Genomic DNA, 114,457 nt, shown 5'->3' with positions numbered 1-114,457 from the left:
GGTCTCGGGGATCGCGTCGTCGAGCCGCTGACGCACGGTGAACGCCGCCGCGAGGGTGGACTTCGCCGTGTCGAACGCCGCCGTGAACGCGGCGGTGGCCTGCTCGCCGAATTCGCCGCGGGCCAGTTCGAGTTCCTCCTGGCTCGTGCGCAGCGCGTCGTCCGTCTCGACGAGCACCTCCTTGGCGCGCTCGTCGAGGGTCGGCAACGGCAGCGCCGTCAGGGCGGCCGTGTCCTCGGGGCTGATGCTGCGCGCCGCCTCGACGCCGGCCCGGGACCGGTCGTGCTTCTTCTTCCGCGAATACAGCACGACCCCGCCCGCGCCCACGACGACGACGACGCCGCCGCCGATCAGCAGTGTGCGCACCGACATACCGCCGCCCGGACTCATCGCGTCGCCGAGCCCGCCCGCCGCGGCAATCGCGGCGCCGGCCCAGTCCTCCTCGCGCAGGGCGGGTTCCACCGCGTCCACCCGGATCGACTCGGCTTCGTCGCTGGTGATCTCGGACAGACCGTCCGGTGCGATGAGGGCGTACTCACGGTCGACCGTCGCGACCGCGAGCAGTGCGTCACGATCGCCGAGGGACGACGCCTGCGCCGTCTGATCCGCCCACGGTCCGGCGCCGAGACCGTTGAAGTCGGGAACGTAGACCACCCACAACCGCACCTTGTGATCGTCGTAGAGCTGATCGATCGCGGCCTGGACGTCGCTCTGCTGGTCCGCGTCGAGCACCCCGACGGTGTCCGTGATCTGGCCGGGCAGACGGAACGGTGCGTCCGCCGACGCGATCGCGGGGGAGAACAGGATCGCCACGAGCGTCAGGAGTGCGGAGACGGCGCCGAGGGCGGCGAACCGCCGGGTGCCGGGGAAGGGGAGTCTGGGGTGGGACGACGGCGTCTGCTCGAGGCGCGGTGCGAGTGGCATGGCAGCAAATCTATCGGGTGTGGCGAGTCGTCATCGGGACAGTTCGGCGACAGCTGGCAGAATCAGGGAGTGAATTCTGCACCGAGCCGTGAACGCCACGACCTCCCGCGCCGTCCTGCGCGTCTGGGGTTCGCAGGCACGCTGGCCCGGTGGACCCGCCGGATCATCGCCGGCGTCGTTCTCCTCGCGGCGGCCCTGGTGTTCGGCACCGCGGTCCGGGTGTGGCAGGTCGCGCGGATCGACGACACGTCGACGGCCGACGCGATCGTGGTGCTCGGCGCCGCCCAGTACTCGGGAACGCCGTCGTCCGTGTTCGAGGCCAGGCTCGAGCAGGCGTACAAGCTGTACGAGCGCGGGGTGGCCCCGGAGGTCATCACGGTGGGCGGCAAGCAGGAGGGCGACGAGTACACCGAGGCGGCGTCCGGGAAGAACTACCTGGTCTCGCGCGGTGTCCCCGCCGACAGCATCACCGCCGTCGAGGAGGGGTCCGACACCCTGCTCAGCATCGAGGCGGTGAGTGAGGCGATGGGTGCGCAGGGCATCGATTCGGCGGTCCTCGTCAGCGACCCGTGGCATTCGCTGCGGACCCGGACGATGGCCCGCGACGCCGGCCTCGAGGCGTGGACGGCGCCCACCCGGCAGGGGCCCGCGGTGTTCACCCGCGAATCGCAGTTGCACGGAATCGCCCGGGAGACAGGGGCGTTGATCTGGTATCAGCTCACCCACTTCTCGGCGGACTTCCCCTACACGGCGGGACAGTAGGCGTTTCGATGACTCCACACACGACACCCCTCGGCGAGGTGTACTCCGCGCACGACGTCGCCCGGCGGGTTCGCGAGGCACCGAAACGGGCCGGGATCCCGGGCAGCCAGATCGCGGCCGCCCAGCACCGGTCCGTCTTCTCCCGTGACCGCGCGCGCGTCCAGCATTCGGCGGCGCTGCGCAGGCTCGCCGACAAGACCCAGGTGGTGGGCCCCCGGGACGGGGACACCCCGCGAACGCGGTTGACGCACTCGATCGAGGTGGCACAGATCGGCCGCGGGATCGCCGACGGTCTCGGCTGCGATCCCGATCTGGTCGACCTCGCCGGCCTCGCACACGACATCGGTCACCCGCCGTACGGTCACAACGGCGAGAAGGCCCTCGACGAGGTCGCGGAAAGCTGCGGCGGGTTCGAGGGCAACGCCCAGAATCTGCGCATCCTGACAAACCTCGAACCGAAGGTGCTCTACCCCGACGGACGTAGCGCCGGGCTCAACCTGACCCGGGCGTCGCTGGACGCGGCGATCAAGTACCCGTGGATCCGGCCGCGCCCGGGCGCGAAGTTCGGGGCCTACGACGACGACGCCGAGGTGCTCGCGTGGATCCGCGAGGGTGCCCCGGACGGTCACCAGTGTCTCGAGGCGCAGGTCATGGACTGGGCCGACGACGTCGCCTACTCCGTGCACGACGTCGAGGACGGGGTGATCGACGGGCGCATCGACCTGCGTGCGCTGGCCGATCCGGTGGACCAGCGGGCGCTCGCCGAGTTCGGCGCCGCGGAGTTCGCGGGACTCGACGTCGAGGAACTCGTCGAGGCCGCGAAACGGCTGAGCCTTCTGCCGGTCGTCGTCGGGGTGGGCAGCTACGACGGCACGCTCACCAGTTCGGTCGCCTTGAAGAACCTCACCAGCGAACTGGTGGGCCGGTTCGCGACCGCCGCGATCATCGGGACCCGCGACGTCCACGGCGACAAGCCGGTCGCCCGGTACGACGCCGATCTGGTGGTCCCGCCGGTGGTCGCGTCCGAGGTGGCGCTGCTCAAGACGTTCGCACTGAACTTCGTGATGTCCGATGCCGGCCACCGGGCGCGGCAGGAACGGCAGCGGGACCGCGTGCACCGCGTCGCCGAATGGCTGCTCGCGACCGCACCCGACGGGCTCGACCCAATCCTGGTTCCGGCCTGGAACGCCGCGGCCGACGACCCGGCACGGGTCCGGGTCGTCGTCGACCAGATCGCCTCCTACACCGAGAGCAGGCTCGAACGCGTCGACAAGTCCAGTCTCGGGGCCCAGGCGAGCTGGGGCTGACGAGCGTCGAAGTCGGACCAATCCGCCCGCCGCGGTGCTCCGAATAGGACTACAGACAGCTTGCACCCAATGGTCAGGGAGACCGGATGAAGTCTGCAGTGCGCAAGATCATCGGTTCGACGTCCGCAGCGCTGGCGGTGGCGGTCGGCGCCGCCCTGCTGGCCCCACCCGCGGCACAGGCCGCACCCGTGTACCCGTTCGCGGACCCCGACCCGTTCTACGGTGCACCCGCCGACGTCGGGGCACGCGCCGACGGTGACGTGCTGGCGAGCCGCAAGGTCGCCGCCACCGGTTTCCCCACCGCCGACGCCTGGCAGGTCAAGTACAAGTCGACCAACTCCGCAGGCGCGCCCATCGCCGCCGTCACCACGGTGCTGGTGCCCCGCGGCACTCCCGCGAACCGGCCGCTGGTGTCGTATCAGCCGTTCGTCAACGCGCTCGGGCTCGAGTGTGCCCCGTCGCATCAGCTGTTCACCGGCGGACTCCAGGAGGCCCCGGCCCTCAACGCCCTGCTCGCGCGGGGCTGGGCGGTCGCCGTCCCCGACCATCTCGGACCGACCAGCGCATACGGGGCCGCGAAACTCGGCGGCCGGCTCGTCCTCGACGGCGTCCGCGCCGCGCAGCGGCTCCCGGAAGCGGGACTCGGTGGCAGTCCGGTCGGGCTGGCCGGCTACTCGGGTGGCGCCATGGCGACCAACTGGGCCGCTGCGCTCGCACCCACCTACGCGCCGGAACTGAACATCGTGGGCGCCGCCGAGGGCGGCACCCCTGTCAACATCGGCGAACTGGCCGACCGTCTGGGCAGCACGCGCTCGCAGGCGTTCGGCCTGGGTTTCGCGGCCGCCATCGGGCTCGAGCGTGAATACCCGACGCGGTCACCGCTCGGGGACGGCCTCAACGGCGACGGACTCGCCCTGCGGGCGCAGATGAGCAACATGTGCACCGATTCGATCCTCGGCGCCGGTGCGGGGAAGTCGCTGCCCGACCTGACCAACGGTCCCGGCATCCTCGCCGACCCGTCCGGTCGCGCGGTGATGGACGAGAACAGCGTCGAACTGTATCCGGGAGTCCCGAGGACGCCGATGTTCGTCTGGCACGGCAGCGCGGACCCCCTCGTCGCCATCGGGCCGGTGCAGAACACCGTCGCCCGGTACTGCTCACAGGGCGCGCGCGTGCAGTTCGACGTGATCCCGGGCGCCGACCACGGCACCGTCACCATGCTCGGTGCCGGCCCCGCGTTCGGCTACCTCGGCGACCGATTCGCCGGGATTCCCGCCCCGTCGAACTGCTGACCCCGAGGCGGAAGTTCGGGCCGCGGCGGAGCGCCTAGACTGTCGGGCGTGGCTGGCAGAATCCCTGATCGTGACGTTGCGGCCATTCGCGAGCGCACACGGATCGAGGACATCGTGGGGGAGTACGTCTCCCTCAAGCGCGCGGGCGGCGACTCCATGAAGGGGCTGTGCCCGTTCCACGACGAGAAGTCGCCGTCGTTCCACGTCCGCCCCAACCACGGGCACTATCACTGCTTCGGGTGCGGCGAGGGCGGCGACGTCTACTCCTTCCTCCAGAAGATCGACCACATCAGTTTCGTCGAGGCCGTCGAGCAACTCGCCGACCGGCTGAGCTACACCATCTCGTACGAGGGCGGCGGCACGTCGGTGCAGCGCGACCGCGGCACCCGCTCCCGGCTGGTCGCGGCCAACGCGGCCGCGCAGGAGTTCTACTCGGCGCGCCTGCAGGAACCCGACGCGCAGGCGGCCCGCGACTACCTGACGGAACGGAACTTCGACGCGCAGGCCGCGCAGCAGTTCGGGTGCGGGTATGCACCCGACGGCTGGGACATCCTCACGAAGCATCTGCTGGGCAAGGGTTTCGACGTCAAGGAACTCGAGGCCGCGGGCCTGTCGAAGGCCGGGCGGCGTGGTCACATCGACCGCTTCCACCGCCGCCTGCTCTGGCCCATCCGGAACCTGTCCGGCGACGTCATCGGGTTCGGCGCCCGCAAGTTGTTCGACGACGACACCATGCCCGGCAAATACGTCAACACTCCGGAAACCGTGCTGTACAAAAAGTCTCAGGTGCTGTTCGGGCTCGACCTCGCCAAGCGGGACATCGCCAAGGGGCATCAGGCGGTGGTGGTCGAGGGATACACCGACGTCATGGCGATGCACCTGGCCGGGGTCAAGACCGCCGTCGCCGCCTGCGGCACCGCGTTCGGTGAGGACCACCTCTCGATGCTGCGGCGACTGCTGATGGACGACAGCTACTTTCGCGGCGAGATCATCTACACGTTCGACGGGGACGCCGCAGGCCAGGCCGCGGCGATGAAGGCGTTCGAGGGTGACCAGAAGATGGCCGGGCAGACGTTCGTCGCCGTGGCGCCCGAGGGCATGGACCCGTGCGAACTGCGGCAGAAGTCCGGCGACGCCGCCGTCCGCGACCTGGTGGCGCGTCGCACCCCGATGTTCGAGTTCGTGGTCAAGTCGATCCTCACCGAGCACGACCTCGAGACCGCGGAGGGCCGGGTCGAGGCGCTGCGGCGCACGGTGCCGGTGGTCGCCCAGATCAAGGAAGCGACGCTGCGTGACAGCTACGCCGTCCAGTTGTCCGGCTGGGTGGGCTGGGACGACATCGCCGCGGTCCGGCAACGGGTGCGGGACGAGGCACGCAAGCGGGCGTCCACCCGCGGGTCGGTGTCCGCGCCCCCCAAGAAGAAGGCGACCCGGGACGAGAACCAGGACGCCCCTCAGTTGCCGGTCGGCCTGTCCCGGCCCCGCCCGAACGATCCGACGCTGTGGGCGCAGCGCGAGGCGCTGAAGGGTGCGTTGCAGTACCCGGCCATCGCGGGGACCGTGTTCGACTCGCTGCCGGTGGAGACGTTCACGCATGCGACGTACGTCGTGATCCGCGAGTCGATGATCGCGGCAGGCGGCGCCAGCGCGGGCCTCGGCGGCGGCGAGTGGGTCGACGCGGTCAGCCGGGGAGTCGAGGACGTCACCGCGGCGTCCCTGGTGTCGGAACTCGCCGTCGAACCGCTGCCCGCCGAGGAGGACACCGTCCCGCGATACATCTCCGGCGTCATTGCACGCCTGCAGGAGGTGTGGGTGGGGGAGCAGGTGGCGGAACTGAAGTCCAAGCTGCAGCGCATCTCACCGGCGACGGCGTCGGACGAGTTCCACTCGCTGCTCGGCGACCTCGTCGCCCTGGAGCAGTACCGCCGGAGCCTGCTCGATCAGGCGATCGGCGACACCAACCGGGACGGCATGGCCGGCTGAACCGGCCGTCGTCGGCTACTTCTTCTTGAGCTGGTCCTGCGGGACCAGGATGGTCGTGTCCTCGTCGAGCGGCTTCATGGGCTCGAGCTTCGGCTGGGTGTTCAGCGAGTCGGACAGCTTCTGGCGTGACATCTGCAACACCTTCTTCGTGGCCGGACTGGTGGCCACGGCCTTGGTGGCCCGGCTGATCTGTTCGTAGCGCGCACGTCCTGCTCGCGTACCCAGCACGTACCCAGCAGCGATACCGATCAACAACCGCATCATTCCCGCTTCCTCCCGACGCACAACGACCTTCCCCATCCTGCCTGATGCATCGACAGGCAGGCGATTTGGTACTGGGGTGGGGCTATGCGCTACAGTTTCTCTCGCATCGCCGGGAACGGCGAAGCACAGCAGAATAATCCCCTGTAGCTCAATTGGCAGAGCTTCCGACTGTTAATCGGACGGTTGCTGGTTCGAGTCCAGCCGGGGGAGCATCGAAACCCCGTCCGGTTCATCCGGGCGGGGTTTTCTGCTGCGCCCGGCCAATTCGGATCGGTGCGCGTCCCGGGCGAGTACATTCCCGCTGTATCGGCAGCAAGCGACCGCGGGGTGTGCGATGAGCGAGGGCGAGGACGGCGGCGAGACAGCACCGACGGGGCCGGGCGGGCGTTTCGGCACGAGCGATGCCCCACGGTGGTTGCTGCCCTCGATCCTGTACGTCCTGCTGGCCGTCGCCGCCTACCAGTTGTCGGGGTGGCTGTTCGTCAACCTGCGCGGATTCCTGGGGCTGTTGTTTCTCGCGTGGCTGTTCAGCATCACCCTCGAACCGGTCGTCGACTGGCTCGAGCGCCGGGGACTGCGGCGCGGCCTCGCCACCGGGCTGGTGCTGCTGGCACTGTTGGTCTTCGCCATCGCATTCCTGGCGGTCTTCGGGACACTGCTCGCCCAGCAGCTCGCCCAGCTTCTCAAAGCGCTGCCGGGCGCGCTGTCCTCCGTCACCGACTGGTCCAATCGTGTGTTCGATACCGACTTCGCGACCGGTGAGGACCTGATCCGTCTCACCCCCGAGACCGTCCGGGACCTCGCCGAGCGATTCACGCCCGGAGTGCTGGGCGTGTTGTCCTCGTTGCTCGGCGTCGTCTTCCAGATGCTGACGCTGCTGCTGTTCGTGTTCTACATGTCCGCCCAGGGACCGGCTCTTCGCCGGACCATCTCCAGCTGGTTTCCGGCGCGGCAACAGCGGGTCATCTCGGTGGTCTGGGAGATCTCGGTCGAGAAGGCCGGCGGCTACGTCGTGTCGCGGCTCATCCTCGCCGCCATCAGCTCGGTCGCCACCGGCATCTTCCTCGTGGTGATCGGCGTGCCCTACTGGCTGCCGCTGGCACTGTGGACCGGCATCGTCTCGCAGTTCGTCCCCACCCTGGGCACCTACCTCGCGATCGCCCTCCCCGCGATCATCGCCGCGGCGTCCCAGCCCATGGACGGCGTGTGGGTGATCGTCTTCGGCACCGTCTACCAGCAGATCGAGAACTACGTGCTGCACCCGCGCATCACGTCCGCGACGGTCTCGATCCACCCCGCGGTCGCGTTCGGATCGGTGATCGTGGGCGCCTCGCTGTTCGGCCCGGTCGGCGCGCTGGTGTCGGTCCCGGTGGTCGCGGCGATCCAGGCCCTCGTCGAAACGTACGGGCGACGATACGAACTCGTCGCCGACGACCCGGCGACGGTCACCTCGGTCGAACAACGCGAACCCGCGAGCGACGAAGAACGCCGCGATGCCCAGGACGAGTAGGCGTCGACCACGAAAAGCGCTGTCGGGACGGGCTCGTCCCGGCTACGCGCCCGCGGCGGGCGCACGGTAACATCGGCAGGCCGCGACAGCGAGTAGTGCGGTGATGGGGCGGTAGCTCAGTCGGTTAGAGCCGTGGACTCATAATCCATTGGTCGCGGGTTCGAGCCCCGCCCGCCCCACCCTCTTCCCCGGTCGGTCCGGCCTTCTCGAGTCGGCCCGGATGCGGGCAGTGTGAAGACCATGGAGTTGGCGCGCGAGGAACGGGAAGAATTTGCCGAACTGCTCGCCGGGCTGTCCCCGCAGCAGTGGGAGTCGCCGAGCCTGTGCGAGCGGTGGCGGGTCCGGGACGTGGTCGCGCACGTGATCAGCTACGACGAGCTCGACTTTCGCAGTCTGGCCGTACGGTTCGCGAAGGGCTGGTTCCTGCAGGACCGGGTCAACGAGTTCGGGGTCGACGACCTCGTGGACCGCACCCCCGGGCAGCTGCTCGAGTTGAAGCGCATTCACGCCGAACCCAGCGGTCTGCCAGCCGGTTTCGGTGGGAGGATCGCCCTCGTCGACGGCATGATCCATCAACAGGACATCCGGCGGCCCCTTGCGATTCCCCGGACCATCCCCCCGCGGCGGCTGCGAGTGGCGCTGGACTTCGCGCGGTTCGCTCCGCTGATCCGCGGCGCCTGGCGAGCCCGCGGGGTGAAGCTGGTGGCGACAGATCTCGACTGGTCCTACGGCCGGGGACCGCAGGTGAGTGGAAGCGGAGAAGCGCTGCTGATGGCGATGGCCGGGCGCCGTGACGTACTCGGCGACCTCACCGGCCCCGGCCGGTCGAAATTCGCCGCCCACATCGGCGCCTGACCGAGGGCGCAGCACGTGCCGCGTCGTTGTTCTCGGTGCCGGCGCGGAGCAGACTGAAAGTCACCCGAGGAGGCCATCGTGGACCTGCAGATCGTGGCAATCGACAAGCCCGACGACATGAACGTGATCGTCGGGCAGTCCCACTTCATCAAGACCGTCGAGGATGTGCACGAGGCGCTGGTGGGGGTGAGTCCGCACCTCCGGTTCGGTGTCGCGTTCTGCGAGGCGTCGGGGCCTCGCCTCGTGCGCTGCTCCGGCAACGACGACCGTCTCGTCGAGTTGGCCACGCGCAACGCCGTCGCCGTCGGCGCGGGCCACTCGTTCTTCGTGTTTCTGGAGGACGGCTATCCGGTGAACGTGCTGAACACGCTGAAGCAGGTGCCGGAGGTGTGCGGCATCTTCTGCGCCACCGCCAACCCCGTCGAAATCATCGTGGCCGAGACGGAACTCGGCCGGGGCATCGCCGGTGTGATCGACGGGCAGCCTCCTGCCGGTGTGGAGACCAGCGCCGACGTCGCCGACCGCAAGGCGTTGCTGCGGACGATCGGGTACAAACTCTGAGCGAGCGGCATTCGCCTGGCGCTCTACGATGACCGGCATGGCGATCACTCCCGACACGAAGAACTGGACCTGGGTCCTCGACCGGGCGTGCCCCGACTGCGGGTTCGACTCGGCGGCAACCCGGTACGAGGACATTCCCGCTCTGGTCCGGGCGAACGTGGACGCCTGGTCGCCGGTCCTCACCCGTACCGACGTGACGGTCCGGCCGGACGAGCAGACGTGGTCGGCCCTCGAATACGCGGCGCACGTTCGCGACGTGTTCCGGATCTTCGACGTCCGGCTCCGGCTCATCCTCGAGCAGACGGACCCCCTGTTCCCGAACTGGGACCAGGACGAGACCGCGATCGCCGAGCGATACAACGAGCAGGATCCGGCCGTCGTGGACGCCGAACTGCGTGCGGCAGGCGTCGCGGTGGCGGACGGCTTCGAGGCCGTCGACCCGCAACTCCGGTCGCGGACCGGGCGGCGGAGCGACGGCGCCTCCTTCACGGTGGAGACGCTCGCCAGGTATTTCGTCCACGACCCGATCCATCACCTCCACGACGTGTCGGGGTAACAGTTTCGGATTCCCGGACCCGATTCGGTAGAACGTGTTCCAATTCGGTCGGTTTGTGTCTATCGTCACATCAGCAGATGCGCAGACATGAACGAAGGGTTGGGAGTCACATGAAGACCAAGGGTGCGATCCTGTGGGGCCTGAACGAGCCGTGGTCGGTCGAGGAGATCGAGATCGGCGATCCGGTTGCGGGCGAGGTGCAGATTCGCATGGAAGCCGCCGGAATGTGCCACTCCGACCACCACATCGTCACCGGTTCGATGCCCATGGCGTCCTTCCCGGTGATGGGCGGCCACGAAGGGTCCGGCGTCATCACCAAGCTGGGGCCGGAGGTGAAGGATCTCGAAGTCGGCGACCACGTGGTGCTCTCCTTCGTTCCCGCCTGTGGACGCTGTCCGGCGTGCTCGGCGGGACATCAGAATCTCTGCGACCTCGGCATGGGGCTCCTGAGCGGGCTCGCGATCAGCGACGGCACGTTCCGCATCCACGCGCGCGGCGAGAACGTCATCCCCATGTGCCTGCTCGGGACGTTCTCGCCCTACATGGTCGTGCACGAGACGTCGGTCGTGAAGATCGACAAGGACATTCCCTTCGACGTCGCCGCTCTCGTCGGCTGCGGCGTGCCCACCGGGTGGGGTTCGGCGACGCGGATGGCGGAGGTGAAGCCGGGCGAATCCGTCGTCATCATGGGTGTCGGCGGCGTCGGCATGAGCGCGCTGCAGGGCGCGGTGGCGTCCGGGGCGCGTCAGATCTTCGCCATCGACCCGGTGCCGTGGAAGCGGGAACAGGCGCTGAAGTTCGGGGCCACCCACGCGTTCGAGAGCGCCGCCGCCGCGATCGAACCGATCATCGCACTCACCAACGGGCTGATGGCGCAGAAGACGATCATCACGGTCGGGGAGATGCACGGCGAATACGTCGAGGAAGCCCTGCTCCTCACCAGCAAATTCGGCACGTGCGTCGTCACCGCGATGGGCGCGATGACCGACATGGACGTCAAGTTGAACCTGTTCCTCTTCTCGATGCTGCAGAAGGACCTGAAGGGCACCATCTTCGGCGGCGGCAACGCCCGGGTCGAGATCCCGAACCTACTGGCCATGTACAAGTCGGGGCAGTTGAACCTCGACGACATGATCACCCGCACCTACAGCCTCGAAGGGGTCAACGACGGGTACCAGGACATGCTCGACGGCAAGAACATTCGCGGCGTCATCCGGTACACCGAAGCCGACTGGTGACGGCTCGCCGCTGCAGGCGGGTGCGGCTCGCTGCAGCCGACCGGTGGCGGCTCTCGTAGTCTGACCGGGTGCAGAGTCTCGATCAGATCGCCCGATGGCCCGTGGACAACGCTGCGGCGGTGGTCCTGTCGCGAGACGAAGGGGTGATCGGCGAGTACGGCGACCAGCAGCGCGTCTTCCCGCTGGCCTCGGTGACCAAACTGCTGTGCGCGTACGCAGTCCTGGTGGCCACCGAGGAGGGGGCCGTCGAACTCGACCAGTCCGCAGGCCCCGAGGGCTCGACGGTGCGTCATCTCCTGGCGCACGCGTCGGGTCTCGCCTTCGACGCGAACCGGGTGCAGACGACGCCGGGGCGCAAGCGGATCTACTCGAGTGCAGGCTACGAGGTGCTCGCCGACTTCCTCACCGCCGAGACGTCGATCGACTTCGCCGACTACGTGGCGGAATCCGTGTTCGCTCCGCTGTCGATGGACGCGTCCGCTCTGGTCGGGCCCGCCGGCCACGGAGCGCAGGCGTCGGCGGGAGATCTCGGCCGCTTCACCGCCGAACTGTTCCGCCCGGCGCTCATTTCGCCTCAGACGTTCGCAGATGCCACTTCGGTGCAATTCCCCGGACTGGACGGAATCCTGCCCGGATACGGCTCTCAGCGCCCCAACGACTGGGGTCTGGGATTCGAGATCCGGTCGGCCAAGAGCCCGCACTGGACCGGAACGGGCAACTCGCCGCGGACGTTCGGCCACTTCGGGCAGTCCGGCACGTTCCTCTGGGTCGACCCGGCCGCGGGGCTGGCGTGCGTCGCGTTGACGGACCGGGACTTCGGCGACTGGGCCAAGCCCGTGTGGACCGAGCTGAGCGACGGTATTCTCGCGGAACGCGAAAGGCGATGACACACCGATTGCTCGAATCACTGGCGCAACACAGGCATCACAGGGCACACTGGTCAACCGAGCGTGCTGCACACACCGACTGAGGCCGTTGGGGAAGACGTCCCTCGTCGAAGCAGGAGGCTCGAGTGCGCGCATTGAATCAGTTCGCGGACGTGACGGCTGGTGTTGTCTACATCCACTCGTCGCCCGCCGCGTTGTGCCCCCATATCGAATGGGCGCTGACCGCGACCCTCGACTGCCGAGCGAACCTGAAATGGACCTCGCAGCCGGCCTCCAACGGCGTCCTGCGCGCGACCACCAATTGGGTGGGGCCCGTCGGCACCGCCTCGCGGTTGGTCAATGCGCTCCGCGCCTGGCCGATGCTGCGCTTCGAGGTCACCGAGGACGCCAGCGAGGGCGTGGACGGCGAACGGTTCAGCCACGTGCCCGGCATGGGTCTGTGGCACGGATCCACCAGCGCGAACGGCGATGTCGTCGTGGGGGAGATGCGTCTGCGGGCACTGATGGAGGCCGGCGGTGACATCGCCACCGAACTGGACTACGCCCTCGGAACCGCCTGGGACGAGGCGCTCGAGCCGTTCCGCAGCGGCGGCGAAGGCGCCGAGGTCACCTGGCTGCGCCGCGACGTCGGCTGACACCCGCACACGGACGCGAAAAGGCCCCCACCGCCGGTGGGGGCCTTCTCTCGATCAATGCTCAGATCACAGCGGGATGTTCTTGTGGTCGCCGCGGGTGGAGGGGGCGGCGGCGAGGGCCGCGGTGACGACACTGCGCGTCTTGGCCGGGTCGATCTCCTCGTCCACCACACCGATCGCGACGGCACGGTCGACGCCGCCGGCGATGCTCTCGTGCTCGACGGCCAGTCGCTCGTGCAGGGCCTCCCGCTCTTCTTCCGGCGCCGCGGCCAGGGCCCGCTTGTGCAGGATGCCCACGGCCGCCTTCGCGCCCATGACTGCGACCTCGGCGTCGGGCCACGCGTAGACGGCGGTGGCGCCGAGAGCGCGGGAGTTCATGGCGATGTAGGCGCCGCCGTAGATCTTGCGGGTCACGACCGTCACCCGGGGCACGGTGGCTTCGGCGAACGCGTGGAGCAGCTTGGCTCCGCGGCGCACGACGCCTTCCCATTCCATGCTCACACCGGGGAGGTATCCCGGAACGTCCACGACCACGACCAGCGGGATGCCGAACGCGTTGCACAGCCGGACGAAGCGAGCCGACTTCTCGGCGCTCTCCGAGTTCAGGCACCCACCCAGGCGGAGCGGGTTGTTGGCGATGACACCGACGGTGCGGCCACCGAGGCGTCCGAGCCCGGTGACGATGCTGCGGGCGTAATTGCCCTGCAGTTCCTCGAAACTCGACTCACCCTCGACGTTGTCGAGAAGTTCGTGAACGATCGGGCGGACGTCGTAGGCGCGCTTCGCCGACTCCGGCATGAGCGCGCGGAGATCGGTGTCGCCGTGCGCGGCCGCGGCCTGATCGAACTCGCCCTGCTCGCAGAACATGGACACCAGGCGGCGTGCCCGGTGCAGAGCGTCACCCTCGTCGTGGGCGGCGATGTGCGCCACACCCGACTTCTTCGTGTGCGTGTCGGGGCCGCCGAGCGACACCATGTCGACCTGCTCGCCGGTGACGCTGCGGACCACGTCGGGTCCGGTGACGAACACGCGGGCCTCGGGCGCCATGATGACGACGTCGGTCAACGCGGGACCGTATGCCGCACCACCGGCCGCGAAGCCGAGGACGACGGAAATCTGTGGGACGCGGCCGGACGCGCGGACCATGGCCTCGAAGACCAGTCCGACGGCGTGCAGGGCCTCGACGCCCTCGGCGAGACGCGCGCCACCCGAGTGCCAGAGCCCGACGATGGGGGCATCTTCGGCGAGGGCGGTATCGATCGCCGTCACGATGTGCTTGCAGCCCTCGACACCCATGGCGCCGCCCATGACGGTGGCATCGGAGCAGTAGGCGATGGTGCGGACACCGTCGATGTTGCCGGACGCGGCCAGCACACCGGACTTGTCACGCGGATGGAGCGGGACGACCGTCCCGGCGTCGAACAGCTTCTCCAGGCGCGCAAGGGGATCGCGCGGATCGATCGACGCATCGGACTTCGTCGCGGGTGCCAGGATTGTCATCGCGTCCTCCTCTGTAGCGGGCCCCTCGTGGGCTGTCGATGGGTGGAGACCCCTTCAGCGAAGGGGTCTCCACCCGCGATCTAGCAGGACCGGCTGTCAGGCCCGGCCGAAGGCGAGCGCGACGTTGTGCCCACCGAAACCAAACGAGTTGTTGATCGCGAAATCGATCTCGCCGTAACGGGCTTCGCCCTTGACGACATCCAGGTCGATCTCTGGATCCTGATTCTCGAGATTCAGCGTGGGCGGAATGACTCCGTCACGCAGACTCAGGACCGTGAGCACCGCCTCGAGCGCACCGACGGCGCCGATCGAGTGCCCCAACGCGGACTTCGGTGCGTACACCGCAGCATGGTTGCCGACGGCAGCCTTGATGGCGTTCGCCTCGGCGGTGTCACCGATCGGCGTAGCCGTGGCGTGCGCGTTGATGTGCTGGATGTCCTTCTTCGTCAATCCAGCAGTCTCGATCGCCCTCGTCATGGCCCGCGCAGCGCCCGAACCCGAGGGATCGGGAGCGACGATGTGGAACCCGTCGGAGGTGATCCCCGCGCCCAACAGGCGGGCGTGGATGGTGGCACCGCGAGCCTTGGCGTGCTCCTCGGTCTCGAGGACCATCATCGCTCCGGCCTCACCGAACACGAAGCCGTCGCGATCCTTGTCGAACGGCCGTGAAGCCGCCTTCGGATCGTCGTTGCGGGTGCTCAGCGCACGCATCATCGCGAAGCTCGCGATCGGCACGGCGTCGAGGTAACCCTCCACACCACCGGCGACGATGATGTCGGCGTCGCCCATCACCAGCATGCGGTACGCATGGGCGATGGCCTCGGAACCCGAGGAGCAGGCCGACACGGGAGTGATCACTCCGGCGCGAGCCCCCAGTTCGAGTCCGACGGTGGCCGACGGACCGTTGGGCATCACCATCTGGACGGCGAACGGCGACACCTTGCGGTAGCCACCGGCCTTCATCTTCTCGACGGCGTCGATCAGAGCTTCGCCGCCGCCGAGTCCGGTGCCGATCACGACGCCGAGGCGATCCTTGTCGACCTCCGGGCTGCCGGCGTTCTCCCAGACCTGACGGCCCAGGACGAGCGCCAGCCGCTCGACGAAACTCATCCGGCGGATCTCGACCCGGGACAAGGACTCGTCGGGCGACACCTTCAGCTTGCCGCCGATCGTCACCGGAAGGTCGTTCTCCGTGACGAACGCTTCCTGGATGGTGTCGATGCCGCTCTCGCCGGCCAACAGGCCTTTCCACGTGGCATCCACGTCACCAGCGATCGACGTCGTAGCCGCGAGGCTGGTGACGACGATGTTGGGGAACTGTCTCCCGTTGGTCGAGGCGGAAGTCACGGCTGAGCTCACTCCTCGTCGTTCTTGGCAGCTTCGAGCTTGGCCTTCACGGCCTCCGCGTCGGCGCCACCTTCTGCTTCGAGCTTCTGGATGTACGACACGGCGTCACCGACGGTGCGCAGTCCGGCGAGATCCTCGTCGGGGATCTTCACGCCGTACTTGTCCTCGGTCTGGACGGCGATCTCAACCATGGAGAGGGAGTCGATGTCGAGGTCGTCGACGAAAGACTTTTCGATGGTCACCTCGGACGGCTCAATACCGGTGACCTCCTCGATGATCTCCGCGAGTCCGGCGATGATGTCTTCCTGGGTGGCGGCCACTGAGTGGCTCCCTTCTGATTCGGTGTAGATGTATCTGGAGTTGTGCAGGCACGTCCCCATCGGCCGCGCCTGCGGGCCCTGCACGCACCGAGGTGCGCGCAGCAAACTAGCCGAGTTCTGTCAGTTCGGCTAGCGCGGAGATATCCCCCGGGGTCTTGAGTGCCAGAGTCGGCGTGCCGCGCATTTCACGCTTGGCGATACCGACCAGGGTTCCGGCTGGTGGAAGTTCCGCGATCGCCGAGACCTGAGCGGTCCGCAGGCTTGCGGTACACAGGTCCCAACGCACAGGTCGGGTTACCTGCGCGGCCAGCTTAGTCAGTGCGTCGGCTCCGGATGCGACCGGTGCGCCGTCGGCGTTGGAGAGCAGAGTGCGGGTGGGTTCACCCGGTGTGATCTTGGACGCAGCCTCGGTGACGGCCTCCTGCGCGGGAGCCATGAACCGGGTGTGGAACGCGCCCGCGACGGGCAGTGCACGCACCCGAGCCTTCTCCGGCGGGTTGGCTGCGAGTTCCTCGAGCGCCGACAGCAGGCCTGCCGCGACGATCTGGCCCGCGGCGTTGCGGTTGGCCGGTTCGAGGCCCAGTTCGTCGAGTCGGGCGAGCACCTCGGCCTCGTCGCCCCCGAGGACCGCGGACATCCCGGTCGGTTCGAGTGCGCAGGCCTTGGCCATCTCCGCGCCGCGGACGGCGGCGAGGGCGACGGCGTCGTCGGCGGAGAGGACTCCGGCGACTGCCGCTGCGGCGAGTTCACCGACGGAGTGCCCGGCCGCGATGGTGTCTGCGGGAATCAGGCCACGCGCGTCGAGTTCCTCGAAGGCGAGGATCGCGGCGGCCACGACGAGAGGCTGAGTCACCGACGTGTCGGTGATCTCCTCCGCGGTCGCGGTGGTACCGAGGCGGACGAGGTCGAGGCCGGCAGCCTTCGACCACAGTGCGACACGGTCATGAGAACCCGGCAGCTCCAACCAAGGGATGAGCATGCCGGGAGTCTGAGAGCCCTGACCCGGGGCGAGCAACGAAATCACTCTTCAAGAGAACACCGTCAACGGCGTACCGCGAGATGTCGTTGCGGATGAACCTTTGTCGGCGGATTTGTTGGGTTCCCACAAAATTGCACGTGGGGTCCTCGCATCGAATCTGGACAGACGTTCGTTACAGCCCTGCTTCTCCGAATGGGAAGGGTGTGACTGGTGTTAAACGTGATATGGGTTCGTTATGGGAATGTGTCAATCGACCCACGGTAGCGGCCACTCTGAGCACATACGCATCCCGTGGATTCGTCGGATCGCGCCCGGTGACTTCGGCGATTCTCTTGAGTCGATACCGCACAGTATTTGGATGAACAAACAGCTGCCGGGCGCAAGTCTCAACCGCACCTCCACAGTCGAGATACGCGTCCAGAGTGTCGGTGAGAACACCTCCGGCGGCCGCCAGCGGAGCGACCAGATGGTCGTTGAGAGCGGTGACTGCGGCGTTGTCTCCGAGCAGTGCGCGCTCCGGTAGCAACTCGGCCGCGTGGACGGGCCGGGGGGCGCCCCGCCACCCGGCGACCGCCTGCATCGCGGCAAGCGCCTCGACGGCACTGAAGTGAGCCGCGCCGAGTGTCGGCGTGGTCGGTCCGATGATCACGGGCTCGTCCGAGAACTTGCCGAGCAGGTCGGTCATGAAACTCGAGTGCCCCGACCCCTCCTGCAGCTCGCCGCTGACGACCATCACCAGCCGCGAACCCTGCACGACCGCGAGCGCGGCGCGGCCGTGCCTCTGCGCGATGGTGTGGACCGTGCCGACGACGGAGACCCGTTCGTCCTCGGGGGGTGTGCCGACGATGACGGTGGCGGGAGCGGTGGCATCCCAGTTGAGGGTCGCCGCCCGCGACAACATGTCGGACCCGGTGTCGCCGCGGACCACGGCGTCGACCACGAGGGCCTCGAGCCGCGTGTCCCAGGCGCCGCGGGACTCCGCAGCACTCGCATACACGGAGGCAGCTGCGAAACCCAGTTCGCGGCCGTACCGCAGCACGGCCTCGGTGAGCGCGATCAGCTGCTGGTCGTTACGGGCGAGCGCCGGGAGCCACTGCTCGAAGAACTCCATCGCCACCCGCACCATGTCCACCGTCTGGCTGAGAGTGAGCCTGCGTGCCAGATCCTGCGGAATCACCTGGAACGCGTCCAGACTGAACCGGATGTCACTGTCCGGGTTCTTCAGCCATTCGAGGAAGTTGACCACCGCGGTCTGGACCAGCAACTGCACGTTGGAACGCTGAGCGGCGTCGAGGTCGTCGAAGAACGGCAGTTGATCCTGCATCGTCGTGACGGCCTCGGTCGAGAGGCGCCCGGAGAACTGTTTGACGCGACGCAACAGTGCGTCGGGCAACGGATCCCGGGTTTGTCGTCTGCGGGAGACCAACGGACTCTGCTCGACCATAGTCAAGAACCTACGCGCACCGCCGCCCGTGTTGTCCGACGGACACACGGGCGGCGGTGGGTGAGGATGGCGGCGTTACGCGCTTCCGGTATCCGTGTAGGAGACGGCGGCGGCGCGGACGTCGTCGATGCGGTACTTCGTGGCGGCTTCGACGGCCTTGGAGCGGTCGAGGGTGCCTTCGCCGGCGAGGGCGGACAGGACGGCGACGACGATGGATTCGGCGTCGACGTTGAAGTACCGGCGGGCGGCGGGGCGGGTGTCGGAGAACCCGAACCCGTCGGTGCCGAGGGTGGTGTACGAGCCGGGGACCCACTGGCGGATCTGGTCGGCGACGGCGCGCATCCAGTCCGAGGCCGCCACGAACGGGCCGGCCGCATCCGACAGCGCCTGGGTGACGTAGGGCAGCGGGGCGTCGGTGCCCGGGTCCCGCAGCGCCTGGCGTTCGGATTCGATGCCGTCGCGGCGCAGTTCACCCCAGGAGGTGACCGACCACACGTCGGCGGCCACACCCCACTCGTCGGCGAGCAGCTGCTGCGCCCGCAGGCCCTCGGGCATGGTGACACCGGAGACCAGGATCTGCGCCTTCGGGCCCGAGGCCTCGGACTTCTTGAACAGGTACAGGCCCTTGAGCAGGCCCTCGACGTTCAGGTCGGCGGGCTCGGCGGGCTGGGAGTAGGGCTCGTTGTAGAGGGTGATGTAGTAGAAGATGTCCTCCCCACCGAACCCGTCCACCCCGTCGGTGCCGCCGTACATCCGGCGCAGCCCGTCCTTGACGATGTGCGCGATCTCGTAGGAGAACGCCGGATCGTAGGCCACCGCCGCCGGGTTGGTCGAGGCCAGCAGCAGCGAGTGCCCGTCGGCGTGCTGCAACCCCTCCCCGGTCAGGGTGGTGCGGCCGGCGGTGGCACCGAGCACGAACCCGCGGGCCATCTGATCGGCGGCCGCCCACAGGCCGTCGCCGGTGCGCTGGAACCCGAACATCGAGTAGAAGATGTACAGCGGGATCATCGGCTCACCGTGCGTGGCGTAGGAGGTGCCGACCGCGGTGAACGAGGCCGTCGAGCCGGCCTCGTTGATGCCCTCGTGCAGGATCTGCCCGATCTCGGACTCCTTGTACGCCAGCATCAGCTCCGCATCCACCGCCGTGTACAGCTGCCCGTTACGGTTGTAGATCTTGAGCGAGGGGAACCAGGAGTCCATCCCGAAGGTGCGGGCCTCGTCCGGGATGATCGGCACGATCCGCTTCCCGATCTCCTTGTCCCGCAACAGCTCCTTCATGATCCGCACCAACGCCATGGTGGTCGCGACCTGCTGCTTACCGGAACCCTTGCGGACCACGTCGTAGGTCGAGTCCGCCGGCTGCGGCAACGGCGCCACGCCGGTGCGCCGCTGCGGCAGGAACCCGCCCAGCGCCTTGCGGCGGTCCAGCATGTACTGGATCTCCGGGGCATCGGGGCCGGGGTGGTAGTACGGCGGCATCTTCGGGTTCTTCTCCAACTCCGCGTCGGAGATCGGGATCCGCTGCAGGTCCCGGAAATTCTTCAGATCATCGAGGGTCAGCTTCTTCATCTGGTGGGTGGCGTTGCGGCCCTCGAAATGCTTACCCAGGGTGTACCCCTTGATGGTGTGCGCCAGGATCACCGTCGGCTGACCCTTGTGCGCCATCGCCGCCGCGTACGCGGCGTAGATCTTGCGGTAATCGTGGCCGCCGCGTTTGAGGTTCCAGATGTCCTGATCCGAGAGGTTCGCGACCAGCTCCTTCGTCCGCGGGTCCCGGCCGAAGAAGTGCTCCCGCACATACCCGCCGTCGTTCGCCTTGTACGTCTGGTAGTCGCCGTCCGGAGTGACGTTCATCAAATTGACCAGGGCGCCGTCCCGGTCCGCGTGCAGCAGGGCATCCCACTCGCGGCCCCAGACCACCTTGATCACGTTCCAGCCGGCGCCGCGGAAGAACGACTCCAACTCCTGGATGATCTTCCCGTTACCGCGGACCGGGCCGTCGAGGCGCTGCAGGTTGCAGTTCACCACAAACGTCAAATTGTCCAGGCCCTCGGTGGCCGCCACATGGGCGAGGCCGCGGGATTCGGGTTCGTCCATCTCCCCGTCACCCAGGAACGCCCACACGTGCTGGTCGGCGGTGTCCTTGATGCCGCGGTCGTGCAGGTAATGGTTGAACCTGGCCTGGTAGATGGCGTTCATCGGGCCCAACCCCATCGACACCGTCGGGAACTCCCAGAAATCGGGCAGCAACCGCGGGTGCGGGTACGACGGCAACCCGCCACCCTGGTCGGTGTGCGAGTGTTCCTGCCGGAACCCGTCCATCCGCTCCGCCGGGATCCGCCCCTCCAAAAACGCGCGCGCATAAATACCCGGGGAGGCGTGGCCCTGGATGAAGATCTGATCCCCACCGCCGGGATGGTCCTTGCCGCGGAAGAAGTGGTTGAACCCCACCTCGTACAGCGCGGCGGAGGAGGCGTAGGTGGAGATGTGGCCACCGACACCCACCCCGGGGCGCTGCGCGCGGGTCACCATCACCGCCGCGTTCCACCGGATGAACGCCCGGTACCGGCGCTCGACCTCCTCGTCGCCGGGGAACCACGGCTCGTTCTCCGTCGGGATGGTGTTCACATAATCGGTCGACGTCAACGCCGGCAGAGCGACGTGCTTCTCCCCGGCCCGCTCGAGCATCCGCAACATCAGATACCGGGCACGAGTCGGACCGGACCGGTCCAACAAACCATCGAACGATTCCAACCACTCCGTGGTCTCATCCGGATCGATATCCGGCAGATACGACGCAACACCCTCACGGATGACGCGCACGCGTCCGTCGGAGCCCGGGGTCGCACTGGGGTTGGAAGGTTGGGCCGCTCCGGCGCCGGGTGTGGCGGAATCCGGTTGAGACGCGGGTCCCTGGATCAGGTCTGACAACGTTGCTCCTCATTGTGGTGGGACGCGCGGTGTGGCGTCCTCTCCATGCGATCGCGGCCTTGTTAGGCCCGATCCATCTCCTTTATGAATATGGCGCACCCTCATCTTTCCCCATTGCGGCGCGGTCGGCACACCGTGCTCGGGTTACTCTTCGGTAGCGTTTGCGCAGATCCGGGGGCGAATGTTGAATTTATCGATGTCGTCGAAAACGTGGGGGAGACGAATGTGCACGTCGTCGCGCCGCTGGGGGCTGCTGAGTGCTGCCGCCGCGGCGATCGTCGGCGCCGGCGTCATCGCCGGATGTGGCGGCGCGATCGAGGGAACCGCGCAGCAGAACGATTCCCAGGCCGCCGAGTACGCCGCCGAAGCGACGTCCTCATCGGTGGCCGCGTCGTCCTCGCAGAAGGCTGCGGCCGAGCGGGAGGCGCTCGTGGAGCAGTGCACGATGTTCGTGACCCGGGCCGGCGACACGATCGATACCTACAACACGTTCATCGATGCCGCCAACGCCGAAGCCGCGGACACCGGCGCGAAAGCGAGTGCCGCGGCGGCGGCACTCCGGTCGGCCGCGGACGGTGCGAACGCCGCCACGCCCGCACTTCCCCCCGACTTGACCGGACTCCTCACCGATTACGCGAACAACTATCGCGAACTCGCTGCGGCCGTCGACAGCGGGCAACGCGGAGACATTCTGAACACTCTCGCGAGCCGCGGAGACGAGCTCAGCGACTCGATTCGGGCAGCCTGCCCCACATCGTGACTCCCGCACCGTAGGCTCGGTCGATGACCACGCATCACTACATTCTCAGAAAAATTCGCGTGGTCGGCTTGCGCGAAAGCGTTCGAGCATGTTCGCTTTCACCTAATTGATCTTCATCCGGCAGGTGTTCGGGTATCCGAGCACCGTCAACAAAAGGAGGACCCCACCGTGGTCGCCGCGGCGGACGCCCAAAACTACGCTCAGAAACTCGGGATCACTGCCGACATGGCGGTACAGGAACTGGGCTGGGACGAGGACACCGACGACGACCTGCGTGCCGCGGTCGAGGACACCATCGGTGGAGAACTGCTGGACGAGGATTCCGACGAGGTCATCGACGTCGTGCTGCTGTGGTGGCGCGACGAAGACGGAGACCTCGTCGACGCCCTCATGGATGCCATCGGGCCCCTGGCCGACGATGGATTCGTGTGGGTCCTCACCCCCAAGACCGGTCAGCCCGGTCACGTGGAGCCCAGCGAGATCGCCGAGTCCGCGCCCACAGCCGGTCTCACCCAGACGTCGGCGGCAAATCTCGGAGACTGGTCGGGAAGCCGTCTGGTTCAGCCGAAGTCGCGTCCCGCGAACAAGCGCTGAACAGTCTCACGTTTCCCGTTCACTCACCGAAGGAATCACGTCATGCCGCTCGAGGTGGGCACCACCGCCCCCGATTTCACCCTCAAGGACCAGAACAACCAGGAGGTGACGCTTTCCGATTACCGCGGAAAGAAGAACGTCCTGCTCGTGTTCTACCCGCTCGCGTTCACCGGAACGTGCCAGGGTGAGCTCTGCAAGGTTCGCGACGAACTGCCGAAGTTCGAGAACGACGAGACGGCGATCCTCGCCCTCTCCGTCGGTGCGTCGCCGACCCACAAGATCTGGTCCGCCGAACAGGGATACACCTTCCCGCTGCTCGCCGACTTCTGGCCGCACGGCGCGGTCGCGCAGCAGTACGGCGTCTTCAACGACAAGCTGGGCTTCGCGAACCGCGGCACCTTCGTCATCGACAAGGAAGGCATCATCCGGTTCGCCGAGATGAACGGGCCCGGAGAGGCCCGTGACCAGGGAGCTTGGGAGAAAGCGCTCGCCACGCTAGAGTCCTGATGCGCATCCGGCGAGGTTCTCGCCGGATGTTCGGGCGTGTAGCTCAGTGGTAGAGCTCTGGTTTTACACACCAGCGGTCGGGGGTTCGAAACCCTCCGCGCCCACCGTCAGGCAAGGCCCCGATCTGCGCTCGTGCGCGGTCGGGGCTTTCTCGTTTCGCCGGTGTCAGTCGTCGGTGAGTTCCGCGAGCTGCTCGGCGGCGGTGATGTTTCCGCTGTCGGCGAGTCGCCGGAGTTCGTCCAGGTCGCCCAGTTCGGTGGCGACTTCGATGAGCTGGTCGGCCGCGTCGGAGCTGCCGCCCTCGGCGAGGCGCCGGAGTTCGGCCATGTCACCCCGCTCGCCGGCGAGTTCGATCAGGATGTCGACCGCCGTCGCGTCGCCGTTCGCGGCTCGCTCGCGCAGAGCGGACAGGTCGGATTCAGTCATGATGCACGTCCCCTTCTCGATCGACTGTGCTGGTTCGCCGGGCTCGGAGCTCATCGCGGCGTGTGTGCCATTCGTCCCGCAACTCAGGCAGTCGCTCGCTGAGGAACTCGGCCAGCGCGATCATCTCCTCGAGCGGAGCGCGGCGTTCGGGTGGGGCGTCGGCCAGCAACGCCAGCCCCTCCCGGAACAGTGCCGCGTGCTCGCGGTGGAGGGCGGAATCGAAGTTCTGCGGTTGCTGACTCGCCGGGTCCAGGCTCACCCGGTCCACCCGTTCACCGGCCACGCGGGTGCGCCGCGCCATCCGATAGCCCTCGAGCAGTTTGACCGCGCCGGTGACGGCGCTCCGGCTCGCCAGGAGGGCTTCGCCCAGCTCGTCGATCGTCTGCTGCGGCGGGTCGCATACGAACAGGTACCCCAGCAGACGTCCTGCCATCGGAGGGAAGCCGTACTGGCGGGCGTAGAAGCGGCCGACGTGGTCGGCGAAGATCAGCTGTGTGTCGGACGGCACAGCACCGAAGGTAGCAGTCCTGACTGAAATAACACAGATTTGTGTCATTTCAGTTCGGCTGCGGTGCTCCGACTGGTTTCGTGGAGTTAACCTGTTCATCGCCCGGAGCTTCGCCTGCAGTGGCATATTCCTGATATGTCCAGGTACAAGGTGACGCTGCGCAACGGCACGTCGAGCGACAGAACCTTCGAATCAGACTTCCAGGCTGTCAACGAGACGCACCGGCCCACCGAGCCCGGGGCGGGCATCGTGAAGATCGACCGTTACGAGGACGGCGGGGGAGTGGCCGGCGTCTGGGCTGCGCCGGCCACGAGCCGCCCCTCCCGGTAGTCGGTCAGGTGCCGTGTCGCGAGGCCGTCGATCCGCGGCGATCGAGTTCGGCCTCGAGTTCGGCGATCCGGCTGGTGACGGTGCGCACCGTTCCGCAGCCGTAATCGTTCGCGATCGACTCGCCGAGCAGCGCTCGCTGCTCGGCGAGAAGCGCGAGCAGTTCGTCGTCGCCGAGCTTCGTCACGTCGCTGGACACCCTTCGATCGTCTCAGGCCCAGTCGCCGATTCCAATGGCTCACTGAAATTCCCCACCGGACGCGCAGAACCCCGCCGGGCCACGTGGGTGTTGAGTCAGCACCGAAGATGTGAGCGGGGCGGGGCCGTGCGCCGCCCCTGAATGGGGGGAACGAGGCGGCAAATACCATGGTAGGCGCACGAAAGGGCGCTTGGCGAGTTCCTCAGGAGAGTTTCAGGAATCAGACATTCCGACCGGAACGTGTCCGTCCGGCAGGGACGGCCTCTACCGGGTGCGCGTGCCCGGACCCACCGTGTCGTAGGCCTCCGCGAGGAGCTCGGCCAGGGTGTCGTCGAGCTGATCGTCGGAGGTGATCGTCAACCGGTGCGTGATCACCGTCTTCGTGGTGGGAAACGCCTCCCGCAACTGCGGGTGATGGACGCGGCGGCGCAGGTCGAGGGCGATCTCGAGCCGCGACGAATAGATGAACGCGGCAGCGAAGACGCGGGCCCGAGCCCACGCGACCTCGGTCCGGTGGACGCGCTCGTCCACCTCGCCGCAGGCCAGAACGAGGTCACGGAACTGCAGCAGGCGCTCGGTGGCGTCCGGATCCTTGCCTGCCAGGTACTCGTCGATCGCGGCACTCATGGGACGCTCCTTTACATCGCCTGCAACGTTAGTTGATACAAATAGCGGCGTGCATCGAACCTCCCGTCCCGCCACCGCGCGCGCCGCAGGCCTGCTCCTCGGCTTCGCCGCCGACCGCGCGTTCGCCGACCCCGCCCGATGGCATCCCGTGGCCGGATTCGGCCGCACCGCAATGGCATTGGAGAAGGCGACGTACCGCGACTCCCGGCCGGCCGGAATCGTGCACGTTGCCGTCCTGGTCGGTGGAGCGGCGGGTCTGGGGGTCGCCGCGGCGCGGGTGGCGCGGCGCGGGGGCTGGGCCGGCGAGGCAGCCGCGACCGCCGTCGCAGCGTGGGCGGTGCTCGGCGGAACGTCCCTGGGACGGACCGGGTCGAGAATGGCCGCGCACCTCGAGGCGGACGACCTCGCCTCCGCCCGCGCCCTCTTGCCGTCGCTGTGCGGTCGCGACCCCAGTGTGCTCGGCGTCGACGGGCTCACCCGGGCGACGCTGGAGTCGGTGGCCGAGAACACGTCCGATTCCGCGGTCGGGGCGTTCGTGTGGGGCGCGGTGGCCGGCATCCCCGGACTGTTCGTCTACCGGGCCTCCAACACCCTGGACGCGATGGTCGGCTACCGCTCGCCGAAGTACGGCAACTTCGGCTGGGCCGCGGCGCGGTGGGACGACCTCCTCAACCTGCTGCCCGCCCGCCTGACGGGTGCGCTGTCGGTCGTCGCCGCGCCGGCGGTCGGCGGGTCGCCGAAGGAGGCGTGGGAGGCGTGGCGGCGCGACGCGTCCCAGCACCCCAGCCCCAACGCCGGTGTCGCGGAGGCCAGCGCGGCGGGCGCTCTCGGGATCTCGCTGGGCGGGCGCACCGAATACGCGCACGGCGTCGAGATGCGACCTGTGCTCGGATCCGGGCCATCGCCCCGGCCCGTCGACCTCGACCGGGCGGTGCGGCTGTCGACCGCGGTGCAGGGTGGTGCGGCGCTGGTGTCAGCGGCCCTTGCCGTAGCGGTCGGCCAGTTTCGCTTCCGCCGCCGTCCTCGGCGCTGATTCCACCGGTTTGCTCCGGGTGAACGGCTTCTTCCGGGCCACGGGCGCGGGAGCGGCGTCGTCGGCGGCCTTCGCGGACTTTTCCCTGCGGCGTTCGCGCCACTCCGCGCGGATGAAGTAGGCCAGGCCGAGCGGGGCCATGATGCCGAACGCCAGCCACTGCAGGCCGTACGACAGGTACGGGCCCGCGTCGAGTTGCGGGAGCGGAATAGTGCCGAGGCCACCCGGCTGATCGGGTTCGAGTTGCACGTACGCGTCGACGAGGTCGGTGCCGATGTAACCGCCGATCTGGCCCGCGTCGATGTAGTACACCTGCCGGAGCCCGTTCTCGTCGATCGGCTCCTTGCCCGCGATGGTGCCCTCGGACTTGCGGACGCGACCGTCGAGCGTCACCGGCCCGGCCGGCGGCGGATCCACCGGCGGCGCCTCGGTGCCCTGGATCGGGCGCACGTAGCCGCGGTTGACCAGGATGGCGCGGCCGTCGGTCAGCTGCAACGGGGTCAGGACCTCGTACGCGGGCTGCGACTCGATGGACCGCAACCGGACCAGCAGATCACTGTTCTGCACGTACGACCCGGTCGCGGTGACGCGGCGCCACTCGTCGTCCGGATTCGCCGCACCGCCGGACAGCAGGGTCTCCAGCGGGACGGGCTCGGCGTCGACCGAGTCGGCGATCAGCTGGTTCCGGTGCTCCGTGGACGTGTTCTTGCCGAGCTGCCACGGCGCGAGCACGTAGAAACACATGAAGGCGAATCCGGCGACCACCAAGGCCAACACCAACCAGCCGGGTCGCAACAGAAATCTCAGCCTTCGCACGCCTCCACGGTAGCCGCTCGCAGGTCGGGCCCCTGATCGTGGGTTACCGGCTGCGCACCCAGTCGAGCAGCCCGGGCACCGCGGCCTCGATCTGGAGGCGGACCCGTTCGAAGTCCTCGAGGTCCCCGTAGAACGGGTCGGGTACGGACGACGTGTCCGCGTCCGGGTCGAAACTGCGCAGCAACCGGCGGCGCTCGTCGGGCACGCCCATGTGGGCAAGCTCACGGTCGTGGTTGGCCGCGAGAGCGACCACCAGATCGGCGCCGAGGTGGAACGGGCCGACCTCCGCGGCCGTGTGGCCCGTCGGATAGCCGTTCAGCTTCAGGGTCTCGTTGGTGCGGATGTCGGCCTCACGGCCGACGTGCCAGCCGTGGGTCCCGGCGCTGCTCACCATCACCCGCTCGTCGAGGGCTTCCCGCCGGAGGTGCTCGGCGAAGATCTTCTCGGCCATGGGGGAGCGGCAGATGTTGCCGGTGCACACGAACGTCACGTGCAGCGGGGTGTCAGGCCGCGTCATCGAGCAACTTCCCGAGGTCGGCGACGGTCTGCGCCGTCGTGTGCGCGCGCTCGGCCTCGGTGGGGAACCCGTAACCCCACTCGACGAACACCGCGGGGATGCCCCAGTGCGCGGCGCCGAGGACGTCGTGGTCGCGGTCGCCGATCATCAGGACGTCGGCGGTGGCGCCCTCGGTGGCGGTGACTCCCAGGTTCCGCAGCGAATGCGCGATCACGTCGGACTTGGCGCGGCGACTGCCGTCGTCGCTGGCGCCACCGATGAACTCGAAGTAGTGCGCGAGTTCGAAGTGTTCGAGGATGCGGATCGCGAACCGCTCGGACTTCGACGTGGCGACGGCGAGCCTCCTGCCGCTGTCGTGGGCGGCGACGAGCACCTTCTCGATGCCGTCGAAGACGGCGTTCTCGGCCCACCCCACGCGGTCGTAGCGTTCGAAGTAGGCGGCGATCGCTTGCTGCACGAGGTCTTCGCCCAGTCCCATCGACCGGAACGTGTCGATCATCGGCGGGCCGATGACGGCGTCGATCATCTCGTCGGTCGGTTCCGGCTGACCGATCGTCGCGAGCGCATGGCGGAAGCCGGCGTGAATGCCGGGCGCGGAATCGGTCAGCGTGCCGTCGAGGTCGAACAGCACGATCGGTGCGGACAGGGCAGAAGAGGCAGGCGGGGTGGTGGACGCGGAGGTGGAGAGAGATGTCACCGGACCATTGTCCCTTAGGCTCGACAATCGTGGACATTCGTGCCGGGAGCCGGGAGAGCCTGCGTCACCACGGAGACGTGGATGCGGGGCCCGGACTTCTCGATTTCGCAGTCAACGTGCAAGGTGACGGGCCACCGGACTGGCTGCGCCTCCGCCTCGCCGACGCGCTGGCGCACCTGGGCACGTACCCGACGGTCGCGGCTGATCTCGCGGCCCGGACCGCGGTGGCGTCCCGGCACGGCCGGACACCCGAGGAGGTGCTGCTGCTCGCCGGGGGCGCCGAGGGGTTCTCCCTGCTGCCGCGGCTCGGAGTCCGGGAGGCGGCGCTGATCCACCCGTCGTTCACCGAACCGGAGTGGGCGCTGCGGGAGGCGCAGGTGCCGGTCACACAGGTGCTGCTCGACGACCCGTACGTCCTCGACTCGGCGACGGTCCCGGAATCGGCCGACCTGGTCGTGATCGGCAACCCAACCAACCCGACGTCGGTACTGCACCCCGCCGAGGCGATCCTGCGGTTGCGCCGACCGGGCCGGATCGTCGTCGTCGACGAGGCGTTCATGGACGCGGTCCCGGACGAGGGCGAGTCGCTGGCCGGTCGCGCACTGCCCGACGTGCTGGTGCTCCGCAGTCTCACCAAGACGTGGGCGCTGGCGGGACTGCGCTGCGGGTACGCGCTCGGGGCCCCCGAGATCCTCGAACGACTGCAGGTGGGACGGGCGCACTGGCCGGTGGGCAGCCTGCAGGTGGAGGCGATCGCCGCGTGCAGCGAACCGCAGGCCGTCGCCGCCGCCCGCGACCACGCCGTCGTGCTGGGCGAGTGGCGCGAAGACATGGTCCGGCGGCTGACCGGGATCGGCGTTGCCGTGCACCGGCCCGCCGTCGCGCCGTTCCTGCTGCTCCGCCTGCCGGACGGCGAACTGATGCGCAAGCACCTGCGCGAACGGGGCATCGCTGTACGCCGCTGCGACACGTTCCCCGGACTCGGACCGGACCTCCTCCGCGTCGCGGTGCGCCCCGCGGAGCAGACCGCCGTGCTCGTCGACGCGATGAAGGAGATCCTGTGAACCCGGTGCGTCTCACCGACGTGATCGCGACCCTGGACGCGGCCTACCCGCCCGCCCTCGCCGAGTCGTGGGACTCCGTCGGCCTCGTGTGCGGCGACCCCGACGACACGGTGGCGACGGTGACAGTCGCGGTCGATCCGACCGCCGCGGTGGTCGACGAGGCGATCGCCGCCGGTGCCGACCTGCTCCTCGTCCACCACCCGCTGCTGCTCCGCGGAGTCGACACCGTCGGCGCCCACACCCCGAAGGGTGCGCTCGTCCACAAGCTGATCAAGGCCGGCTGCGCCCTGTTCACAGCGCACACCAACGCCGACTCCGCGGACCCCGGCGTCTCCGACGCCCTCGCGGCGGCGCTCGGGCTCACCGTCACCGGGCCGATCGAGCCGCAGCCCACCGAGAACCTCGACAAATGGGTGATCCTCGTCCCCGCCGATGACGCCGACCCGGTCCGCCGCGCACTGTTCGACGCCGGCGCCGGACACATCGGCAACTACCGCGACTGCAGCTGGTCCGTCACCGGTCACGGTCAGTTCCTCCCGACCGACGGCGCGAATCCGGCACTCGGCGAGGTCGGCGCACTCGAACGGGTCGAGGAGAGCCGGGTGGAGGTGATCGCGCCGCGAGCCCTCCGGCCGAAGGTGCTCGCCGCCATGCGCGCCGCCCACCCGTACGAGGAGGTCGCGTTCGACGTGTTCGAGACGGCGACGTTCCCCGGCCCCCGCGGACTCGGACGCGTCGGCGAGCTACCCGAACCGCTGACGCTGCGCGACTTCACCGACCGGGTGGCGGACGCGCTGCCCGCAACCACGTGGGGTGTGCGGGCCGCGGGCGACCCCGAAGCCATGATCCGCACCGTCGCCGTGTGCGGTGGCTCGGGCGACTCGTTCCTCGACGACGTCGCACGTCTCGGCGTGGACGCCTACGTGACCGCCGATCTGCGACACCACCCGGCCGACGAGCACCTGCGCGCCGGAGGTCCGGCCCTGATCGACGTCGCGCACTGGGCGAGCGAGCAACCGTGGTGCGAACAGGCGAAGGGCGTGCTCGACACCGCGTTCGCGCACACATCGGGGTGGCAGGTGCAGGTGTCCGCGGTCCGCACCGATCCGTGGTCGATCAGCGCGCCGCCGTCGTAGCGCCGTCCGGCCGAAACCCGTGATGCGCCGGGGTACGGTTGACACCCAGCAATCTGCCGCAGAAGAACCCTTCACAGAAGACAGCAGGAGTTACCACGCGTGAACGTCGAACCACAGGTGCAGTCCAAGCTTCTCGACCTCGCCGGCGTCGATGCGGAGCTGTCGAGGATCGCCCACCGACGCACCGCGCTCCCGGAGCGTCAGGAAGTCGAGCGGCTCGAGGCGGAGCGCGTCACCCGTAAGGACGCGGCCGTGGCCGTGGAGATCATCCTCGACGACCTCGACCGCGACATCCGCAAACTCGAAGGCGAAGTCGACGCCGTCCGTCAGCGTGAGGACCGCGATCGCAAGCTCCTCGAGAGCGGAACGGTCGGATCGAAGCAGCTCACCGAACTCGAACACGAACTCGGCAGCCTCGTCCGCCGTCAGGGACTGCTCGAGGACGAACTGCTCGAGGTGATGGAACGGCGCGAGGCGTCGCAGTCCGACCACGACCACGCCGGTGCGCAGCTGTCGCAGGTCGAGGAAGACCTCATCGACGCGTCCCGCCGCCGCGACGACGCCGTCGCCGACCTGGACGCCGCGGAGCAGCGCTGCACCCGGGACCGGGCGGCACTCGCCGACCAGTTCCCCGCCGACCTGATCACCGTCTACGAGAAGCAGCGCAGCCAGAACGGCGTCGGCGCGGCGCTGCTGCAGGCGCGGCGCTGCGGAGCGTGCCGCATCGAACTCGACCGCGGCGAGATCTCCCGCATCACCGGCACCGCACCCGACGTCGTGGTGCGCTGCTCCGAGTGCGGCGCGATCCTGGTGCGCACCAAGGAGTCGGGTCTGTGAGCGTCGGTCGCGTCGTCGTCGAGGCCGACGGTGGATCGCGCGGTAATCCCGGACCCGCGGGCTACGGCACCGTGGTGTTCGCCGCCGCCGACGGCGCCGTCCTCGCCGAACGCAAGGAAAGCCTCGGCACCGTCACGAACAACGTCGCCGAATACCGGGGGCTGATCGCCGGGCTCGAGGCCGCCGCCGAACTCGGCGCGTCCGGGGTGGACGTGCGGATGGACTCCAAACTGGTGGTCGAGCAGATGTCCGGGCGCTGGAAGGTCAAACACCCGGACATGATTCCGCTGCAGCGCCGGGCGTCGGAACTCGCCCGGCAGTTCGATTCCGTGACATACACGTGGATTCCGCGGGCCGAGAACGCGCACGCCGACCGCCTCGCCAACGAGGCCATGGACGGTGCCGCCGGTTACGGCGCCGAACCGGAACCCGCCGCCGCGGCGTCGGACAAGCCCACCCCGGCGGCGCCGGGCTGGATGGACACGACCGGCGCCCCGACCCGGATGCTGCTGCTCCGGCACGGGCAGACCGTCCTGTCCGTCGACCGGCGGTACTCGGGTCGCGGGAACCCGGCGCTCACCGAGATCGGGCTGGCCCAGGCGAACGGCGCGGCTTCGCGCTTCGCGGGCAACGACGGCATCGCGGCCGTGGTGTCGTCCCCGCTGGGGCGCGCGCAGCAGACCGCGGCGGCGGCGGCGAAGGTGCTCGGGCTCCCGGTCACCGTGCACGAGGGCCTCACCGAAACCGACTTCGGCGAGTGGGAGGGCCTCACGTTCAGAGAGGCCGCCGACCGCGACCCCGAACTGCACCGCAAATGGTTGTCGGACACGTCGGTGCGACCGCCGGCGGGGGAGAGCTTCGACGAGGTCCGGGAGCGGATAGTGAAGGTCCGAGACGACCTCACCGCCACCTACGGCGGCTCCACGATTCTCGTCGTCACGCATGTGACCCCGATCAAGACCCTGCTGCAACTGGCGCTCGACGCGGGACCGTCGCTGCTGTACCGGCTGCACCTGGATCTGGCGTCGCTGAGCATCGCCGAGTTCTACCCCGACGGCGGCTCGTCCGTCCGCCTGGTCAACGACACCTCCCACCTGTGAGTACTTATTAACCGCCGGCGGTTAATAAGTACTCACAGGCCCAGAGGGCAACAACGGCCGCGAGCAGGGTCAGCGGCGTGGTCACCAGCGCGAGAATCGTGAAGGTCCGCAGATCCGCGGGCGATCCGGCTCGCGCTGAGACCCGCCGCCACAGCATGATCGCCAGCGACCCCACGTAGGTGAGGTTGGGGCCGAGGTTCACCCCGAGCAGCATCGCCAGGACGAGGGCGGTCGGCGGGTGGGGTCCGAGCGCCGCCAGCAGGAGCAGTGTGGCGGGGAGGTTGTTCACCAGATTCGCGGCGACCGCCGCGACGACGGCCATCGTGAGCAGGGCCGCGAACGACGTGTCGGTCGGCAGCCGCGAGCCGATCCAGTCCCCGATCGGGCCGTTCGCGACGCCGGCGACGACGACGCCGAGGACCAGGACGAACGCGCAGAACCACACGTCGACCGAATACAGGATGCGGCCGAAGTCGGTGCGGCCGTCGCGCAGCGCGACGACGCCGAGCACGATCGCCCCCGCCGCCGCCACCCATGCCGGCGCGATTCCCACGAAGCCGGACACCGCGAAACCGACGAGCGTCGCGGCGATGATCGACAGTGCGACGGTCGGTGCGGCTGGATCGCGGGCCGGTTCCGGTTCGGCGTCGGGCCGAACCAGGTCGCGGCGGAAGAACATCCGGAACAGGATCAGTTCGACGACGATCGCCACCGCCCAGGGCAGCGCCATGACGGCGGTGAAATGGAGAAAGGTCAACCCCGTCGCGGAAAAGGCGATCAGGTTCGTCAGGTTGGAGACGGGCAGCAGCGTCGACGCCGTGTTCGACAGGTGAGCCGTGGCATACGAATGGGGGCGCGGATCCATCCGCAGCGAGCGGGCCGTCGCGATCACCGCCGGCGTCAGCAGCACCACCGTCGCGTCGAGACTCAGCACTGCCGTGGTGAGTGCCGCGGCCCCGAACACGAGCGTCAGCAACCGCTTCGGATCTCCGCGGGCCCCGCGCCGCAGCCGGGCCGCGATCCAGGTGAACACACCCATCGCGTCCGCGAGGTGCGCGAGGACGAGGATCGCCGCGAGGAACCCGACGGTCGGGGCCATCTCGGTCACTTCGTCCCGGGCCTGCGCCGGCGTCACCAGACCGGTGGCCAGGACGATGACGGCGGCCGGTGCGGCCGCGACGATCTCGGGTAACCGGCGAGGCCGGACGACCGCGAAGACGAGGACCGCGGCGACGAGCGCCACTGCCAGAACAGTCACCGGCGGGTCACTTCAGGAGCTTGAGGAGGGTGCGCAGGTTCCGCGTGGTGGTGAAGGCCTTGAGTTTGGGAGTGCCGGTGCTCTTGCCGAACTTGCTCTTCAGCGTCATGCCCCGTTCCACCTCCCAGTACAGGACACCGTCTCCGGCCTGCACGCGTTCGACCTCCGGGTCCAGGTCGTCCCGGATCCCCAGCAGGGTGTCCAGGACCTCGGGGTCGGGAGTCACCAGCACGTACGGGTGCCAGCCTTCTCGCTCGGGGTCGAACGGGTAGTCGTCGACGATCTTCCGGATCGTGTCGAGGTCGAGGACGAAAACCCAGGCTTCGTAGTGGAAGTCGGCGCGCAGCGCGGATTCGATCTCGCTCTTCAGCGCGGGGACGTCGTCGCGGTCGGAATCGAACAGCACGTTGCCCGACGCGAGGACGGTCTTCACGTTCTCGAATCCCAGCTCGGCGAAGGTGCTGCGAAGGTCGGCCATCTTGATGTTGATGCCGCCCACGTTGATACCGCGCAGGAGGGCGGCGTATCGGGTCATGCTCAGACCATAGTGCGGCGGCATGACACGTTCGCGCGAACTGTAGGCTGATCGGGCGGACGAGTTGGCCGGGCGACCGCGGCACGGGGAACCAGCACATCAGTGCGCAGGCCCCGAGTCGAGGAAAGTCCGGACTCCACAGAGCAGGGCGGTTGTTAACGGCAACCCGAGGTGACTCGCGGGACAGTGCCACAGAAAACAGACCGCCGACGCCACATCCTCCGGGGTGCGGTGTCGGTCAGGGTGAAACGGTGCGGTAAGAGCGCACCAGCACCCCGGGTGACCGGGGTGGCTAGGTAAACCCCGCCCGGAGCAAGGTTGAAGGCCGCATCGGATCCTCCGGGACCCGGTGCGGCTGCGCAGGTGTTCGAGGGCTGCTCGCCCGAGCCTGCGGGTGAACCGCTCGAGGTACCCGGCGACGGTGTGCCCAGATGGATGGTCGCCACCCGGAGCTTCGGCGCCGGGGACAGGATCCGGCTTACACGCCAACTCGTCCGCCTCGTTCTTGCGTCTGCGGGATCCGCCGCGTGCGGCTGGAGACCAGGTCACGGCCCTGACTGGCGAGTAACAAACAGACCGGTTAGTGTTTTTCCCGCAGCGGCCCGACTGACCCGAATCGGGGTCGATGCCGGGGCCCGTCGTCCACGTCCGTGGGCGATGGGGCCCCTCGCCGACGGTGCCGGAACAGTAGATGTTACTCATGATAGCGGTAACATCTGCTCATGGACTTGCCTCACGACATCGCCGGTTCCGGCCCCACCCTGGTCCTCGTGCACGGGGTGGTGCATCGCAGGCAGGCCTGGAACGTCCTGCTCGACCAACTGACCCCCTATCGCCGGGTGGTCACCGTCGACCTTCCCGGGCACGGCGAATCGGCGGCACTCGAAGACGGCGCGGACACGATGGACCAACTGGTCGAGGAATTGAGCGGGTTCGTCCGCGCGGTGACGCCTGCCGGGGAACGGCCGCACGTTGCAGGGAATTCGCTCGGCGGCTGGCTCTCGCTCGCCCTCGCCGCCCGCGGCGAGGTCGCCTCGGCCACGGCACTCTCACCGGCAGGCTTCTTCGTCAATCACGCCGATCAGGCCCGCACCATCTACACGTTCCGCGCTCTGCGCGGAGTCACCCGGGCGCTGGGCCCGAACACTCCGAAGGCGTTGCGATACAAAGCCGTCCGCTATCCCACACTCGCCGCCTTCTTCGCGCGGCCCAGTCGGGTGCGCTACGAGGACGCCGTGATCGACGCGCAGTCGCTGGCCACGAACGCTCTGGTCGACAAGGGGTTGACGGCCTCGTTCGACCTCCCGCCGGTCGTCGACGCGACGGTACCGGTCACCGTGGCGTGGGGGCGGCGGGACCTGATCCTGCCCGTCTACCAAGCGCGACGGGTGCGCAGAGTGTTCCCGCAGGCGCGGATTCTGATCCTGCCCGGCATCGGGCACGTCCCGATGACCGACGACCCGGACCTGATCAGCACGATCCTGCTCGGCGGCAGCGCCGCGAGTTCCAGCGACTCCCCGAACTGACCGCGCTACCGCGCCTCGGTGACAAATCGGCGCTACCGCGCCTCGGTGACAAATCGGCGCTACCGCGCCTCGGCCACGACGATGGCGCCGAATCCGAAGAGAACGCTTCCGGTGATCCGGTCGAGGACCTTTCGCACCGACGGCTTCTCCAGCGTGGTGCGTGCGCGGGTCAGCAGGATGCTGTACGCGCCGAGCCAGACGATCCCGAGCAGCCCGTGCACCAGCACCAGCAGGGCCAGGCTCGGGGCGGTCGGCCAGCCGGGCGGGACGAGCTGGGGGAGCAGGCCGGTGTAGAACACCGCGATCTTGGGGTTCAGGAGGTTGGTCAGGAATCCGGCGCGCCAACTCGACCCCGAAGACGGCGCCGGCGCCGGCGCCGGCGCGGACGGGGCGGCGTGGGGGCGCGTCCGGCTGCGCCAGAGGGTGGAGACCCCCAGATACACCAGGTACATCCCGCCGACGATCTTCACGACGGTGTACGCCTCCGCGGAGGCGGCGAGCACGGCACCGAGCCCGACGACGGTCAGCGCGCCCCACACCATCAATCCGGCGACCACGCCGAACGTGGCCCGCAGCGCGGCGCTGCGCCCGCCGGACAGTCCGGCGCGGGTCACCACCGCCATGTCCGGACCGGGAATCACGGTCAGAAGCCCGAGGACCGCGAACGCTGTCACCACCACACCGATCATCGGCCCAGTATGTGGGGTGTGGTCAGCGCAGTGAAATCCACACCTGCGACTTGCCGAGCACGGTGTGCCCGTCGAACGTGACTGTCAGGTCGATCCTCGCGGTGCCCGCGGATTCGTCGACCTCCGCGGCCTTCGCGACGACCTCGACCACCGCGCCCCGGTCCGGGCCGACGATCACCGGCTTGGTGAAGCGCGCGCGGTACCCGGTGACCAGTGCCGGATCGCCGAGCCAGTCGACGACGCACTGCGTCGCCAGTCCCAGTGTGAGCATGCCGTGGGCCAGCACACCGGGCAGGCCCACTGCGTCCGCGATGTCGTCCCGGTAGTGAATGGAGTTGAAGTCACCGGAGGCTCCGGCGTAGCGGACCAGGGATTCCCGGGTCACGTGATACCGGGCCTTGGCGACGGTGTCGCCGAGCAGGATTCGTCGCGGGGAGGTCATTCCTCCCCCCTGACGAACAGTGTCGACGTCATCGTGCTCACGTGATCGCCTGTGGCGTCACGGATCTCGATGTCGGCGACGAGCAGGGTGTGCGGGCCGCGCGAGGTCACGTGCGTCACGGTGAGCACGGCGGAGAGTTCGTCGCCCGCGACGACGGGGCGGTGGGACGTGGCGTGCTCGGTGCTGTGCACCATATTGACCGGCTCGATCCCCGACGTCGGATCGGCGACCAGTTGCGCGAGTGCGCGTTCCTGCACGATGACGGGAAACGTGGGCGGGGCAACGAGATCGGCGTGACCGGCGGCGCGGGCACTGTCGACGTCGAACGACGTCGGGTTGGTGGCGAAGACGGCGCGGGCGAATTCCCTGATCTTCTCGCGGCCCACGAGGTAGGGCTCGGTCGGTGGGTAGACACGACCCTCGATCTCCGGATTCACTCCCATCACGTCAGCCTAGAGACGTGAGGTCCGGTGGGCAGGGCGAAGCGTCACGAATGTGTTGCGGGCGTGCGTGCCCTGATGCAGGGAAACCCCCGCCGGATGCGTCCGGCGAGGGTTTCGGGGTATCGACTGATCGACAACCGTCAGACGGGATCGACCATCAGCAGTTGGGCCCAGTAGGTGGCGCCTTCGGCACCGAGGTAGGGAAGTAGCTGATCAAAAATGATCGTCGACATGCTCGCTCCATTCTCTGTTCGGGCACTGCGCACGGGAAGAACGAGCCATCGGCACCGCACTGACCGGCGCCGGAGACCGTATCACCGGACAGGACTCCGAGGGTAACAGTCTGAGCGTGATCCACAACCCCACACGTCCCACCGGTGCCACACTGAGGACATGACTGACGAAGATCACCTCTGGTACTACAACGTCGAGGACGGCACCGTCACGCAGGGGAAGGCGGCGTCGTCGATGACGCGGATGGGCCCGTATCCCGACCGCGCGTCGGCGGAGAAGGCGCTGCAGATCGCTGCGGAGCGGAACAAGGCGGCGGACCGGGCCGACGAGGAGTGGAACAACTAGCGTTACGGAAAGGGTGTGCGCGAGGTGCCGATGAGTCGTTTCGTTGCGCGCGGAATCGATTTCGGCACCGTGCGCACCGAATTCCACCTGCCGGACGGGTATCCGCCCGCCGCGGTCGCGCAGGCGCGGACGGCGTCCGACCGGTTCGCGTCCGGACGGCAGGACCGCACCGATCTGGCGTTCGTCACCATCGATCCGCCCGATTCGATGGATCTCGATCAGGCGTTGCACCTCGAGCGGACAGCCGACGGGTTCGTCCTGCACTACGCGATCGCGGACGTCGGCGCCGTCGTGGAGCCCGGTGGGGTGCTCGACGTGGAGACCCGCAAACGCGGGCAGACGTTCTACCTCCCCGACGGCAAGGTGCCGCTGCATCCCCAGGAACTCTCGGAGGGATCGGCGAGCCTTCTGCCGGGTGAGGACCGCCCGGCGGTGGTGTGGCGGATCGAACTCGACGAGTCGGCCGAGCCGCTGTCGTGCACCGTGTCCCGTGCCACTGTGCGGTCCGTGGCCCGACTCGAATACTCCGGTGTGCAGGCCGATGCGGAGGCGGGGCGACTGCATCCGTCCATTGCGTCGCTGCCCGAGTTCGGCCGGCTCCGCACGGCGGCGGCGGTGGCGCGCGGAGCCATCGAACTCCGGCTCCCCGAGCAGGAGGTGGTGCCGGACGGCGACAGCTGGCGCGTCGACCTCGCGCCCCGCACCGAGGCCGACGACTGGAACGCCGAGGTCTCACTGCTGACCGGAATGTGTGCGGCCGCCATGATGCTCGACGCGAAGATCGGATTGCTCCGCACTCTGCCGCCTGCCGGGCCGGACGCGGTCGGGGCGCTGCGGCGCACAGCGGCGGCACTCGGGGTCGACTGGCCCGAGAGCGTCGGTGTCGGTGAACTCCTGGCGCGGTTGGACCCGAATTCGGCGTCGACGCTGGTGCTGATGACCGAGGCGCCGTCACTGCTGCGGGGCGCCGACTACGCGGCGTTCGACGGCACCCTGCCGGAACTGACGGCGCACGCCGCCATCGGCGCCCCCTACGCGCACGTGACCGCGCCGCTGCGCCGGCTCTCGGACCGGTACTCCACGGAGGTGTGCCTGGCCGTGTCCGCCGGAACGCCGGTGCCGTCCTGGGCGCGGGACGCCCTTGGATCGATGCCCGAGATCATGGGCGGCTCGGATTCCCTCGCGAGCAAGATCGACCGGGCCTGCATCGACCTCACCGAGGCGACCGTGCTCGCCGACCGGGTGGGGGAGACGTTCGACGCGACCGTGCTGCGGTCACGGAACGGCAAACGCACCGCGGACGTGTTCGTCCCGTCGGTGTCCGTGATGGCCAAATGTGTCGGCGACCCCGCCGAGGGCGAGCAGGTGAAGATCAGACTCGTCTCCGCCGACGTCGCGAAGCGGACCGTCGAATTCGGTTATCCCGCATAGCGGGTCAGGTGCGGAACCGGTCCGTCGCCTCGACCAGGTGGTGGACGATGCCTGGTTCCATCGCGGAGTGCCCAGCGTCGTCGACGATCTCGAGCCGGGAACCCGGCCACGCCCGGTGCAGCGCCCACGCGCTGGCCGCCGGGCAGACCACGTCGTAGCGGCCCTGCACGATCACGCCCGGAATGCCATCCAGCGCGGCGGCGTCCCGCAGCAGCTGGCCCTCGTCCAGGAATCCGCGATGGTGGAAGTAGTGGTTCTCGATGCGGGCGAAGGCCAGCGCGAACCTCGGCTGGGACGTCTCCACCACCCGTTCCGGTTTGGGGAGCAGCGAACTCGTCGCGCCCTCCCACGTGGACCACGCGACCGCGGCCCTCGTCGCGACGTCGGCGTCGTCGGAGTGCAGGAGCCGGTGATAGGCCTCGACGAGATCCCCGCCCCGCTCCGGCTCCGGCACCGGCGCCAGGAACTCGTCCCACAGTTCGGGGAACAGGTGTCCGGCACCGCCGTTGTAGTACCAGTCGATCTCGCTGCGGCGGAGCAGGAAGATGCCGCGCAGCACCAGTTCGGTGACCCGGTGGGGGTGCTGCTGGGCATAGGCGAGTGCCAGCGTGGAGCCCCACGACCCGCCGAAGACCTGCCACCGGTCGATGCCGAGATGCTCACGCAGCAGTTCGATGTCGCCGAGGAGGCGGCCGGTGGTGTTGACCGACAGATCGGCCCCGTCGGCGACGTGGGGTGTGGAACGCCCGCACCCGCGCTGGTCGAGCAGCACGATCCGGTACACCCGCGGGTCGAAGAACTGGCGTTGCGCGGGGTCGGTGCCGCCGCCGGGCCCGCCGTGGAGGAACACGACCGGCTTCCCGTCGGGGTTTCCGCTCTGCTCCCAGTACATCTGCTGGCCGTCGCCGACGTCGAGGTGCCCGAACTGATACGGCTCGAGCGGCGGGTACAGGGTGCGCAACTGGCTCACGTCGGCCTCAGAACCCGATCAGGCCGGACGCCAGATCGGGGATCTCCAGCGCGGTGATCGCCTGCTGCCGGATGTCGGGGCAGGCCGCCGTCGTGATGACGTCGATCCGGGCCCGGTCCTGCAGGAAGTCGAGCGCATTGAGGTTGTTCTTCGCGATCCACGTGCCGACCAGGCCGTTCAATCCGGTCTTCCCGATCGTCGGGGTGTAGGTGCGCCAGCTCTGCAACTGACCCTCGAGGTCGGTGCACAGCTGGGCGGCCTGCGCCTCGGTGACGCCACCCGGCACCAGGGCGGTGCCGGGAACCGCGGTGGTGGCCGGCGGCGGGGGCGCGGTGGTGCCGGGTGCGGGGGCGGGGCCCTGTCCGGCGCACCCTGTGACCAGCGCCGCGGCCGCCACCGTCCCGGCCGCGGCTGCGGCCAGGCGGTGACGACGTCCGAAGCCGTGCACGCGTCGCTGTCCCATGAACATCCCCCTCGAGTGTGTGCCGGCCCGGTGAGTCGAGGACGACCTAGAAGCTGTGCTCTTCCGCCGGAAACGTTCCGGTGCGCACTTCGGCCGCGTAGGCGACGGCCGCGTTGCGCAACTCGTCACCGACGTTACCGAAGCGCTTGACGAACTTCGCCGTCTTGCCACTGGTGTAGCCGGCCATGTCCTGCCACACGAGGACCTGGGCGTCGCATTCGGCGCCCGCTCCGATGCCCACGGTGGGGATGGTGAGCTTGCGGGTGACCTGGCCTGCGATCTCGGCGGGCACCATCTCCATGACGACGGAGAACGCGCCGGCCTCCTGCACGGCGATCGCGTCGGCGACCAACTGCTCGGAGGCGTCGCCGCGGCCCTGCACGCGGAATCCGCCGAGCGAGTTGACGCTCTGCGGGGTGAACCCGACGTGGGCCATGACGGGGATGCCCGCGGCGGTGATCGCGGCGATCTGCGGAGCGACGCGCTCGCCGCCCTCGAGCTTGACCGCGTGGGCCAGCCCCTCCTTCATGAACCGGGTCGCGGACGCGAGGGCCTGCTCCGGCGAGCTTTCGTAGCTGCCGAACGGCAGGTCCGCGACCACGAGGGCGTGCGGCGCTCCGCGGACGACGCCGCGAACGAGGGGCAGGAGTTCGTCGATCGTGACCGGGACGGTGGTCTCGTATCCGTAGACGACGTTGGCGGCCGAGTCGCCGACGAGGAGGACCGGGATTCCGGCCTCTTCGAAGATGCGGGCGCTGGAGTAGTCGTAGGCGGTGAGCATCGACCAGCGTTCGCCCTCGGCCTTCATGGCCTGCAGGTGGTGGATCCGGGTCTTGCGCTTGGGAACGTCGTGCGATGGTGCTGATCCGTAGAGCCGATCTTCTGACGTGCTCGCGGACGACTTGCTATCGGACATCGTTGTCCCTTTCTGGCCTCGAGGCCCTTGACGGGTCCCCGGGTGCGGGTGATGACGCCTACAGTCTGCCACCGGCCGGCGGGGGAGCGAAGGGGTCGCGCGGGTGCAATGGGTCACACCTGCGGTCCGGTCTCTGACCTGCGGGAAGGCCCTTCGCCGCGGAACCCCTGGCACGATCGTCCTATGTCGAAGAGTGCTCGGGTACCGGCCGCGTTCGCGGGGTGCATCGCCGTCGTCCTTGTCGTCGCAGGCTGCGCGGGGGGCGGACAGGGCACCGGTGAGGCCGTCGCCGAACCGTCGGCGGCCGAGGCCGCTCCGGCCGGACCGATCCCCGCCGGGCTCGAGGAGTTCTACACGCAGCAGGTGCAGTGGGGCTCGTGCGACGGGTTCAGCACGGACGGGTCCCCGCTCGGGGACACGCTCGAGTGCGCCGAGGTGACGGTGCCCAACGACTACGCGAATCCAGGCGGGGCCACCGCGCAGATCGCCGTCTCCCGCTCGAAGGCGACCGGCGACAAGATCGGATCGCTGCTCGTGAACCCGGGCGGCCCCGGGGCGTCGGGTATCGGGCTGGCATCCGTGGCCGACGGCACCGCCATCGCCGAGCGGTTCGACGTCATCGGTTTCGATCCGCGCGGCGTCGGCGCGTCCACACCGCAGGTGACCTGCATGACCCCGGCGGAAGTGGACGCGAGGCGCAAGGACGACGACGTCGACATGAGCCCCGCCGGAATCGCACGAACCGAGGCCGAGAACCGCGACTACGCGGACAAGTGCGCGCAGCGGACCGGTGTCGACGTCCTCGCCCATGTCGGCACGAACGACGTGGTGCGCGACATGGACGTCATCCGGGCGGTGCTCGGCGACGAGAAGCTGAACTACCTCGGCTATTCGTACGGAACCCGGCTCGGCTCCACGTACGCGGAGACGTTCCCCGGCAACGTGCGCGCGATGGTCCTCGACGGCGCCCTCGACCCGGAGCAGGACCCGACGCAGGAGGTGATCCTGCAGGCCGCCGGATTCCAGTCCGCGTTCGACGCGTTCGCCGCGGAGTGCATGCAGCAGAAGGACTGTCCGCTCGGCACCGACCCGGCGCAGGCGAATGCGAGGTTCCGGGCGCTCGTCGACCCGCTGATCGGCAAGCCCGCCGCGACCACCGACCCGCGCGGACTCAGCTACACCGACGCGATCACCGGCGTCCAGCAGGCGCTGTATTCGCCGAACCTCTGGGGCCCGCTCCGCGGCGGGCTGGAGAGCCTGCAGTCGGGGACGGGTGATTCGCTGCTGATGCTGGCGGACCTGTACGAGGGGCGCGCCGACGACGGCACGTATTCCAACCTCAACGACGCATTCAATTCCATCCGCTGCATGGACGATCCGCCCGTCACCGACCGCGCGGTTGTCGGGGAGGCGGACGTGCGGTACCGCCAGGCGGCGCCGTTCCTCGACGACGGTCGCGGCACCGGCAACGCTCCACTGGACGTGTGCGCGTTCTGGCCTGCGCCGAACACGGGCGCGCCGCACACCGTGTCCGCGCCGGGGATCCCGCCGGTCGTCGTCGTGTCGACGACCGAGGATCCGGCGACGCCGTACCAGGCGGGTGTGGATCTGGCGAAGCAGATGAACGGCTCGCTCGTCTCGTACCGGGGCACCCAGCACACCGTCGTCCTCGACGGCGAGGCGTGCGTCGACGACGCCGTCACGGACTATCTCGTCGACCTCGCAGCGCCGCCCGCCGAACTGATGTGCTGACCGGTGCCTGTGACGGGATCGCCCGAGGTGCCCGCACGCTGGCCCGATGCGGAATCCGGAACAGCCGAATCAACGAAGTAACACAGATTTAACGAACTTTGCTTACTCTCGCGGACATGGATCGCCAAAAGGAATTCGTGCTTCGCACCCTCGAAGAGCGCGACATTCGGTTCGTCCGATTGTGGTTCACGGACGTTCTCGGATACCTGAAATCGGTGGCGATCGCCCCCGCGGAACTGGAAGGTGCCTTCGAGGAAGGCATCGGCTTCGACGGATCCGCGATCGAGGGCTTCTCCCGGGTGTCCGAGGCGGACACGGTCGCGAAGCCGGACGCCTCCACCTTCCAGGTGCTGCCGTGGAGTTCGAGCAAGGGGCATCAGCATTCCGCCCGCATGTTCTGCGACATCGCCATGCCGGACGGTTCGCCGTCCTGGGCGGATTCGCGGCACGTGCTGCGCCGCCAGCTGAACAAGGCCAGCGATCTGGGCTTCAGCTGCTACGTGCACCCCGAGATCGAGTTCTTCCTCCTCGAGAACGGGCCGATCGACGGCACCCCGCCGAAGCCCGCCGACTCCGGCGGCTACTTCGACCAGGCCGTGCACGACTCCGCGCCCAACTTCCGCCGCCACGCCATCGACGCGCTCGAGTCGATGGGCATCTCCGTCGAGTTCAGCCACCACGAGGCGGCTCCCGGCCAGCAGGAGATCGACCTGCGGTACGCGGACGCCCTGTCGATGGCCGACAACGTGATGACGTTCCGGTACGTCGTCAAGGAGGTCGCGATCGCCGAGGGCGTGCGCGCCACCTTCATGCCCAAGCCGTTCAGCGATCAGGCCGGCTCGGCGATGCACACCCACATGAGCCTGTTCGAGGGCGACACCAACGCCTTCCACAACCCGGACGACCCGATGCAGCTGTCGGAGACCGGTAAGGCGTTCATCGCCGGCATCCTCGAGCACGCCAACGAGATCAGCGCCGTCACCAACCAGTGGGTGAACTCCTACAAGCGCCTGATCCACGGCGGCGAGGCCCCGACCGCGGCGTCCTGGGGTCCGTCCAACCGGTCGGCGCTGGTCCGCGTCCCGATGTACACGCCGAACAAGGCGTCGTCGCGTCGTGTCGAGATCCGCAGCCCAGATTCGGCCTGCAACCCGTACCTGACGTTCGCGGTACTCCTCGCCGCGGGTCTGCGCGGAATCGAGAAGGGCTACGAACTGCCCCCCGAGGCCGAGGACGACGTGTGGGCGCTGACGTCGGCCGAGCGCCGCGCCATGGGCTACCGGGAGCTGCCCGGCAACCTCGACGGCGCACTGCGCGAGATGGAGAAGTCGGAGCTGGTGGCCGAAGCCCTCGGCGAGCACGTGTTCGACTTCTTCCTGCGCAACAAGCGGCGTGAGTGGGAGGAGTACCGGAGCCACGTGACGCCGTTCGAACTCAAGACGTATCTGGGGTTGTGAGCAAGAGCATGGTGAAGCCTCCGGCAGCGCGTTCTGCCGTTCCCGGTCCGGGTCGTCTGGGTCTCGTCGAGCCGACCGCTCCGTCCGAACTCCGCGAGCTGGGCTGGGTCGGTGAGGACAGCATCGAACTGCTGTGGTCGCTGTCGCGGGCCGCGAACGCCGACCTCGCCCTCCGCACCCTGGTGCGCCTGAGGGACGGGCTCGGTGAGAGCTGGGCCGAACTCGATACGGCACTGCGTACCGACAAGGGCCTGCGCGGCCGATTGTTCGGGTTGTTCGGTGCGTCCAGCGCGTTCGGTGACCACTTGGTCGCGGATCCCGCGTCCTGGAAGATCCTCGCCGGCGACGTCCGCCTGCCGTCGAAGGACGAGGCGACCGCCACGATGATGGCCGCGGTCGGCGCCGAACCCGAGGAGGGCGCCCACCCGGACGCCCGCCTGTACCGGGCGAAGGTCACCGGACCCGATGCCATCGCGGCACTGCGCAAGACGTACCGCGACGAACTGATGCTGCTCGCCGCCGTCGACCTCGCGGCGACCGTCGAGAACGAACCGGTACTGCCGTACCAGACCGTCGGGCATCAGCTGTCCGATCTGGCCGATGCGGCGCTCGACGCCGCCCTCGCGGTGGCCGTCGCAGCCGTGTGCCCGGACGCCCCGTGCCCCGTGCGGCTGGCCGTCATCGCCATGGGCAAGTGCGGTGCCCGCGAACTCAATTACGTCAGCGACGTCGACGTGGTCTTCGTCGCCGAACCCGCCGACTCGATCGCCAGCCGCATCGCGGGCGAGATGATGCGCATCGGGTCCTCGGCGTTCTTCGACGTGGACGCGGCGCTGCGGCCGGAGGGCAAGCGCGGGGAACTCGTCCGCACCCTCGAATCCCACGTCGCGTACTACAAGCGCTGGGCCAAGACCTGGGAGTTCCAGGCCCTGCTCAAGGCCCGCCCGATGATCGGTGACGTCGCGCTCGGGCAGCAGTATTTCGACGCCCTCAACCCGATGGTGTGGACCGCGTCGGAGCGCGAGGACTTCGTTCCCGAGGTGCAGGCGATGCGCCGCCGGGTGGAGGAGATGGTTCCCCCGGAACTGCGCGAGCGGGAACTGAAACTGGGTCGCGGCAGCCTGCGCGACGTCGAGTTCGCGGTCCAGCTTCTGCAGCTCGTACACGGGCGCGCCGACGAGGCGTTGCACGTCCAGAGCACCATCGACGCGCTCACCGCACTCGCCGCCCGCGGCTATGTGGGCCGCGACGACGCCGCGAACCTGGCGGCGTCCTACGAGTTCCTGCGGTTGCTCGAGCACCGGCTGCAGTTGCAGAAGCTGCGCCGCACGCACACCCTGCCGCCCGCCGAGGACGAGGAAGCGCTGCGCTGGCTGGCCCGGGCCGCGCACATGCGACCCGACGGCAGCAAGGACGCGCTCGGCGTCCTCAACGCGGAGATCAAACGCAACGCGCACCGGGTGCGGCGCCTGCACGCCAAACTGTTCTACCGGCCGCTGCTCGAATCGGTGGCGCGCATCGACAAGGAAGCGCTGCGGCTGAGCCCGGACGCGGCCATCCGCCAGCTGGCGGCGCTGGGTTACACGGCCCCGGAGAACGCGCTCGGCCACCTCACCGCACTCACCAGCGGTGCGTCCCGCAAGGGCCGCATCCAGGCGCTGCTGCTGCCGACTCTGCTCGAATCGCTCGCCGACACACCGGATCCCGATGCGGGCCTGCTCGCGTACCGGCGGCTGTCGGACGCGATGACCGATCAGACCTGGTTCCTCCGGTTGCTGCGCGACGAGGCCTCGGTCGCCGAGCGGCTGATGACGGTGCTGGGATCCTCGGCCTACGTTCCCGACCTGCTGATCAAAGCACCGGACGTGGTGCGGCTGTTCGCCGATTCACCGGCCGGCCCACGGCTGCTGGAGTCGAAGCCGGAGGACGTCGCCCGCGGCATCCTGACGGCGTCGGCACGACACGACGATCCGGCCCGCGCGATCGCGGCGGCGCGCTCCCTGCGCCGCTACGAACTGGCCCGCATCGCCTCCGCGGACATCCTCGGCATGCTCGACGTGCCGGGCGTGTGCCAGGCGTTGTCGTCCGTGTGGGCGGCCGTGCTCAACGCCGCCCTCGCCGCCGTCATCAAGGCGAGCGAGAAGGAGCTCGGCACGCCCGCTCCCGCGACGTTCACCGTGATCGGTATGGGCCGGCTCGGCGGCGGTGAACTCGGCTACGGTTCGGACGCGGACGTCCTGTTCGTGTGCGAGCCGCGCGAGGGGATCGACGAGACCGTCGCCGTCAAGTGGGCCAACAGCATCGGCGACAAGGTGCGGACCCTGCTCGGCGCGCCGAGCACCGATCCGCCGCTCGAGGTGGACACGGGCCTGCGGCCGGAGGGGCGCAGCGGCCCGATGGTGCGCACGCTGGCGTCCTACGAGGCCTACTACGCGCAGTGGGCACAGGCGTGGGAGATCCAGGCGCTGCTGCGCGCCCATCACGTGGCCGGCGACGCCGACCTGGGTCTGCGCTTCCTGCACATGATCGACAAGACCCGCTACCCCGAGGGCGGGGTGTCGGAGCAGGCGGTCCGCGAGATCCGGCGCATCAAGGCGCGCGTCGACTCCGAGCGGCTGCCGCGCGGCGCCGACCCCGCGACCCACACCAAGCTCGGGCGCGGCGGGCTCGCCGACATCGAGTGGACCGTGCAGCTGATCCAGCTGCGGCACGCCCACGAGATCGAGTCGCTGCACAACACGTCGACCCTCGAGACACTCGACGCGATCGGTGCCGCCGAGTTGCTCAGCGAGTCTGACGTCGAACTGCTGCGCGACGCGTGGATCACGGCGACGAAGGCACGCAACTGCCTCGTCCTCGTCCGCGGCAAGGCCACCGATCAGCTGCCCGGGTCGGGACGCGTCCTGTCCGCGGTCGCGCAGATCGCCGGCTGGGGCGGCGGCGACGCCGGCGAGTTCCTCGACAACTACCTGCGGGTGACCCGGCGGGCCAAGGCCGTGGTGGAGAGAGTCTTCGGGGAGTGATCGCCACCTGGGGGGTGCGAGCACTGATCGCCCTCGGGTGGCTCGCGGTGCTCGTCGGCGTGTTCGGTGTGGTGCTGCGATTCCTCGACGTCCAGAATCAGCGTCTGCTCGTGCTGGCGTCCGCGGCGCCCTACCTGATGGCGGCCGCCGCGGTCGGGGTTCTGCTGCTGGGAATCACCCGGCACTGGATCGGGTTCGGGGTCGCGCTGACCGTGGCCGCGGTGGCCACCCTGTCGCAGGGCCCGCTGTACGTGGCGAATTCGGCGCCGGCGTCCGGGCCGGAGCTGACCGTGATGCAGGCCAACATCTGGCTCGGCAACGCGGACGCCGACTCCCTCGTCCGGCAGATCCGGGACCGCGACGTCGACGTGCTCACCGTCGACGAACTCACGCCGGAGGCCGTCGACCGGCTGGGGGCCGCGGGCCTCGAATCGACCCTGCCGTACTCGTTCCTCATGCCCGGCGGCGGCGGTGAGGGAACCGGGATCTGGAGCCGGTACCCACTGACCGACAAGGTCCACCACTCGGAGTTCGTGCTGTCCGCGCTGTCGGCCAGGGTGGAACTCCCGGACGGCGCGAGCACGGCACTGTACGCGTTCCACCCGGTCCCGCCGTGGCCGTCGGATCCGTCGCTGTGGTCACGCGAAATGGACCGCATCAAAGCCATTCTCGACGCCGTCCCCGCCGACTCGGGACCCGTGATCGTCAGTGGCGACTTCAACTCCACCCGCGACCACGTGAAGTACCGCAACCTGGTGACCGGACGCTACCGTGATGCCGCCGACCAGGTCGGTGCCGGAATTCAGAACACGTATCCCGCCGACCGGCAGCCGTTTCCGCCGATGATCGCGATCGATCACATCGTCACGAGCGGGGCGCAGGCGCAGTCCGTGGAATCGGTGGTGCTGACGGGCTCGGATCACCGGGGCCTCGTCGCCAGGATCACCCTCGGCGGCTGACCGTCACGGGAGCGTGACGAATCCCTTCTGCACCAGCCAGTCCCGGGCCACGTCGGCCGGTTCCTCGCCCTCCACGTCGACCCGCCGGTTCAGTTCGGTGATCTCCTCGTTGGTCAGGGCCGCAGAGATCGGGGCCATCACCTCCGCCACCTGCGGGTGCTCCTCGGCGAAATCCTTGCGCATCGTGATCGCCGGGTTGTACTTCGGGAAGAACTGGCGATCGTCTTCCAGCAGCACCAGATCGAGCGCGATGATGCGGCCGTCCGTCGTGAACACCTCACCGAACTTGCACTGGGTTCCGTCCGCGGTGGCCTGATAGATGATGCCGGTCTGCAGGATCTGGCGGTTCGCGCGAGCCGGATCGAAGCCGTACTTGGCGGCCATGCCCGGGAATCCGTCCTGGCGGACGTTGAACTCGGTCTCCACGCACGTCGTCGCCGCGGCGGGGTCGCGGTTGACCAGGTCCGCGTACTCCGACAGCGTGGTGATCCCGGTCTCCTCGGCGGTCTGCCTGCTCATCGCGAGCGCGTACGTGTTGTTCATCGGGGCGGGATCCACCCACACCATGCCGTTGCGTTCGAGGTCCTCGTCGCGGACGGCCTCGAACTGCGCGGTCGGGTCGGGAATCGGAATCTCGTTGCCGAGGTAGTTGATCCACCCGGTGCCGGTGTACTCGTAGGTGACGTCGATCTGACCGTCCAGCTGGGCGTCCCGCGTGCTGTTGGACCCCTGGATGTTGGTGAGGTCGCGCACGTCGGCGCCTGCGGCGCTGAGCGCGAATTCGATGATGTACCCGAGGGTGACCTGCTCGGTGAAGTCCTTGGACCCGACGGTGATCGGGACGCCCTCGAGTTCGGGCACGGGCTGGATGCTGCCCGGCTCCACCGACAGCGGCAGGGCGCCTCCGGATTCGAGACCGCAGGACACTGCGAGGACCCCGCAGAACGTCACGGCCGTCGCGGCGATCGCCTTCCGCAGGAGGTTCATCAGCGCAGCCCCTTCGGGCCGAGGAACTCCTCGGCCAGGGCGCCGCACCAGTCGACGAGCAGCGCCAGCGCGACCGCGAGCACGGCTCCCACGACCAGAGTCACGTTGTCGCGCAGCTTGTATCCGGTGTCGATGAGGATGCCGAGACCGCCGGCGCTGACGAGGAAACTGAGCGTCGCGGTGCCCACCGCGAGGACCAGCGACGTGCGCAGTCCGGCGAGGATGTACGGGACGGCGAGCGGGAACTCGACCTTGCGCAGCACGAGACCGGCCGTCATGCCCTGTCCCCGCCCGGCGTCGATGACCGCGGGATTGACCTCCTGCAGACCGAGGATCGTGTTCCGCAGCACGGGCAGGAGGGAGTAGAACGCGATGGGGAGCACCCCGATCCAGAATCCGGTGGTCCCCGTCGCGAGGAACAGCAGCACGAGCAGTCCGATGGCAGGCGCGGCCTGCCCGATGTTGGCGATGCCGATGAAGACCGGTGCCAGCTTGGTGAACCCGGGCCGGGTGAGCAGGATCCCGAGCGGGACGGCGACGATGACGACGATCACCACCACGACCACGGTGATCAGCACGTGCTGCCACGTCAGGGTCGCGATGTTCGCGGCGTTGAGACTGCCCTTCTGCGTGGCGGTCAGGTCTCGGCTGAACGCCCAGCCGAGGACACCCACCACCAGGAACAGGACGAGGATCGGCTGGACCAGCAGGCGGGCCCGCTCCGATCGCCGGGCGGCCGGAGCGGTGGGCTTCGTGGTGACGGCGGCCGTCATGACGGTGTCCCGCGCTCACTCGCCCCGTCCTGCTGCGGCTCGGCGTCCTCGTCGTCGTGCGCGTGTTCTTCACGCATCGCGGACAGGTGTGCCACCAGCGTGTCGATCGTGATCAGGCCGCGGTACTCGCCGTGCAGGCCGGTGACGATCGTCGACGCGCTGCTCTCCGCCAGCAGTGCCTCGAGGGCGTCCTGCAGTGTCGACTGGGTGGACATCACCTCGTCGATCGGGTCGCCGAGGTCGTGCAGCGAGGTGGCGGTGGCCAGATGGTGCAGCGACACCCAGCGGATCGGCCGGTCCCGCGCGTCCAGGACGATGCCCCACTTGATCTTGCGGGGGGAGATCGCCGCCCGCAGATCGTCCACCGAGCCGTCCTCGTACGCGGTCGGGCAATCGAGGAGTTCGACCTCCGCCACCCGGGTGAGCGTCAGCTGCTTCAGCGATGCGTCGGCGCCGATGAACCCGGCGACCATGTCGTTGGCGGGATGCGCGAGGATGGCCTCCGGCGTGTCGTACTGCATGATGTGCGACTGGTTGCCCAGCACCGCGATGCGATCGCCCAGCTTGACCGCCTCGTTGAAATCGTGCGTCACGAACACGATCGTCTTGCCGAGATCGGACTGCAGTCTCATCAACTCGTCCTGCAGTAGTGCGCGGGTGATCGGGTCGACCGCGCCGAACGGCTCGTCCATCAGCAGCACCGGGGGATCGGCGGCCAGTGCCCGCGCCACCCCCACCCGCTGCTGCTGACCGCCCGACAACTGGCGGGGGTAGCGTTCCCGGTAGAGGCCGGGTTCCAGTCCGACGAGGTCGAGCATCTCGTCGGTGCGGTCGGCGATCTTCTTCTTGTCCCAGCCGATCAGCCCGGGGACGGTGCCGACGTTCTTGGCGATGGTCAGGTGCGGGAACAGCCCGGCCTGCTGAATCGAGTAGCCGATGCCGCGCCGCAGCTTGTCGGGGTCGATGGACAGGGCGTCCTTGCCGCCGATCGTGATCTTCCCCGACGTCGGTTCGATGAGCCGGTTGATCATCCGCATCGTGGTGGTCTTCCCGCAGCCGGACGGGCCGACGAGGACCACGATCTCCCCGGCCGGGATGCGCATCGACACGTTGTCGACCGCCGCCTTCTCCTGGCCGGGATAGCTCTTGACGACGTCTTCGAGGACGATGTCCACGCCCGAGACCGTGCTGCCGTTGGTGTGAGGTGTATCGAGATCAGTCACGGATCCCCCTGGAGGTGGTGAGTCGGCCGACGACGGCGAGGACGCCGTCGAGTACGAGGGCGAGGATCACGATGAGCACGGTCCCCGTGAGGGCCTGCGGTATCGCTGTCGGGCTGCCGACGCGGGACAGTCCCGAGAAGATCAGGTTGCCGAGCCCGGGGCCCTTGGCGTAGGCGGCGATCGCGAGGATGCCCATCAGCATCTGCGTGCTCACCCGCATGCCCGTCAGGATCGACGGCCACGCGAGGGGGAGTTCGATCCTGCTCAGCACGGTCGTGCGGCTCATCCCCACACCGCGGGCGGCGTCGGTGACGGCGGGGTCGACGGACGCGAGTCCGAGGATGGTGTTCCGGATGATCGGCAGCAGCGCGTACAACACCAGGGCGGTCACGGTGGGGGCCACACCGAGCCCGAGGATCGGGATGAGCAGGCCGAGCAGGGCGAACGACGGGATGGTGAGGATCGTGCCGGCCAGGGCGGTCGCGATCGCGGAGCCGGCGGGGCTCCGGTACACCAGGATCCCGATCGCCACCGCGACGATCGTGGCGATGACCACCGACTGCACGACGGCACTGACGTGCAGGAGCGAGTCTGTGAGGAGTTGCTGTTTCCTGGCGGAGACGAAGTCCCACAGTTGCTGCATGTCCAACCGCGCACACCTTTCTCCAGATGTGAAAACAGACCTCGGTCCTTCACAGTGCTATGTACCCGGACATCGCGCAGGTGAATCGGGAAACTCCCGTCAGGTCGTGGGGATCATGAACAGCAGGGTGCACACGCCGATCGAGATCGCGAACAGCACGACCATGACGGTGTAGCCCAGGTTCCGCCGCCGGGCAGGGATCGCCGGGTCCATCCACCACCCGAACGCCTTGAACGCCGCGGGAACCGCCCACCACCCGAGGATCTGGGTGGTGACCAGGTTCCCGATGAACAGGGCGACCGCGATCGGCACACCGTGCGCCTCGATGAACGGCGCGCTGAAGAAATGACCCCAGATCACGACCAGCGGGTACAGCACCAGCAGCGCCAGCAGGTTGCTGCGGGCGACGGGCACCGGGGGCGGTTCGTCGCCGCCCGTGCCGCGGAACCAGAAGTCGAAACCGTAGCTCGCTTTGCGGATCCGGAGATTCCTGTTGAACTTCTCACCCTCCTCGAGGAGGGCGGCCCGCTCCGGTGAATCCATCCACGACCCCAGGTTGTCCTCGGTGTCGAAGCTGAGCACGATCGTCCAGTCCTCGGTGATTCCCTGCACCGGCCTCTCGACCTTGTGCCCCCGGAAGCCGCGGAACCCTGCCTCGGCGGCGGAGATCTTCCGCTGCCAGTCCATGAACGCCGACTCGTCCGCGGGGTCGACGTGACAGGAGATGACCACCGACGTCGCGGACTGCTCCCGGGTCTGCTCACCGGTGAGCAGGTGGACGTCCTCGTTGCCGATGAAGGCGTGCTTGATCTCCGCCACCAGTTCCGTCCGCAGGTCGCTGTCGAGCCACGCCCGGGCGTCGTCGAGGGTGGTGAACCGCAGCACGTCCACCCAGTCGTCCTGCACGGGCGGCGACGGCGGCACGATGTCCTGATCGATGAAACCGGGAACCGTCGCGAGGGCGTCCGCCGCGCGTTTCTGCCACTGCGAATATTCGGCGTAGCGGGCGTCGTCGATCCGGCGTTGAAAGATCACCGACACCGGGGATGCGGCTGGGCCGTGCTGGCTCGGGTGCGGCACGTGAGATCACCTCCGGTCGGTTCGTGGTGCGGGCGCCTCGGCGGGGGAACTGTCGGACTGCCGGGCGGATGTGGTGAGCAGGAGCAGAATTCCGGCGCCGGCGCCGAGAGCGAGGTAGAGCCAGCCGAGCGGTGCCTGACTGTTCTCCGGCAGCACGCCCGCGACGGCCATCGCCGCGCTGACGACGAGATAGCAGGCGGCGGTGACGACACCGCCGATCAGCCCGAGATTGCGGGTGAACAGCCCGAGAGCCAGCCCGTACATCTGTGGGCAGAGCACGCCGCATCCGGCGAGTGCGAGGCAGGCGCCGATCGTGATGGCCGGTGCGGTGACGACGGACATCCCGGCCGTGACGGCCAGTACCAGCGCGCCGAGCACGAACACCCACCAGGCGCCGAAAGCGAGGCGGCGGGTGCCGACCCGGACGGCGAGTGCGCTGCAGGCGAGTTCGCCGAGAAGGTTGGCGCCGCCCACGACGAGCGCCACCGCGCCGTACGCGGCGGGGGAGAAGCCGAGGATCTCCTGGTACAGGAAGGGCGCGACGACGCCGAACACCATCTGGGCGGACGCCATCAGTCCGAACACGAGCACGAAGCCCACGAAGAGGCGGTGGCGCAGCGCGGCCCGCAGCACCCGCGCCGCCGCCGTCGCATCGACCGGTGATCGCGATTCCTTCGGAAGCGTCTCCGGCAGTCCCGCGAAGACGAGGGGAACGGCGAGCGCAGCCAGAAGCGCGATCAGCCCGAACACCAGGCGCCACGACATGAACTGCACGAGCACACCGCCCACGGCGGGCGCGAGGACGGGGGCCAGCCCCCACGCGGCCCCGAGGAGACCGGACACGGATGTGAGCCGGGCGCCGCGGTAGCAGTCGGCGGCGATCGCATACGCGAGGACGAGGCACGCACACCCGCCGATACCCTGCACGAATCGCAGCCCGAGCAGGACCGTGATGTTCTGCACGAGTGCGCATCCCACACTGGTGACGACGAGGATCGTCAGGCAGGTCAGCAGAGTTCGTTTGCGGCCCACAGCATCCGCGATCAGTCCGACCGGGATGAACGCCAGACTCATGCCCAGCATGTACGCCGTCACCGTGTTCTGCACGACGGCCGCGGACGAGTCCAGATCGAGCACCATTCGCGGCAGCGCCGGGGTGTAGATGTCCAGCGGGATCTGGCTGAGCGGAATCACCAGCAGCAGGATGACCACGACACGGCGCGGCACCGGGACGCCGGTCGGCGTCGTGGGCACTGACATCCCGCACCACCTGCTTCTCGACCCATGGGGGATGGAGAACGGAGCAAGTTTCCCGAAAGTCTTCACGTGAACATGCCGCAACGGTCCGTGCGGTCGGTTCCCTGGATCATACGACTGCGCACTGCCGCGCCGTGCCGGTTCCGGGTGCGCCCGCAGCGGGGGAGCCCGCGACGCACAACGAGCCCACCCATGTCACCGGCTGGAATCAGCAGGCGCCACGGATGGGCTCGTCAGGAAGTGCCGGCCCGCATGTCGGCGGGCATCACGACTTACACGTCGTAGTACAGCTGGAACTCGTAGGGGTGCGGACGCAGGTTGACCGGAGCGATCTCCTGCTCACGCTTGAGCGAGATCCACGTCTCGATCAGGTCGGAGGTGAACACGCCGCCCTCGGTGAGGTAGTCGTGGTCGGCCTCGAGGCGGTCGATGACAGCCGACAGGCTGGTGGGGGCCTGCGGGATGTTGCGGGCCTCCTCCGGCGGGAGCTCGTAGAGGTCCTTGTCGACGGGAGCCTGCGGCTCGATCTTGTTCTTGATGCCGTCCAGGCCGGCCATCATCTGCGCCGCGAAGTTCAGGTAGGGGTTACCCGAGGAGTCGGGGGCGCGGAACTCGAGGCGCTTGGCCTTCGGGTTGTTGCCGGTGATCGGGATACGCACGGCCGCCGAGCGGTTGCGCTGGCTGTACACCAGGTTGATGGGGGCTTCGTAGCCCGGCACCAGGCGGTGGTACGAGTTGATCGTCGGGTTGGTGAAGGCCAGCAGCGACGGAGCGTGGTGCAGGATGCCGCCGATGTAGTGACGCGCCATGTCGGACAGGCCCGCGTAGCCGGCCTCGTCGTGGAACAGCGGCTTGCCGTCCTTCCACAGCGACTGGTGGACGTGCATGCCCGAACCGTTGTCGCCGAACAGCGGCTTCGGCATGAAGGTGGCCGACTTGCCGTGCTGCCAGGCAGTGTTCTTCACGATGTACTTGAACAGCTGCAGGTCGTCAGCGGCTGCGAGCAGCGTGTTGAACTTGTAGTTGATCTCCTGCTGGCCGCCGGTGCCCACCTCGTGGTGGCCGCGCTCGAGCTCGAAGCCCGCGTTCTGCAGGTTGGTGGAGATCTCGTCGCGCAGGTCGACGTAGTGGTCGTACGGAGCGACGGGGAAGTAACCGCCCTTGGGGCGGACCTTGTAGCCCAGGTTGGGGCTGCCGTCGGCGTTCACGTCGTTGCCGGTGTTCCAGGAACCCGAGATGGAGTCGAGTTCGTAGAACGCGCCGTTGATGCCGGAGTCGTAGCGGACCGAGTCGAAGATGTAGAACTCGGCCTCGGCGCCGAAGAAGGCGGTGTCGGCGATGCCGGTCGACTTCAGGTATTCCTCGGCCTTGCGCGCGACGTTACGCGGGTCGCGGCTGTAGGACTCGCGCGTGAACGGGTCGTGCACGAAGAAGTTGATGTTCAGCGTCTTGGCGGCGCGGAAGGGGTCGATCTGGGCGGTGGCGACGTCGGGGAGGAGCATCATGTCGGACTCGTGGATCGACTGGAAGCCGCGGACGGACGAACCGTCGAACGCGAGGCCGTCCTCGAACACGTCCTGGTTGAACGCGGACGCGGGGATCGAGAAGTGCTGCTGCACACCCGGCAGGTCGCTGAACCGGATGTCGACGTACTCGACGTTCTCGTCCTTGATGAACTTGATGACCTCTTCGGCCGTGGTGAACGCCACGCTTGTGCTCCTTAAGTCGCTTCAGCCAAGTGGATATTGGCGAAATTCGTCGAGCCAGACGGTATGGACTTGGTGTTGCCCGCCGGTCAACCTTTTGTTTCGCCCGTGTTACACGTCGAATCTTCCTGGGCTTTTACATCCGCTGTGACTGCGCACACAGCCCCAAGCTCCGGTGTGAGGTCCTCGGAGAGACGACGCCTATCCTGGACAGCATGGCACGTATCACCGGTTCTTGGCTCTCCGGACCTTCGGCTGCACTGCCGGACGGCGCCGACGAGACGACGCAGTCCTTCCGGGGCGAGCGCCTCGGGTTGCAGGCGGAGGGACCCGGTTCACTCGCGAGCACGGGACGCCGTCTCGCCGCGCTGATGATCGACTGGGTGTCGTCGGCCGGCGTCGCGGCTCTGATCATCGGCGACAACTTCTTCGACGGCCCGTTCTCCACGATCACACTGCTCGTCTGGTTCGTCGTCGGTGTCACCACGGTGACGCTGTTCTCCTTCACCCCGGGGCAGTTGTTCCTCGGCATGCAGGTGGCGCGCGTGGACGGACCCGCCCGCGTCGGCTTCGTGCGGGCCCTGGTGCGTCAGGCGCTGCTCGTGTTCGTCGTGCCCGGCACCATCACGGACGTCGACGGTCGCGGCATGCAGGACCGCGCCACCGGCACCGCGCTGATCCGCACGCGCTGACCCCCGAACGTCTTCCGCCCGATGTCGGATTCGACATCGGGCGGAGTAGGTGTGACGCGGACCAGGTGGAAGGCGACCGGCTTCTAGCGGCGACGGATGGTGCGCTGCACGCCGCGCATCTTCGCGCCGCCGGGCATCGGACCCTTGGGCAGTGCCGCGCCGCCACCGCGGCTGCTGAGCGCGGCGAGCCGCGACTCGATGGCGTCCATCCGCTTGGTGTCGATGTTCTTGGGAAGCTTGTTCAGGTGCTTCTGCAGCTGCGACAGCGGGACCTGGCCCTCGTCGTTGCCGATGACGATGTCGTAGATCGGGGTGTCGCCGACGAGGCGCGCCGTCTTCTTCTTCTCCTGGGCGAGGAGCGACTTCACGCGCTGCGGCGAGCCCTCGGCGACCAGGATGACGCCGGGGCGTCCGATCACGCGGTGCACGGCGTCGAGTTGGGTGGTGCCCGCGACCGCGCTGGTCACGCGCCAGGAGCCCTGCATGTTGTCGAGCGCCCACGCGGCCGCACCGGCCTGGCCCTCGGCCTTGCCGTACACCGTCTTCTGCACGCGCCGGCCGAAGATGATGAACGCACCGAGGACGCCGAGGAGGAGGCCGATCGGGAGGAGGAACCACTGCAGGCCCCAGATCAGACCGACGAGGAAGAACACCACCGCGAGTCCGACGAGTGTGCCGAGCATGAGCGGCAACAGCAGCTTGTCTTCCTTGCGCTGCATCTGGAACGCCTGCCAGAGCTGGGTTCTGCGTTCCTTCGACGCCTGCCTGCGGGCTGCCTTGGCGGCTGCCTTTGCTTCTTTACTGGGTTTGCCCGCTTTACCGGTTTTACTGCCGTTCGCCATGCTCTTCAGGATACGTCCCTGGCCGTGCGCGGTGATGACCCGTCCGGTGTCGATCACCGCGCACCCGCCGTGGTCAGCGGGCGAGGCGCGCCATGAGGGAACTGGCCTCCTGCGAGGCGTCACCGCTTTCGGTGAGATGCGCCTGTCCAGCAGGCAATTCGCGCCCGTGGTGGGCCATCGCCTGCGCGTAGAGGCGGCCGGCGCGGTACGACGAGCGGACGAGCGGTCCGGCCATGACGCCGGCGAACCCGATCTCCTCGGCGGCCTTGGAGTGCTCGACGAACTCTTCGGGCTTGACCCACCGCTCGACGGGGTGGTGGCGGGGGGAGGGGCGCAGGTACTGGGTGATGGTGATGATGTCGCAGCCCGCGTCGTGCAGGTCGTGCAGCGCCTGGGTGACCTCGTCGGGGGTCTCGCCCATGCCGAGGATGAGGTTCGACTTGGTGACCAGGTTGTCTTCGCGGGCGGCGGTGATCACGTCGAGGCTGCGCTGGTAGCGGAACGCGGGCCGGATCCGCTTGAAGATGCGGGGGACGGTTTCGACGTTGTGGGCGAGCACCTCGGGGCGGGTGGAGAACACCTCGGCGAGCTGGTCGGGTTTGGCGTTGAAATCGGGGATGAGCAGTTCGACGCCGGTGCCGGGGTTGAGCTGGTGGATCAGGCGGACGGTTTCGGCGTAGAGCCAGGCGCCGCCGTCGGGGAGGTCGTCGCGGGCGACGCCGGTGATGGTGGAGTAGCGCAGTCCCATCGCCTGGACGGATTCGGCGACGCGGCGGGGTTCGTCGCGGTCGAGGTCGTCGGGTTTGCCGGTGTCGATCTGGCAGAAGTCGCAGCGGCGGGTGCACTGTTCACCGCCGATGAGGAACGTCGCCTCGCGGTCTTCCCAGCATTCGTAGATGTTGGGGCAGCCGGCTTCTTCGCAGACGGTGTGCAGACCCTCGCGTTTGACGAGGCTTTTGAGCTCGGAGTATTCCGGGCCCATCTTCGCTCTCGTCTTGATCCAGTTGGGTTTGCGTTCGATCGGAGTCTCCGCATTTCGGATCTCGAGGCGGAGCAGTTTGCGTCCTTCTGGGGCCACAGTCACGGAGACGATGGTACGCCCGGCCCGTCGCACCCGGCGGGCCGGGGAGCGGAGGTCAACCGTACTGAACAGTAGTGAAGGTGGGTGCGGAGGACGTCGTCTCCGCGGCGGCGGAGTCGAACGTCACCCGCTCGATGTCGTGGTCGGTCACCGGAAGTTCGCCGTCGAGTGCGGCGACGACGGCCGCCGTCACCGCGGGTGTGACCTCCTCGACCGTGACGTCGCGGCCCAGTTCCCGCGACAGCGACGTCACCCCGGCGTCGCGGATGCCGCACGGGATGATCGCGTCGAAGCCCGTCAGAACGGAGTTGCAGTTGAGCGAGAAGCCGTGCAGAGCGACACCGCGCTGCACCCGCACCCCGATCGCCGCGACCTTCCGCTCGGGCAGCCACTGCCCGTTGTCGAGGGACGCGGGCAGCCACACGCCGGAGCGGCCGTCCACTCGGCCGCAGACGATGCCGAGGTCGGTGCACACGGAGATCAGCGCCTGCTCGAGCCTGCGGACGTAGCGCACGACGTCGACCGGTTCGGCGAGCTTGACGATCGGGTAGCCCACCAGCTGTCCCGGGCCGTGCCAGGTGATCTTCCCGCCGCGGTCGACGTCGATGACGGGAGTGCCGTCGGTGGGACGATCCTCCGGTTCGGTGCGGCGTCCCGCGGTGTAGACGGCGGGGTGTTCGAGCAGGAGCAGCGTGTCGGTGCCCACGCTCTCGGCGCGCTGCGCCGCCAGCTCGCGCTGTCGGTCCCAGGCGTCGACGTACCCGATCGTGCCGAGGTGTTCGACGGAGATCGGAGAGGGGCTGAAACGGGCGGATTGTGTCGCGCTGCTCATGCGCTAGAGGTTACGCCGGGCCGGTGGCCGTACCGCCACGAGCCGGGTTCACCGCACGAGGGCGGCGTCGAGCGCTTCCCCGATGGTGTTGTGCCGGAACCGGAATCCCGCGTTCTCGAGCACCGTCGGGATCGCGCGCTGCCCGGCCAGAATGCCTTCCTGCGCGAACTCGCCCACCAGCGCGCTGAGCGCGAACCCGGGCACGATCCACGGGGCGGGGCGGTGCATCGTCCGCGAGACCGCGCCGTTGAACTGCGCGTTGGTGACGGGTGCCGGGCCGGTGACGTTCACGGGACCGGCCACGTCGTCGCGGGAGAGCACGAACTTGATCGCATCGACCTCGTCCTCCAACGAGATCCACGACAGGTACTGGCGGCCGTTGCCGAGCCGGCCGCCGAGCCCGAACGAGTACAGGGTCTTCAGCCGGCCGAGCAGGCCGCCGTGGGGGGACAGGACGATGCCACTGCGCAGCCGCACCGTCCGGATCTTCGAGTCGTCGGCGGGGGCCGTCGCGGCCTCCCAGTCGCGGCAGGTGTCCGCGAGGAAACCCGTCCCGGACGGCGAGGTCTCGTCGACGACGCGGTCGCCGGTGTCGCCGTAGTAGCCGACGGCGCTCGCATTCACGAACACGGGAACCCCGGCCTCGGCGACAGCCTCGGCCAGGACGTCGGTGGCGGCGATCCGGCTGTCCCGGATCAGTTGCTTGTATGCGCCGGTCCAGCGTTTGTCGCCGATCCCGACGCCGCACAGATTCACGACCGCGTCGGCGTCCACGAGGATCCCGGTGTCGAGCCGGTCCTTCTGCGGATCCCAGCGGGACTCGTCGGGACCCGCCGACGACCGGCGGACCAGACGGACGACGTCGTGACCGTCGCCGCGGAGGGACGAGACGAGAGCGGTGCCAATCAGCCCGGAGGATCCGGCGATGACCACGCGCATGTGCAACAGCCTCCTTCACAGCGCAGGGGCACCATCCCTGCTGGAAATGGTGCCCCTGCGAAACTACGTTCGGCTCGAAGTCCGGTGACGGATCAGAGGCCGAGATCGGCCTCGAACGCGCCCTGCTCCAGACGCTGCTTGATCGTGGTCAGGAAGCGGCCGGCGTCGGCACCGTCGACGAGACGGTGATCGTAGGTCAGCGGCAGGTAGCACATCGAGCGGACGCCGATGCTCTCGCTGCCGGACTCGTCGGTCACGACCACGGGACGCTTGACGATCGCACCGGTTCCGAGCATCGCGGCCTGCGGGGGCACGAGGATCGGGGTGTCGAACAGGGCGCCCTGGCTGCCGATGTTCGTGATCGTGAACGTGCCACCGGACAGCTCGTCCGGCTTGAGCCCACCGGAGCGGGCGCGCTTGGCGATGTCCGCGATGGCGCGGGCCAGTCCGGCCAGCGACAGGTCGCCGGCGTTGTGGATCACGGGGGACAGCAGGCCCTGGTCGGTGTCGACCGCGATGCCCAGGTGCTCGGCGTCGTAGTAGGTGATCTGCTTGTTCGCCTCGTCGTAGCTGGCGTTGACGTTCGGGTGCGACTTCAGCGCCTCGACGACGGCCTTCGCGAAGAACGGGAGGAACGTGAGCTTGACGCCCTCGCGCTCGACGAAGGTGTTCTTGGCCTGCGCGCGCAGGGCCGCGATCTTGGTGACGTCGACCTCGAAGGTCTGGGTGAGCTGCGCCGTGCTCTGCAGCGACTCCCGGGTCTTCGTGGCGGTGATCTGGCGAATCCGGTTGGCCTTCTGCGTGGTTCCGCGCAGGTGGGCCAGCTCGGGGCGGACCCCGGCGGAGGCGGCTGCCGGAGCAGCGGCGGCAGGCCGTGCGGCGGCAGGCGCGGCAGCGGCGGCCGGTGCCTTCTTGGCTTCGGCGGCAGCGAGAACGTCCTGCTTACGGATGCGGCCACCGACTCCGGTGCCCGTGACCGAGGACAGATCGACGCCGTTGTCCGCGGCGAGCTTACGTACCAGCGGGGTGACGTACGGGGTGCTGTCCCCGGACGTCGCCGCGGGAGCGGGTGCAGCGGCGGCGGGAGCAGGCGCGGATGCTGCCGGTGCGGCGGCCGGAGCCGGAGCGCTCTGGGCGGGTGCGGGCTTCGCCGGTTCCGGGGCCGGAGCGGGCTTCGCGGGCTCGGGGGTGGGCTCGGGCTTCGGTGCCGCGGCCGGCTTGGCGGCGGGCGCACCCGAACCGATCACGGCGAGCTGACCGCCGACGGAGACGGTGTCGTCTTCCTCGGCGCTGATCTCGAGAAGCGTGCCTGCGACGGGGGACGGGATCTCCGTGTCGACCTTGTCGGTGGACACCTCGACGAGCGGCTCGTCCACGGCGACCTCGTCGCCGACGGCCTTGAGCCAGCGGGTGACGGTGCCCTCGGTGACGGACTCACCCAGTTCGGGCATGTTCACCGCGGTGCCGTCGGCGGAACCGCCGCCGGACGCTGCGGGCGCGGGCTCTGCGGCCGGGGCCTCCGCGGCGGGAGCCGGCTCTGCGGCGGGCTCTGCGGCGGCGGGTGCGGGAGCGGAGTCGGAGGCGGGAGCCTCACCGGCGTCGCCGATCACGGCAAGTTCGCCACCGATTTCGACGGTGTCGTCTTCCTGAGCAACGATCTTGCTGAGAACGCCGGCCACGGGAGACGGGATTTCCGTGTCCACCTTGTCCGTGGAGACTTCGAGCAAGGGTTCGTCAACTTCGACCGTGTCTCCTTCCTGCTTGAGCCACCGCGTGACAGTTCCCTCGGTGACACTCTCACCAAGCGCTGGCATCTGGACGGAGAAGGCCATGTCTTTTGACTCCTCGACAGTTGTGTTCGGGTTGTTGAATTTTGTCGACTTGTGGTCGTGAACCATTGTGCTCGAGATGCACGTGTCTTGCGTCTACTTGCAGGTAATTCCGATTCGTCGTCACCCACTCGCTGTGTCGGCGCTCCACATCTTTCCATTGATCCGACGGGCGCGTCCGCCGAGGGGGACCCCCCGACGACTCCGGTGTGTCGCCACGTAATCCCTACTGGCCGGTAGTTTTCGTGCGCGGCGGAAACCGGACGTTCGCTGGCAAACTTGGAGGACATCGCGGGCGCCGTCCCGCGTACGCACTCGAGGAGGCTCGACGTGGGGTTGTTCGACCGTTTCTCGCGGCCTCGGTCCGGCCGATCTCAGGCGTCCCCGGAGGATGCCGCCCATCTCGCGAACTGGACTCGCACGCACCTCGGTGTAGAGGCGTACGTGGAACCCCGGACGACAGTGACCGAAGTCACCGTCGTGCTCGTCGCGGCGGACGGCGAGTGGACCCGGCGCCGGGTGGGCGGCGAACGCGGCGCCCGCAAACTCGGGGAGGATCTCCGCATCCCGGTGTACGACGTCCGCAAGACCGGCTACCCGCAGCGGATGCGCGACCACGACGCGCGGCGCCGCATCGAGCGGAAGCGGGAGCGCGAACGCGACCTGTAGGCGGCTCCGCCGCCCGTGCGCCTTTGTGGTTGCTGGAACAACCGGAAAGGCGCACGAGCCCGGAGGGCCTAACCGTTGGCGGCGATGTCCTCGATCACCGAGATCATGGTGCGCACCGGCACGCCGGTGCCGCCGCGGCCGGTGTAACCCCACGGTCCCGACGAGTTGTAGGCCGGTCCGGCGACGTCGATGTGCGCCCACTGGACGCCGTCGGCGACGAACTCCTTCAGGTACAGGGCCGCCGCGAGCATGCCGCCCCAGCGGTGATTCGTGACGTTGGCGAGGTCGGCGATCTTCGAGTCGAGGTCCGAGCGCAGTTCGGCGGGCATCGGCATGGCCCACGCGTTCTCACCGATCGTCTGGGAGATGGCGGCGACGCGGTCGCGGAACTCGTCGGTGCCCATGACGCCGGGGGTCCGGTTGCCCAGTGCCACCATCTGCGCGCCGGTAAGCGTCGCCGTGTCGATCAGGTAGTCGGGTTCGTCCTCGCAGGCGCGGACGATGGCGTCGGCGAGGACGAGGCGTCCCTCCGCGTCGGTGTTGATGACCTCCACCGTGGTTCCGCCGTACTGGGTGAGGACGTCGCCGGGGCGCTGCGCGGTGGACGACGGCATGTTCTCGGCCATCGGGACGGTGGCGGTGACGTCAACGGGCAGTCCGAGTTTGGCGGCGAGGACCACGGTCGCGACAACGGCTGCGGCGCCGCCCATGTCGGACGTCATGTTCTCCATGCCTGCGGCGGGCTTGATGGAGATGCCGCCGGTGTCGAACGTGATGCCCTTGCCGACGAGCGCGACCTTGGGGGCGTTCCGCTTCTTGGCGGAGTAGCTGAGGCGGACCAGTCGCGGCAGGCGGGACGAGCCCTTGCCTACTCCGAGGATGCCGCCGTACCCGTTCTTTTCGAGCGCCTTCTCGTCCAGGACCTCGACCTTCAGTCCCGCGTCGGTGCCGAGTGTCTTTGCGCGGTCGGCGAATTCGGCGGGGAAGAGGTGGCTCGGGGGTGTGTTGACGAATTCGCGTGCGGTGGCGACGGCTTCGGCGATCGCCGACGAGCGTGCGAGGGTGTCCTTCGCCTCCTTCGCCCGCGGGGACGACACCAGCAGCTCCACCCGGGAGACGGGCTGTGCGTCCGGGCCGGGAGCGGACTTCGCGGACTTGAATTCGGTGAACCGGTACGCGCCGAGGGCGAAACCTTCGGCTGCCGCACCGAGATCGAGCACGGACAGGGTGGTCGCGACAGTGCCGACACCGCTGAGCGAACGCGCCGCGGCGCCCGCGGACTTGCGGATCTGCTCGGCGTCGAGTTTCTCGGCCGAACCGAGTCCGACGGCGAGCACGCTGTCGACCGGCAGCGTGCCGGGTGCCGGGATGCGGGTGGTCTCCTCGGCCTTGCCGGAGGCGCCCACCGCGACGAGCGTGTCGAGCAGGTCGGTCAGCACCGATTCGTCGACGATGCCGTCTCCGAGCGCGATTTCGGGGCCGTCCGGGCTCGACGTCAGTCCGATCACCAACACGTCCACGCGCTTGCCGACGGTGCCGGCCAGTGCGAGTTGTGGTCCGAGGGGTCGGGCTGTGCGAGTGCTCACGGTGTCTCTCCTGCAGCGGTGGGGGATGAGTGGTGCCGGGTGGCCGACGTCCGTCCCGATGGTAGTGCTCCGCCGTCGTCGGCTACCCGGTGCGCGTCTACCCGGAGGTCCGATAGGTTGAGGCGCATGACCGAGGAGCAGTTGTCGCAGGGGCCCGTCCACGCCGTCCACGTCGAACTCGGGGCCACGTTCGCTCCGTTCGGTGGCTGGGAGATGCCCGTGTCGTATGCCGGCACCGTCGCCGAGCACACCGCGGTCCGTGAATCGGTCGGAGTGTTCGACGTCAGCCACCTCGGCAAGGCCCTCGTGCGGGGCAGCGGCGCCGCCGCGTTCGTGAACTCGGCGCTGACCAACGACCTCGACAAGATCGGGCCCGGCAAAGCGCAGTACACGCTGTGCTGCACGCCGTCGGGTGGAGTGATCGACGATCTGATCGCCTACTACGTGGGCCCCGACGAGGTGTTCCTCGTCCCCAACGCGGCCAACACCGCGGACGTGGTCGCGGCACTGGCCGCCGCCGCCCCCGACGGGGTCACTGTGGAGGACCAGCACCGGGACTTCGGCGTGATCGCCGTGCAGGGGCCGAAGTCGGTAGAGGTGCTCACCGCGCTCGGCCTGCCGACCGACATCGACTACATGGCCTTCACGGACGCCACCTGGGACGGCGTTCCCGTCCGTGTCTGCCGCAGCGGGTACACCGGCGAGATCGGCTTCGAGCTGCTGCCACGCTGGGAAGACAGCGAGAAGTTGTTCCGGGCGGCGGTCGAGCAGGTTCGCGCTCACGGCGGCCAGGTCGCCGGTCTCGGCGCCCGGGACACGCTGCGCACCGAGATGGGGTACCCGCTGCACGGGCACGAGTTGTCGCTCGAGATCTCGCCGCTCGAGGCGCGCTGCGGCTGGGCGATCGGCTGGAAGAAGCCGAAGTTCTGGGGCAGGGAGACTCTCGCCGACGAGAAAGCGTCCGGCCCGGCCCGCAGGCTGTGGGGCATCAAGGCGCTGGACCGCGGGGTCCTGCGCGCCGGTCAGACCGTGCTCCGCGACGGCGAGTCGATCGGCGAGACCACGTCGGGCACGTTCTCGCCCACGCTCAAGGTTGGGATCGCGCTGGCGCTGCTCGATTCCGGGTCCGGGGTGTCGGCCGGAGACGAGATCTCCGTGGACGTCCGGGGGCGCTCGCTGCGCGCCGAGGTGGTGTCCCCGCCGTTCGTGGAGATCAACACCAAGTAAGCACCTGTCGCGGACGACCTGTCGGCGGTGGGGCGGAGGAAGGCGTTCGATAAGATCACGAGCATGACAGGTGTCACCGAGTTCGTTCGCGTCCCGCATCCCGCCCCCACCTCCGACGAGGTACGGCGAGAGATACTGGCGGCGCCCGGATTCGGCCGGTACTTCACCGACCACATGGCGTCGATCACCTACTCCACGGAGCTCGGCTGGCACGACGCGAAGGTGGAGCCGTACGGGCCGCTCCAGCTCGACCCCGCCGCGATGGTCCTGCACTACGGACAGGCCATCTTCGAGGGTCTGAAGGCGTACCGGCAGCCGGACGGCGGCATCTCGACGTTCCGCATCGAGGCGAACGCCGAGCGGCTCGCGACGTCGGCTCGCCGTCTCGCGATGCCCGAGCTGCCGGAGGAGTTGTTCGTCAAGTCGATCACCGAACTGCTCGAGCTGGACCACGAGTGGGTGCCCGCGGCCGGCGGTGAGGACGCGCTGTACCTGCGCCCGTTCATGTTCTCCACCGAGGCCGGTCTCGGTGTGCGTCCGGCCGACGAGTACCGCTACCTGCTGATCGCCTCGCCCGCGGGCGCGTACTTCCCGCGGGGGGTGAAGCCGGTCAGCGTGTGGCTGTCGACGGAGTACGTCCGGGCCGCACCCGGCGGCACCGGTGCCGCCAAGTTCGCCGGCAACTACGCGGCGTCGCTCCTCGCGCAGGCGCAGGCCGCCGACGAGGGTTGCGACCAGGTGGTGTGGCTCGACGCGATCGAGCGGTCGTACGTGGAGGAGATGGGCGGTATGAACCTCTTCTTCGTGTTCGGCTCCGGATCCGACGCCCGCCTCGTGACGCCGTCCCTGTCCGGTTCGCTGCTGCCGGGGATCACCCGCAATTCGCTGCTGACCCTCGCGATCGACGCCGGTTTCGCGGTGGAGGAGCGGCGGATCAGCACCGACGAATGGCGCACCAAGACGAAGTCCGGCGAGATCACCGAGGTGTTCGCGTGCGGAACGGCGGCGGTCATCACGCCCGTCGGCCGGGTCAAGTCCGCCGAAGGTGAATTCACGATCGCCGACGGCGAGCCCGGCGAGGTCACCATGGCCCTGCGCGACACGCTGACCGGAATTCAGCGGGGAACGTTCGCCGACACCCACGGCTGGATGACCAAACTGCGCTGAGCCGTTGCGGCGGTCGACTGCGCTGAGCCGTTGCGGCGGTCGACTGCGCTGAGCCGTTGCGGCGGTCGGTCAGAAAGCGAGACCGATCGCCGAGACGGTGACGGTGATCTCGAGCGCGGCTCCGAGCACGTCACCGTTCAGGCCGGCGAATCGCCGGACGCAGTGGCCCACCAGCAGTGCGGTGAGTGTCAGCGCCACCGCCACGACGACCGGTCCCTGCCACCCCGGCGAGATGCACCACGCGCCCGCCGCGAGGAGCGGAACGGTCCAGGCGAGTCCGGTCCACGGCGACTGGGTTTCGGCGACCAGCGCGCCGAACCCTTCCGTGGAGGACGCGGGGATTCCGCGGCGGCAGGCGAACACGACCGCCACCCGCCCGGCCGCCACGGCGACGGCCACACCCGCGAACTGTCCTGCGGCGGCGAGAGATCCGAACGCCAGCCCCTGCGCGCCCAGGCAGATCACCAGGGCGCACACCCCGAACGGTCCCGCACCACCGCTGTGCATCACGGCCCGCGCCCGCTCCGGCGGCCCGTAGCAGCCGAGCCCGTCGACGCTGTCGGACAGTCCGTCGACGTGCATGCCGCGGGTGGCGAGGGCGTGCGCCCCGACCGTCACCAGGCCGGCGAGGGCGGGGTCGAGACCGGCGGACACGAGCACCCACAGCAGCCCCGCGGCCAGGGCGCCCAGCGCGATCCCCGTCACCGGCGCCGCGCGGATCGCGCGGCCTCCCGCCGCGCGGTCGACGGTGTCCGGTCCGCGCAGGGGGAGGACGGTCAGCCAGGAGAAGGCGAGCAGCACGCCCGTCACGGTCAGCCCGCGGTGTCGGCGGCGGAGTCGGTCCCGGTGCCGGAGTCGGTCCGGGTTTCGGAGCCGTCTTCGGCGTCGCGGGTGCTGACCCCGGCTTCTGCGAACGTCGCCATCTCCGCGAGTGTCGCGACGGCGGCCTGAAGGATCGGCAGTGCGGTGACGGCACCGGACCCCTCGCCGAGTCGCATGTCGAGTTCGAGGAGGGGGTCGAGTTGCAAATGCTTCAGCGCGATCGTGTGGGCCGGTTCGGTGGAACGGTGGCCGGCCAGCCACCACGCGCGGGCGCCGGGCGCCAGTTCCTCCGCAACCATCGCGGCCGCGGTCACGACGACGCCGTCGAGGATCACCGGCGTCCTGCGGGCGGAGGCCTGCGCGAGGAACCCGGCCATCGCGGCGAGGTCGGCGCCCGACACCGTGCGCAGGAGCGCCACCGTGTCCCGGACCACCGGCCGGGCGCGGCGCAGCGCGTCGCGGATCGCCGCCGTCTTCCGGATCCAGCCGGCGTCGTCGACACCGGTGCCCCGGCCGACCGCCGCGACCGGTTCGGTGTCCGTCAGCGCGGCGATGAGAACGGTGGCCGGTGTGGTGTTGCCGATTCCCATGTCGCCGGCGATCAACAGGTCTGCGCCGGAATCGATTTCGGAGTCGGCGATCGATCGTCCGGCCTCGATGGCCTTCAGGGTCTCTTCGTGTGTGAGCGCGTCCTCGCGGTCGATCGCCCCCGACGAGCGCCGAATCTTGAACGCGGACACCGACGGATCCGTGTCGCCGTCGACCGACAGGTCGACGACGCGCACGCCGGCGCCCGCCCGGTTCGCGAGAGCGTTGACGGCCGCCCCGCCGCCGACGAAGTTGGCGACCATCTGCGCTGTCACCTCGGGCGGATACGCCGAGACGCCGGTCCGTGCCACGCCGTGGTCGCCGGCAAACACCACCACCCGTGCCCGTGCGAACGGGGCGGGTGGGCAGACGCCCTGGCAGGCCGCGGCCCAGCACGCCAGCGTCTCCAGACGTCCGAGCGATCCGGCCGGTTTGGTGAGCTGAAGCTGACGGGCCTCGGCCTGCGCGCGAATCCCTTCGTCGGGTGGGGTGACGGGTTCGAACCGACCGGGGTCGGTGCTCACGGACTCGCTGGTCACGCTTGGCCTCTCGCTCGAGTGGAATCTGCCCCGCACGACGCACGTGGGGGATCGTCTTTCAGGGTCATGGTCAGCCCGGCCACGACGAGGACCACGCGATCGCAGACCTGCGCGAGCCGCGAGTTGAGGGCGCCGATCTCGTCGCGGAACAGGCGACCGGACCGGGTCTCCGGGACGACGCCGAGCCCCACCTCGGGGGTCACCAGCACGAGTGCCCCGCGGTAGTCGCGGACGCTCGCGACCAGGTCGTCCGTGCGGGGCCCGATGGTGCCCCGCGGCGAATCCCAGGCGGCGGCGCCGTCGAGTTCGACGGTGAGCCAGGTGCCGAGATCGTCGACGAGGGTCGCCGTAGCGTCGGTGCGGGCACGAAGTTGATCGGCGAGGTCGCGACGGTGCGCGGTTTCCACGGTGACCCAGCTGTCGGGGCGCCGATCGCGGTGCTCGGCGACCCGGTGCTCCCAGTCCTGGTCGTCGGGGTCGCGGTGGCTGGTGGCGACGTAGCGCACCCGGCCCGCCCCGGCCAGGGCCTGGGTCAGTTCCTCGGCATGCGCGGATTTACCGGACCGTGCACCACCGAGTACCAGCGTTCGCGAGGGCTGGTACGGGTGACCCGGGTGGTCCCGGGGATCGGCGGTGGGCACGGAGGGAAACGCTACCAACCCGCCGACGTGGCAGTATTTTGACGAAGAACGTCAATTCCGCCACTGTTGGCGGGAAGTGGACGAGCGGAGAATTTCAGCCATGACCGAATTCCTCGTCCTCGTTGCACTTCTCCTCGTGCTGCAAGCGGCCGTGACATACGCCGGTCGGCACCTGGGTCCACTCCATCCGCGGCTGCGGAACAGCTACCGCGACAACTTCTTCCGGCCTGCCGATCCCCTGGCGGACCTGTCGCACGACCGCGACGCAGAACTGGGGCGGCTGCTCGCCGCGACGCACCGCGCGCCCCACAACTGACCGTCAGATGGCGTCGCCGGGCCGCACCCGCGGCTTGGGGGCCCGCAGCTTGCGGATCTGCGACGCCCGCACGAACGCGTACCAGCCGAGCTTGAAACCGCCGTCGGGGGTGTCCGGGAAGCGTTCCCGCACCTGATTGTTGATCTTGCGGCCCAGCCAGACACCCTCGATGGCCATGAACATCATCATGATGAGCATGGCGAGCGTCACGATCGCCTGCAGGGCCGGGCTGACGAACATCGCCATGATGAGCACGAGCGCCAGCGGCATGAACAGGCCGACCAGGTTGCGCCGGGCGTCGACGATGTCCCGGACGTACGCGCGGACCGGGCCCTTGTCGCGGGGGAGAAGGTACTTGTCCTCGCCGGCGAGCATGCGGTTGCGTCGCTCGGCGGCGGTAGCGCGTCGCTCCGCCGCGGCAACCTTGCGCTCTTCCTTGCTGCCGCGGGTCGCCTTCTTGCGGGCCCGGGCCTCTTTCGCGGTCAGGGGTGCGGGCGCAACCGGTCCGCGACGCTTCGACTCTGCGTCACGCCGCTTGGGGGTCGGGCGGCCCTTGCCCGCCTGCTCGACGGACTCCGCCTCCTGGGCCGTGGACGACTCGGCGACCTCGACGTCCCGCTTGTCTGAATCGTCCGAATCACCGCGGCGTAGCAATTTCACCCTTCCAGACTATGGGAAGACGCCACCGAGTGGAAAATTGCCCTCACATCGAAATGCCGGGTCGCGCCCGTCGCCATACACTTCGCCGATGCGAGTGTTGATCGCACCGGACTCCTTCGGTGAGACGCTGACCGCCGTCGAGGCGGCCGCCGCCATCGCGGCGGGATGGTCGGCCGTGCGCCCGGACGACCAGCTGATCGAGGCCCCGCAGTCCGACGGCGGCCCCGGCTTCGTGGACGTGGTCGCCGCAGCGGGCGGCACCGTCCGGACCACGGTGGTGGAAGGTCCACTCGGCGTCGACGTCCCCGCCCGCTGGCTCCTCGACGGCACCGACGCCTACCTCGAATCCGCCCAGGCCTGTGGGCTCGGCTTGCTCGGCGGACCGCCGACGCCCCGCACCGCCCGAGACGCGCACAGCCGGGGCGTCGGGCAGCTCGTGGTGGCGGCCCTCGACGCCGGAGCCCGCAGAATCGTCGTCGGTCTCGGCGGCAGCAGCTGCACCGACGGCGGCCGCGGCCTCGTCGAATCCCTCGCGGAGGGATTCGGTAGTGCGGACGCCGCTGTCGCCCGGCTGCGCGCGGTGGAACTGGTGGCCGCGACCGACGTCGAACACCCGCTGCTCGGCGAGCACGGCGCCGCCCGCGTGTTCGGGCCGCAGAAGGGTGCCGACCCCGGCACCGTCGCCTTCCTCGAGGACCGGAACACCGCGTGGGCCGGGCAACTGCACCGGGCGACCGCCCGGGACGTCGCGGCCGAGGCCGGAGCCGGAGCCGCGGGTGGTATCGGCGCCGCGCTGCTCGCGCTCGGTGGGACCCGCGAATCCGGCGCCCACGTGGTCGCCCAGCGCACCCGGCAGGACCGGCAACTCGCCTCCGCGCAGCTCGTGATCACCGGCGAAGGTCGCCTCGACCAGCAGTCGCTGCGCGGCAAACTCGTGATCGCGCTCGCCGCCGCAGCCCGCAGGCGGGCCATCGCGACGCTCGTCCTGGCGGGGCAGGTGCTCCTCGACACCGCCGATCTGGACCGCGCGGGCATCGACGACGCGCTGTCCCTGGCGGACCACGCCGGGTCGGTCGAACTCGCGATGTCGGACGCATACGCGCAGCTGAGAGACCTCGCCGCCGCCGCAGCCCGTGGATGGGACGGCACAGCCGCACGGCAGTAACCCGAAACCCCGACGTCGGATACCATGGACGTGGATCGATCTGCGGACGCTGCCGCAGTGAAGGGAACCCGGGAATAAGTCGGGCGCGGAGTACCGTTGAAGCGTTCACGGGTTTGTTACGAACTACAGGGAGAGCCCATGACTGTGCAGAACGAGACCGCCGTCCACGGCGTCAAGATGACCGAAGCCGCGTCCGCCAAGGCGAAGGCGCTGCTCGATCAGGAAGGTCGTGACGACCTCGCACTGCGTATCGCCGTGCAACCCGGCGGCTGCGCAGGACTGCGTTACCAGCTTTTCTTCGACGACCGCAACCTGGACGGCGACCTGATCGTGGACTTCGGTGGCGTCGCCCTCGCGGTGGACCGGATGAGCGCGCCGTACGTCGAGGGTGCCTCGATCGACTTCGTCGACACCATCGAGAAGCAGGGTTTCACCATCGACAACCCCAACGCGACCGGTTCGTGCGCCTGCGGCGACTCCTTCAACTGAGTCCCGGGACGAAGCACAACTGAATCGACAAGTCTGACGCGGCGCCGACCGGCTGCCGCGTCAGACTTTTTTCGTGCCCGACCACGCCGTCCCGAGTCGTCGTGCTGCCGACCGAACATGGTGGTACGCCGGGGTACGGTGAGAAATCCCGACCGAACTCATCGAAAGGCATCCGCCCGTGACAATTGCGGTAACCGGTTCCATCGCCACCGACCACCTGATGCGGTTTCCGGGCCGGTTCGCCGAGCAACTGCTCGCCGATCAGCTCAGCCACATCTCGTTGAGCTTCCTGGTCGACGACCTCGTAGTCCGGCGCGGGGGAGTGGGCGGCAACATCGCCTACGCCATGGGCGTCCTCGGTGGTTCCCCGCTGCTGGTGGGGGCTGTCGGAGCCGACTTCGCGGACTACCGCCAGTGGCTCGAGGACAACGGTGTCGACTGCACCGCCGTCCGGATCTCGACCACCGCGCACACCGCGCGTTTCGTGTGCACCACGGATGAGGACATGGCGCAGATCGCCTCGTTCTATCCCGGGGCGATGAGCGAGGCCCGCGAGATCCAACTGTCCGGCATCGCACCGGACGCCGACACGCTCGAGCTGGTCCTGATCGGCGCCAACGACCCCGAGGCGATGATCCGCCACACCGAGGAATGCCGCCGACTGGACATCCCGTTCGCCGCCGACCCGTCGCAGCAACTCGCGCGCCTGAATGGCGAGGAGGCGGCGGCGCTGATTCGTGGCGCGAAATACCTGTTCACGAACGAGTACGAGTGGGGATTGCTGCAGCAGAAGACCGGACTGTCCGAGGAGGAGATCCGCGCACAGGTCGGTGTCCGCGTCACGACGCTCGGGTCCAAGGGCGTCGAGATCGTCGACGCCGAAGGTAACTGCACCCGGGTCGCTGTCGTCCCCGAGAAGGCCAAGGTCGACCCGACCGGTGTCGGTGACGGATTCCGGGCCGGATTCCTCCTCGCGCACAGCGCAGGCCTGAGCTTCGAGCGTTCCGCGCAACTGGGGTCGCTGGTGGCCGTGCTGGTACTGGAGACCACCGGAACCCAGGAATGGACGTTCGACCGCGACGAGGCTGTCAAGCGCCTCGCGGATGCCTACGGCTCCACCGCCGCGGACGAGATCGCCGCGATTCTGCCGTAAGGCGGCTCCGCCGCCCGTGAGTGGTTGACGAGTCCCTGGACTCGTCAACCACTCACGGGCGCGAAGCGCCTAGATCGAGACCGGGTACGCCGGCTCGGCGATCTCAGGGACGATGCGGTTCTCCACGAAGATGCCGTGCCAGACCATGAAGATCAGCACGGTCCACAGTCGACGGCTGTGATCGGACACGCCGTCCCGGTGGTCGTTCAGCATCTTCGTGATCGCGACCTTGTCGAGCAGGTGATCGGTGCCCGAAGCCGCGATCTGCTCGTGCGCCCAGTCGAACAGTTCGGTGCCGCGCAGCCAGTGCCGCAACGGCACCGGGAAGCCCAGCTTCGCCCGATGCAGCACGTGGCCGGGGACGATCCCCTCCAGCGCCTGACGCAGCGCGTACTTGGTGGTGCTCTTGGCGATCTTCTGATCCAGCGGCACCCGCGACGCCACGTCGAAGACCTCCGGATCGAGGAACGGCACCCGCAGTTCGAGCGAATTGGCCATCGTCATCTTGTCGGCCTTGACCAGGATGTCGCCGCGCAACCACGTGAACAGGTCCAGGTGCTGCATCCGGGCCACCGGATCCCACCCCTGAGACTGCGCGTAGATCGGGTCGGTGACGTCACGGTGCGTCCACTCGGGCCGGAAGTCGCGCAGGACGGCGCGCAACTGCGCGTCGTTGAAGCTGCGCGCGTTGCCGTAGTACCGCTCCTCCAGGGTCAGCGAACCGCGATTGAGCAGGCTCTTGCCGCGGGTGCCGTCGGGGATGCGTTCGGACAGCTTCCCGGCGGCCCTGCGCAGGCCCTTGGGCAGGTACTCGAACGGCTTCAGCGAAATCGGCTCGCGGTAGATGGTGTAGCCGCCGAACAGTTCGTCGGCGCCCTCACCGGACAGCACGACCTTGACGTGCTTGCGTGCCTCCTTCGCCACGAACCACAGCGGAACCAGAGCGGGGTCGGCGACCGGGTCGTCGAGGTACCACACGATCTCGGGGATGGCGGCGGCGAACTCGGCGGGGCTGACCACCTTCACCACGTGCCGTGCACCGATCGCCTCGGCGGATTCGGCCGCGACGTCGACCTCGGAGTAGCCCTCACGCTCGAAACCGGTGGTGAACGTGATCAGGTTCGGGTTGTGGCGCATCGCGAGCGCCGCGATGGCCGTCGAATCGATGCCGCCCGACAGGAACGAGCCGACGGTCACGTCGGCGCGCATGTGCTTGGCGACCGAGTCCTCGAGCGCCTCCGCGATCTCGCGGTACCGGGCCTGCTCGGTGCCGGCGGCGAACGGACGCACCGGGAACGTGGGTGCGAAATAGCGGGTGATCACGGGTGCTTCGCCCGGCCGCACCCGCGCGAAGCACCCGGACTCGAGCCGGCGGATCTGCTTGTGGAGGGTTTCCGGCTCCGGCACGTACTGGAGGACGGTGTAGTGCTCGACCGCACGCGGATCGAGTTCGGTGCCGATGCCGATCAGGCTCGCCAGTTCCAGCAGGCTCTTCTTCTCGCTACCGAATGCGGTGCCGCCGGTGCCCGTCGCCAGGAACAGCGGTTTGATGCCGAACGGATCGCGGGCGATGAACAACTCCCGCGTCTCGGTGTCCCAGATCGCGAACGCGAACATGCCGCGCAGGCGACGGACGGCGTCTTCACCCCAGTAGTGGAACGCGGCGACGATGGCCTCGCTGTCGCCCTCGGTGACGAACTGCGCACCGAACTGCTCCGCGAGTTCGGCCCGCACTTCGAGGTAGTTGTAGATCTCGCCGTTGAACGTCAGCGCGTAGCGTTCCGGATTCTCCGCCGGACCCCACCGCAGTGGCTGGTGGGAGTGTTCGATGTCGATGATCGACAGCCGATTGAACCCGAAGACCAGGTGGTCGTCGTGCCAGGTCCCGTGCTCGTCCGGCCCACGGTGCCGCAGGCAGTGCATCGCCTGGTCGACCTGTGAGACGGCGTTGTCGCTGGTTTCTCCAGAGGTCAGTAGCCCGAGCAGTCCGCACACAGCGTCCGGTACCTCAATTCAGAATCTTGGAAGGCTCCACGAGGTGGAGGGGTCAGGGATCTCTGCCGGAAAGTATGCCGCAGATTGCCGACGCGTCCGGTTCGGGCCGTCGCCGGCACCGCCGCGGCCCGAACACCGGCACCGCCGCGGCAACGACAGCGACACATCGCCCGACCCGAGGATGGAGAGCCGCCACCTTTGGTCTACGCTGCGTAGTAATTGGGCCTTCCCATCGGGTGTGCCCTAGTGGAATTTGCGGCGATCAGGAAGGCGTGAACGTGGCGCAAGGTCGGATCCTTCGGCGGGCAGGGTTGGCAGTATCTTTGGGCATTGCTGCCTTGCTGCTGTCGGGTTGTTCAATCGACAACGAGGTGCTTCGTTTCGGGTGGCCTTCGGGCGTAACCCCGCAGGCGCACCGCATGCGTGAACTGTGGACCTGGTCGGTTATCGCCGCCCTCGTCATGGGTGTGCTGGTGTGGGGACTCACCTTCTGGGCGGTGATCTTCCACCGCAAGAAGAAGGACTCACCCGAGTTCCCGCGTCAGACGGCATACAACGTGCCGCTGGAGCTGGCGTACACCGCGGTTCCGTTCGTCATCATCGCCGTGCTGTTCTACTTCACGGTGGTCGTGCAGAACCATGTCCTCGAGAAGGAGGACAACCCGAACGTGGTGGTGGATGTCACTGCGTACCAGTGGAACTGGAAGTTCGGCTACCGCTCCATCGATCTCGGTGAAGGTGGCGGCCTGTACGACGGTGTCGACCAGGAGGCGCAGGCCGCCGTCGAGTCCGCATCGGCGCCCGAGGCGGAGGGCGAGGGTGAGCACGCCCTGCCCGGGCCGATCCACGGCAAGACGCCCCAGGACCTGTCGTACCTGCACTACGACAAGATCGAGACGGTCGGTTCGAGCAACGAGATTCCGATCCTCGTCCTGCCGACCGGCAAGAGGATCCAGTTCGAACTGGCCTCGGCTGACGTCATCCACGCCTTCTGGGTGCCGGAGTTCCTGTTCAAGCGTGACGTGAACCCGAACCCCAAGGAGAACCACTCCGACAACGTCTTCCAGATCAGTGAGATCGAGAAGGAAGGTGCCTTCGTCGGGCGCTGCGCCGAGATGTGCGGCACGTTCCACGCGATGATGAACTTCGAGGTTCGTGCCGTGAGCCCGGACAAGTTCGCGCAGTACATCGAGTTGCGCAAGCCGGCGAGCGAGGGCGGCCGGGATCTGACCACGGCGGAGGCTCTGCAGGCCATCGGCGAGTCCCCCGTCGCGACGTCGACGTCTCCCTTCACCACCGACCGCGGCTACAAGCAGGCGAGCGGTGTCGAAGGTAACTGAACCTGCTGCTGATACCTCACTGACCAAGGACAAGTGCTGATATGAAGATCGAAGCCAAGCTCTTCGAGATCCTGACGGTATTCTTCATTCTCGTCGCGATCGTCTACGGCGTCTTCACCGCCGTTTCACGAACCGGTATCGAGTGGGCGGGTCTGACGGGCATCTGCCTGTCGGCGGGACTGACGCTGATCATCGGAACGTATTTCCGGTTCGTCGCCCGTCGCCTCGACACCCGTCCCGAGGACTACGAGGACGCGGAGATCGCCGACGGCGCAGGCGACCTGGGCTTCTTCAGCCCCGGTAGCTACTGGCCGATCCTGCTCGCCGCCGCGGCCGCGTTCGTCGCCGTCTCGATGGCGTTCTTCCAGCCGTGGATGCTGGTGGTCGCCGTGGTTGCCGTGCTGGCCGCCGCTGCGGGTCTCGTCTTCGAGTACTACGTCGGGCCCGAGAAGCACTAGTCCACACACTTTTGTGACGGCGAAGGCGCCGAATCCCTCTGGGGTTCGGCGCCTTCGCTTTTCGTCGTCAGGCTTCGCGGTTCCGGGCGGCCGCCGCGGCGAGGAGGGCTGCGGCCTGTTCGGACGCGAGTCGCACCGCATCGGGGAACACCTGCAACCCGTGTGCGACCAGGGCGCCCTCGTGGAGCAGCATGACGGTGCGCGCGAGTGTCTCCGGATCGCGCACCGACGCGTCCCGGCACACATCGGTGAACAGGTCGAGCATCCACCGCTTCTGGCCGATGATGATCGCGTAGGCCGGATGTGACGGGTCACTGATCTCCGCGTGTGCGTTGACCATGCTGCATCCCTTCGCGCTGTTCTCCGCGGTCCATTCGCGGGACGCGTCGAAGATCGCCGTCAGCCGCAGTTCGGGTGAGTCGCCGACGGTGTCGAGATGGCCGGCGAGAAACGCCCGCCACCGCTGGTCCCGGTCGGCGAGGTACTCGACCACGATCTGTTCCTTCGAGCCGAAACGGTCGTAGAGCGTCTTCTTCGTGACGCCGGCTTCTGCGGCGATGAGATCGACGCCGACCGCGTGGATTCCCCGCTCGTAGAACAGTCGGTCCGCCGCGGCCAGCGCTCGTCGCGCGCCCGGCGTCAGCGTCACGCGCTGCGGTTGCTGCACAGACTCCATGGCGAAAGTATACAGATCGGTGTACTTTCAGGAAGTAAACCGATCTGTTTACTGGGTGGTGGTTCGTCGTGAACGTGTTGTTCGCCGTGATGTTCGTCGTGTGCTGGAGTTCCGGTTTCATCGGGGCCAAACTCGGCGCCGGGGACGCAGATCCGCTCACGGTGCTGACCTGGCGGTTCCTCCCACTGGCCGCCGCGCTCGTACTGGGCGCGGCGCTGTTCCGACGCCTTCGGTGGCGGGGAATCGGATTCCGTGCGCTCCGCCGTGGGGTGGTGGTGGGCGCGCTGTCGCAGACCGGGTATCTGCTGACCGTCTACCAGGCGATCGGACTCGGCGTCTCGACCGGCACCACCGCACTGATCGACGGCACCCAGCCCCTGGTCGTCGCCGTGCTGGCAGGCCCACTGCTCGGTCAGAACGTCGCGGCGAGGCAGTGGTGGGGGCTGCTGCTCGGACTGACGGGTGTCGTGATCGTCACCGCCGGCGACGCCACCGCGGCCTCCGGCGTGCCGTGGTGGGCATACCTCGTGCCGTTCGCCGGAATGCTGTCGCTGGTGGCCGCGACATTCGTGGAGAGCCGGTCACCCGACGACACCGACCCCGTAGTGGCCCTCACGGTGCACTGCGCGACCAGCGCCGCGCTGTTCACCGCTCTCGCGGCGTTCGACGGAAAGCTGTCGCCGCCGGCGACGCCACCGTTCTGGTGGTCGGTGGCGTGGCTGATCGTCCTGTCCACCGTCGGCGGCTACGGCCTGTACTGGCTCGTGCTGCGGAGCGGGATCACGCGGGTCAATGCCCTGATGTTCCTGATGGCGCCGGTGACGGCGATCTGGGGAGCCGTGATGTTCGGCGAGCCGTTCGGGGGCGCGCTCGGACTTCTCGTCGGCCTCGGGGCGGTCGTACTCGTGTTCCGTGCGCAGCCGCGGGGGAGGGGAGCGCGCACGGTCCAGATAGACGACCAGAGCCCCGAACCGGAAGTGGTTCGGGGCTCTGGTCGGTTGCGGAGGTGAGGCTAGTGCGCCTCGCCGTTGCCGGACGATCCGTTGCCGGAGGTCGGCGAACCGTTGCCGTGGGCACGGTCCTGGTACTCCCGCAGCATCGTGAGCTGCTCGTGCTCACCGTGGTGCAGGGCGTGCTCGAGCGCCAGGCTCTCCTCGACCGGGTCGGCCGTGACGAGGCTGCCGGAACCGGGCTTGCCGGCGGAACCGAGCTTGTTCATCTTCTTCGGGACGGTCGCACCCTGGTACTCGAGCGGGATCGGGTGACCGTGGTCGTCGACCGGGCCGAGCGGCTGGTGGATCTCGATGTACTGACCGTTCGGCATCCGCTTGATGATGCCGGTCTCGATGCCGTGCTCGAGGACCTCACGGTCGCTGCGCTGGAGACCCAGGCAGAACCGGTAGGCGACGAAGAAGGCGATCGGAGGCAGCAGCACCATGCCGATACGGCCGATCCACGTCATCGCGTTCAGGGAGATGCTCAGGTGGTACGCGATGATGTCGTTGATGCAGGAGATCGTCAGGACGGCGTAGAACGCGATCGCCATCGCACCGATCGCGGTACGCACCGGAACGTCGCGCGGACGCTGCAGCAGGTTGTGGTGAGCATCGTCCTTGGTCAGACGCTTCTCGATCCACGGGTAGGCGATCAGGACCGTGAACACCAGACCCATGATCAACGCGACGGCGAACACCGACGGGATGGTGTAGCGGTTGAACAGGTAGATGTCCCATGCCGGCCACAGACGGGCCAGGCCGTCCGTCCACATCATGTAGATGTCGGGCTGCGAACCTGCCGACACCTGCGACGGGTTGTAGGGGCCGATGGTCCAGACCGGGTTGATCTGCAGCACGCCACCCATGACGGCGAGAACACCGAACGTGATCGCGAAGAACGCACCCGACTTGACGGCGAACACCGGGAGGATGCGCACACCGACGACGTTGGTTTCCGTGCGGCCGGGGCCGGGGAACTGCGTGTGCTTCTGATACCAGACGAGCGCGAGGTGACCGGCGATCAGGGCGAGGATGATGCCCGGGAACAGCAGGACGTGCGCGACGTACAGGCGGGGGATGATCAGGTCGCCGGGGAAGTCGCCGCCGAAGATCAGCCAGTGCATCCAGGTGCCTGCGATCGGGATGCTCAGCGTGATGCCGGAGAACGCGGCGCGCAGGCCCGTGCCGGACAGCAGGTCGTCGGGGATCGTGTATCCGAAGAATCCCTCGAACATCGCCAGGATCAGCAGCAGGCAGCCGATGACCCAGTTGGCCTCACGCGGACGACGGAAGGCGCCGGTGAAGAAGATGCGCAGCAGGTGCACGACGATCGACGCCGCGAACATCAGCGCAGCCCAGTGGTGGATCTGACGGACGAACAGGCCGCCGCGGACCTCGAACGAAATGTTCAGCGTGGTCTCGTACGCGCGGGACATGGTGACGCCGCGCAGGGGCTCGTACGCACCGTTGTAGACGACGTGCGCCATCGACGGATCGAAGAACAGGGTCAGGTAGACACCGGAGATCAGCAGAATGATGAAGCTGTACAGCGCGATCTCGCCGAGCAGGAACGACCAGTGGGTGGGGAAGACCTTGTTGATCTGCCGCCGCATTCCCGCTGCGAGGTGGTAGCGCGAGTCCATCGCTTCCGCCTGGCCTGTGGCCATCGCGCTCAGTTTGGACGGTTTGTTGTCGGTCACGGTCGACGCTCCCAAAATGCCGGGCCGAGAGCTTCGATGTAGTCACCCGTTGTGACTAGGAAACCCTCTTCGTTCACTGTAATAGGCAACTGCGGAAGTGCACGAGCGGCCGGACCGAAAATCGGCTTTCCGTAGGTCAGCGCATCGAACTGCGACTGGTGGCACGGGCAGAGGATTCGGTTGGTCTGCTGCTCGTACAGGGAGGTGGGGCAGCCGAGGTGGGTGCAGATCTTCGAGAAGGCGAAGTAGTCGCCGTAGTTGAAGCTCTCCTGGCCCTTGCGCTTGGTGACGTTTGCCGCGTCCTCCGTGCGGAGGCGGATGAGCATGGTCGCGTTGCGGATGCCGCGCAGCGCCTCGAGCAGCGCGTCGTGGTCGCCGCGATCGGACTCGCGGAAGGGGAACACCGTTTCCATGGCGCCGGCGTCCAGGTCTTCGGGGCGAACCAGGACGACGTCCTCGGGACGACCGGTGTCGCGGCGCAGGTAGATGGTCTCGCCCTCGTAGCGGGGGGTCCATCCCGACACCCACAGCGGGGAGTCGTCGCGCTTGGCCCACGGGTTCTTGATCAGACCACCGAGGGGCATGACGGACATGATGCCGAGGGCGCCGCCGCCGAAGATCAGGGTCCGCTTGAGCAGCTTGCGGCGTCCCAGCGTCGACGTGTCGAACGAGTCGCCGAGTTCCGCGACGATCGTCTTGCGATCGACCTCGGACGATCCACCGTCGTGGCGGTCCTGGATGGACACCTCTTCGGGGATGAACTTCTTGGTGAACTGCACCGCGCCGACACCGAGGCCGAGGATGGCCAGACCCATGGTGAAGCCGATCAGCGGCGTGTACAGGCTGTAAGCCGAGTAGTGCTCCTCGCCGGAGCCCGCGTACTCCCAGGGCCAGAAGAGGTAGATTGCGATGAATGCGATCGCGGAGACGCCGGAGAGAGCGAACCAGAACGCGACCGACCGCTCGGCGCGCTTCTCGGCCTTCGTTCCCGGAACCGCCCAGCGGTTGCGGCGGAACGCGACATCGACGTGGTCGAGGTTGGTGCCGAGCTCGACCAGTTCGTCGCGGCTCAGGTTCTCGAGTTCTGCATCCGTGTACTTCTTTGGCGTGGCGCCGCCCGGCTGGCCAGCGTCGCTCATGACCTTGCTCCGATCCACAGTGCTGCACCGACGACAGCGATGATTCCGACCACCCACATGGCCAAGCCCTCGGAGGCGGGACCGATGCCGCCGAGTCCGTAGCCACCGGGCTGCTTCGTCTCGCCCGACGACTTGATGTAGGCGATGATGTCTTTCTTCTCCTCGAGGGTCAGCTGACGGTCCGAGAACTTGGGCATGTTCTGCGGGCCGGTGACCATCGCGGTGTAGATCTGCTGCTCGTTGGCCGGGTCGAGGACCGGCGCGTACTTGCCGGACGACAGCGCGCCGCCGCGCCCGGTGAAGTTGTGGCAGGACGCGCAGTTGAGGCGGAACAGCTCGCTGCCGCGTCCGATATCGCCGCCGCGCAGCGAAGACTGGGCGACTTCGCCGTTCTCGTCACGAATGACCGTGGGGCCGCCGCCGTTGGCCTGGACGTACGCGCCGATGGCGTCCGTCTGCTCGGCGTCGAACTTGACGGGCTTGCGCTCGACCTGGGCCTCGTTGCGCGAAGCGGGCATACGCCCCGACGACACCTGGAAGTACACGGCGGCCTCGCCGACACCGATCAGGCTGGGGCCGCGGTCCTGCACACCCTGCAGGTTCGCGCCGTGGCACGTGATGCACGAGGTGTCGTACAGCTGCTTGCCCTCGCGGATCAGTGCTGCCTGATCATCGGTGGCGGTGGCCACCTGCGGGGTTGGCGTCAACGCGGACGCGAGGAAACCGGCGCTGACCAGTCCCATCATCAGGACCAGGGCGCCCGTGGCGCGCCTGCGGAGCTTCCGCTGGCGGCGTGCCTTGGCGGCAGACGCCGTGGTGTCGGATGCGGGAGGGGGGGATGAACTCATCTGTATCCCTTTGGTATGTCGGGACGGACTGGACGTCAGGGGGCTGCCTGGGGCGTTCAGCTGATCAACGGATGAAATAGATCGTGGCAAACAGGGCGATCCACACGATGTCGACGAAGTGCCAGTAGTACGAGACGACGATGGCGGCGGTGGCCTGGGCGGGCGTGAACTTGCTGACCTTGGTGCGGGCGATCAGGAACACGAACGCGATGAGGCCGCCGATCACGTGCATACCGTGGAAGCCGGTGGTCATGTAGAACACCGAGCCGTACACGCTGCTGGAGATGGAAGTGCCCTCTTCGATGAGGTGGATGTACTCGTATCCCTGTCCGAGGACGAAGAAGGTGCCCATCGCCAACGTCAGGAGGTACCACCGGCGGAGGCCGAAGACGTCGCCGCGCTCGGCTGCGAACACACCCATCTGGCAGGTGAACGACGAGGCGATCAGCACAAGCGTCACCGGCACGGCGAGGAACAGATTCAGCTCGGTCGGCTCCGGCGGCCAGTTCCCATTCGCCTGTGCTCGCGCCACGAAGTACATGGCGAAGAGCCCTGCGAAGAACATGAGCTCACTTGACAACCACACGATGGTGCCAACGCTGACCATGTTAGGTCGGTTCAGCGAGTGCACGCGTTGGGTGATTGCTGATCCTGAAGTCCCTACTGCGCTCGTCACAGACAGAAGTATGACGCTTCGTCGTAAGAGACGACTACCCGGGTCCACCCTCGGCGCGCCGAGGCGCCCCGCTTGTCCGATTCTCCCTGCTGACAGCCTGGTCGCGGACCGTGAAAGGGTGGAGTCATGCGCTCTGGAGACAACAGTACGGGGTGGCTGCGGCGACTGTTCGGAAGTCGGAAGCAGGCCCCTCTCGATCAGGATCGGCCCGACCTCGTGGTCGTCGCCTCGAGCTTCGACGACGTGGAAGCGTGCTCGACCGCGCTGGGCCGTGCCGCCGCCGAGGATCCGCGGTGGGACGCCGACGCGGAAGCGGTACTGCGGCACCACTTGCGGTTGCCTGCGGCGTCGGTGGCTGACGCCGTGTCGATCGCCGCCCAGGACGGCTACCGGCCGCTGGATCCGGACAGGCAGGCGTCCCCGGCCGAGGACGGCGCGACGGTCGAACTCGTGCTGCAGCGGGTCCAGGTCCTCGATGCGCTGCACTGTTCCCAGGAACGGTCGAGGATGGCCGGGCTGGCCCAGCGGCTCGGGGGCTCGGTCGACGGATGGGACGCGACGCAACCGGCGCGCGAGTCCGATCTGCCCGGTGACTAGGCTGCCAGGGATCGGATCCGCCACTAGTACAAGGGGACACGACGATGCAGAGCCCGACTGCTCAGGGGACCAACGACGGTGTGCTGCCTGCACGCACCTGGCCGTCGGTCCTCGGTGCGCTCACCGACGGACGTGACCTCGCGGTGGACGACGCGAAATGGGCGATGGACGAGATCATGTCCGACAACGCCACGTCCGCGCAGATCGCGGCATTCGGCGTCGCCCTGAAGATGAAGGGCGAGACGCCGGAGGAGTTGCGCGGCCTGGCCGACTCGATGCTCGGGCACGCACGTAAGGTTCCCGTCGACGACGACGTCGTCGACATCGTCGGAACCGGTGGTGACCGATCCAACACCGTGAACATCTCCACGATGGCGTCACTGGTGGTCGCGGCGTCCGGCATCCGCGTCGTCAAGCACGGAAACCGGGCGGCGTCCTCCAAGAGTGGCGGGGCGGACGTTCTCGAGGCGCTCGGCGTCAAGATCAATCTCGGTCCCGACGAGGTGGCCCGCTGCGTGCGGGAGGTCGGCATCGGCTTCTGCTTCGCGCCGGTGTTCCACCCCGCGCTGCGGTTCGCGGGCGCGCCCCGCAAGGAGATCGGCATCCCGACCGTCTTCAACGTGCTCGGACCGCTCACCAACCCGGCCCGTCCACGGGCCGGCCTCATCGGCTGCGCCTTCCCGGGCCTGATCTCGGTGGTGGCCGGTGTGCTCGCGCAGCGCGGCAATTCGGCGCTGGTGGTGCGCGGCGACGACGGTCTGGACGAATTGACGACGTCGACGACGTCGGCCGTGCACATCGTCGCCGACGGGTCGGTGACCACCCGTCAGTTCGACCCCCGCGACATCGGCATCGCACGGGTGTCGCTCGACGAACTGCGCGGCGGCGACGCCGACGTGAACGCCGCGGTGGCGCGGCGACTCCTCGCGGGTGAGACCGGACCCGTCCGCGACGCAGTTCTGCTCAACGCCGCGGCGGCGATCGCGGCGTTCCGGGGTCTCGGCGGCCGCACCCTCGAGGAGGGACTGTCGGACGGGCTCTCGACGGCGGCGCAGTCCATCGACAGTGGAGCGGCCGCGACGCTGCTCGGGCGGTGGGCCGATCTCACGTCGGGCCTGGCCACCAGCAAATAGCCGGCGGACCTATTCGCCGATCGAGAAGCCCGCTTCCACGTCTGCGCTGGAGTAGGACTGGAACGCGATGTGCGTCGCCGTCCGCGAGACGCCGTCCACCTTGTTGATTCCCTCGGTGACGACCTCCGCGATCTTCGCGTGGTCCCGGACCCGCACGATCGCGATGAGGTCGACGTCGCCCGCGCAGGAGTAGACCTTGTCGACGCCCTCGATGTCGGCGACGGCCTGAGCGGTCTCCGGGATGCGGTGGGCTTCGGCGTGGATCAGGACGATGGCGTTGATCATGATCGCCAGCCTAAGCGGTGGCCGGCGGAACCCGGTGCGGGTGGTCGGGTCTCGGCGTCCCGTGTCGACGCGCTGCCGGCGCGGGCGAGCGCGCACCAGTCGGACCAGGATCCGGCGCCCCGTGCGGGCTCACACCACCCCGAGGACGCGCTGACGATGCGGGTGTCGTCCTGGTCGAGCCAGCGCGCGAGCAGTCCGGCCTCCTCGGGGGACGCGCCGCGAAGCGGAGTCGTGTCGGGAACAACGGTTTCTGCGGTGAGGACGAGCGCGTCGACCACCGGCATCGGGTGGATTCCCCGCCGGGCGCAGCCCGCGGACGCGAGGCGCCCGGAACGGATCACCGCGAACTCCCAGCCGCCGGTCGCGGCGGGGCGAGCGGCCACGAGCTGATCGAGGGCGGTGAGCGACGCCAGGCGCTGCATTCGGCGCAGCGCGAGGACGACCTCCGCGGTGCGATCCCGCAGCCGTGCGGCGTTCTCGAACAACTTGCCCGCGGCCAGTTCCTCCACCCGTGCGCGCATCCGGTGCAGCGGCGTGTCGTCGGCGCCGCGCAGGAAGAGCCGGAAGAGCTCCGGACCGGGACGGTAGGCGTCCTCCGTGTCGCGGTCGTGGACGGACGCGGGGCAGCGCCCGAGCTCGCGGGGCGGGCACTGCGCACCGTGCGCCCGTCCCTTCGGGATCCGGCTCGTGCAGGTGCGGAGAATGCAGTACTCGGCGAGGACGTCGGCGACGTCGGCGGCGGTCGAGCGGGACCGGAACGGACCTAGCGAATCGGCGGCCGGGGTCCGCACGACCGACAGCCGGGGGAAGGCCTCCGCGGTGAGCGTGATCCACCAGCCGCGCTTCGGGTACTTGGACCGCCGGTTGTACGGCGGGGTGTGGGCGGCGAGCAGCCGGAGCTCGCGCACACCCGCCTCGAGAGCATGCGCGCATTCGACGTGGTCGATCCGGGTGGTCAACGCGACCATCTCCTTCATCCGGCCGCGCGTCTCCGAGCCGGTGAAGTAATTGCGCACCCGGCGGCGCAGATCCGTCGCCGTGCCGACGTAGAGGACCTCGTCGGACGGCCCCCGGAACAGGTAGACGCCGGGCGAACGGGGGAGATGACTGGCGAGCGTGCGTTTGGCCCGCTGGTGCGAAGAGACGTCGGGAAGGTAGTCGACGAGCTCGGTGAGACTGTGCACTCCCTGGTTGCCGACCCGGGCGATGAGGGCGTGCAGGACGTCGACGGTGGCGCGGGCGTCGTCGAGGGCCCGGTGGGTCGGGGTGGTTCCGACGTCGAACAGCCGGGCGAGCGACGACAGCTTCACGGACGGCGCCTCGTCGCGGGTGAGGACCCGCCGGGCCAGTTTGACCGTGCAGAGCACGGTGAACTTGGGCCAGGGGGTGTCGGTGGCCGACGCAGCGGCCTTGAGGAAGCCGGTGTCGAAGGGGGCGTTGTGGGCGACGAGCACCGCTCCGCGTGCGAACTCGAGGAACGCGGGCAGCACGCGCTCGATGCGCGGTGCGTCGATCACCATCGCGGTCGTGATGCCCGTGATCTCGACGATGTGCGGCGGGATGGACCGTCCCGGGTCGACGAGGGTGGCCATCTCGGCGATCACCTCGCCGCCGCGGATCTTCACGGCGCCGATCTCGGTGATGGCGTCCTCGCCCGGCCGCGCTCCGGTGGTCTCGAGGTCGACCACCACGAACGTGGTGTCCCGCAGCGGGGTGTCGAGCTCGTCGAATCTCAACTGTTCGGGTACGCCGGGGACACTCACGGCTCAGAGCGTATGGACGGGCACCGACAGACCCGCCCGGGAGGCTCGGAGAGACGAGGATCACACTGCCCGTGTGCGGGCCGCGGCGGCGGGTGGAGCGACGGTCGGGCGCGCGACCCAGAACGGGGGTTCCGGGGGTGCGGGGGCCGAGGGCGGCGGGTCCGGTGCAGTTGTCGGGCAGCGTCCGCGCCACCCCCGTTGAACAGCGGGAACGCGGAGCCTGACACGCCCGGAGGGTCGCGGGGCTACGCGAAATGTCCACTCCCGCTGTCGAAAAGCGAACGGAAACATACCGCTTGTTATCGAGTCGTTACCGAATGTGGGTACCGCGCGCCCGCATGCCTCGAAACGGCGCAAACGGACACTTTCCGCGTGTTCCGGTCGACACCGGGGTATTCCATTTCGTAACCTTCCTGAGACCTAGCGGAGTCTCGCAGCCTCAACACCGGGGCAGCATCGCTAGTCACCGCCTAATCGGCCACTCGCGAGAGCGGTCGTACCGGGAACCCAAGTTTCTACTGGGGTGAATCCCGCCGGGACGTCCTCACGCACCGGTGGGTAGGGCTGATCTTCCCAGCCCGAACCCGTCAGCTAACTCGGTCGGCGGATGAATGGAAGAAACGGAGTACCCCTTTCGTGGCGTCACAAGTTTCCAAGCGGAATGTGCGACGGGCAGTCGTCGCCGGCGCGCTCGCAGTCGGAGCGCTCACCGCTACCGCGGCCCCCGCGGCCGCAGACCCCATCACCATTCCCGGTGTCGGAACCTTCGAGATCCCGGGTGTCGTCATCCCGCAGATCCCCGGTGTCCCGAACCTGCCCGCGCCCCCCGCGCCGGGCAGCACCGCAGGTGACAAGGCCGTTCAGGCCGCTCAGGCGAAGCTCGGCTCGCCGTACGTCTACGGCGCCGCAGGTCCCAACTCGTTCGACTGCTCCGGCCTGGTGCAGTGGGCGTTCAAGCAGGCCGGACTGAACCTGCCGCGCACCAGCTACGCGCAGGCGGCCGCCGGTACCCCGGTGTCGCAGTCCGATCTCCGCCCCGGCGACGTGATCTCCTTCTACGGCGGCTCGCACTCGGGCATCTACGCCGGCAACGGCAACGTGATCCACGCCTCCACCGAGGGGCAGCCCGTCAAGTTGGCGCCCATCGCGTCCATGCCTTTCGACGGGGCACGCCGCTACTGATCCACGCGCGAGGCGAGGCATCCACCGAGTCGAGGGCGGGGATGCACGGGGTAGCTTCGTAGGATCTCGCACGACCACCGAGGGTGGGTTCGAATCACGATTCGAACCCACCCTCGATGTCGTTGCGCCCCAGGCAGACAGCGTGTCGTTCACCCGCCCGGTGGTCCCCGCCACCCCCGTCGTGACATGGGTGGACACACACGTATGTCATTCCGTAACCTAACCGAGACCTTGCGAAGTCTTGCCGCGCCAACCGGGCGGCAACGCGGGGTCACCACCTCTTCGGCATTCCGCGGTCGCATCGGCCGGGGAAATTCCTGAGCCGCGCATCGGACAACCGACCCGGCGGGTGGAGATCGACGATCGGAGAACCGCATTTCCGTGGCCTCACACAAGATGAAGCGCTCCCTGGGCAGCGTGCTGACAGCCGGAGCGCTGTCGGTGGCACTCGTGTCGCTGCCCTCGATCCCGGCGGGTGCGGACCCGGTCACCACCAACCCGACCGAGACGCTGACGAAGCTCGGTGACCTGTCCCGGCAGTCCGAGCAGACGTCGGAGGCCCTCCACAACGCGCAGATCGATCTCGAGGCCAAGCAGTCGGCCCAACGCGATGCGGACGCCCGGCTCGCGGCCGACCAAGGTGTGCTCGACGAGGCCAACGCCCGCGTCGCCGTCTTCCAGCCCGTGGTGAACAAACTCGCCACTGCCAACTACCAGGGCGCCCGGACCAATCGCCTGTTCGCCGTGATGGTGAGCGACTCACCGCAGCAACTCCTCGACCAGATGTCCGCTCTGGACGCCATCTCCAACGACACCCGCAATCAGGTCGCGCAATTCCAATCGGCCACGTCGGACGCCACCAAGGCGGCCGAGGCGTCGAAGCAGTCCGCGGATTCCGCGCGGGCGGCCACCGAGCAGGCCAAGGTGGTCAGCGACGACCTGCAGCGCAAGCAGAGCGACCTGCAGGCGCAGATCGCCGACGTGATCAAGGCGTTCGGAGATCTCACCGGCGCCGAACGCGACCAGCTGGCGGGGACGCCCTTCCCGCCCGGCTTCGACCCCGACACGATCCTCGCGCACCTCACCCCCGGCTCGGGCACGAGCGCACTGCAGGCAGGCATGACCCGCATCGGCGACCCGTACGTGTGGGGCGCCACCGGGCCCGACCAGTTCGACTGCTCCGGGCTCGTCGTCTGGGCGTACAAGCAGATCGGCAAGACGCTCCCGCGGTCCAGTCAGGCTCAGGCCAGCGGTGGCACCCCGGTGTCCCGCGACGAACTCCAGCCCGGCGACGTCGTCCTCTTCTACAACGACGCGTCCCACGTCGGCCTGTACGCAGGAAACGGCAACATTCTCCACGCCTCGACGTTCGGTGTGCCGGTGAAGATCGAGTCGATGGCGAAGTTCCCCTTCTACGGGGCGCGCCGCTACTGACGGCGACCGTCCGGCGACGGCGCGCAGGCGTGCTCATACACTCACCGGCGTGCCCGCATCAGACCCGTCTTCCGCAACGGATCCGACCTCACGCCGTCAGGCGCGCCCGTGGGAGCTCGCCGCGCTGGCCGGACTGGTCCTCGCCGTCGTCGTCGTACTCGCGCTGACCGGGTTCTCTCACGACGAGCGGGGCGCCGACGGGGCGGTCGGCACCGCGCAGGCCGACACGGAGTCGCGGGCAGCGGCCGTCCAGTTGCTCCTCGACACGTGGGCGTCGGCCGTGCGGACGAACGACACGGCCCGGCTGTCGGGTCTGATGGATCGGGCGGCGTCGCCGGGCTTCCTGGCCGCCGAGACGCGCCGCGCGAGCAACGTTGCCGGGGTGGAATTCTCGGACTGGGGTTACGAGATCACCGAGAGTCCCGAGGCGGCGGTGCCGTCGAGTCTCGTCGACGCGCTCGGGGCCGACGAGGTGTGGGCGCCGGCCGTGCAACTCCGCTACGCGATCGCGGGGGCGGACGAGAGCCCCACCCGCAAACCGATCGCGCTCGTCGTGGCCCGGCGTGGTGACAGCTGGGCACTCGTGAGCGACAGTGCCACCGTGAACGGCGAGCGGCGGACGTGGCGCGGCCCGTGGGACTTCGGAACGGTCGTATCGCGCCGCGTCGACACCGGCGACGGCCGGACGTCGGTGGTGCTCGGACATCCCGAGAACGCCGCGATGGTGGACCGGCTGGCGGAGGAACTCCCCGCCGCCGTCGTCAACGCCACCCAGCTGTGGGGTTCGGACTGGGCGGGCCGCGCACTCGTGTGGGTCGCCGGATCGCAGGACGAGTTCACCGCCCTCGTCGGTTCCGATCACGACGGCCGTGGCATCGCCGCGGTCGCCATCTCGGACGCCGTCGACCCCGACGCCGACGCGGTCACCGGGCAGCGGATCGTGTTCAGCCCCTCGTCGGCGGAACGGCTCACCGAGGTCACCAGGCGGGCGATCCTGCGACACGAACTCACCCACGTGGCGGCGCGCGCCGAGACGGTGGACCGCTCACCGATGTGGGTGCTGGAGGGCTACGCCGAGTACGCCGCCTACCGGGGCACCGGTGAGGCCGCACGGCAGATCGCGCCGGCCCTGACCGCGCAGGTGGGCGCCGAGGGCCCGCCGACCGGATTCCCCGAGAACACCGACTTCTCCGAATCCGGCGAACGCGGCTCGGTCGCCTACGAGACCGCGTGGTCGATCAACGCCTTCGTCGCGGAGCAATACGGCGAAACGAAGCTGACGGAGCTGTACCGGACACTGGCCGTGGGGGAGGCCGATCCGGACACGGTCGACGCACGACTGTCCGACGTCCTCGGCGTCGACGCCGAGCAGTTCCGGGACCGCTGGACCGACTGGGTGGGCGCTCACCTGGGGTGACCCTGCGTCGGTGTCCGCGCGGTCGACCGCCTACGGTGATCACATGCGCCGAACCCTGTTGGTGACGAACGATTTTCCGCCGCGACCCGGTGGAATTCAGTCGTACCTGCACACCTTCGCCAAGCACCTGCCCGCCGACGACCTTGTCGTCTACGCCCCGCGCTGGCGCGGTGACTCGCACATCAAGTTCGATGCGCGGCAACCGTTTCAGGTCGTCCGTCACCCCACCACCCTGATGGTGCCGACACCGTTCGTCGCGCGCCGCGCCACCAGGTTGCTCGCCGAACACGACTGCACCGGCGTCTGGTTCGGCGCAGCGGCCCCGCTCGCACTGCTGAGTTCGACGCTGCGCCGCGCCGGAGCGGAACGGGTGGTCGCGAGTACCCACGGACACGAGGTCGGCTGGTCGATGCTCCCCGCCGCCCGCCAGGCCCTCGGCCGGATCGGCGACGGCACCGACGTCGTCACGTACGTCAGCCGCTACACCCGTGGCCGATTCGCGTCCGCATTCGGCGCCGGTGCGGCACTCGAGCACCTGCCGCCCGGAGTCGACACCGACCTGTTCACCCCGGACAGCGGGGCGCGGTCCGAACTGCGGGCCCGATACGGGCTGGGCGACCGGCCGACGATCCTGTGCCTGTCCCGGCTCGTGCCGCGCAAGGGCCAGGACATCCTCATCAGGGCGCTCCCGACCGTCCGCGAACACATCGACGGCGCCGTCCTCGTGATCGTCGGCGGCGGACCCTACGAGGACCGCCTGCGCTCCCTCGCCCGCTCGGCGGGCGTCGAGGACCACGTCGTGTTCACGGGAACGGTGCCGTCCGCGGAGTTGGCGGCGCACCACACGATCGCCGACGTGTTCGCGATGCCCTGCCGCACGCGGGGTGCGGGACTCGACGTCGAGGGCCTCGGCATCGTGTTCCTGGAGGCGTCGGCCTCCGGTGTCCCGGTCATCGCCGGACAGTCCGGCGGCGCCCCGGAAACGGTGCGGCAGAACGAAACCGGGATGGTCGTGGACGGCACGTCGGTGGCCGAGGTGGCGCGATCGGTGATCGCGGTGCTGTCGGATCGCGACCGGGCGGCGGCGATGGGCGCCGCCGGCCGGGGCTGGGTCAAGGCGCAGTGGCGATGGGACGTGCTCGCCGCGAAGCTGCAGTCCCTTATGGCGTGACTGCCCCGTGAGTACTTGTTAACCGCGGGGGGGCTGTTGCAAAATTCCGGGTCGGGGTGTCCGCGTGTCACCATGGTCTGACCTGGGGTTTCCTGGATAATGTGTTGGTGGCCAAGGGATATCGACCGGTGAATCGTGATCAGCAGTTCCTGTTGCCGCCGGACATGCGGGAGTGGGTGCCGCCCACGCATCCGGTGTGGACGGTGATCGAGATCGTCGACTCCCATCTCGACACCTCGGCGTTCCACGCTTCTCGTCGCACCGGGGGCGCGGGCCGGGCCGGGTACGACCCGGACATGCTGGTGACCCTGCTGATCTGGGCGTGGTCGCGGGGGATGCGGTCCTCCCGGCAGATCGAGCGGGCCTGCACCGAGGTGGTGTCCTACCGGGTGATCTGCGCCGGCGACACCCCCGACCACGTGACGATCTCCCGGTTCCGCAAGGACAACCACACCGCCTGTCAGGACCTGTTCACGCAGGTCCTGATCCTGGCGGCGTCGCTGGGGTTGGGGCGGCTCGAAACGATCGCGTTGGACGGGGTGAAGATCGCCTCGAACGCCTCGAAGGACGCCAACCGCACCGAGGCCGGGCTCCGCAAGGCCGCCGCCGCCGAGGCCGCGCGGATCGCCGCGGCCGCCGCGGCGGCGCACGCGGCCACCGATGACGCCGAGGACGACCTCTACGGCGAGGACGATCCGGGCCCGGGCCAGGTGCCGGCGGAGTTGGCCGATCCGGGCACCCGGTCGGCGCGGATCGCGGAGGCGTTGGCGCAGCTCGACGCGGACAAGCAGGCCGAGCAGGCCGAGCGGGACGGGAAGTCACGGCACTACCTGGCCCGGCTCGACGCCGGCCAGACGGTGATGGGCCGGGTCCCGGTCGGGGCCGAGGTCGCCGCCGCACGCCGGCGGCTGGACGCGGCGGTCACCGCCCAGCAGGCGGTGCTCGACCGATACGAGGAGCGCACCGCGTCCGGGGCCCGGGGCGGGTTCGTCCCGAAACCGGTCGCCGAGCACCACCTGGTCCGGCGGCGGCGCACCGAACTCGACACCGCCCTGCGCAAGCAGGCCGCACGCGATGCCACCGCCGGGCAGCGTCGCCGCAACACCACCGACCCCGACTCGCGGCTGCAGCCACTACGCGGCGGCGGCTGGCTGCAGGGCTACAACTGCCAGGCCTTCACCAGCGTGGACGGGGTGATCCTGGCCACCGGGGTCGGGACCGGCCCCGCCGACTACGACTACTTCCCCGAGATGGTCGACAAGGCCGGTAAGGCCGCGCAACTGATCGACACCACCCGCCGCCACACCAACCCGAACCCCGCCCCCGCTCCGGCCCCGGCCCCGGCTCCGGCCCCGGAGGAGTTGATCGGGGTGATGCTCTTCGACGCCGGCTACTGCTCCCGCGAGAATCTGACCGCCCCGGGCCCGGACCGGTTGATCGCCACCGGCAAAGCCCGTGACCTCGAAACCGCGGCGGCCGAGAACCCGGTCACCGGATCCCCACCACCACACGCCGATCCGATCGCAGCGATGACCCACCGACTGCGCACCGAGGCCGGCATCGCCACCTACCGCCAACGCTCACCCATCGCCGAAACCGTGTTCGGGCACGCCAAACACAACCTCGGATTCCGCCGGTTCACCAGCCGCGGCCTCGACCGGGCCCGCAGCGAATGGGCCTTCCACGCCGCGGTCCACAACATCGGCAAGATCCTCACCCACCTGACCGCAGGACACACCCTCCCGGCCACCACCTGACCAGGCGGGGCCACCCCCGCCCGCACCGGCACCCGCCCAACGCGCCGAACACAGCCACACCACCGTCACTCAATTCCGCAACATCCCCCGGGCGGTTAACAAGTACTCACGGGCCCGAAGGGCACTATTTGGCGTAGAGGGCGGCGATGTCGTCGGCGAAGCTGTCGTGCACCACGTTGCGCTTGAGCTTCATCGTCGGCGTGAGCTCGCCGGTCTCCTCCGTGAAGTCCACGGGCAGGACCCGGAACTTCTTGATGGCCTCCGCGTGCGACACGAGCTTGTTCGCTTCCGCGACGGCCTCGTCGATCTCGGCCGTGAGGTCGGCATCGGCGAGCAGATCGGCGACCGTCGTGCCCGCGGGCTTGCCGTTGCGCTCGTTCCACGCCGGCAGTGCATCGGCGTCGATGGTGATGAGCGCGCCGATGAACGGCTGCTGGTCGCCGACGACGATGGCCTGGCTGATCAGCGGGTGGGCACGCAGGTGATCCTCGAGCTGGGCGGGGGAGACGTTCTTGCCGCCCGCTGTGACGATGATCTCCTTCTTGCGTCCGGTGATGGTGATGTAGCCGTCCGCGTCGACCGATCCGAGGTCGCCGGTGTGGAACCAGCCGTTCTCGATCGCGTCGGCGGTTGCGCTCTCGTTGCGCCAGTAGCCGCCGAAGACGACCGGCCCCGACAGCAGGATCTCGCCGTCGTCGGCGATGCGAACGGAATTGCCTGCGAGGGGCTTGCCGACCGACCCGACCTTCTGCTCGCCGATCGTGTTCACGGCGAAGGCCGCGGACGTCTCGGTGAGGCCGTAGCCCTCGTAGATGGTGATGCCGATGCCGCGGAAGAAGTGGCCGAGGCGGGCACCGAGCGGGGCGCCGCCGGAGATCGCCAGCTGGCACCTGCCGCCGAGCGCGGCCCGCAGCTTCGAGAACACCAGCTTGTCGAACAGCGTGTGCTTGACCTTGAGGACCAATCCCGGGCCGCCGTTGTCCTGGGCCTCGCTCCACGCGATGGCCGTCTCGGCGGCGGCGTCGAAGATCTTGCCCTTGCCCTTGCCCTCGCCGTGGGCCTTGGCGCGGGCGCTGTTGTACACCTTCTCGAACACCCGCGGCACGGACAGGATGAAGTCGGGACGGAACTCGCCGAACGTCGGGACGAGGTTCGGGATGTCGCTGGTGTGCCCGAGTGCGGCCCCGGCGTCGAACGACGCGATGCTGACCGCGCGCGCCAGGACGTGCGCCATCGGCAGGAACATGAGGGTGCTGACACCGGGCGTCTTCAGCAGGGTGCCGAGGCTGGAATCGAGGATGCCCTTCGACTCGGCGATGAGGTTGGCGTGGGTGAGCTGGCAGCCCTTGGGCCTGCCCGTGGTGCCGGACGTGTAGATGAGGGTGGCCGGATCACTGGACTTCAGTGCGGCGACGCGGGCCCGGACCTCGGAGTCGGGAACGTCGGCGCCGCGTTCGGTCAGTTCCTCGACGACGCCGCGGTCGCTTTCCGACGCCTCGATCCGGTAGACGCCGCGGAGCGCGGTGGCCTCGGCGGCCACGGCCTTGACCGTGGCGGCGTGTGCCTCGTTCTCGACGACGAGGTCGATCGCGGCGGAGTCCTCGAGAATCCAGCGGACCTGCTCGGCGGAGGACGTCTCGTAGATCGGGACGGTGACACCGCCTGCCGCCCAGATCGCGAAGTCGACCAGCGGCCACTCGTACCGGGTGGCCGACATCAGGGCCACCCGGTCGCCCTGCTGGACGCCGATGGCGATGAGTCCCTTGGCGACCGCGGTGACCTGCGCGGCGAACTCGGCGGCCGTGACGTCGGTCCACCGTCCGTCGATCTTGCGCTTGTACACGACCAGCGTCGGGGCGGCCGCGGCATGGGCGAACACCGAGTCGACCGCGGACGCGTCCTCCGCGATCGTGAACGACTGTGGCGCGCTGAACTCGGGCACGAAAACCTCCGACACTGAAAATACTGGCGAGTAGGATTGTCTGCGCCAACTTTAGACCTTCCCCCGCAGGCTCCGCCTCCTGGCCGAACACGGGTGGTCAGAGGCCTGCTCGCGGGGCACCGCGGAACCGCGCCGAGGGCAATATGTGAAGCTTGTCGCCGTGAGCAGCATTCAGGTCGCAGACCAGACGTTCATCGCAGCCCCACCGCAGCAGGTCGCGGCGGCGATCGCCCCGCCTGCCCGCTGGCGCCGGTGGTGGCCCGACCTCACCCTCGCCGTCCGCGAGGACCGCGCCGAGAAGGGCATCCGCTGGACCGTGGCCGGACCTCTCACCGGGACGATGGAAGTGTGGCTCGAGCCGGTGCTGGACGGAGCGATCGTGCACTACTTCCTCCACGCCGAACCGGCGCGCAGCGAGCCCGCCCCGGATCTGGCCGCCCTGAACCGTCGCAGGCGAGTCGAGGGCAAGGTGATGTCTTTCGAGGTGAAGAAGGAACTCGAGGCCGGTCGCGCAGCGGGAGAACCGCCGTCCTGAGCCCGTTCCGGCTGTCGCGGCGGGGTCGGCATTGTGTCCGGGCGCCGGAATCGTGTGTGATAGTCGGGCACCACACAGACATACGGAACCGGTAACGGCGTGGCCCCGGATCGACGACGGGTCGGCCAGGCGAAAGGAAGCGTTCACTCCATGCCCGAGAGGACCAAGAGGTCGATCAGTATCGAGGCGCCGCCCGCCCGGGTGATGGATGTGATCGCCGACTTCGACGCGTACCCCGCGTGGGTGGCAGCCGCGAAGTCCGTCGAGGTCATGGAACCCGGAAAGAACGGCCGCGCCGACCGGGTGCGGTTCGTGCTCGACGCGGGCATGGTCAAGGACACGTACGTCCTCCGTTACGACTGGGCGCCCGACGGCAAGTCGGTCAGCTGGGAACTCGAGTCCGGTGAGATCCAGAAGTCGCAGTTCGGTTCGTACGTCCTCGAGGACGAGCCGGACGGCGGCACCACCGTCACGTACGAGCTCACCGTCGACCTCACCATTCCGATGATCGGCCTGTTCAAGCGCAAGGCGGAGAAGGCGATCACCGACACCGCGCTCAAGGAACTCAAGAAGCGGGTGGAAGGCTGAGCAGCGAGGGCCGTGCCGGACCTGCGCGGGTCCAGTTCTTCGTGGGGAAGGGGGGCGTCGGTAAGACGACGCTCGCGGCCGCGACGGCACAGGCGGCGGCCGAGTCCGGGAACCGGACGCTCCTCGTCTCGCTCGACCAGGCGCATTCCCTCGCCGACGTGGTCGGGATCGCCACCGCCCGCGACGTCGTGTCCGTGACCGACACCCTCGACGTCCTCGAACTCGACACCCTCACGTTGCTCGAGAACAGATTCCGCAGCCTGGCAGCGGTTCTCGCGGCCGCAGGGACGCACGACCACGGCGCTCAGTTGTCCGCGCTCGAACCGGAGGAGCTGACCGGGCTTCCCGGCGTGCAGGACGTGCTCGGGCTGGGCGAGATCGTCCGGTTCGCCACCGAGGGTGACTACGACGCCGTCGTGGTCGACTGCCCGCCCACCGCGGATTGCCTCCGGACGCTCGCCGCGCCCGCGATGACTCTGGACTACCTCGAACGGGTGTGGCCGCAGCACCGCCGGATCGCCGCGCTGCTGGGTTCGGACCCCCGCCTCGTCATGCTGGTGTCGCTGATCGAACAGGTCGTGTCCGCGGTCGGCGAGGTCCGGGAGTTGCTCGCGAACCGCGCGAAAACCACTGTGCGACTGGTGACGACACCGGAGCGGGTGGTGCTGACGGAGACCCGGCGCACCGTCGCGGTGGCCGCGCTGTCCGGTCTGCGCATCGACGCGATCCTCGTGAACAATCTTCTGCCGCACTTCGATTCGCCGGCAGGACATGACGATCCCGGTGTGGCATGGTTGATCAGGCGGCGTGCCCTGCAGCAGCGGGTGCTCGACGAGCTCACCGCCTCCGCGGGCACCACGGTGATCCTCTCGGTCACCCGGTCGGTGACGGAGCCGGTAGGGTGGGCCGATCTCGGCGGTATCGCCAGGGAGTTGTATGCCGACGACACGGACGCGGTTGCGGTGTTGGGGAAGAACCCGCCTGCGGTGCGGGTGGGGCTGGAATCGGGGGCCGGTGTGGATTCTGTGTACACGATGCGGATGTATCTGCCGCTCGTGAACCCGTCGACCCTGACGTTGGGTCGAGTGGAGGACGACTTGGTCGTGGGAGCGGAAGGGGTGCGCCGCCGGGTGCGCCTCGCCTCGGTCCTGCGCCGGTGCGTCGTCGCGGGCGCAGAACTCGACGGAAGCGATCTGGTCGTGCGCTTCACGCCCGACCCACAGGTGTGGCCGGTATGAACGACGACCACGCGCAGCTGCTGGCGGAGCTGCGGGCGCTGGCCGAGACCGCCCTGGACCGTCTCGAGCCGATCCTCCAGCGCGCGGCGGCGCCGCACGCCGCGGCGGACGCTGCGGGAACGGCCGCCGGCACCGGTCAGTGGTCGGGATGCACGTGGTGCCCGGTGTGCGCGCTCGCGGCCCTGATCCGCGGCGAGCAACACGACCTCGTGACCCTGCTCGCCGGTCAGGCGTCCGTGCTGATCGCCGTGCTGCGGCAGATCCTCGACGAGCACACCGATCACGACCCCTCGGGCCCCGGCGCGCCGGAACCGGGTCCGGGCGACGGCGGCGGAATGCCCGATCCGGACGGCGGCCCCGCGTTCGAACCGATCACCGTCACCGTCAAGCGCTGACGGTGCCCGCCACCGGCCGGATCGGCGGACTCGTGCACGTCGGCGATCCGGCATGGGCACAATCATCTTCATGAGCACAGGCACGGGCAGCGATCGCACCCCCGGCTCGGCGCTGACCATCGGCATCGACGTGGGTGGAACGAGCATCCGTGCGTCGGTGGTCGACTCGGCCGGCGAGGTGCTCGACTCGCTCCAGTCGCCGACCCCGGCGTCGGCGAAGGCCCTGGAGAACGGCCTGGACCGGGCGGTGCGGGAACTGTCCGCGCGGCACGACGTCGCCGCGGTGGGGCTGGCGGTCGCCGGGTTCATCACCCCCGACCACACCACGGTGCGGTTCGCGCCGCATCTGCCGTGGGTCGGGGCGCCCGTCGGCCGGGACCTGGGGCAGCGCCTCGGTCTGCCGGTGATCCTCGAGCACGACGTGAACGCGGCGGCGTGGGCCGAGCACCGGTTCGGTGCGGCGGCGGGCGGCCGGAACGTGGTGATGCTCGCGATCGGCACGGGCATCGGCGCGGCGCTCCTCGCCGATGGCAGGCTGTACCGCGGCAGCCACGGCGTCGCACCCGAACTCGGGCACATCCAGGTCGTTCCAGGCGGTCGCCCGTGTGCGTGCGGCAAACACGGCTGCTGGGAGCGGTACTGCAGCGGGACGGCCCTCGTCGACACCGCGATCGAACTTCTTGCCGCGGATCCGGCGACGTCGACCGTCCTCGCGCGGGAGGTGGCGGTCGATCCCGGGGTGCTCACGGGCAGGAGGATCGCCGGCGCCGCACAGGACGGCGATCCGCTCGCGCTGGAGACGATGCGGGACTTCGCCCGGTGGCTCGGGGTCGGCCTGGCTCTCATCGGTGACGTGTACGACCCGGATCTCGTCGTGATCGCCGGCGGAGTCGCGAGTTCGTCGGCGCTGTTCATCGACGAGGCCCGCGAGCACTATGCGGCGCTGACGACGGGCGCCGGGCACCGGCCGCTGGCCCGGATCCGGCCGACCCAGCTGGGGGAGGCGGCGGGCATGATCGGGGCGGCGGAACTCGCGCGGGCGGTCCTGCCCGATCGGGTGGGTTGACGCCCGGCCGATCGCTGTAAACCCGCAGAGTGTGATGTTGTGCGGGCCTCCCGGCCGTGTGTAGCGACCCTCACCCACCCGAAGTAGAGTCGAGCCGAACGAAGCTTGGGTTGTGAACGGGAGGGACGCCATGTGGTACTGGCTCTTCAAGTACGTGTTTTTGGGGCCGGTTCTCTGGGGGTTGGGCAGACCGACCGTGGAGGGTACGGAGAACATTCCGGCGGAGGGCGGTGCCATTCTGGCGAGTAACCATCAGGCCGTGCTGGATTCGTTCTTCCTGCCGCTGCGAGTGCCGCGGAGGATCACTTTTCTCGCCAAGAGCGAGTATTTCACCGGGACGGGACTCAAGGGCGCGTTCCAGCGCTGGTTCTTCTCGGTGGTCGGCCAGGTGCCGATCGACCGGACGGGCGCCGACGCCGCGCAGGACGCTTTGAACGCCGGCTTGCGCGTCCTCTCGCAGGGCAAGCTGCTCGGCATCTACCCCGAGGGCACCCGGTCGCCCGACGGCCGGCTGTACAAGGGCAAGACGGGTCTGGCGCGCATGGCGCTCGAGTCCGGTGTGAAGGTCATCCCGGTCGCGATGATCGGAACGGAGAAGGTCAACCCGATCGGCTCCCGCGTGTGGCGTCCCGCAAAGGTCACCATCCGCGTCGGCGAGCCCATCGACTTCTCGCGTTTCGAGGGGATGGGTGGCAACCGGTTCGTCGAGCGGGCCGTCACCGATGAGGTCATGTACAAGCTGATGAAGCTGTCGGGTCAGGAATACGTCGACATCTACGCGGCCACGCTGAAGAAGAAGGCCCCCGCCGCGGACGGTTCCGCACCGGCTCCGGTGGCCGGCGTGGCACCGGCGAACGATGCGAGCACCGTCACGCGACTGCCGGACACCCGGGCGAGCTGACCGCCGCGACCTCTCAGCCGACGGGGACGGTCAGATCGTCGGAGTTCTCCGACCGATCGTCCTCGTCGGGCTGCGTGGGCCGGGTGCGGAACGCGACGCTCGCGACCAGCACCACGGCGAGCCCCCACCACACGTACGACGACGCCAGGAACTGATCCCACAGATTCCAGTGGGTTCCGCTCCAGCGTCCCACTCCGAGCTTCCAGTGCGCGGCGAGCTTGACGACGACGATGCCGACCACGGACGTGACCGCCAGGGCGACACTCTTTCGTCGGTAGGCGAGGACGCCGAGCACGAGGACGACCGGCACCGACCACACCCAGTGATGCGACCAGGACACGGGGGAGACGAGCAACCCGAGGACGGCGTTGAGTCCCAGCGCGAGCGCCGTCTCACCGGCCCGCAGCGCCCGCACCATCGCGACGATCACCAGCGCGAGAACCGCGACGCTCAGCAGCAGCCAGATCGGGGTGCGCATCCCGTCGCTCAGACCGAGCCGGGCCAGCACGCCGGTGATGCTCTGGTTCGCGGGATACGCCGGTGTGCCGATCCGATCGGAATCGAAGAGCGTCTGCGTCCAATAGGTGACGGAATCGTTCCACGTCGCGATCGCGCCCACCGCGCTGAACGCAAGGAAACTGACCGCGGTGACGACCGCGGAGCGAAAGTCTTTGCGCACCAGGAAATACAGGATGAACACGGCCGGTGTCAGCTTCACCGCCGCGGCGAGGCCGATCAGCAGTCCGCGGGGCCACGGCGTCTTCTTCGGCAGGCAGTCCGCCGCGACCAGCAGCATCAGCAGAATGTTGATCTGCCCGTAGTCCAGGGTCGACGAGACGGGTTCGAGGGCCATCGCCACCGCGAGCGCGCCGAGCGCCGTCCACACCAGAGTGCGGCGAGGTGCGATGCCCAGCGAGTCGAGTGTGACGACGAGGACGCCGAACAGGGCGATCAGCGACAACACCGTCACCACGGTCCCGGCCGTCGCCAGCGACACCGTCGACAACGGACTGAACACGACCGCGGCCAGCGGCGGGTACGTGAACGGCAGGAAGTTGCCCATCTGGGTGGCAGGCATCGACCCGTACAGCGTCGGGCCGTGCAGGAACACCGAACCGCCCAGGCGGTAGACGTCGAGATCGAGCCGGTAGTAGAAGCCGAAGTCCCGCAGACCGGGCAGTCCGAGCAGGTTGTAGGCGAATCCGACGGCGAGCCCGGCGAGCACGAGGACGCGGATCACGAGACCGCCGGCCCGGAGGTGCACGGGCACCCGCGGCCGGTCGAGCGGGTCCGCGACAGGGGCGGCGGACTGTCGACCGTCGGAGCGTGCTCTCACCGAGGCCTCCTTCACGAGGTAGGGGTGGATCCGGATGACGCCGACGGGTGAGGCATAGTTTGCGGGCGTGCGTTACTTCTACGACTGCGAGTTCATCGAGGATGGTCGCACGATCGACCTGGTGTCGATCGGGGTGGTCGCAGAGGACGGACGTGAATTCTACGCGGTGTCCACCGAGTTCGATCCCGACCGTGCGGGCAAGTGGGTGCGCAGGAACGTGCTGCCCAAGCTGCCGCAGCCGTCGTCGCCCCTCTGGAAGAGCCGCGCCCGCATTCGCGACGACCTCTACGCGTTCCTGATTCCCCGGCCCGGCATCGTCCCCGAACTGTGGGCGTGGGTGGCCGCCTACGACCACGTCGCGCTCTGCCAGCTGTGGGGTGACATGACGGAGCTGCCCCAGACGCTGCCCCGGTACACCCGCGAACTCCGGCAGTACTGGGAGGAGCACGGCAGCCCGGCGCTCCCACCTGCACCGGGCGACGCTCACGACGCACTCGCCGACGCCCGGCACAACCTGGCGAAGTTCGAGGCAGTTCAGGCGGCACGGTCACTCCGGTGACCTGACTCGCCATCGCTCCGGTCGAGCGAATATCCTGTATGGGTGAACTGGACTGTCGACGTGCCGATCGACCGCTTGCCCGAACTCCCGCCGCTGCCCACCGAGATGCGTGAGCGCCTCGACGCAGCGCTGGCCAAGCCCGCTGCCCAGCAGCCGCAATGGCCCGAAGGTCAGGCCGCCGCGATGCGGACCGTCCTCGAGAGCGTGCCCCCGATCACGGTGGCCAGCGAGGTCGTGGCCCTGCAGGAGAAGCTGGCCCAGGTCGCGCGCGGCGAGGCGTTCCTCCTTCAGGGCGGTGACTGCGCCGAGACGTTCGCGGACAACACCGAGCCGCACATCAAGGGCAACATCCGCACCCTGCTGCAGATGGCCGTCGTCCTGACGTACGGAGCGAGCCTGCCCGTCGTCAAGGTCGCGCGCATCGCCGGTCAGTACGCGAAGCCGCGGTCGTCGAACGTCGACGCCCTGGGTCTGCAGTCGTACCGCGGCGACATGATCAACTCCCTCGTCGCGGACGAGGCCGTGCGCGCCCACGACCCGTCGCGGCTCGTGCGGGCGTACGCGAACGCCAGCGCCGCGATGAACCTGGTTCGCGCGCTCACCGGCGCGGGCATGGCCGACCTGCACAAGGTGCACGACTGGAACCGCGAATTCGTGTCCTCGTCGCCGGCCGGGGCCCGCTACGAGGCACTCGCCGCGGAGATCGACCGCGGGCTGCAGTTCATGAACGCCTGCGGTGTCACCGATCCCAGCCTGCACCACGCGCAGATCTTCGCCAGCCATGAGGCGCTCGTCCTCGACTACGAGCGCGCGATGCTGCGCCTCGACAACGACGACGACCACGCCAAGCTGTACGACCTGTCCGCCCACTTCCTGTGGATCGGCGACCGCACCCGTCAGCTCGACGGAGCGCACATCGCGTTCGCTGAACTCGTGTCGAACCCGATCGGCCTGAAGATCGGTCCGAGCACCACCCCGGAGATGGCGGTCGAATACGTCGAACGCCTCGACCCCACCAACAAGCCGGGCCGGCTCACCCTCATCTCGCGCATGGGCAACAACAAGGTCCGCGACCTGCTGCCGCCCATCATCGAGAAGGTGCAGGCCACCGGTCACCAGGTGATCTGGCAGTGCGACCCGATGCACGGCAACACGCACGAGGCGTCCACCGGCTACAAGACCCGCCACTTCGACCGCATCGTCGACGAGGTCCAGGGATTCTTCGAGGTCCACAACGGTCTCGGCACCTACCCCGGTGGAATCCACGTCGAACTCACCGGTGAGAACGTCACCGAATGCCTCGGCGGCGCGCAGGACATCTCCGACCTCGACCTGTCCGGTCGCTACGAGACGGCGTGCGACCCCCGCCTCAACACCCAGCAGTCGCTGGAACTGGCGTTCCTCGTCGCGGAGATGCTGCGCGGCTGACCGCCCGCATCGGAGACCCTCACTGCCCTGCTCCCGCGGGGTCAGGGCAGTGAGACCAGGGTGACCGTGCTCCCCGGTTTCACCAGATCGCCGCTGCCCGGGTTCTGGCCGATGACCAGTGACCTGTCGGTGTCGGTCACCTGACGCACCTTCACGTCGAGTCCGAGACGGCTCAGTTCGTCGCGGGCGGATCCGACGGTCCGCCCCAGCATGGACGGCAACCGCACCGCGTTCGACACACTCAACGTCACGCTGGTGCCCGCATTGACAGTGGTGCCCGCCTTCGGGCTGGTGGCGATCGCGTCCCCGGCGGCGACGTTCCGGTCGAAGTCGGTCGTGGTGTCCTGCACGACGATGCCCACCGCCTCGAGCGACGCGCGTGCCTCGGCCTCCGACATGCCCTTCACGTCGGGAACGTCCACCGGCGGTGCACCTTTGCTGACGATCAGTTTGACCGTGGAACCGGTCGCGAGTTCCGTGCCCGGTGCCGGGTCGAGCGCGGCCACCGCACCGATCGGGACCTTCGCGCTGAACGCCTGACCGCCGTCGACCGGGGTGAACGTGCGGTTCCGCAGTTCCTGCTCGATCCCCGCGCGTTCGCCGCCCGCGGGCAGCGGCGGGACGGTCGGCCTGCCCAGCGAGACGAGCAGGGCCACCGTGCCGTCCCGGGAGATCCGCGACCCACCCGTCGGATCGGTACCCAGCACCGTGTCGAGCGCCGCCGTGTCCGAATACTGCCCGCGGATCTCCGTCGACAGACCGGCCGCTTCGATCGCCGTCACCGCGGCACCCCGCGACAGACCGTCGGTGGTCGGGACCGCGGTGAACCGGCCCGAACCCATCCACCAGCCACCGAAACCCACCGCCAGGGCGAGCATCAGGATCACGAGCAGCCACACGATCGTGGTCCGGCGGGACCGCTGCCGTTCGGCGGCGAAGTCGGGGTAGTGGTAGCCGTCGTCGGTTTCGTCGTCCACCGCGAACGGCGGTTCGTCCATCGGCGGCCGCGGAGTCTGGGTGGTGACGACCCTCGTGTGCTGGATTCCGGGCTGCGCAGGCAGCGGGCTGGGCGGCGACAGCGGCGCGGCGGGCGGAAGGTGCACCGTCGGCGGTGCGACGGGGCCCGGCGGCGCGGTCAGGGGAGGAGCGCTCGCGGCGGCCGCGGCGCTCAGGTGCTGCGCCGAGCGTCGCGGGGCGGGCACCCGGTACGCGGGCAGGTCGAGCGCCGCCGCGATGCCGCGCAACGCCGAACCCATCTGCTCGGCGTCGGCGAAGCGGTGCGACGGCTCCCGGTGCGTGGCCTCCGCGACGAGTTCGTCGAACTCGGGCGGCACACCCGCGATGTACGAACCCGGCCGCGGAACGTCCTGGTTGATTCGCTGATACGCCACGGACAACGACGTGTCTCCGGTGAACGGGGTCCGTCCGGTGAGGAGTTCGAACAGCAGGACACCGGTGGAGTAGACGTCACTGCGGGTGTCGGCGATCCCCGACGTCACCTGCTCCGGCGACAGATACGCCGCCGTGCCCAGAATCACACTGTGCGACGTGGTGTTCGACGCCGCAGCCGCCCGCACCAGACCGAAATCCGCGATCTTCACCTCACCGCCGTCGGAGATCAGGATGTTCTCGGGTTTGACGTCGCGGTGCACGAGACCCGCCCGGTGGGCGACGGCGAGCGCGTCGAGAACCGGCCCCACGACCGCGGCCACCGCGTGCGGCGGCATCGGCCCGCGTTCCCGCAGGAGTTCGCGCAGCGTTCCGCCGTCGACCAGTTCCATCACCAGGAACGCGTGATCGCGGTCGTGTCCCTGGTCGTACACCGCGACCAGGGAAGGGTGCTTGAGTCGCGCGACCGAGCGGGCCTCGAACTCGAACCGGGTCACGAACGCCGGATCGGCCGCGAACTGCGGATCCATCACCTTGATGGCCACCGGACGGTCGAGACGCGTGTCGAGCCCCCTGTACACGGTGGACATGCCGCCACGCGCGATCGTGGCATCCACCCGATAGCGCCGGTCGAGCAGCTCGCCGATCAAACGTTGACCTCCATCGTGCACAGTGTCCGTTCCCCCGTCAGTGCGCGCAGCCCGGCCACACGCCCCTCAATCGTAGCCAGCGACACCGACCGGTAGCGCCACGCCGGAGGCGACCAGATAACGTTAGGGGAGTGAGTGCCATCCCTTACTGTGACGATGTCCTGGACCCTTCCGTCTCGCTCCTCCAGCTGGTGGACGTCGCGAAGAACCTCGGTGTGGCCGTCACCCGCGTGCAGCAGCTTCTGCGGGATCAGCAGTTGATCGCTGTGCGCCGCGACGGCGTCCTCGGCGTCCCCGAACTCTTCTTCGACGAGACCGGTGAGACCGTCAAATGGCTGCCCGGTCTCATTGCGGTGCTGCACGACGGTGGATTCAAGGACGAGGAAATCCTGCTGTGGCTGTTCCGTGAGGACGACAGCCTCCCCGGCACGCCCGTCCAGGCCCTGCACGGCGACCTTGCCCGCGAAGTGATCCGCCGCGCTCAGGCGATGGGATTCTGACCGCCGGTCACCACATCCTGCCGCGGGCAGGCACCGCGAGCCGGGCGAACTGAGGCACCGCCGTCGCCCACCGGTTTCTCCGCGGAACGGTGGCGCGCCGGTCGAGGACCCGGTACCCGCCACGTTCGATCTCGTCGAGGATGCGCGAGTACAGCACGAACGCCGTACGGATGCCGGGTTGGACGCGTCGATCCAGCATCGCGATGCCCGGTTCCGCGTCCCGGTACACCGACCGGGTGACCGCGATCAGGTGGGCGAGCGCCCGCACGATGCGCTGGTCCGTCGTGCCGCGGCGGCGGCTTTGCGCGAGGAGTTCGGTGTCGACTCCGAACGCGGCCAGCTCCTCGGCCGGGAGATAGACCCGGCCCCGATCCAGGTCCTCGCCGACGTCGCGAAGGAAATTGGTCAGCTGGAACGCCTCCCCGAGGGCCGCGGCGTGCGGTTCGGCGCCGGGCCCGGTGGTGCCGAGGACGGGCAGCATCTGCAATCCGATCACGACGGCCGACCCGTACATGTACGTGCGGAGTTCGGTCAGAGTGCCGTAGTCGGCCCGGTGCTCCGGAGTCCCCGGAACGTCCATCCGCATCGAGTTCAGGAACGCGAAGAAGTAGTCGTGGGGGATGGCGAAGTCCGCCACGGTGTCGAGGAACGCGGGAAGGACCCGCCGCATCTCCGGTGAGCAGGCGGTGTCACCGACGGCGTTCTTGTCGGTGAAGCCGCGCCGTAGCACCGCGTCGATCCGGTCGAGTTCGGCGGCGCACTCCCCGGCGGTCCGGCCGGGATCGACGTCCACGAGGTCGTCGACCGTGCGGGCGAACCCGTAGAGGGCGTGCACGGCGGCCTGGCGGCGCTCGGGAAGCAACCGGGTGGCCAGGTGGTACGTGCGTCCGTGCTCTGCCGTCACCGCGCCGCAGTACCGGTAACTGTCGGACAGCGCGGTCATCGACCGGTCATTCGAGGCCGGGCGACGACGCAGCACCTGCGAGGTCGGAGGTGCGCTCTTCCTCGACGGGCCGGGGTGCGCGCAGCCGCAGCGGGTCGACCGTGCGCAGCGACACCGCCGCCACGACCGCGGCGAACGTCGCGAGCATCACGTGCGCCAACGTGTAGAGCCCGATCGACCCGTCCGGCTGGAAGACCAGCATCAACCAGGTGGACAACCCGACGAGGATCATCAGGGTCCGCGTCGACAACGCGAAGCCGGCCGCGATGGCGATCGGCCACGAGTAGTACCACGGCAGCGCCGCGGGCGACAGAATCACGATCGCGACCAGGACGATGAGGATTCCGAGGATCGCATCCCGCTCGGTCTTCCGGTACCGCCACCAGGCGGCGAGCACGATCGCGACGAGGGCCACCGCACAGATCGGGCGGGTGACGGCCAGGACCTCGCCCAGCCGCAGGTCCGCGAACCACGACGTTCCGACCGTCACGAAGTGGGCGAGGATCGTCGGCAGCGACAACCAGTTGATGATCTTGTTCGAACCGGACAGCGCCGTCATCCAGCCGAGCCCGACACCGGCGACGGCCGATGCGGCGGCGAAGACGACCGCGAACACGGCGAATCCCGCGCCGGCGGTCTTCGCGAACGACGCGAGCGGCGACGCGGGTGTGCGCCCTTCCGCCTCGGCCTTCTCCTTCTCGTGGAGCATCCAGATCCACACCATGAAGGGCAGCGCGGCGCCTGCGGTCGCCTTGATCGCGACCGCCACCGCGACGAGCGCGATGCCGGCCAGATGGCGGCGCTCGAGGACGAGCGCGATGCCGGCGATCATCAGGCCGACCATCAGCAGTTCGTTGTGGACACCGCCGATGAGATGGACGAGGACCAGCGGATTGAGCACGGCGAGCCACAGCGCGATGGCCGGATTACCGCCGAGGTGCCGCGCGAGGTGCGGAACGCCCCAGACCATCAGCGCGAGCCCGGGCAGCATCGTCACGCGCAGCAGCATCGTCCCGGCGATCACGTTGTCGCCGGTGATCGCGGTGATGCCCTGACTGAGCAGCAGGAACAGCGGACCGTACGGCGCGGTGGTGGTGGTCCACACGTTGCTGACGTTGTCGAGGAGGATCCCGGGGTTGACCACCGGACCGACGGCGTAGGGGTCGAACCCGTCACGCAGCAGCGCGCCCTGCGCCAGGTAGGAGTACGCGTCCCGGCTGAACATCGGCACGGCCAGCAGCAGCGGCGCCGTCCACACCGGAACGACCATCCGTAACTGCCGGAGCGTGACGTCGCCGCCGAGCGTGGCGCGGCCCAGCCGCACCCACGCCGTGATCATCGCGACGACACCGATCCAGACGATGACGGTCGACAGGATCTGACCGTGACCGAACCGGAGCCACGACAGGTGCATCGCCTCGAGCAACGGGTCCTCGCGGCGGACGCTGCCCGCACCGAAACCACCGAACGTGATCATCACGGCGCCCACGAAACCGAGGAGCGCGGCATGCCCCTCCGGGCTGCGGAGGAAGTCGGCCGTGGACTGGGGCCACGACCGCTGCGGCGTGGTCGTCGCAGCGGCGACGGTCGCCTGCCGGGCAGAGGACGTCATGAGTGCAGATTCCTCCCCCGAGGTGAGTTCGGTTGCGGTCGGTGCGCTCGTCGTCGCGCGCATCGCATGGTCGAGGAACCAGTTTAATTGCTGCCGGCACCAGTTCTCGCCACGCCTCGCCCTATCCTCCCGCACTTCGTGCTTTCGAGTGCAATTGCGCACTTCGTGCCGTGACGGGCCCGGTGATGCGTGCGGCCGCGAGTTTCCCCGACAGCAGGACGGTCGGAACCCCGACACCGGGCACGGTCCCGGAACCGGCGAGGACGACGTTGTCGAGGCCCCCGACCAGGTTGGGGCGCCGGAACGGTCCCGTCTGCCGGAACACGTGCGCCGCCGCGAAGGGGCTGCCCGCCGCCATGCCCTTCCCGAGCCAGGTCAGCGGAGTGTCGACGTGGTCGATGGTGAAATGCTCCGCGATCCCGCTGTAGCCGCGCTTCTCGAGTTCGCGCAGCAGTTCGGTCACGTACGGGCCGGTCAGCGAGGACCACTCCAGTGGTGCGCTGTGCAGGTTGGGGCAGGGAGCCAGCACCGACAGCGGTTCCGAGGCGGTGCCCGCGCGGTCCACGGCGAGGCCCGGGTCCGACACGGCGGGCCGGGTGATCAGCAGCGACGGGTCGGTCATCAGCCGTCCGCGTCCCCGGCGTGCGGTGATCTCCGCGAACGTCCGCTTCCACGCGTGACCGAAGTCGATGGTGTGGTGCCGCTGGGCGGCCCACCCTGATGCGACCGCGGTGGGGACGGTCCCGTGCAGGACCACGGCGGACGGCGACACCCGCACCCGGCGGGGGGTCCGGCGGGTCACCGGGCGCAGCAGCGCGTCGACGACGGCCGTGTCGGCGGTGAGCACCAGCGCGTCGCAGTCGATGCGGTCACCCGTAGACGTGACGACGGCGCCGACGCGATCACCGGTTCGCTCGAGTGCCGCGACCTCGGTGCCGAACCGGATCTCCCCACCCGCGGTGGTGAGGGCGTCGGCGAGGGCGAGCGCGATCGAACGCATCCCGCCCCGGGGGAAGTAGACGCCGAGCGAGGTGTCCATGTGGGCGATCGCGCCGTACACCGCGAGGGCGTCGGCGGGGGCGACGCCGGCGTACAGCGCCTGGAACGTGAAGATCCGGCGCAGTCGCGGATCCGTGACGGTCCGGTCGACCCGGGCGCCGAGCCGGCCGAATCCGCCCAGCGCGGTGAGCCTCAGCAGATCCTTCGCGGCCTCACGGGACGAGACGAGATCCAGCGGCGAGTCGAAGTTCGCGTCCATGAAGCGGTGGTACTCGGCGTCGAAGATCCGGCCGAGCCAGCGCCGCAGCCGCAGGTACCGGGCCGATTCGTCCGGCCCGCACACCCGGCCGACCTCGGCGGCCATCGCGTCGGGATCGGAGTGGACGTCGAGCGAGGAACCGTCCGCGAAGCGCGCGTGATACGCCGGGGCCAGCCGTTCGAGGACCAGCGGCGGGCGGGTCGACGTGAAATTCGCGCCGACGGCGGCGAGGGCTTCACCGACTAGTTCGGGCATCGTGAGGACGGTCGCACCGTTGTCGATGTCGTAACCGGGACCGCGGTAGGTGCCGACCCGGCCGCCCGGTGACGACTCCCGTTCGAGGACGGTGACGCGGCGGCCCGATCCGGTGAGGTGCAGGGCGGCGGAGAGACCGGCGAGACCCGCGCCGACGACCACGACGTGATCGGTGCGGCCGGGAACCGTCCGGAGCGCGCGAGCCACCGCGGGCCTCAGTAGTCGCGGCGCGTCGCGGCGACGGCCATCTCGGTGAGCTGCTGCCTCGCCGCGGCGGTGGCGGTGCTCGTCTCCAGCGTGGACAACGCGTTCGCGACGAGATCCTCGATCTGCTTCTCCACGTCCGCGACCGCGCCGAGCGAGGTGATCGTGTTCCGGAGGGTGTCGACGTCCGAATCGGACAGATCGGTGCCGATGCCCTCGCGGAGCAGGGTGGCCGCCGCGGGGTCGCCCGCATCGGCGCGCTGCAGCGACATCGCGAACAGGACGGTGCGCTTGCCGGCCCGCAGGTCGTCGCCCGACGGCTTGCCGGTCACGGCCGGATCCCCGAACACGCCCAGCAGGTCGTCGCGGAGCTGGAAGGCGATACCGATGTCGGTGCCGAATCGGCGGTACGCCGAGACCAGGGTGTCGTCGGCGCCGGCGAGTGCCGCGCCGAGATGGAGCGGCCGCTCGATGGTGTACGCCGCGGTCTTGTACCGGTTGACCTTCATGGCGGCATCGATCGACTCGTCCGCCCGGGCCTCGTTGCTGATGTCGAGGAACTGCCCGCCGAGCACCTCGGTGCGCATCGCCGACCACACGGGGGAGATGCGGGCCGACGCGTCCGGGGTGATGCCCGATTCGCGGATCATGTCGTCGGCCCAGGCCAGGGCCAGATCGCCGAGGAGGATCGCGACGCCCTCGCCGAAGTGAGCGGAATCACCGCTCCACCCCCCGGCGCGGTGCTGTTCCGCGAACTCGACGTGGACGGTGGGGAACCCGCGGCGCGTCGTGGAGGCGTCGATGATGTCGTCGTGGACGAGGGCGCAGGCCTGCACCAGTTCCAGCGCGGAGCAGGCGCGGAGCACGGGCCCGGCCTCGGGGCCCCGGGCGTCGCCGCCCGCCCCGAGCCAGCCGGTCCACGCAAAGGCAGGACGGACCCGCTTGCCTCCGCGCAGAACGAAGTCCTCGAGCGTCGTCACGGCCTCGCGGTAGCCGCCGCCCACGGCGTCGACCAGGTCCTGCCGGCTGGTGAAGAAGTCGCGCAGCGCATTTTCGACCTCGGCCGCGAGGGCGGAGGGGCGCGTTCCAACGGACAGTGTTGCCTCCAGGATCGAAATTTCGCGTGCGCGCCGAGACCGGCGGCAGGCGTCGACACCACCATAGTGGGCGCTCGTCCGGGCGGCCGGTTGCCCGGATCCCGGGTGCCTGCGGAGACGCAGTGGGTGCATTGCGCCGGACACTACCTATGCTGGACGGGTGACATTCGATTCCGTCAGGGGGCGGGCCAGCGAAGGCTGGGTGACCCGCACCCCGTCCATCGTCGACCGGATCCGGTCGTCCGGCGACGGTCGGGTGCCCTTTTCCGTCGAGTTCTCGCCGCCGCGGGACGAGGCCGCCGAGGCCCGTCTGTGGCGCGCCGTCCGCGAGTTCGAGCGGATGGGTCCGGCCTTCGTCTCCATGACCTACGGTGCCGGCGGGTCGACGCGCGACCGCACGGTCCGCGTCACCGGACAGCTCGCCGAGGAGACCACACTCCTGCCGGTCGCGCACCTCACCGCCGTGTCCCACAGCGTCGACGAGCTGCGGTCGATGGTCGGCGCCTACGCCGACCGCGGAATCAGCAACATCCTGGTCCTGCGCGGCGATCCGCCCGGTGACCCGCTGGGCGAATGGGAGAAGCACCCCCAGGGCGTCGAGTACGCCGAGGAACTCGTCCGGCTCGTCCGCGACCTCGGTGACTTCCACGTCGGTGTGGCGTCGTTCCCGGAAGGCCACTACCGAGCGCCCGATCTCGCGCACGACACCCGGTACCTGGTGTCGAAGCTGCGGGCGGGCGCCGAGTACTCGATCACTCAGATGTTCTTCGACGTCGACGACTACCTGCGTCTGCGCGACCGGGTGACGGCGTACGACCCCGAGCAGGGCGCGAAGCCGATCATCCCCGAGATCATGCCGATCACGTCGCTGGGGTCGGTCCGCCGCATGCTCGAACTGTCGGGGTCGCGTCTACCGGCGCACCTCGAGAAGCGGCTGGCCACGGCCGCGGGCGACGGTCCGGAGGAGAACCGCGCCGCTGTGCGCGAGATCGGCATCGACCTCGCCACCGAGATGAGTGAACGTCTCATCGCGGAGGGTGCGCCCGGCCTGCACTTCATCACCCTCAACTTCGCGCGCGCCACCAGCGAGGTGCTCGCCCGGCTCGGCGACAAGGTCGGTTCGGGTGTGGCGGATCCGGCCCCGGTCACCCCGGCGCCGGTCAGCTGAGCGTCCGGCCCTTCCACCGGGTGCGCCCACGCCGATGACTGCGGTGTGACGACACGGTCAGCGCCGTCACCGCGGCGACGGACAGCGGGTGTGCGAGCGCGCCGGCCATGTCCGCGGTGGTGAGGCGGCCGCCGCGTTCGAGTGCCCGGGCACACAGCCGGGACGTCGTGGCCGCGAGATACCCCACCGCGCCCCACCGGCGGACGCGTCCGCGTCCCGCCGCGAGCGCGACCGGCGGCACCAGGTACGCCACGGTCGCGACACCGAGGACCGCGGCGGCGCCGAGGCGGGAGCCGAAGGCCGTCCACAGCCAGCGGTCGTAGCCGCGGCGCAGCGCTCCGGCGTCCTCGTACATCCGGCACGACGCCGACCGGCCGGCCACGACCAGCGTGGTCGCCCGCCCGCACCGGCGAAGCAGGCGTGCGATGTCGAGATCCTCGGTCACGCTGTCGGCGACGGCCCGGTGACCCCCGACGTCGCGGTACGCGGCGGCGTCGAAGACCATGAACTGCCCGCAGGCGACGGCGGTGGACGGGCGCCGCGAGCGGTTGGCGAGTCGGACGGGCAGCGTCGCCGCCCACGACCAGCCGAGCAGCGGCTGCACCAGGGCCTCGCCTGCCGACCCCGCCTGCTGGAACGGCCACGCGCAGACCAGGGCCGTGTCGGACGCGCGCAGGGCGGCGCAGGCGGCGGTCAGCGCGTCCGGGCGCAACCGCACATCGGCGTCGAGGAACACGAGGATCCCGGTGCCTGCCCGGCCCTGCGCGAAGGCGTGCTCGCTCACCCGGTGGCAGGCCGCGGGTTTACCCACCCACCCCGGCGGCGGTTCCGCGGTTCCCCGCACCACCGAGAACCGGGGGTCGCCGCCGGCCGCCGCCTCCGCGGCCCCGGCCGTCCCGTCCGTGGAGGCGTCGTCGTAGACGAACACCCGGAGATCGTCGACCCCGCGCTGTTCCCGCAGGTCGCGGATCAGGCCCGGCAACCGGTCGCGCTCGTCCCGGGCCGGGACGCAGACCGTGACGGGTTCGGTGACCG

Annotated in this window: 111 protein-coding genes, 3 tRNA genes, 1 other RNA gene and 1 riboswitch (2 of these 116 only partly in view); of the genes, 59 read left to right on the top strand and 56 right to left on the bottom strand. The window is 68.9% G+C overall.

Annotation, left to right across the window (positions count from 1 at the left end):
- Positions 1–924, bottom strand: the start of a protein-coding gene (locus JWS14_RS06310; RefSeq protein WP_206012696.1) for a TPM domain-containing protein. The gene continues 1,143 nt to the left of window position 1, outside the view; only the first 924 of its 2,067 coding nucleotides appear in the window; its start codon is at positions 922–924; its stop codon lies beyond the left edge, outside the window.
- 69 nt (positions 925–993) lie between these two features.
- On the opposite strand from JWS14_RS06310, the gene JWS14_RS06305 reads away from it, so the two are divergent.
- The 4 genes from JWS14_RS06305 (at position 994) to dnaG (ending at position 6,268) form a co-directional block, all read left to right on the top strand.
- Entirely contained in the window at positions 994–1,686 is a 693-nt protein-coding gene (locus JWS14_RS06305; protein ID WP_072946653.1) for a YdcF family protein, read from the top strand.
- Positions 1,687–1,694: 8 nt separating this feature from the next.
- Positions 1,695–2,993 carry a deoxyguanosinetriphosphate triphosphohydrolase gene (locus tag JWS14_RS06300; RefSeq protein ID WP_072946654.1) on the top strand — a complete coding sequence of 433 codons (1,299 nt, stop codon included), beginning with the start codon at positions 1,695–1,697 and terminating at the stop codon, positions 2,991–2,993.
- Positions 2,994–3,079: 86 nt separating this feature from the next.
- Complete coding sequence (locus JWS14_RS06295; RefSeq protein WP_206012695.1) at positions 3,080–4,285, top strand: lipase family protein; 1,206 nt, start codon at positions 3,080–3,082, stop codon at positions 4,283–4,285.
- A 48-nt stretch (positions 4,286–4,333) separates the two neighbouring features.
- Positions 4,334–6,268, top strand: coding sequence for a DNA primase (dnaG, locus tag JWS14_RS06290; protein WP_095865203.1), 1,935 nt, complete (start codon positions 4,334–4,336; stop codon positions 6,266–6,268).
- A 15-nt stretch (positions 6,269–6,283) separates the two neighbouring features.
- On the opposite strand, the gene JWS14_RS06285 is transcribed toward dnaG, so the two are convergent.
- The gene (locus tag JWS14_RS06285) at positions 6,284–6,532 is read right to left on the bottom strand and encodes a hypothetical protein (protein ID WP_037226505.1); all 249 of its coding nucleotides are present in this window, start codon (positions 6,530–6,532) and stop codon (positions 6,284–6,286) included.
- Positions 6,533–6,669: 137 nt separating this feature from the next.
- On the opposite strand from JWS14_RS06285, the gene JWS14_RS06280 reads away from it, so the two are divergent.
- The 9 genes from JWS14_RS06280 (at position 6,670) to JWS14_RS06240 (ending at position 12,774) form a co-directional block, all read left to right on the top strand.
- Positions 6,670–6,742, top strand: a tRNA-Asn gene (locus JWS14_RS06280).
- A 124-nt stretch (positions 6,743–6,866) separates the two neighbouring features.
- Positions 6,867–8,042 (top strand): AI-2E family transporter, encoded by a 1,176-nt coding sequence (locus tag JWS14_RS06275; RefSeq protein WP_072946657.1) that lies wholly within the window; start codon positions 6,867–6,869, stop codon positions 8,040–8,042.
- A 105-nt stretch (positions 8,043–8,147) separates the two neighbouring features.
- Positions 8,148–8,221, top strand: a tRNA-Ile gene (locus tag JWS14_RS06270).
- Positions 8,222–8,282: 61 nt separating this feature from the next.
- Complete coding sequence (locus JWS14_RS06265; RefSeq protein ID WP_206012694.1) at positions 8,283–8,897, top strand: maleylpyruvate isomerase family mycothiol-dependent enzyme; 615 nt, start codon at positions 8,283–8,285, stop codon at positions 8,895–8,897.
- 78 nt (positions 8,898–8,975) lie between these two features.
- Positions 8,976–9,458 carry an adenosine-specific kinase gene (locus tag JWS14_RS06260; protein ID WP_206012693.1) on the top strand — a complete coding sequence of 161 codons (483 nt, stop codon included), beginning with the start codon at positions 8,976–8,978 and terminating at the stop codon, positions 9,456–9,458.
- A gap of 37 nt (positions 9,459–9,495) precedes the next feature.
- Positions 9,496–10,014 carry a DinB family protein gene (locus JWS14_RS06255; protein ID WP_206012692.1) on the top strand — a complete coding sequence of 173 codons (519 nt, stop codon included), beginning with the start codon at positions 9,496–9,498 and terminating at the stop codon, positions 10,012–10,014.
- Between the two features lie 110 nt (positions 10,015–10,124).
- The gene (locus tag JWS14_RS06250) at positions 10,125–11,252 is read left to right on the top strand and encodes an NDMA-dependent alcohol dehydrogenase (protein ID WP_072946660.1); all 1,128 of its coding nucleotides are present in this window, start codon (positions 10,125–10,127) and stop codon (positions 11,250–11,252) included.
- A 68-nt stretch (positions 11,253–11,320) separates the two neighbouring features.
- Positions 11,321–12,139, top strand: coding sequence for a serine hydrolase domain-containing protein (locus JWS14_RS06245; RefSeq protein ID WP_095865207.1), 819 nt, complete (start codon positions 11,321–11,323; stop codon positions 12,137–12,139).
- 125 nt (positions 12,140–12,264) lie between these two features.
- Entirely contained in the window at positions 12,265–12,774 is a 510-nt protein-coding gene (locus tag JWS14_RS06240; RefSeq protein ID WP_072946662.1) for a DUF3145 domain-containing protein, read from the top strand.
- A 66-nt stretch (positions 12,775–12,840) separates the two neighbouring features.
- Here the strand turns inward: JWS14_RS06240 and JWS14_RS06235 are convergent, their stop codons facing one another.
- The 6 genes from JWS14_RS06235 to aceE all read right to left on the bottom strand — a co-directional run bounded on the left by JWS14_RS06235 (position 12,841) and on the right by aceE (position 21,295).
- Entirely contained in the window at positions 12,841–14,274 is a 1,434-nt protein-coding gene (locus JWS14_RS06235; protein WP_072946663.1) for an acyl-CoA carboxylase subunit beta, read from the bottom strand.
- 96 nt (positions 14,275–14,370) lie between these two features.
- Positions 14,371–15,621, bottom strand: coding sequence for a KasA/KasB family beta-ketoacyl-ACP synthase (locus tag JWS14_RS06230; RefSeq protein WP_072946664.1), 1,251 nt, complete (start codon positions 15,619–15,621; stop codon positions 14,371–14,373).
- Between the two features lie 8 nt (positions 15,622–15,629).
- Positions 15,630–15,941, bottom strand: a complete 312-nt coding sequence (gene acpM / locus JWS14_RS06225) for a meromycolate extension acyl carrier protein AcpM (RefSeq protein ID WP_005247839.1) — start codon at positions 15,939–15,941, stop codon at positions 15,630–15,632.
- Positions 15,942–16,047: 106 nt separating this feature from the next.
- Positions 16,048–16,965, bottom strand: coding sequence for an ACP S-malonyltransferase (locus JWS14_RS06220; RefSeq protein ID WP_206012691.1), 918 nt, complete (start codon positions 16,963–16,965; stop codon positions 16,048–16,050).
- Between the two features lie 127 nt (positions 16,966–17,092).
- Positions 17,093–18,364 carry a PucR family transcriptional regulator gene (locus JWS14_RS06215; protein WP_012688158.1) on the bottom strand — a complete coding sequence of 424 codons (1,272 nt, stop codon included), beginning with the start codon at positions 18,362–18,364 and terminating at the stop codon, positions 17,093–17,095.
- 75 nt (positions 18,365–18,439) lie between these two features.
- Positions 18,440–21,295 (bottom strand): pyruvate dehydrogenase (acetyl-transferring), homodimeric type, encoded by a 2,856-nt coding sequence (gene aceE, locus JWS14_RS06210; protein WP_206012690.1) that lies wholly within the window; start codon positions 21,293–21,295, stop codon positions 18,440–18,442.
- A gap of 196 nt (positions 21,296–21,491) precedes the next feature.
- Here aceE and JWS14_RS06205 point away from each other — a divergent pair, with 196 nt between their 5' ends.
- The 4 genes from JWS14_RS06205 (at position 21,492) to JWS14_RS06190 (ending at position 23,260) form a co-directional block, all read left to right on the top strand.
- Positions 21,492–22,055, top strand: a complete 564-nt coding sequence (locus JWS14_RS06205) for a hypothetical protein (RefSeq protein WP_241031275.1) — start codon at positions 21,492–21,494, stop codon at positions 22,053–22,055.
- A 168-nt stretch (positions 22,056–22,223) separates the two neighbouring features.
- Positions 22,224–22,649: a DUF3052 domain-containing protein gene (locus tag JWS14_RS06200; protein ID WP_012688155.1), complete on the top strand. Its 426-nt coding sequence runs from the start codon at positions 22,224–22,226 to the stop codon at positions 22,647–22,649.
- Between the two features lie 42 nt (positions 22,650–22,691).
- The gene (locus tag JWS14_RS06195) at positions 22,692–23,156 is read left to right on the top strand and encodes a peroxiredoxin (RefSeq protein WP_072945554.1); all 465 of its coding nucleotides are present in this window, start codon (positions 22,692–22,694) and stop codon (positions 23,154–23,156) included.
- A 32-nt stretch (positions 23,157–23,188) separates the two neighbouring features.
- Positions 23,189–23,260, top strand: a tRNA-Val gene (locus JWS14_RS06190).
- Positions 23,261–23,321: 61 nt separating this feature from the next.
- Here the strand turns inward: JWS14_RS06190 and JWS14_RS06185 are convergent.
- Together JWS14_RS06185 and JWS14_RS06180 are read right to left on the bottom strand one after the other, a co-directional pair.
- Entirely contained in the window at positions 23,322–23,582 is a 261-nt protein-coding gene (locus tag JWS14_RS06185; protein WP_072945553.1) for a hypothetical protein, read from the bottom strand.
- Positions 23,575–24,090, bottom strand: coding sequence for a GbsR/MarR family transcriptional regulator (locus tag JWS14_RS06180; protein WP_072945551.1), 516 nt, complete (start codon positions 24,088–24,090; stop codon positions 23,575–23,577). The genes JWS14_RS06185 and JWS14_RS06180 overlap by 8 nt, the downstream gene beginning before the upstream one ends.
- Before the next feature lie 135 nt (positions 24,091–24,225).
- On the opposite strand from JWS14_RS06180, the gene JWS14_RS06175 reads away from it, so the two are divergent.
- Positions 24,226–24,420, top strand: a complete 195-nt coding sequence (locus JWS14_RS06175; protein ID WP_072945549.1) for a hypothetical protein — start codon at positions 24,226–24,228, stop codon at positions 24,418–24,420.
- Positions 24,421–24,424: 4 nt separating this feature from the next.
- On the opposite strand, the gene JWS14_RS06170 is transcribed toward JWS14_RS06175, so the two are convergent.
- On the bottom strand, positions 24,425–24,616 hold the full coding sequence (locus JWS14_RS06170; protein WP_095865214.1) for a hypothetical protein: 192 nt from the start codon (positions 24,614–24,616) through the stop codon (positions 24,425–24,427).
- 264 nt (positions 24,617–24,880) lie between these two features.
- Positions 24,881–25,243: a DUF5655 domain-containing protein gene (locus JWS14_RS06165; RefSeq protein ID WP_072945545.1), complete on the bottom strand. Its 363-nt coding sequence runs from the start codon at positions 25,241–25,243 to the stop codon at positions 24,881–24,883.
- A 49-nt stretch (positions 25,244–25,292) separates the two neighbouring features.
- Here JWS14_RS06165 and JWS14_RS06160 point away from each other — a divergent pair, with 49 nt between their 5' ends.
- Positions 25,293–26,276 (top strand): cobalamin biosynthesis protein, encoded by a 984-nt coding sequence (locus JWS14_RS06160; protein WP_206012689.1) that lies wholly within the window; start codon positions 25,293–25,295, stop codon positions 26,274–26,276.
- Here JWS14_RS06160 and JWS14_RS06155 read toward each other — a convergent pair.
- Genes JWS14_RS06155 through JWS14_RS06145 form a run of 3 tightly spaced genes read right to left on the bottom strand, consistent with a single transcriptional unit; the run spans position 26,217 to position 28,306 of the window.
- Entirely contained in the window at positions 26,217–27,092 is an 876-nt protein-coding gene (locus JWS14_RS06155; protein WP_072945541.1) for an SURF1 family cytochrome oxidase biogenesis protein, read from the bottom strand. The genes JWS14_RS06160 and JWS14_RS06155 overlap by 60 nt on opposite strands.
- A 43-nt stretch (positions 27,093–27,135) precedes the next feature.
- A complete protein-coding gene (locus JWS14_RS06150; RefSeq protein ID WP_072945539.1) occupies positions 27,136–27,609 on the bottom strand; it encodes a low molecular weight protein-tyrosine-phosphatase in 474 nt (157 codons plus the stop codon).
- A complete protein-coding gene (locus tag JWS14_RS06145; RefSeq protein ID WP_095865217.1) occupies positions 27,596–28,306 on the bottom strand; it encodes an HAD hydrolase-like protein in 711 nt (236 codons plus the stop codon). Before JWS14_RS06145 ends, JWS14_RS06150 begins: the two co-directional genes overlap by 14 nt.
- Here JWS14_RS06145 and cobC point away from each other — a divergent pair.
- The 4 genes from cobC to JWS14_RS06125 all read left to right on the top strand — a co-directional run bounded on the left by cobC (position 28,300) and on the right by JWS14_RS06125 (position 32,443).
- The gene (gene cobC, locus JWS14_RS06140; protein WP_206012688.1) at positions 28,300–29,370 is read left to right on the top strand and encodes an Rv2231c family histidinol phosphate aminotransferase CobC; all 1,071 of its coding nucleotides are present in this window, start codon (positions 28,300–28,302) and stop codon (positions 29,368–29,370) included. The genes JWS14_RS06145 and cobC overlap by 7 nt on opposite strands.
- Complete coding sequence (locus tag JWS14_RS06135; protein ID WP_206012687.1) at positions 29,367–30,506, top strand: Nif3-like dinuclear metal center hexameric protein; 1,140 nt, start codon at positions 29,367–29,369, stop codon at positions 30,504–30,506. The genes cobC and JWS14_RS06135 overlap by 4 nt, the downstream gene beginning before the upstream one ends.
- Positions 30,507–30,605: 99 nt before the next feature.
- Positions 30,606–31,343, top strand: a complete 738-nt coding sequence (locus JWS14_RS06130) for a zinc ribbon domain-containing protein (protein ID WP_206012686.1) — start codon at positions 30,606–30,608, stop codon at positions 31,341–31,343.
- Positions 31,340–32,443 (top strand): bifunctional RNase H/acid phosphatase, encoded by a 1,104-nt coding sequence (locus tag JWS14_RS06125; RefSeq protein WP_072945527.1) that lies wholly within the window; start codon positions 31,340–31,342, stop codon positions 32,441–32,443. The genes JWS14_RS06130 and JWS14_RS06125 overlap by 4 nt, the downstream gene beginning before the upstream one ends.
- A gap of 7 nt (positions 32,444–32,450) precedes the next feature.
- Here the strand turns inward: JWS14_RS06125 and JWS14_RS06120 are convergent, their stop codons facing one another.
- Together JWS14_RS06120 and JWS14_RS06115 are read right to left on the bottom strand one after the other, a co-directional pair.
- On the bottom strand, positions 32,451–33,701 hold the full coding sequence (locus JWS14_RS06120) for an SLC13 family permease (protein ID WP_072945525.1): 1,251 nt from the start codon (positions 33,699–33,701) through the stop codon (positions 32,451–32,453).
- 7 nt (positions 33,702–33,708) lie between these two features.
- On the bottom strand, positions 33,709–34,260 hold the full coding sequence (locus tag JWS14_RS06115) for a DUF1697 domain-containing protein (RefSeq protein WP_072945573.1): 552 nt from the start codon (positions 34,258–34,260) through the stop codon (positions 33,709–33,711).
- A gap of 36 nt (positions 34,261–34,296) precedes the next feature.
- Here JWS14_RS06115 and rnpB point away from each other — a divergent pair.
- Together rnpB and JWS14_RS06105 are read left to right on the top strand one after the other, a co-directional pair.
- Positions 34,297–34,733: RNase P RNA component class A (gene rnpB, locus JWS14_RS06110), an RNA gene on the top strand.
- Between the two features lie 225 nt (positions 34,734–34,958).
- A complete protein-coding gene (locus JWS14_RS06105; RefSeq protein ID WP_206012685.1) occupies positions 34,959–35,762 on the top strand; it encodes an alpha/beta fold hydrolase in 804 nt (267 codons plus the stop codon).
- 59 nt (positions 35,763–35,821) lie between these two features.
- Here JWS14_RS06105 and JWS14_RS06100 read toward each other — a convergent pair whose 3' ends face one another.
- Genes JWS14_RS06100 through JWS14_RS06090 form a run of 3 tightly spaced genes read right to left on the bottom strand, consistent with a single transcriptional unit; the run spans position 35,822 to position 37,336 of the window.
- A complete protein-coding gene (locus JWS14_RS06100) occupies positions 35,822–36,451 on the bottom strand; it encodes a LysE family translocator (protein WP_206012684.1) in 630 nt (209 codons plus the stop codon).
- Positions 36,452–36,473: 22 nt separating this feature from the next.
- On the bottom strand, positions 36,474–36,893 hold the full coding sequence (locus JWS14_RS06095) for a MaoC/PaaZ C-terminal domain-containing protein (RefSeq protein WP_072945518.1): 420 nt from the start codon (positions 36,891–36,893) through the stop codon (positions 36,474–36,476).
- Entirely contained in the window at positions 36,890–37,336 is a 447-nt protein-coding gene (locus JWS14_RS06090; RefSeq protein WP_072945516.1) for an FAS1-like dehydratase domain-containing protein, read from the bottom strand. Before JWS14_RS06090 ends, JWS14_RS06095 begins: the two co-directional genes overlap by 4 nt.
- 393 nt (positions 37,337–37,729) lie before the next feature.
- Here JWS14_RS06090 and JWS14_RS06080 point away from each other — a divergent pair, with 393 nt between their 5' ends.
- Both JWS14_RS06080 and JWS14_RS06075 read left to right on the top strand, forming a co-directional pair.
- The gene (locus JWS14_RS06080; protein ID WP_072945514.1) at positions 37,730–37,915 is read left to right on the top strand and encodes a hypothetical protein; all 186 of its coding nucleotides are present in this window, start codon (positions 37,730–37,732) and stop codon (positions 37,913–37,915) included.
- 30 nt (positions 37,916–37,945) lie between these two features.
- A complete protein-coding gene (locus JWS14_RS06075; RefSeq protein ID WP_072945568.1) occupies positions 37,946–39,346 on the top strand; it encodes an RNB domain-containing ribonuclease in 1,401 nt (466 codons plus the stop codon).
- Positions 39,347–39,350: 4 nt separating this feature from the next.
- On the opposite strand, the gene pip is transcribed toward JWS14_RS06075, so the two are convergent.
- The 3 genes from pip to panB are packed head-to-tail and all read right to left on the bottom strand — an operon-like array spanning position 39,351 to position 41,695.
- A complete protein-coding gene (pip, locus tag JWS14_RS06070) occupies positions 39,351–40,316 on the bottom strand; it encodes a prolyl aminopeptidase (protein WP_095865222.1) in 966 nt (321 codons plus the stop codon).
- A gap of 7 nt (positions 40,317–40,323) precedes the next feature.
- A complete protein-coding gene (locus JWS14_RS06065; protein WP_072945510.1) occupies positions 40,324–40,785 on the bottom strand; it encodes a hypothetical protein in 462 nt (153 codons plus the stop codon).
- 40 nt (positions 40,786–40,825) lie between these two features.
- On the bottom strand, positions 40,826–41,695 hold the full coding sequence (panB, locus tag JWS14_RS06060; RefSeq protein WP_072945509.1) for a 3-methyl-2-oxobutanoate hydroxymethyltransferase: 870 nt from the start codon (positions 41,693–41,695) through the stop codon (positions 40,826–40,828).
- A gap of 183 nt (positions 41,696–41,878) precedes the next feature.
- Here panB and JWS14_RS06055 point away from each other — a divergent pair, with 183 nt between their 5' ends.
- The 4 genes from JWS14_RS06055 (at position 41,879) to JWS14_RS06040 (ending at position 48,886) form a co-directional block, all read left to right on the top strand.
- The gene (locus tag JWS14_RS06055) at positions 41,879–43,447 is read left to right on the top strand and encodes an alpha/beta hydrolase (protein WP_072945507.1); all 1,569 of its coding nucleotides are present in this window, start codon (positions 41,879–41,881) and stop codon (positions 43,445–43,447) included.
- Positions 43,448–43,563: 116 nt separating this feature from the next.
- The gene (gene glnA / locus JWS14_RS06050) at positions 43,564–44,904 is read left to right on the top strand and encodes a type I glutamate--ammonia ligase (protein ID WP_005247775.1); all 1,341 of its coding nucleotides are present in this window, start codon (positions 43,564–43,566) and stop codon (positions 44,902–44,904) included.
- Positions 44,905–44,912: 8 nt separating this feature from the next.
- The gene (locus JWS14_RS06045; protein WP_072945566.1) at positions 44,913–47,927 is read left to right on the top strand and encodes a bifunctional [glutamine synthetase] adenylyltransferase/[glutamine synthetase]-adenylyl-L-tyrosine phosphorylase; all 3,015 of its coding nucleotides are present in this window, start codon (positions 44,913–44,915) and stop codon (positions 47,925–47,927) included.
- Complete coding sequence (locus tag JWS14_RS06040) at positions 47,924–48,886, top strand: endonuclease/exonuclease/phosphatase family protein (RefSeq protein ID WP_206012683.1); 963 nt, start codon at positions 47,924–47,926, stop codon at positions 48,884–48,886. Before JWS14_RS06045 ends, JWS14_RS06040 begins: the two co-directional genes overlap by 4 nt.
- Before the next feature lie 3 nt (positions 48,887–48,889).
- On the opposite strand, the gene JWS14_RS06035 is transcribed toward JWS14_RS06040, so the two are convergent.
- From JWS14_RS06035 to glnA (JWS14_RS06005), 7 genes are all read right to left on the bottom strand, one after another.
- Entirely contained in the window at positions 48,890–49,873 is a 984-nt protein-coding gene (locus JWS14_RS06035; protein ID WP_072945503.1) for a glycine betaine ABC transporter substrate-binding protein, read from the bottom strand.
- Positions 49,873–50,646 carry an ABC transporter permease gene (locus JWS14_RS06030; RefSeq protein ID WP_072945501.1) on the bottom strand — a complete coding sequence of 258 codons (774 nt, stop codon included), beginning with the start codon at positions 50,644–50,646 and terminating at the stop codon, positions 49,873–49,875. Before JWS14_RS06030 ends, JWS14_RS06035 begins: the two co-directional genes overlap by 1 nt.
- Positions 50,643–51,869, bottom strand: coding sequence for an ABC transporter ATP-binding protein (locus JWS14_RS06025; RefSeq protein ID WP_072945499.1), 1,227 nt, complete (start codon positions 51,867–51,869; stop codon positions 50,643–50,645). The genes JWS14_RS06030 and JWS14_RS06025 overlap by 4 nt, the downstream gene beginning before the upstream one ends.
- On the bottom strand, positions 51,862–52,512 hold the full coding sequence (locus tag JWS14_RS06020) for an ABC transporter permease (RefSeq protein WP_072945497.1): 651 nt from the start codon (positions 52,510–52,512) through the stop codon (positions 51,862–51,864). The genes JWS14_RS06025 and JWS14_RS06020 overlap by 8 nt, the downstream gene beginning before the upstream one ends.
- Before the next feature lie 99 nt (positions 52,513–52,611).
- Positions 52,612–53,592, bottom strand: coding sequence for a putative antibiotic biosynthesis monooxygenase (locus JWS14_RS06015; protein ID WP_072945495.1), 981 nt, complete (start codon positions 53,590–53,592; stop codon positions 52,612–52,614).
- 6 nt (positions 53,593–53,598) lie between these two features.
- Positions 53,599–54,852, bottom strand: coding sequence for a multidrug effflux MFS transporter (locus tag JWS14_RS06010; protein WP_206012682.1), 1,254 nt, complete (start codon positions 54,850–54,852; stop codon positions 53,599–53,601).
- A 269-nt stretch (positions 54,853–55,121) separates the two neighbouring features.
- A complete protein-coding gene (glnA, locus tag JWS14_RS06005; protein WP_005247755.1) occupies positions 55,122–56,558 on the bottom strand; it encodes a type I glutamate--ammonia ligase in 1,437 nt (478 codons plus the stop codon).
- Between the two features lie 212 nt (positions 56,559–56,770).
- Between glnA (JWS14_RS06005) and JWS14_RS06000 the strand changes: the two genes are divergently transcribed.
- Entirely contained in the window at positions 56,771–57,247 is a 477-nt protein-coding gene (locus tag JWS14_RS06000) for an RDD family protein (RefSeq protein WP_072945490.1), read from the top strand.
- An 83-nt stretch (positions 57,248–57,330) separates the two neighbouring features.
- On the opposite strand, the gene JWS14_RS05995 is transcribed toward JWS14_RS06000, so the two are convergent.
- The 5 genes from JWS14_RS05995 to sucB all read right to left on the bottom strand — a co-directional run bounded on the left by JWS14_RS05995 (position 57,331) and on the right by sucB (position 62,773).
- Complete coding sequence (locus tag JWS14_RS05995; RefSeq protein WP_072945564.1) at positions 57,331–58,089, bottom strand: DUF4191 domain-containing protein; 759 nt, start codon at positions 58,087–58,089, stop codon at positions 57,331–57,333.
- Positions 58,090–58,162: 73 nt separating this feature from the next.
- Positions 58,163–59,173 (bottom strand): lipoyl synthase, encoded by a 1,011-nt coding sequence (gene lipA / locus JWS14_RS05990; protein WP_179377860.1) that lies wholly within the window; start codon positions 59,171–59,173, stop codon positions 58,163–58,165.
- Between the two features lie 52 nt (positions 59,174–59,225).
- A complete protein-coding gene (gene lipB / locus JWS14_RS05985) occupies positions 59,226–60,002 on the bottom strand; it encodes a lipoyl(octanoyl) transferase LipB (protein ID WP_206012681.1) in 777 nt (258 codons plus the stop codon).
- Between the two features lie 48 nt (positions 60,003–60,050).
- The gene (locus JWS14_RS05980; protein ID WP_206012680.1) at positions 60,051–60,941 is read right to left on the bottom strand and encodes a TIGR01777 family oxidoreductase; all 891 of its coding nucleotides are present in this window, start codon (positions 60,939–60,941) and stop codon (positions 60,051–60,053) included.
- A 92-nt stretch (positions 60,942–61,033) separates the two neighbouring features.
- Positions 61,034–62,773, bottom strand: a complete 1,740-nt coding sequence (gene sucB, locus JWS14_RS05975; protein ID WP_206012679.1) for a 2-oxoglutarate dehydrogenase, E2 component, dihydrolipoamide succinyltransferase — start codon at positions 62,771–62,773, stop codon at positions 61,034–61,036.
- Between the two features lie 327 nt (positions 62,774–63,100).
- Here sucB and JWS14_RS05970 point away from each other — a divergent pair, with 327 nt between their 5' ends.
- The gene (locus JWS14_RS05970; protein WP_072945480.1) at positions 63,101–63,439 is read left to right on the top strand and encodes an oxidoreductase; all 339 of its coding nucleotides are present in this window, start codon (positions 63,101–63,103) and stop codon (positions 63,437–63,439) included.
- Positions 63,440–63,507: 68 nt separating this feature from the next.
- Here JWS14_RS05970 and JWS14_RS05965 read toward each other — a convergent pair whose 3' ends face one another.
- Positions 63,508–65,025 carry a leucyl aminopeptidase gene (locus tag JWS14_RS05965; RefSeq protein ID WP_095865228.1) on the bottom strand — a complete coding sequence of 506 codons (1,518 nt, stop codon included), beginning with the start codon at positions 65,023–65,025 and terminating at the stop codon, positions 63,508–63,510.
- 126 nt (positions 65,026–65,151) lie between these two features.
- Between JWS14_RS05965 and gcvT the strand changes: the two genes are divergently transcribed.
- On the top strand, positions 65,152–66,252 hold the full coding sequence (gene gcvT / locus JWS14_RS05960) for a glycine cleavage system aminomethyltransferase GcvT (RefSeq protein ID WP_072945477.1): 1,101 nt from the start codon (positions 65,152–65,154) through the stop codon (positions 66,250–66,252).
- A gap of 63 nt (positions 66,253–66,315) precedes the next feature.
- Complete coding sequence (locus JWS14_RS05955) at positions 66,316–67,419, top strand: branched-chain amino acid aminotransferase (protein WP_072945475.1); 1,104 nt, start codon at positions 66,316–66,318, stop codon at positions 67,417–67,419.
- A 69-nt stretch (positions 67,420–67,488) separates the two neighbouring features.
- Here the strand turns inward: JWS14_RS05955 and JWS14_RS05950 are convergent, their stop codons facing one another.
- From JWS14_RS05950 to cobU, 3 genes are read right to left on the bottom strand one after another with little or no spacing between them, the layout of a single operon-like run.
- Positions 67,489–68,229 (bottom strand): adenosylcobinamide-GDP ribazoletransferase, encoded by a 741-nt coding sequence (locus JWS14_RS05950; RefSeq protein WP_206012678.1) that lies wholly within the window; start codon positions 68,227–68,229, stop codon positions 67,489–67,491.
- A 2-nt stretch (positions 68,230–68,231) separates the two neighbouring features.
- Complete coding sequence (gene cobT / locus JWS14_RS05945; RefSeq protein WP_072945471.1) at positions 68,232–69,368, bottom strand: nicotinate-nucleotide--dimethylbenzimidazole phosphoribosyltransferase; 1,137 nt, start codon at positions 69,366–69,368, stop codon at positions 68,232–68,234.
- On the bottom strand, positions 69,365–70,009 hold the full coding sequence (gene cobU / locus JWS14_RS05940) for a bifunctional adenosylcobinamide kinase/adenosylcobinamide-phosphate guanylyltransferase (RefSeq protein ID WP_072945469.1): 645 nt from the start codon (positions 70,007–70,009) through the stop codon (positions 69,365–69,367). Before cobU ends, cobT begins: the two co-directional genes overlap by 4 nt.
- Before the next feature lie 100 nt (positions 70,010–70,109).
- On the opposite strand from cobU, the gene JWS14_RS05935 reads away from it, so the two are divergent.
- Positions 70,110–70,325, top strand: a complete 216-nt coding sequence (locus tag JWS14_RS05935; protein WP_072945467.1) for a hypothetical protein — start codon at positions 70,110–70,112, stop codon at positions 70,323–70,325.
- A 3-nt stretch (positions 70,326–70,328) separates the two neighbouring features.
- Here JWS14_RS05935 and JWS14_RS05930 read toward each other — a convergent pair whose 3' ends face one another.
- On the bottom strand, positions 70,329–70,985 hold the full coding sequence (locus JWS14_RS05930) for a DUF3043 domain-containing protein (protein WP_095865231.1): 657 nt from the start codon (positions 70,983–70,985) through the stop codon (positions 70,329–70,331).
- A gap of 88 nt (positions 70,986–71,073) precedes the next feature.
- Between JWS14_RS05930 and JWS14_RS05925 the strand changes: the two genes are divergently transcribed.
- The 3 genes from JWS14_RS05925 to JWS14_RS05915 all read left to right on the top strand — a co-directional run bounded on the left by JWS14_RS05925 (position 71,074) and on the right by JWS14_RS05915 (position 73,792).
- The gene (locus JWS14_RS05925) at positions 71,074–72,150 is read left to right on the top strand and encodes a glycerate kinase family protein (protein ID WP_072945462.1); all 1,077 of its coding nucleotides are present in this window, start codon (positions 71,074–71,076) and stop codon (positions 72,148–72,150) included.
- A 138-nt stretch (positions 72,151–72,288) separates the two neighbouring features.
- Positions 72,289–72,639 carry an iron-sulfur cluster assembly accessory protein gene (locus tag JWS14_RS05920; RefSeq protein WP_005247725.1) on the top strand — a complete coding sequence of 117 codons (351 nt, stop codon included), beginning with the start codon at positions 72,289–72,291 and terminating at the stop codon, positions 72,637–72,639.
- Between the two features lie 178 nt (positions 72,640–72,817).
- Positions 72,818–73,792, top strand: coding sequence for a carbohydrate kinase family protein (locus tag JWS14_RS05915; protein ID WP_072945459.1), 975 nt, complete (start codon positions 72,818–72,820; stop codon positions 73,790–73,792).
- A 69-nt stretch (positions 73,793–73,861) separates the two neighbouring features.
- Here JWS14_RS05915 and asnB read toward each other — a convergent pair whose 3' ends face one another.
- Complete coding sequence (asnB, locus tag JWS14_RS05910; RefSeq protein ID WP_206012677.1) at positions 73,862–75,787, bottom strand: asparagine synthase (glutamine-hydrolyzing); 1,926 nt, start codon at positions 75,785–75,787, stop codon at positions 73,862–73,864.
- Positions 75,788–76,059: 272 nt separating this feature from the next.
- On the opposite strand from asnB, the gene ctaC reads away from it, so the two are divergent.
- Entirely contained in the window at positions 76,060–77,127 is a 1,068-nt protein-coding gene (gene ctaC, locus JWS14_RS05905; protein ID WP_072945455.1) for an aa3-type cytochrome oxidase subunit II, read from the top strand.
- A 41-nt stretch (positions 77,128–77,168) separates the two neighbouring features.
- Positions 77,169–77,585, top strand: a complete 417-nt coding sequence (locus JWS14_RS05900) for a cytochrome c oxidase subunit 4 (RefSeq protein ID WP_072945453.1) — start codon at positions 77,169–77,171, stop codon at positions 77,583–77,585.
- Positions 77,586–77,652: 67 nt separating this feature from the next.
- Here JWS14_RS05900 and JWS14_RS05895 read toward each other — a convergent pair whose 3' ends face one another.
- Positions 77,653–78,261, bottom strand: coding sequence for a TetR/AcrR family transcriptional regulator (locus JWS14_RS05895; protein WP_072945451.1), 609 nt, complete (start codon positions 78,259–78,261; stop codon positions 77,653–77,655).
- Positions 78,262–78,329: 68 nt separating this feature from the next.
- On the opposite strand from JWS14_RS05895, the gene JWS14_RS05890 reads away from it, so the two are divergent.
- A complete protein-coding gene (locus JWS14_RS05890) occupies positions 78,330–79,271 on the top strand; it encodes a DMT family transporter (RefSeq protein WP_206012676.1) in 942 nt (313 codons plus the stop codon).
- A 2-nt stretch (positions 79,272–79,273) separates the two neighbouring features.
- On the opposite strand, the gene qcrB is transcribed toward JWS14_RS05890, so the two are convergent.
- The 4 genes from qcrB to ctaE all read right to left on the bottom strand — a co-directional run bounded on the left by qcrB (position 79,274) and on the right by ctaE (position 83,619).
- Complete coding sequence (qcrB, locus tag JWS14_RS05885) at positions 79,274–80,923, bottom strand: cytochrome bc1 complex cytochrome b subunit (RefSeq protein WP_072945562.1); 1,650 nt, start codon at positions 80,921–80,923, stop codon at positions 79,274–79,276.
- A 29-nt stretch (positions 80,924–80,952) separates the two neighbouring features.
- Positions 80,953–82,095 carry a cytochrome bc1 complex Rieske iron-sulfur subunit gene (gene qcrA / locus JWS14_RS05880; RefSeq protein WP_072945446.1) on the bottom strand — a complete coding sequence of 381 codons (1,143 nt, stop codon included), beginning with the start codon at positions 82,093–82,095 and terminating at the stop codon, positions 80,953–80,955.
- Entirely contained in the window at positions 82,092–82,943 is an 852-nt protein-coding gene (qcrC, locus tag JWS14_RS05875; RefSeq protein ID WP_083395828.1) for a cytochrome bc1 complex diheme cytochrome c subunit, read from the bottom strand. The genes qcrA and qcrC overlap by 4 nt, the downstream gene beginning before the upstream one ends.
- A gap of 64 nt (positions 82,944–83,007) precedes the next feature.
- On the bottom strand, positions 83,008–83,619 hold the full coding sequence (gene ctaE, locus JWS14_RS05870; protein ID WP_072945442.1) for an aa3-type cytochrome oxidase subunit III: 612 nt from the start codon (positions 83,617–83,619) through the stop codon (positions 83,008–83,010).
- Positions 83,620–83,745: 126 nt separating this feature from the next.
- Here ctaE and JWS14_RS05865 point away from each other — a divergent pair, with 126 nt between their 5' ends.
- The gene (locus tag JWS14_RS05865) at positions 83,746–84,216 is read left to right on the top strand and encodes a ribonuclease E inhibitor RraB (RefSeq protein WP_072945440.1); all 471 of its coding nucleotides are present in this window, start codon (positions 83,746–83,748) and stop codon (positions 84,214–84,216) included.
- Positions 84,217–84,260: 44 nt separating this feature from the next.
- The gene (gene trpD, locus JWS14_RS05860) at positions 84,261–85,349 is read left to right on the top strand and encodes an anthranilate phosphoribosyltransferase (RefSeq protein WP_072945438.1); all 1,089 of its coding nucleotides are present in this window, start codon (positions 84,261–84,263) and stop codon (positions 85,347–85,349) included.
- A 9-nt stretch (positions 85,350–85,358) separates the two neighbouring features.
- Here the strand turns inward: trpD and JWS14_RS05855 are convergent, their stop codons facing one another.
- Positions 85,359–85,634 (bottom strand): Lrp/AsnC family transcriptional regulator, encoded by a 276-nt coding sequence (locus JWS14_RS05855; protein WP_005247708.1) that lies wholly within the window; start codon positions 85,632–85,634, stop codon positions 85,359–85,361.
- Positions 85,631–87,397 carry a DEDD exonuclease domain-containing protein gene (locus JWS14_RS05850; RefSeq protein WP_206012675.1) on the bottom strand — a complete coding sequence of 589 codons (1,767 nt, stop codon included), beginning with the start codon at positions 87,395–87,397 and terminating at the stop codon, positions 85,631–85,633. Before JWS14_RS05850 ends, JWS14_RS05855 begins: the two co-directional genes overlap by 4 nt.
- Before the next feature lie 457 nt (positions 87,398–87,854).
- A riboswitch (cyclic di-AMP (ydaO/yuaA leader) is annotated at positions 87,855–88,019 on the top strand.
- 14 nt (positions 88,020–88,033) lie between these two features.
- Here JWS14_RS05850 and JWS14_RS05845 point away from each other — a divergent pair.
- The 5 genes from JWS14_RS05845 (at position 88,034) to JWS14_RS05825 (ending at position 94,358) form a co-directional block, all read left to right on the top strand.
- Positions 88,034–88,579, top strand: a complete 546-nt coding sequence (locus tag JWS14_RS05845; RefSeq protein WP_206012674.1) for an NlpC/P60 family protein — start codon at positions 88,034–88,036, stop codon at positions 88,577–88,579.
- Positions 88,580–88,960: 381 nt separating this feature from the next.
- Positions 88,961–90,013, top strand: a complete 1,053-nt coding sequence (locus tag JWS14_RS05840) for a C40 family peptidase (RefSeq protein ID WP_095865235.1) — start codon at positions 88,961–88,963, stop codon at positions 90,011–90,013.
- A gap of 49 nt (positions 90,014–90,062) precedes the next feature.
- On the top strand, positions 90,063–91,430 hold the full coding sequence (locus tag JWS14_RS05835; protein WP_206012673.1) for a peptidase MA family metallohydrolase: 1,368 nt from the start codon (positions 90,063–90,065) through the stop codon (positions 91,428–91,430).
- Positions 91,431–91,473: 43 nt separating this feature from the next.
- Positions 91,474–92,601: a glycosyltransferase family 4 protein gene (locus tag JWS14_RS05830; RefSeq protein WP_206012672.1), complete on the top strand. Its 1,128-nt coding sequence runs from the start codon at positions 91,474–91,476 to the stop codon at positions 92,599–92,601.
- A gap of 101 nt (positions 92,602–92,702) precedes the next feature.
- Positions 92,703–94,358 (top strand): transposase, encoded by a 1,656-nt coding sequence (locus JWS14_RS05825; RefSeq protein ID WP_420855108.1) that lies wholly within the window; start codon positions 92,703–92,705, stop codon positions 94,356–94,358.
- Between the two features lie 124 nt (positions 94,359–94,482).
- Here JWS14_RS05825 and JWS14_RS05820 read toward each other — a convergent pair whose 3' ends face one another.
- On the bottom strand, positions 94,483–96,300 hold the full coding sequence (locus tag JWS14_RS05820) for an AMP-dependent synthetase/ligase (protein ID WP_206012670.1): 1,818 nt from the start codon (positions 96,298–96,300) through the stop codon (positions 94,483–94,485).
- Positions 96,301–96,460: 160 nt separating this feature from the next.
- Here JWS14_RS05820 and JWS14_RS05815 point away from each other — a divergent pair, with 160 nt between their 5' ends.
- The 6 genes from JWS14_RS05815 (at position 96,461) to JWS14_RS05790 (ending at position 101,023) form a co-directional block, all read left to right on the top strand.
- Positions 96,461–96,835: a polyketide cyclase / dehydrase and lipid transport gene (locus tag JWS14_RS05815; protein WP_072945558.1), complete on the top strand. Its 375-nt coding sequence runs from the start codon at positions 96,461–96,463 to the stop codon at positions 96,833–96,835.
- A 150-nt stretch (positions 96,836–96,985) separates the two neighbouring features.
- Complete coding sequence (locus JWS14_RS05810; protein ID WP_072945427.1) at positions 96,986–97,423, top strand: SRPBCC family protein; 438 nt, start codon at positions 96,986–96,988, stop codon at positions 97,421–97,423.
- Positions 97,420–98,661: an ArsA family ATPase gene (locus JWS14_RS05805; protein WP_072945425.1), complete on the top strand. Its 1,242-nt coding sequence runs from the start codon at positions 97,420–97,422 to the stop codon at positions 98,659–98,661. Before JWS14_RS05810 ends, JWS14_RS05805 begins: the two co-directional genes overlap by 4 nt.
- Positions 98,658–99,056, top strand: coding sequence for a hypothetical protein (locus JWS14_RS05800; protein ID WP_095865321.1), 399 nt, complete (start codon positions 98,658–98,660; stop codon positions 99,054–99,056). Before JWS14_RS05805 ends, JWS14_RS05800 begins: the two co-directional genes overlap by 4 nt.
- Before the next feature lie 52 nt (positions 99,057–99,108).
- Positions 99,109–100,122: an ROK family protein gene (locus tag JWS14_RS05795; protein WP_206012669.1), complete on the top strand. Its 1,014-nt coding sequence runs from the start codon at positions 99,109–99,111 to the stop codon at positions 100,120–100,122.
- Positions 100,123–100,252: 130 nt separating this feature from the next.
- The gene (locus JWS14_RS05790) at positions 100,253–101,023 is read left to right on the top strand and encodes a lysophospholipid acyltransferase family protein (protein WP_072945418.1); all 771 of its coding nucleotides are present in this window, start codon (positions 100,253–100,255) and stop codon (positions 101,021–101,023) included.
- 13 nt (positions 101,024–101,036) lie between these two features.
- Here the strand turns inward: JWS14_RS05790 and JWS14_RS05785 are convergent, their stop codons facing one another.
- Complete coding sequence (locus JWS14_RS05785) at positions 101,037–102,359, bottom strand: glycosyltransferase 87 family protein (RefSeq protein ID WP_241031274.1); 1,323 nt, start codon at positions 102,357–102,359, stop codon at positions 101,037–101,039.
- 67 nt (positions 102,360–102,426) lie between these two features.
- Between JWS14_RS05785 and JWS14_RS05780 the strand changes: the two genes are divergently transcribed.
- Positions 102,427–102,918, top strand: coding sequence for a polyadenylate-specific 3'-exoribonuclease AS (locus tag JWS14_RS05780; protein WP_012688083.1), 492 nt, complete (start codon positions 102,427–102,429; stop codon positions 102,916–102,918).
- A 42-nt stretch (positions 102,919–102,960) separates the two neighbouring features.
- On the top strand, positions 102,961–104,346 hold the full coding sequence (locus tag JWS14_RS05775; RefSeq protein ID WP_012688082.1) for a class II 3-deoxy-7-phosphoheptulonate synthase: 1,386 nt from the start codon (positions 102,961–102,963) through the stop codon (positions 104,344–104,346).
- A gap of 41 nt (positions 104,347–104,387) precedes the next feature.
- Here JWS14_RS05775 and pknB read toward each other — a convergent pair whose 3' ends face one another.
- Positions 104,388–106,406 carry a Stk1 family PASTA domain-containing Ser/Thr kinase gene (pknB, locus tag JWS14_RS05770; protein ID WP_241031273.1) on the bottom strand — a complete coding sequence of 673 codons (2,019 nt, stop codon included), beginning with the start codon at positions 106,404–106,406 and terminating at the stop codon, positions 104,388–104,390.
- A gap of 110 nt (positions 106,407–106,516) precedes the next feature.
- Here pknB and JWS14_RS05765 point away from each other — a divergent pair, with 110 nt between their 5' ends.
- Complete coding sequence (locus tag JWS14_RS05765; RefSeq protein WP_087556228.1) at positions 106,517–106,885, top strand: Rv2175c family DNA-binding protein; 369 nt, start codon at positions 106,517–106,519, stop codon at positions 106,883–106,885.
- Between the two features lie 7 nt (positions 106,886–106,892).
- On the opposite strand, the gene JWS14_RS05760 is transcribed toward JWS14_RS05765, so the two are convergent.
- From JWS14_RS05760 to JWS14_RS05745, 4 genes are all read right to left on the bottom strand, one after another.
- Positions 106,893–107,828 (bottom strand): phytoene/squalene synthase family protein, encoded by a 936-nt coding sequence (locus JWS14_RS05760; RefSeq protein WP_206012666.1) that lies wholly within the window; start codon positions 107,826–107,828, stop codon positions 106,893–106,895.
- Between the two features lie 7 nt (positions 107,829–107,835).
- Positions 107,836–109,440 (bottom strand): alpha-(1->6)-mannopyranosyltransferase A, encoded by a 1,605-nt coding sequence (locus JWS14_RS05755; protein WP_095865323.1) that lies wholly within the window; start codon positions 109,438–109,440, stop codon positions 107,836–107,838.
- 121 nt (positions 109,441–109,561) lie between these two features.
- Positions 109,562–111,160 carry a phytoene desaturase family protein gene (crtI, locus tag JWS14_RS05750; RefSeq protein ID WP_206012665.1) on the bottom strand — a complete coding sequence of 533 codons (1,599 nt, stop codon included), beginning with the start codon at positions 111,158–111,160 and terminating at the stop codon, positions 109,562–109,564.
- Between the two features lie 8 nt (positions 111,161–111,168).
- Complete coding sequence (locus JWS14_RS05745; protein ID WP_206012664.1) at positions 111,169–112,386, bottom strand: polyprenyl synthetase family protein; 1,218 nt, start codon at positions 112,384–112,386, stop codon at positions 111,169–111,171.
- A gap of 70 nt (positions 112,387–112,456) precedes the next feature.
- On the opposite strand from JWS14_RS05745, the gene metF reads away from it, so the two are divergent.
- On the top strand, positions 112,457–113,422 hold the full coding sequence (metF, locus tag JWS14_RS05740; protein ID WP_206015927.1) for a methylenetetrahydrofolate reductase [NAD(P)H]: 966 nt from the start codon (positions 112,457–112,459) through the stop codon (positions 113,420–113,422).
- On the opposite strand, the gene JWS14_RS05735 is transcribed toward metF, so the two are convergent.
- Positions 113,415–114,457: the 3' portion of a glycosyltransferase family 2 protein gene (locus JWS14_RS05735; protein ID WP_206012663.1), read on the bottom strand. Its footprint extends 118 nt past the window's final position; only the last 1,043 of its 1,161 coding nucleotides appear in the window; its start codon lies beyond the right edge, outside the window — the gene reads right to left on this strand; its stop codon occupies positions 113,415–113,417. The genes metF and JWS14_RS05735 overlap by 8 nt on opposite strands.

This window comes from Rhodococcus koreensis, from assembly GCF_017068375.1.
GTDB classification, from domain to species: domain Bacteria; phylum Actinomycetota; class Actinomycetes; order Mycobacteriales; family Mycobacteriaceae; genus Rhodococcus_F; species Rhodococcus_F koreensis.
The sequence above is the reverse complement of the archived record's forward strand: the minus strand, read 5'-3'. Positions and strand labels throughout refer to the sequence as shown.

Bases quoted from the DNA above. Each gene is read 5' to 3' on its own strand.
- qcrB (WP_072945562.1), bottom strand. From the start codon at position 80,923: ATGGCCACAGGCCAGGCGGAAGCGATGGACTCGCGCTACCACCTCGCA.
- JWS14_RS05745 (WP_206012664.1), bottom strand. From the start codon at position 112,386: ATGCACCCACTGCGTCTCCGCAGGCACCCGGGATCCGGGCAACCGGCC.
- JWS14_RS06095 (WP_072945518.1), bottom strand. From the start codon at position 36,893: ATGACCTCCCCGCGACGAATCCTGCTCGGCGACACCGTCGCCAAGGCC.
- JWS14_RS06080 (WP_072945514.1), top strand. From the start codon at position 37,730: ATGACTGACGAAGATCACCTCTGGTACTACAACGTCGAGGACGGCACC.
- JWS14_RS05795 (WP_206012669.1), top strand. From the start codon at position 99,109: ATGGGCACAATCATCTTCATGAGCACAGGCACGGGCAGCGATCGCACC.
- panB (WP_072945509.1), bottom strand. From the start codon at position 41,695: ATGTCCGATAGCAAGTCGTCCGCGAGCACGTCAGAAGATCGGCTCTAC.
- JWS14_RS06105 (WP_206012685.1), top strand. From the start codon at position 34,959: ATGGACTTGCCTCACGACATCGCCGGTTCCGGCCCCACCCTGGTCCTC.
- JWS14_RS06065 (WP_072945510.1), bottom strand. From the start codon at position 40,785: ATGTTCATGGGACAGCGACGCGTGCACGGCTTCGGACGTCGTCACCGC.
- JWS14_RS06205 (WP_241031275.1), top strand. From the start codon at position 21,492: ATGTCGTCGAAAACGTGGGGGAGACGAATGTGCACGTCGTCGCGCCGC.
- JWS14_RS06255 (WP_206012692.1), top strand. From the start codon at position 9,496: ATGGCGATCACTCCCGACACGAAGAACTGGACCTGGGTCCTCGACCGG.
- JWS14_RS06195 (WP_072945554.1), top strand. From the start codon at position 22,692: ATGCCGCTCGAGGTGGGCACCACCGCCCCCGATTTCACCCTCAAGGAC.
- JWS14_RS06035 (WP_072945503.1), bottom strand. From the start codon at position 49,873: ATGAACCTCCTGCGGAAGGCGATCGCCGCGACGGCCGTGACGTTCTGC.
- JWS14_RS06115 (WP_072945573.1), bottom strand. From the start codon at position 34,260: ATGCCGCCGCACTATGGTCTGAGCATGACCCGATACGCCGCCCTCCTG.
- lipB (WP_206012681.1), bottom strand. From the start codon at position 60,002: ATGAGCAGCGCGACACAATCCGCCCGTTTCAGCCCCTCTCCGATCTCC.
- JWS14_RS05980 (WP_206012680.1), bottom strand. From the start codon at position 60,941: ATGCGCGTGGTCATCGCCGGATCCTCCGGGCTGATTGGCACCGCTCTC.
- JWS14_RS06010 (WP_206012682.1), bottom strand. From the start codon at position 54,852: ATGTCAGTGCCCACGACGCCGACCGGCGTCCCGGTGCCGCGCCGTGTC.
- JWS14_RS06090 (WP_072945516.1), bottom strand. From the start codon at position 37,336: ATGGGAGTGAATCCGGAGATCGAGGGTCGTGTCTACCCACCGACCGAG.
- qcrC (WP_083395828.1), bottom strand. From the start codon at position 82,943: ATGAGTTCATCCCCCCCTCCCGCATCCGACACCACGGCGTCTGCCGCC.
- JWS14_RS05935 (WP_072945467.1), top strand. From the start codon at position 70,110: ATGACCGAATTCCTCGTCCTCGTTGCACTTCTCCTCGTGCTGCAAGCG.
- JWS14_RS06285 (WP_037226505.1), bottom strand. From the start codon at position 6,532: ATGATGCGGTTGTTGATCGGTATCGCTGCTGGGTACGTGCTGGGTACG.
- JWS14_RS06030 (WP_072945501.1), bottom strand. From the start codon at position 50,646: ATGACGGCCGCCGTCACCACGAAGCCCACCGCTCCGGCCGCCCGGCGA.
- JWS14_RS06150 (WP_072945539.1), bottom strand. From the start codon at position 27,609: ATGACGCGGCCTGACACCCCGCTGCACGTGACGTTCGTGTGCACCGGC.
- JWS14_RS05995 (WP_072945564.1), bottom strand. From the start codon at position 58,089: ATGGCGAACGGCAGTAAAACCGGTAAAGCGGGCAAACCCAGTAAAGAA.
- JWS14_RS06185 (WP_072945553.1), bottom strand. From the start codon at position 23,582: ATGACTGAATCCGACCTGTCCGCTCTGCGCGAGCGAGCCGCGAACGGC.
- JWS14_RS05955 (WP_072945475.1), top strand. From the start codon at position 66,316: ATGACAGGTGTCACCGAGTTCGTTCGCGTCCCGCATCCCGCCCCCACC.
- JWS14_RS05760 (WP_206012666.1), bottom strand. From the start codon at position 107,828: ATGACCGCGCTGTCCGACAGTTACCGGTACTGCGGCGCGGTGACGGCA.
- JWS14_RS05920 (WP_005247725.1), top strand. From the start codon at position 72,289: ATGACTGTGCAGAACGAGACCGCCGTCCACGGCGTCAAGATGACCGAA.
- JWS14_RS06265 (WP_206012694.1), top strand. From the start codon at position 8,283: ATGGAGTTGGCGCGCGAGGAACGGGAAGAATTTGCCGAACTGCTCGCC.
- JWS14_RS06000 (WP_072945490.1), top strand. From the start codon at position 56,771: ATGGCACGTATCACCGGTTCTTGGCTCTCCGGACCTTCGGCTGCACTG.
- glnA (WP_005247775.1), top strand. From the start codon at position 43,564: ATGGATCGCCAAAAGGAATTCGTGCTTCGCACCCTCGAAGAGCGCGAC.
- JWS14_RS05895 (WP_072945451.1), bottom strand. From the start codon at position 78,261: ATGGAGTCTGTGCAGCAACCGCAGCGCGTGACGCTGACGCCGGGCGCG.
- JWS14_RS06175 (WP_072945549.1), top strand. From the start codon at position 24,226: ATGTCCAGGTACAAGGTGACGCTGCGCAACGGCACGTCGAGCGACAGA.
- JWS14_RS06300 (WP_072946654.1), top strand. From the start codon at position 1,695: ATGACTCCACACACGACACCCCTCGGCGAGGTGTACTCCGCGCACGAC.
- JWS14_RS06055 (WP_072945507.1), top strand. From the start codon at position 41,879: ATGTCGAAGAGTGCTCGGGTACCGGCCGCGTTCGCGGGGTGCATCGCC.
- JWS14_RS05900 (WP_072945453.1), top strand. From the start codon at position 77,169: ATGAAGATCGAAGCCAAGCTCTTCGAGATCCTGACGGTATTCTTCATT.
- JWS14_RS06020 (WP_072945497.1), bottom strand. From the start codon at position 52,512: ATGCAGCAACTGTGGGACTTCGTCTCCGCCAGGAAACAGCAACTCCTC.
- JWS14_RS06275 (WP_072946657.1), top strand. From the start codon at position 6,867: ATGAGCGAGGGCGAGGACGGCGGCGAGACAGCACCGACGGGGCCGGGC.
- JWS14_RS06250 (WP_072946660.1), top strand. From the start codon at position 10,125: ATGAAGACCAAGGGTGCGATCCTGTGGGGCCTGAACGAGCCGTGGTCG.
- JWS14_RS05755 (WP_095865323.1), bottom strand. From the start codon at position 109,440: ATGACGTCCTCTGCCCGGCAGGCGACCGTCGCCGCTGCGACGACCACG.
- JWS14_RS05800 (WP_095865321.1), top strand. From the start codon at position 98,658: ATGAACGACGACCACGCGCAGCTGCTGGCGGAGCTGCGGGCGCTGGCC.
- JWS14_RS06235 (WP_072946663.1), bottom strand. From the start codon at position 14,274: ATGACAATCCTGGCACCCGCGACGAAGTCCGATGCGTCGATCGATCCG.
- JWS14_RS06045 (WP_072945566.1), top strand. From the start codon at position 44,913: ATGGTGAAGCCTCCGGCAGCGCGTTCTGCCGTTCCCGGTCCGGGTCGT.
- qcrA (WP_072945446.1), bottom strand. From the start codon at position 82,095: ATGAGCGACGCTGGCCAGCCGGGCGGCGCCACGCCAAAGAAGTACACG.
- JWS14_RS06295 (WP_206012695.1), top strand. From the start codon at position 3,080: ATGAAGTCTGCAGTGCGCAAGATCATCGGTTCGACGTCCGCAGCGCTG.
- JWS14_RS05925 (WP_072945462.1), top strand. From the start codon at position 71,074: ATGCGAGTGTTGATCGCACCGGACTCCTTCGGTGAGACGCTGACCGCC.
- gcvT (WP_072945477.1), top strand. From the start codon at position 65,152: ATGACCGAGGAGCAGTTGTCGCAGGGGCCCGTCCACGCCGTCCACGTC.
- JWS14_RS06165 (WP_072945545.1), bottom strand. From the start codon at position 25,243: ATGAGTGCCGCGATCGACGAGTACCTGGCAGGCAAGGATCCGGACGCC.
- JWS14_RS05790 (WP_072945418.1), top strand. From the start codon at position 100,253: ATGTGGTACTGGCTCTTCAAGTACGTGTTTTTGGGGCCGGTTCTCTGG.
- JWS14_RS05810 (WP_072945427.1), top strand. From the start codon at position 96,986: ATGCCCGAGAGGACCAAGAGGTCGATCAGTATCGAGGCGCCGCCCGCC.
- JWS14_RS05855 (WP_005247708.1), bottom strand. From the start codon at position 85,634: ATGATCAACGCCATCGTCCTGATCCACGCCGAAGCCCACCGCATCCCG.
- JWS14_RS06215 (WP_012688158.1), bottom strand. From the start codon at position 18,364: ATGGTCGAGCAGAGTCCGTTGGTCTCCCGCAGACGACAAACCCGGGAT.
- sucB (WP_206012679.1), bottom strand. From the start codon at position 62,773: ATGGCCTTCTCCGTCCAGATGCCAGCGCTTGGTGAGAGTGTCACCGAG.
- JWS14_RS06075 (WP_072945568.1), top strand. From the start codon at position 37,946: ATGAGTCGTTTCGTTGCGCGCGGAATCGATTTCGGCACCGTGCGCACC.
- trpD (WP_072945438.1), top strand. From the start codon at position 84,261: ATGCAGAGCCCGACTGCTCAGGGGACCAACGACGGTGTGCTGCCTGCA.
- JWS14_RS05830 (WP_206012672.1), top strand. From the start codon at position 91,474: ATGCGCCGAACCCTGTTGGTGACGAACGATTTTCCGCCGCGACCCGGT.
- cobC (WP_206012688.1), top strand. From the start codon at position 28,300: ATGTCACCGGACCATTGTCCCTTAGGCTCGACAATCGTGGACATTCGT.
- JWS14_RS05865 (WP_072945440.1), top strand. From the start codon at position 83,746: ATGCGCTCTGGAGACAACAGTACGGGGTGGCTGCGGCGACTGTTCGGA.
- JWS14_RS06100 (WP_206012684.1), bottom strand. From the start codon at position 36,451: ATGATCGGTGTGGTGGTGACAGCGTTCGCGGTCCTCGGGCTTCTGACC.